Consider the following 97,589-nt stretch of genomic DNA (forward strand, 5'->3'; position numbering starts at 1 on the left):
AGTTCGACCACCGTGATTTCGCAGATGATTTACACCTTCTGCGGCCTGCTGTTTTTCGTGATGGACGGGCACCTGCTGGTGGTGACCATCCTCTACAAGGGCTTCGTCTGGTGGCCAATCGGCCAGGCGATTAATAAGCCGACGCTGCTGCTTATCGTCCAGAGCCTCGGCTGGATTATGTCGTCGGCGACGCTTATCGCCCTTCCCACCACCTTTGTGATGCTGATCGTCCAGGGCGGCTTTGGGCTGCTGAACCGCGTATCGCCCACGCTCAACCTGTTCTCGCTGGGTTTCCCGATCAGCATGCTGTTTGGCCTGCTCTGTATTTCGATGATGATGACCAATATTCCCGACCACTATCTCAACCTGACCAACGACATTCTGGCCAGGCTTGAAGCCGTGAGGACGCACTGATGTCCGGCGGCGGCGATAAAAGCGAAAAACCCACAGCGCAAAAGCTGCGCAAGGCGCGTGAAAAAGGGGATTTGCCGCGTTCGAAAGACCTCACCATGGCGGTGGGGCTGCTGGCCTCGTTTATCACCATGAGCGCCTTTTTGCCCTACTACAAGCAGCTGGTGGGCGAGTCCTTTAACGCGGTCGGCATGATGGCCGGGCGCATCGACGATGAAGGGGCGCTGAGCCAGTTCTTGCTGCTCAACGTGTGGGTGATTGTCCGCTTTATCGGCACGCTGGTGCCGATCCCCGTTGCCTGCATCGTGGCAAGCCTGGTGCCCGGCGGCTGGATGTTTACCGTTTCAAAGCTCAAGCCTGACTTCAAAAAGCTCAGCCCTGTCAGCGGCGCAAAGCGCCTGTTTTCCAGCAGCCACTACGTGGACGTCGGCAAGATGATGCTCAAGTGCGGCATTATTCTGGCGGTGCTCTACAGCATGGTTCACAGCTCGCTGAACCCGCTGCTGCACCTGCAGCGCCTGAACCTGAATCAGGCCATTCATCACGGGTTCAGCATTCTGCACCACGTGCTGGTCTACTTCATCACCGTGATCGTCATTTTTGCGCTGCTCGACGTGCCGCTGGCGAAATTTATGTTCACCAAAAAAATGCGCATGACCAGGCAGGAGGTCAAGGAAGAGCATAAGAATAACGACGGTAACCCGCAGATTAAAGGGCGTATTCGCCAGCTGCAGCGCCAGATGGCGATGGGGCAGATCAACCGCACCGTACCGGAGGCGGACGTCATTATCACCAACCCGACGCACTATGCGGTAGCGCTGAAATACGATCCGAACAAAGCCGAAGCGCCCTACATCGTGGCGAAAGGAATGGACGATATTGCCCTGCACATCCGTGACGTAGCGCGCACCCACCAGATAGAAATCGTGGAGTTTCCGCCGCTGGCGCGCGCGGTTTATCACACCACGCGGGTTAACCAGCAAATCCCCGCACAGCTTTTTCGCGCCATTGCGCACGTGCTGACCTACGTCATGCAGCTTAAATCCTGGCGCACCGGCCAGCTTGAACAAAAACCCCGCCTGAACAGGCAGATAAATATTCCAAAAGAGGTCTTAAAAGCCGATGGCGAACAGTAAGTTACATCAGACGCTTGCCATACTCCGCAACGGACGCGTAGGCGTTCCGATACTGCTCCTTAGCGTTCTGGCAATGGTGATGCTGCCGTTGTCACCGCTGATGCTGGATATCCTATTCACCTTCAATATCGCGCTGGCGGTGGTGGTGCTGCTGGTTGCGGTCAACATGCAGCGCCCGCTGGATTTTGCCGTCTTCCCGACGCTGCTGCTGATCACCACCCTGATGCGATTGACCCTGAACGTGGCCTCCACCCGCGTGGTGCTGCTCCACGGCCACGAGGGCGAAGGGGCGGCCGGTAAGGTTATCGAAGCCTTTGGTCAGGTGGTGATCGGCGGCGATTTCGTCGTCGGCTTTGTGGTCTTTATCATCCTGATGATCATCAACTTCGTGGTGGTGACCAAAGGGGCAGAACGTATTTCAGAAGTGTCGGCGCGCTTTACGCTGGACGCCCTGCCGGGCAAACAGATGGCGATCGACGCGGATCTGAACGCCGGGCTGATAAACCAGAACCAGGCGCGGGATCGCCGTAAAGAGGTGGCGAAAGAGGCCGACTTCTACGGCGCGATGGACGGGGCGTCGAAGTTTGTGCGCGGGGACGCCATTGCCGGGATCATGGTACTGGTCATCAACGTCATCGGCGGGATTTGCATCGGGATTTTCAAATACGATCTCGATGCCAGCCACGCCTTCCAGCAGTACGTGCTGCTGACCATCGGTGACGGCCTGGCGGCGCAAATCCCTTCCCTGCTGCTGGCTACCGCGGCGGCGATTATCGTCACGCGCGTTAGCGACGGCGACGACGTAAGCGATGAAATCAAAACGCAGCTGCTGGCGAAGCCGAAAGTGCTGTATACCGCCGCATTCGTTATGTTCGTGCTGGCAATTGTTCCCGGCATGCCGCACATCGCCTTTCTCTCCTTCACCGGGCTGCTGCTGTTTGCCGCCTGGCGGCAGAGCAAAGTCGTTGCCCCCGCCAGCAAGGAGGCCGATTACGACGCCATCAGCGAAGCGCTTGCCACCGACGCCGCGCCGACCATCGGCTGGGAGAGTATTCCGCTGGTTGAGCCCATTGGCCTGAACCTCGGCTATAAGCTGGTATCGCTGATCGACACGGCAAAAGGCAGCCCGCTCTCCCAGCGCATACGCGGCGTTCGCCAGGTGGTGTCCGAACAGTGCGGCGTGCTGCTGCCCGAGATCCGCGTGCGCGAGAACTTCCGCATGAAGCCCTCCCAGTACGCGATTTACATCAACGGCATCCGTACCGCGATGGGCGAAGTGTATGCCGAAAAGCTGATGGCGATCCCGGGGGCGGAGCTGTACGGCGAAATTGACGGCGTGCTGGATACCGATCCGGCCTACGGAATGGCGATCGTCTGGATCGACCCCGAGCAGAAAGCAGCGGCGCTGAATTTTGGTTATCAGGTGGTGGATTGCGCCAGCGTGGTGGCGACGCACGTGAACAAGGTCGCGCGTGAGCATCTGCCGGACCTGTTCAACTATGACGATATCACGCACCTGCACGCCCGCCTGGCGCAGCAGGCGCCGAAGCTGGCGGAAGATCTCGCTAATGCGCTCAACTTTAGCGTGCTGCTACGCGTTTATCGTCAGCTGCTGCTGGAGCAGGTTTCGCTGAAGGATATTGTGACCATCGCCTCGACGCTGCTTGAGAGCTCGGCGGTGACCAAAGACCCGATCCTGCTGACCTCCGACGTGCGCTATGCGCTGCGCCGGGCGATCATTCACGCCATTAACGGCGACCGCCAGAAGCTGTCGGCCTACACCATCGATAACGCGCTGGAAAATATTCTGCTTGGCGCGCTAAACCAGGCGCAGCAGGCGGGTAAAGTGGCGCTGGACAGCTTTGCCGTCGATCCGAACATACTGACGCAACTACAGAACACCATGCCGGTGATTCAGGAGCAGATGAAGGCGAAGGGGATGCCGCCGCTGCTGCTGGTGACGCCGCAGCTGCGGCCGCTGATTTCACGCTACGCCAGGCTGTTTGCCAGCAACCTGCACGTGCTTTCCTATAACGAAGTGCCGGACGATAGCGATTTAACCATCGTGGGCACGCTGGCGTAACGCCACGGCGGCGTTAGTCATCAAGAAAGCGCAGCTTCCAGGCGGCCAGCGTGCGCGGCATTTTGCGCTGGTCGTTACCGTCGGTGCTGTAGTAGTGCAGCTCCAGCCCGCCGCCTTTGACCGGCGAGATACGCCCCGCCCAGATGTCACCTTTTGGCGTATACATGACTATCGCCGTGCGGCTGTTCGCGGCCCCCTGAACCCACATGGAGAGCACGCGGGCGCCGATATTATCGATATCATCCTGGTAGATGTAGACGTTGGCGCTGTCGACGAAGTTTTGATAATCCGCGCCGACCAGGCTGCGGAATTTGTCATCCAGCGCGGCGTCCGGGAAAATCCCCAGCGACAGCAGCGTGGCCTTTGGCCGGGGGTCGGTGTCGGAGAGCTTGTAGGCGCCGTCGAGGAAGACGCCCGTCGGCATCGATAAACGACACCCCCAGTCGGTGTTGCTGTAAACCTGCAAATAACCGTCTTTTCGCGGGATCAGCAGCGCCTTGCAGTTGCTGGTATCCACCACCTTTTCCACCACCAGCATGCCGTACAGGCGTCGCGCTTCTGCGGTAAATTCGTCGTGGTTTAGCCCCGCCCAGGCGCGAATATCGAGCGTTACGCTCCACTGGGCGTTTCGGCTGAACTGGATCACGCCGCCGCTCATGTTGGGTGCCAGCATGTTCCACCACTTTCCTTCCCACTTGAAGTCGCGGTTGGTATCAGAGATGGCGCTGATCCCGGCGTAGTACGCGCGCTCGATGCAGGCGTCTGATGTGCATTTTTCCAGCAGCTTTTCCCACTCGTAATACTTTTTGTCGATGTTCTCGACGTTTTCGCGCAGGATCGCCTGGTTGTAAATGACCGACAGCGTGCTGTCCAGCCAGTGCAGATTGTCGTTATTACAAATCGTGTTTTCCAGGGGCGTAACGGCCCGCTGGCAATTGACTGCCATGGCGCTGCCGCAGAAAAATAATGTCATGAAAAACAGGCTGCTAAATATACGACGGATCATCTCTGCTTAAGTTTTATTCAAAAGGGCGGCTATTGTGGCGAAGGCGACGCCGCTTTGCAATATAAACCATTCACACGGATTATATCTCACCGTAACCGTCAGCCTTTCGCTGGGGGATTTTTCTCATCGTCCGTTAGGTATTAGTCTGTCCTGAAAGCTAATTTCCTGACAAAGCGGCTGCTGGCAATTCGACCGTTTTGTTATAAAAATTCCTCATATGTTAAAAATAAAAAACATTTTACTTAAAAATGATTATCACGTTAATCAAACGCTGAAAGCATACGATTTAACATGCAGATGATTAACAACCAGATATTTTATGGGAAATAATTTTTCCGCCCATATGGAATTACTGCTTCCCACCCTCTCCAGCATGCGTTATTTTTAATTTCACAGTGATTATAGCGCACTTTTTTTGTCGACTGACTGGCTCAGTCATAATGACAAATGCCTGATTAAAAACAATTAATAATCTTTTATTTAATTTACAGATCGTTTTAACCAATCAATGTTTATTGATCGATCGATATTATTGATCGTCCATCCACCTCACATAAACGATTGATTTCATCGATCGATATTAATTATTCGATCGACTTTGACAATCGAAAGCCAAGCGATTACTCTTTATTTTCCGCGTTATATCCTAACTTGTTAATTTATTGTTTGTAAGAAAGCGCCTGTAGCCTAACGCCTTAAACACATCCTCAATGAGTAATACGCTACTTCTCGTCATTAATACTTCACATTGAGTACATACAGAGCGATCCGGAGTTTTCAGTGATTGAACGTTTGAATTTCAGAAGGCCGCTAAATATTAGTTTCTCGGTGATTGCCGTAGCGATTATTTTAATTGGCATCGCGGTGGGCATCTCGCAATGGACTACCGCTCAGGAAGCCTGTAAAAAGCAGAACCGTATCTACCTCGGCAATATCGCCGCGTTTCTGGATAAGTATCTGGACGGCTACGAAAATATTGTGAGAGAGATGACGCGCATTGCGGCAGACAGACATACCTTCGACAAGCAAGATGAAAACGACCTGGCGCTGCGTAGCTGGATGATTGAGCGGCTGCGAATCATGCCGGACGCGCTTTCAATCATTCACGTGAGCAATAACGGCCACTACATCCGCCTGCCCTACGTACCGCTAAACATCGGAGAGAAAAAGGCGTGGGATCCGCGCAAAGAGCCGTGGTTTACGCTCGCCGTCGAGGATTCAGACGAAGCGCATTACAGCGTCAGCCGTGACCCGTTCGCCAACGATGAGCACGTCATTACCATTTCGCTGCCCATTATTAACAGTACGGACGGGGCAAATACGGGCGTTCTGGCCCTGAACCTGGACCTGAAGAAAAGCACCGAGATCTTCAACACCGCGCTTCCTCCAATGAAAAGCCGGACGTTCGTGATGGACCGACATGGCGAGCTGGTCATCAATCCTGGCTATCCGTTCGATGCAGGGACGCTCAAGGCCATCGCGCTGAATGCCAGAGAGTACCGGGGCGATTTTGTGATGAATAACCGGTATTACACCTACCGCACGGTTGGCTCCCAGTCCTGGCTGGTAGTACACGAGGTGGAAGAGAGCGTGTTGGGTGACATCGCCTTTCGCCTGTGTGCAAGCGCCGTCCTGGGCACGCTGGCCGCGCTTATCGTGGTGCTTTTCTGCTGGTGGTCGGCCCGCGCCGCGCTGAACGCCATTTTTATGCATATCGCAGCCAGCATCCGCAGCGGCGATATCAATCCCAGCAGCGTGGAGGAACTTATCTTTGAAGAGATCCACAGCTCACAGCAGCGCCAGACGCTCATTGCGCATGAGGCCTTAACCGACGGCCTCACCGGGCTGAAGAATCGCCGCGCGTTTGATGCCGATGCCGCGCGCCTGAGCGCCAATCCGCAGGCCTTGCTTGCGATGATTGATATCGACAACTTCAAAAGCATTAACGACACCTGGGGCCATACGGTCGGCGATAGGGTTCTGAAAATCGTGGCTGACCTGGGCTCGCGGCTGCGCGGCCTGGAGAATATCTCTCTCTATCGCTACGGCGGAGAGGAGATCGCGGTCCTTTTCCAGGAGATCTCCCCTGAAAAAGCGCAAAGCTTTCTCGAAAAATGGCGAATTGCGGTGAATACGCGCTCATTCAGGGAAAAAGATCTCAAGGTCTCCTTCAGCGCAGGGCTGTGCAGGATGGGCGGTGCCCCACTGTCGGAAACCCTTGCCAGTGCCGACAGGCGGCTTTATCAGGCCAAGAAAAACGGTAAAAACCGGATCGTTGTCGGATAGCCTCTCATCGCCGCTTAAGTTTTGTGAAGGTTGTGTCGTTTAACGCTTTATTGGTGTGGCTACGAGGGTGGCATGGAAAAGAGTACGCATTTTGTCGTGCAGTGTGTCGAAAAGAACAGGCTCGATTCGGGTATCGATTTTGTTATCCAGCCGATTTTCGATCTCTCACGGTTTGTCTGCATCGGCGGCGAAGTTCTGGTTCGCGGTACGCACCGGCGCAACATCGTGCCGCCGCATCTGTTCATCAGCAAGCTGGAGAAAAGCGGCGGGATTTTGCCAATGGGCGAGTACATCCTGGCGCAGGCCTTTACGTTTTTAGCCAGCCAGCGGCTCGAAAACCAGCTCTTTACGTTCAATATCTCCTGGGTTCAGCTTCAGGACGCCCAATTCGCCGAGCGCACTCTGGCACGAATTACCGCGCATGCGCTTACGCCGCGTAGCCTGGTCTTTGAAATTACCGACTGCGCCGGGCAGCTTGACGGGAAGGTTAAGCAGAACCTTGACGCGCTGCGCGGCGCGGGGGTGAATCTGGCCTGGGATGGCATTGACTGCCTGGAGACGCTTCAATCCCGGCTCGCGCTCTACCCGCCTGACTACGTCAAGCTCGACAGAAGCTGCCTGATGCCAGGCCACCTCGACAGCACCTACGCGATGCTGGCATACCTGGAGTCATTCGATGTGGACGTAATCATTGAGGGCATCGAAAACTATACCCATGTCTCCACCATGCTGCGCCGCGGCGTGAAGTATGGTCAGGGATACCTTTTCTCACGCCCGGTCAGTAAAGAAGCCTTCCATTTACACTATATGCAGCCGGAACGCGCTGAATGATTTTGGCACCTGACGACGGCGGAAGCGGTTGAATACGGCCACGCGCGAGTAATAAAAAAGCCCCGTACGGGGCTTTTTTCCTAAGCCAGGCTTAGAACGGAATGTCGTCGTCGAAATCCATTGGCGGTTCGTTAGACGGTGCCGGAGCAGACTGCTGCTGCGGACGAGACTGCGCGCCGCCGCTGAACTGGTTGCCGCCCTGCGGCTGCTGAGGCTGACCCCAACCGCCCTGCTGCTGGTTCTGACCACCACCTGCCGGTGCGCCACCGCCCTGACGGCCGCCCAGCATCTGCATGGTGCCGCCCACGTTCACCACCACTTCAGTGGTGTACTTCTCAGCGCCGGACTGATCGGTCCATTTGCGGGTACGCAGCTGGCCTTCGATATAGACCTGAGAACCTTTACGCAGATATTCACCGGCCACTTCAGCCAGTTTGCCAAACAGCACAACGCGGTGCCATTCGGTCTGCTCTTTCATCTCACCGGTCGCTTTATCACGCCAGGATTCGGAAGTAGCCAGCGTAATGTTGGCAACTGCGCCACCACTCGGCATGTAGCGTACTTCCGGGTCCTGGCCCAGATTACCGACGAGAATCACCTTGTTTACGCCTCTGCTGGCCATGTTCGTGTCTCCTGAATACGTTTCTTAATAGTGTAAACGCGCGAGTGTACCATTTCCATGCGCTACTTTGATAGTTGCGTAGCACGTTCCAGAGTTCTCTCGCCACTCGACATTGTTACACAGCGAATCAGAAAATGCATTCCAATACTGTATATTCAAACAGGTCAAATTGTGTCATAATTAGCCGTTTCTGACAGCCGTTTGTCCTTCAAACAAACCAGGCAATCCGTGTTCCAACCGGGAAAGGTGAATGGATAAGATCGAAGTTCGGGGCGCCCGCACCCACAATCTCAAGAATATCAACCTCATAATCCCTCGCGACAAGCTCATTGTCGTGACCGGGCTTTCGGGGTCTGGCAAATCCTCACTGGCTTTCGACACTTTGTATGCCGAAGGACAGCGTCGTTACGTTGAATCACTCTCTGCGTACGCGCGTCAGTTCCTGTCGCTGATGGAAAAACCGGATGTCGACCATATTGAAGGGTTGTCGCCTGCTATCTCTATCGAGCAGAAGTCCACCTCGCATAACCCGCGCTCAACGGTCGGTACCATTACCGAAATCCATGACTACCTGCGTCTGCTGTATGCTCGCGTGGGTGAACCGCGCTGCCCGGACCACGACGTCCCGCTGGCGGCACAGACCGTGAGCCAGATGGTGGATAACGTGCTGTCGCAGCCGGAAGGCAAACGCCTGATGCTGCTGGCACCGATTATTAAAGAGCGTAAGGGTGAACACACCAAAACGCTGGAAAACCTGGCAAGCCAGGGCTATATCCGCGCCCGTATCGACGGTGAAGTGTGCGACCTGTCGGATCCACCCAAGCTGGAACTGCAGAAGAAGCACACCATTGAAGTCGTGATTGACCGCTTCAAGGTGCGCGACGATCTCGCTACGCGCCTGGCGGAATCGTTCGAAACGGCGCTGGAACTCTCCGGCGGCACCGCCGTGGTCTCCGACATGGACGACCCGAAAGCGGAAGAGCTGCTCTTCTCCGCCAACTTCGCCTGCCCGATTTGCGGCTACAGCATGCGCGAGCTGGAACCCCGCCTGTTCTCCTTCAACAACCCGGCGGGCGCGTGCCCGACGTGTGACGGCCTCGGCGTGCAGCAGTATTTCGACCCGGACCGTGTGATCCAGAACCCCGAACTGTCCCTGGCGGGCGGCGCCATTCGCGGCTGGGATAAACGTAACTTCTACTACTTCCAGATGCTGAAGTCGCTGGCAGAGCACTACAAGTTCGACGTTGAAGCGCCGTGGGCCAGCCTGAGCCCGAACGTGCACAAAGTGATCCTGTTCGGTTCCGGTAAAGAGAACATCGAGTTCAAGTACATGAACGATCGCGGCGATACCTCCGTGCGTCGCCACCCGTTTGAAGGGGTGCTGCACAACATGGAGCGCCGCTACAAAGAGACCGAGTCCAGCGCGGTGCGCGAGGAACTGGCGAAGTTCATCAGCAACCGCTCCTGCGCCACCTGTGAGGGCACGCGCCTGCGTCGCGAAGCGCGCCATGTGTTTGTGGAAAATACGGCGCTGCCGACCATCTCAGACATGAGCATCGGCCACGCGATGGACTTCTTCAACAACCTGAAGCTCTCCGGCCAGCGTGCGAAAATTGCCGAAAAAGTGCTGAAGGAGATTGGCGATCGCCTGAAGTTTCTGGTGAACGTCGGCCTGAACTACCTGACGCTTTCCCGCTCGGCGGAAACGCTCTCCGGCGGTGAAGCCCAGCGTATCCGCCTGGCGAGCCAGATTGGCGCGGGTCTTGTAGGCGTGATGTACGTGCTGGACGAGCCCTCCATCGGCCTGCACCAGCGCGACAACGAGCGTCTGCTCGGCACGCTGGTCCACCTGCGCAACCTCGGCAACACGGTGATCGTGGTCGAGCACGATGAAGATGCGATCCGCGCGGCGGACCACGTCATCGACATTGGTCCGGGCGCAGGCGTGCACGGTGGTCAGGTCGTTGCGGAAGGGACGCTGAAGGACATTATGGCGGTGCCCGAGTCGCTGACCGGCCAGTACATGAGCGGCAAGCGCAAGATTGAAGTCCCGAAACAGCGCGTGGCGGCCGACCCGGAAAAAGTGCTGAAGCTGACCGGCGCGCGCGGCAACAACCTGAAAGACGTCACCCTGACGCTGCCGGTGGGCCTGTTTACCTGTATCACCGGCGTGTCCGGTTCCGGTAAATCGACGCTGATCAACGATACCCTGTTCCCGATTGCGCAGACGGCGCTGAACGGCGCGACGCTGGCCGAGCCTGCGCCGTACCGCGACATCCAGGGGCTGGAGCATTTCGATAAGGTTATCGACATTGACCAGAGCCCGATTGGCCGAACCCCGCGCTCTAACCCGGCGACCTATACCGGCGTCTTCACGCCCGTACGCGAACTGTTTGCCGGCGTGCCGGAAGCGCGTTCGCGCGGGTATACGCCAGGACGCTTCAGCTTTAACGTGCGCGGAGGTCGCTGCGAAGCGTGCCAGGGCGACGGCGTGATCAAGGTTGAGATGCACTTCCTGCCGGATATCTACGTCCCGTGCGACCAGTGCAAAGGCAAACGCTATAACCGCGAAACGCTGGAGATTAAGTACAAGGGCAAGACCATCCACGAAGTGCTGGACATGACCATCGAAGAGGCACGCGAGTTCTTTGATGCAGTCCCCGCGCTGGCGCGTAAGCTGCAGACGCTGATGGACGTCGGCCTGACCTACATTCGTCTGGGGCAGTCGGCAACCACGCTGTCCGGCGGTGAAGCCCAGCGTGTTAAGCTGGCGCGCGAGCTGTCAAAACGCGGCACCGGCCAGACGCTCTACATTCTGGACGAGCCGACCACCGGCCTGCACTTTGCCGATATCCAGCAGCTGCTCGACGTGCTGCATCAGCTGCGCGATCAGGGCAACACCATCGTGGTCATCGAACATAACCTGGACGTGATTAAAACCGCGGACTGGATTGTCGATCTCGGCCCGGAAGGCGGCAGCGGCGGCGGTGAAATTCTCGTTTCCGGTACGCCAGAGACCGTTGCAGAGTGCGAAGCCTCGCACACCGCGCGCTTCCTCAAACCGTTGCTGTAATTGTCACACGGAGAGCTGCTGTCGGGTGGATTCCGGCAGCAGCTCAACCGCCTGCTGATAGGACGCATCCACCAGGTAGTAAATTTGCGAGCCTGGAATTGAACCATCCAGATAGACGGTGCTCCAGTGCGCCTTATTGAGGTGCTTGCTCGGCCTCACGTCGTCATGCTGCTGACGGAGTAAATCCGCCAGTTCCGGGCTGGTTTTCAGCGATGCCGCCGGACGGCCGTCCACCTCTTTCACCATTGCAAACAGCACATCACCCACCTTAACCTGCGTGGCCTTCCAGTCGCTGTGAACGCTCTGCTCCGCGCCGGGCTTGCCCATGCAGTACTGAAGTATCTCCGAAATTGTCATCTTTATTCCCCTTGTAGCGTGGCGATAATTTTACGCGAACCACCGTGAATGCGATGCTCTCCCAGCCAGATCCCCTGCCACGTACCCAACACCAGCCGCCCGTTGTGAACCGGCAGCATCAGCGATACGCCGAGCAAAGAGGATTTAATATGCGAAGGCATATCGTCCGCCCCCTCATAATCATGCTCGTAAGGCGCATTGTCCGGGACGCTCTTCAGAAAATGGTTTTCCATATCAGACCGGACGGTGGGATCGCAATTTTCATTCAGCGTAAGAGAGGCTGACGTGTGCTGAAGCAGCAGATGCAGCAAACCCGTTTTGACCCGCGACAGATCGCGAAGTTGCCCGATGACTTCCTCCGTCACCAGGTGAAATCCGCGTGGTTTAGCGCTTAAGGTCAGAGTCTGTTGGTACCACATGTGCTGCTCCATGATGAAAGACGAATCTTTCTAAGTGTGCAGCAAGAAGACGAAAGGTAAAACCCGCGGCAGCGAGAATTGATCAAAAAATCATCAAACACGCTGCCAGGGACTCAATACTCCGAATTGACGATCACCTCTTCGCCAAACTTTCCGGCCATCGGCAGCGGTCGATAGGTTGAGTTAGAGGCGCGTAACACCCTGATGCCTCTGGCTCCCACGTCCTGCGCGGCGGTAATGTCGTTATCCGAATCGCCATAGAATATTTTGATGTTCTTCTGTTCCAGCCACTGGGTTTTGGTGTTTTGACCCTCTTTGTCGCCGGCAAAAATGACCGGGTTCATGCTGGCTGCCGGGATCTGGAAATCATCCTGCAGCGTTTTAGAGACGGTTTCCGTTTTGGTCTGGCTGCGGCCGGTCACAAAATAAATGCTGTCGCCGCGCTTCACGTGCATGGCAATCAGCGCACGGGCAACCTCTTTCGGGATACTGTACTCGTCCCAGCCGTTATTCATTTTTTCCCAGAACTCCGGGTTCTTCAGATACGCTTCGCTGTCCGGTGAATACGTTTTCTTACCGCGCCAGAAGCCGGGGCTGGAGAACAGCACGGTATCGTCAATGTCAAAGCCCACGGCCATTGGCGCACGGCCCATCAGGCTGTTTTCGATTTGGGCCACGGAGACCCAGTGAATAGGCGCCTGCTCGGCAAGCATAGCGGCGGTGGTGCCGGTGTAAAGCGGCGTCGGTGCAGAAGCGCGCGCGACGACGGCGCTATTAAGTGAGAACAATAAGCAGGCGGCGCTGAGCGCCAGTGTGATCTTGCGCATATTTTCCCCTGAATATTCAGCTTGTTATCGTTTTATTTTGAGCGAATGGTCAAAAAACTATCCGACCATAACCCCAGCGGGAGGTGAAGGGAAGGAGTTTTTGCTTATGGAGCGGAATAAAAAAGAAGGCGATCACAAAGCGCAGAAGAAACGCGTAGGCGCGGTAAGCGAAGCGCCACCGGGCGAATGACTGGCACCGGCGCGAACAAAAAAGCCGGGTGGCGGCTGCGCCTTACCCGGCCTACATATAGCATACAAGTAAGTGAATACTTACATCACTGCGGCAAACGCCTGCGCTACGCGGTGGACGTTGCTGGCATTCAGACCCGCCATGCACATACGGCCGCTGGCGATCAGGTAGACGCCGAACTCTTCGCGCAGGCGATCGACCTGCGCCGCGCTCAGTCCGGTATAGCTGAACATCCCGCGCTGCTTGAGCAGATAGTCGAAGTTATGCCCCGGCACGGCCTCTTTCAGAACGTTAACCAGCTCCTGACGCATCGACAGAATGCGCTTACGCATGGATTCCACTTCGGCGAGCCAGTTGGCTTTCAGCTTTTCGTCACCGAGAACCGTCGCTACCACCTGCGCACCAAAGTTTGGCGGGCTGGAGTAGATACGGCGTACCGTCGCCTTCAGCTGACCCAGCACGCGACCCGCCGCTTCTGCGTCTTCACACACCACGGACAGACCGCCAACGCGCTCGCCGTAGAGGGAGAAAATTTTAGAGAAGGAGTTACTCACCAGAGCAGGCAGCCCGGCGCTGGCCACCGCGCGGATGGCGTAAGCATCGTCTTCCATACCCGCGCCAAAGCCCTGATAGGCAATGTCGAGGAACGGGATCAGGTTGCGGGCCTTAAGCACCTCTATCACCGCATCCCACTGATCGTGGGTGAGATCCGCACCGGTCGGGTTATGGCAGCAGGGATGCAGCAGCACAATGCTGCGCGCCGGCAGGGTGTTCAGTTTTTCCAGCAGCGCCTCAACGCGCACGCCGTTAGTTTCGCTGTCGAACCACGGATAGGTCGCCACCTCAAAGCCTGCGCCCTCGAAGATCGCAACGTGGTTTTCCCACGTCGGGTCACTGACCCACACGCCTGAATCCGGGAAGTATTTTTTCAGGAAGTCCGCCCCCACCTTCAGCGCGCCCGAGCCGCCCAGCGTCTGGATAGTCGCCACGCGTTTTTGCGCGAGCACCGCGTGATCGGCCCCGAACAGCAGCGGCGCAATGGTGTTGCGATAGGCGTTCAGCCCTTCCATCGGCAGATAAAGAGAAGCACCGTGTGGAGCCGCGTTCAGACGCGCTTCGGCTTCAGCAACGGCGTTTAATTGAGGAATAATACCGTCCTCGTTGTAATACAGACCGATGCTGAGGTTCACTTTGTCGCTGCGAGGATCTTCTTTGAAACGCTCCATTAAGGAGAGGATAGGGTCGCCGGCATAGGCGTCAACTTTCTGAAACACGCGATGGTTCTCCGGAATTCGATGAGGCAGGGATTTCAACAATAAACCGGAATATCACGCAACACCACCCCTTAAGATTATCCTGCGATCGGCATAGGTTGTTTGCGTCCTCTGGCCCTGACATTTACCCAATATTTTCCCCTTCCCGCTTTCCATAAAGTGACTTCTGCGCAACCGCGCATTCACTGATTCAAGGAGTTCACATCATGGATTCACAATTTATTGGTTCAGTCATTAACGCCCTGCCGCTGGAGCATATGATCGGCGGTCCTCTGCAGGCGATGATCAAAGCACAGGTTCAGGCGAGCAAGTCTTATACCGACTTTCTGCTCTCAGTTTGTATTAAAGACGGCAAAGCCGTCGCGATCGAATTCGACTACGACGAAACCGTGGTAGACGAGCAAGGTGTAAACAAAGGCAGCGTGACCCGCAAGATGAGCATTCCGCTGCTGGCGGCGATCACACACCCTATCATCTGTATCGAAGACGGCACCATCGACTTTGAGCTGGAAGTGAGCCAAAGCGAAGCCAGTTCCAGCAGTACTGAAGCGGAGGCCTCCGTAGAAGCGTCCATCGGCTGGGGCGTATTCAAAGCAAAAATGACCGGCAAAGTCTCCCATAAATCGGAGCAGACCCGCTCGACCGATACACGCGCTAAATACTCCATCCATACCCAGATTAAACGCCAGGAGCCACCAGAAGCTCTGCAGCGCGTAATTGAGTACCTAACCAACGCCAAAACCAAGCCTGTCGCTGCGCAATAATCTTCCACGCCGCGACATACGGGCGATTCCGTAACGCAGGGGCTACCCGGGTAGCCCTTTTTCCAGGAGCGAAATATGTCTTTTAAAAAATGGCTGCGCGGCGGCAAGGATGAAGAGCCGGAAAACAAAACGGGCAAAGAGGATGAAGGTACGCCGCCGGCACAAGAAAATACACACCCTACGCCGCCAGCCGATATTCCCGGCGTGCCAATCTCGCTTGAAGATATCACGCGCGGAATGCAGTACGCGGCCACGGCGGCCAATGAGCTGATTGCTCAGCAGTATATGAAGGCGCTGGATCCCTTTTTCGAACCAGCTGAAGACGGTTCGTTGATTCCACGCACGGTTCAGCTGACGCTGGATGAACAACACTACTTTGACCTGCCCTTAGTCGCGCTTTCAACGCCGCGCGGGCTGATGCTGGAAAAAATGAAGGTCAACCTGACGATCCGCACGGAAGGCATGCAGGCACCTTCTCGTCAGTCCGGTGAAAACGAATTTGGCCGCTTTCACGTTAGCCTTTCGCCTTCCAGCGATAACAAAGGCGGGCGTGACAGTCGCCACGTCGATGTGGAGATGCAATTTACCGCGCTTGAGCCACCGGAAAGCGTTATGCGCTTGATTGACGAATACACCAACAAGGTGATTCCCCGTCCGAAAGCAGGGGAGACTTCGTAATGCACAAACAACCAGAACGTACAGGTGACAAGGGTATTCAGCTGATTTGCCAGTTTGAAGGATTGAAGCTGGAGCGTTATCGCGATGCCGTAGGTTTATGGACGATCGGCTACGGCCATTTGATCCTCAAAGAGGAGATGGAAAAGCTGACCAAAATCACCACCGGCGAAGCCAAAGATCTGCTGCGCAGAGATCTGAAACGCACCGAGGACGGGGTGAAAAAACTGCTGAACCAACCAGCAACGCAGGCTCAATTCGACGCACTGGTTTCATTCGCCTTCAACCTTGGTGTGGGCAATTTAAAGAAATCCACGCTACTCAAAAAATTCAACGCGGGCGATGTTCAGGCCGCAGCGCTGCAGTTCAAAAGCTGGAATAAGGCAGGCGGGAAGGTCTTGTCCGGCCTGACGCGTCGCCGCGAGGCGGAAATGAAGTTATTTCTTGGTTAAATCTGGAGGTCAATATGACGTTATCTGTGGCTTTAAAAAAAGTGGTTTTCTTTGCATCCCTGATGGTCGTTATACAGGTCAATGCAGCGTTACCCACCTGCGAGAATGAGATTAAGGACGTTAATACCTTCCTTTCTTTACAGGGCACCGCCCGAATAAATGATGTGGATGACCTGGCAAAAACATTGCGCAGTCTCACACAAACGGGGCGACTGCCGTCCCGCTACATCACCAGCGATGAAGCGAAACGTCTGGGCTGGTCGGGTAATGAAACAGAAACACTTTGGGGGCTTAAACCCACCAATAACAAATGGATTGGTGGGGACAATTATACCAATCCGAAACTCCCTTTTTCGCAATCCTGGTTTAGCGCCGATATAGATGTCTCTAAAGGATACCGGGGGTCCAAGCGACTGATCTATACCCTTTCCGGGCCTCAGCGTTATCTCACCACCGATAAATACCAACATTTAGTGGAAGTAAATTCCTGTAATTAATCCATACGTTAATATCGGAGAAGCATGATGGAACTGAAAACAGAGTGTCTTCCAGCAGGCGTCCTTGGCTACAAGGCCTGTATATTTAGAGCAAAAGACTGGGATTCAACGAAATATCGTAACGAAACAAAAAATGATGCGGAATGGTCTGGATTTTATGTTGGCAGTACAGAAACCCTGACACTTGGCTATATGCCAGACTGCGCCGACAAGGCAGGGAATGGAATGGCCTACCTTAATATCGTGAACATTAGTGAACCCGCACGTATTATTGTATGCCACGATGAGAGACTTAAATCCCCTGCGCAGGACAAAACGGCATTACTAAAAGAAATTAAAGAAGCATTGCGCAGAATAGAAATCCCTGTAGCGGATAGCGATTTGTTAATACCCACACTGGCCCGCTATCGTTTCTACTTTAAATGCTTCAATAACGAGGAGAGTAACGATATGGAAATCATTATACCAAACGGCCTGGTTGGTAACGTAACGCTACAAAGCTATAAACAGCAAAAATTTATAAATGGCGTCGGTCAAACATTGATCAATTATGTCAAATAGTCGTAATAATGGGGTTTTTATTCACAACAAGACCCTCCTGCGAGGGTCTTGCTATCAATGAGGAGATTGACATGAATACCTCCGTTCCTCCAGCTTTAATTAGTGCTTCACTCCTGGCTCTTGCAGGATTATTCGGTGGTGTCAGTATATCTTTTTTTTGGCAACCACAGCGCTTGCATCAGCACAGCAAGTTCATTGCAGGCATTATCTTTGGAGGAATCAGTATGGGTGCCGCCGTAGCGTTAGGCGGCCTTACTGCAAGATGGTTGAAGATTGATTTAAACCAGTCGGATATCACCCTGGGATTAGGTTATATCCTGGGAGCAATGAGCAATGGTCTTATTGTTTGGCTGGCTAACTTTTTCCGCCGCCACGAGCAGCAGGATATTTTTGATGTTGCCTCAGTTATCAAAAAAAGAGTACGTAATGAAGCACTTCCCGATGCAACCCTGATTAATAATGATAAAGAGGATTAGAATGAGTAGCGTAACGGACTGGTGGATGTTGTTTATCACAATCATGCTGGACCTTGTCATATCTTTTATTATCCTCTTTTGTGCTTACAGTAGTAGAATAAAAAAACAACCTATTCCTTATAAAATAGGCTTTGCTGCGATAGCTTTTGGACTATTTGCACAAAGTGGATTGAACATTGAAAGCTTACTGACAGGCCATGATAACTTGAGCGCTAGCATCCCTTTCTGGTTTCTTCAGGATGCTGGAACATTAATAATCATTATTCGTTTCTTTTTATCAAAATAGATCCAACATAACAAAATGCGTGACAAACGCCATCGCCGTCACGCATTTTTAAATGAAATCATTTCAGGATACAACAGAATAGAAAAGACAACTCATTTATCAATGTATTTAAAATACAACCTTGCTGCCTGCGTACGGTTATTCACCTGCAAACGATGAAATATTGATTCCAGGTGAACCTTAACGGTACCTGCGCTAATGTTCAGTTCTCTTCCGATTTGCTTGTTTGTCCCGCCCCTTGCCAACAAGCTCAGTACTTCTTTTTGCCGCTGGCTAAGCATGAGAACGGGTGAATTAACTGTCGTCGCGGTACTACTCATAATAACCTGCTCTGGAATACAGATAACGCCCGATAATACTACATTGATAACTTGCACTATTTTTTCTGCAGAGAGTGATTTTGTGAATACACCTCTAATATTATGATGCTGATAAAGGTTAAAATTGCGCTCACACGCTTTACGGAACATGATCACTACCGGCACAGTCGGCCATTCAAGCTCAATCTCTTCAATAAATTTTGAATAGTCCATATCGCCATCAAGCAACACAATCGAAACTGGCGCTGACTTGAGCATTTCTTTTGCATCTTCGTAGCTGTTTGTAGCAGAAAAAGTACATTCTGGCATGACTCTCTTCAGTTCATTTTTCATACCATGAATGTAGATCGGTAGTTCATCGATCATTAATATATTCATTTCAACTTAACCTCATCCAAGAACCATTCTTTTAGATTATGATTATTAACATCCAGATATTCCGAAAATGAGTATGAGCGCTAATTGAAATCTTATAAAACTTCATTTGCCATAGGTCAAATATCATATGCAGCATGACTAACATCATGATGAAGCAGGGATGAAATCCACAAATAATGTTTTGCATCATTTTCTACGAAAAATAGCATTTCCCATAGGGCATATATTCATCCATATCGCTACTACCTATTATTTCTGTGCTGTAAACACAATTAACTGAGGAGAAAGATATGCCGTGGTCAAATCAATATGGTTTCTATTATAAAAATATGACTTTTCAGAATTCGTGCTTCCCGAATTGCCTGCAGATGGTTCTGGCTAATTTCGGCACCTATTCCCGCAACGATATTCTCGAAAACCAGTGGGATGCCCTTCAGGTTGCCCACCATCTTCCCGGTCTCGCTATGCAGGCGCCGAATGAAGATGATGTTAATCGCAACCTGGCACGTACCGATCTTAAGGGGGCTGGCTGCAGGATCATCACTCCGTCAATGCTGGGAGATGATGTAAATCGTGAGGCGCTAGCGCTGGAAGTCCAGCACTATCTGGCTGACTATAGCGCAATGATTATTGGCGTCGGGCATGCGACAGTGATTTACCGGACCAGTAATGGGTTTGTTCATGTGATCCCCTCCCCGGACATTAACCAGGTGCACATTGAGCACTATGCAAACCTGGACATTGATGTTGTTGAACATCAGGGGCAACACGCGGTACGGGTGATTAACAGAGCAAACGGGCAACCCATTATTGCAGGAACTTTTGTGATGCTGCTTCGTCCTTAAAGCGGTGGCGGTGGCTCCCCAGGAGCCACCGTTGTTTATGGATCAATCCAGGTACTTCATCGCCACCCTTGACGTCAGGCGCGCAATAAGTTCGTAAGCACTCACTTTCGTGATTTCAGCAATGCGCTCAACGGGCAGTCCTTCTCCCCACAGCACCGCATCATCGCCCGCTTTATCCTGGGCTTCCGGCCCGAGATCAACACAAATCATGTCCATCGCCACGCGGCCGACGATCTTCACTTCGCGACCGTTGACCAGAACCGGCGTACCCGACGGTGCGGCACGCGGATAACCGTCGCCGTAGCCCATCGCCACCACGCCGAGACGCGTGTCGCGCTCGCTGGTCCAGGTGCCGCCATAGCCCACCGGCTCTCCCGCTTTGTGCTCACGCACGGCAATCAGCTTTGAAACGAGCGACATGACGGGCTTAAAGCCAAAGTCCGGCCCCCAGGGCTTGTTCTCCAGCGGCGACACGCCGTAAAGAATAATGCCCGGCCGCGCCCAGTCGAAGTGCGACTGCGGCCACAGCAGGATCCCACCGGAAGCCGCAATCGAGCGCATCCCCGGCTTGCCTTCGCAGAAGGTATTAAAGATATCCAGCTGCCGCTCGGTCGCCCCGCACTCGGGCTCATCGGCACGGGCGAAGTGGCTGACAATATTCACCGGCTGGCGCACATTTTTGCACTGGCACAGGCGCTGATAAAACGCTTCCGCGCTTTCCGGACGTACGCCCAGGCGGTGCATGCCCGTGTCGAGCTTCATCCACACCGTCACCGGCTCGCTCAGCTCGGCGGTTTCGAGTGCGGCCAGCTGTTCTTCGTTATGTACCGCCGTGTGCAAATGCTGGTCAGCAATGGTCGGCAGATCGCTGGCTTCGAAGAAGCCTTCGAGGAGCAGAATGGGTTGGGTAATCCCTCCCGCGCGCAGGCGGAGGGCTTCTTCGAGACGGGCAACGCCAAAGGCGTCGGCATCGGGGAGCGTTCGCGCGGTCTCAAGAAGACCGTGTCCGTAAGCGTTCGCTTTCACGACTGCAACGAGCTTGCTGGCGGGCGCCAGTTCACGCAGACGTTGCAGGTTGTGTCGCAGAGCGCGGCGGTTAATCACAACAGTTGCCGCTTGCATTTGAATTCCTTAGAAATTACTCATCATCATATTGAGGACCGGCATAGTTGTCGAAACGCGACCACTGTCCGTTAAAGGTCAGACGCACCGTCCCGATCGGGCCGTTACGTTGTTTACCAATAATAATTTCGGCGATCCCTTTCAGATCGCTGTTCTCGTGATAAACCTCATCACGGTAAATAAACATGATTAAGTCGGCATCCTGCTCGATGGAGCCGGATTCACGCAGGTCGGAGTTGACCGGGCGCTTGTCGGCACGTTGTTCCAGAGAGCGGTTGAGCTGCGACAGTGCCACCACCGGCACGTGCAGCTCTTTGGCTAACGCCTTGAGCGAGCGGGAAATTTCTGCAATTTCCAGCGTACGGTTGTCGGAGAGCGACGGTACGCGCATCAGCTGAAGGTAGTCGATCATGATAAGGCCAATGCCGCCGTGTTCACGGGCGATGCGGCGCGCGCGGGAACGGACTTCCGTCGGCGTCAGGCCGGAGGAGTCATCAATGTAGATATTACGTTTTTCCAGCAGAATCCCCATGGTGCCGGAGATGCGCGCCCAGTCCTCATCGTCGAGCTGGCCGGTACGGATGCGGGTCTGGTCGACGCGCGACAGCGACGCCAGGGAACGCATCATGATCTGCTCGGAGGGCATCTCAAGACTGAAGATGAGTACCGGCTTATCCTGCAGCATCGCCGCATTTTCGACGAGGTTCATCGCAAATGTCGTTTTACCCATCGACGGACGCGCGGCGACGATAATCAAATCCGACGGCTGCAGGCCGGCGGTTTTCTTGTTGAGATCGTCATAGCCGGTGTTCACGCCGGTGACGCCGTCGTGCGGTTGCTGGAACAGCTGTTCGATACGGGCAACGGTGGCGTCCAGGACATCGGCGATATTTTTTGGGCCTTCGTCCTTGTTAGCGCGGCTTTCGGCGATTTTGAAGACGCGGGACTCGGCAAGGTCGAGCAGGTCTTCGCTGGTGCGCCCCTGCGGATCAAAACCGGCTTCGGCGATCTCGTTCGCCACCGAGATCATCTCGCGGACAACGGCACGTTCGCGCACGATATCCGCGTAAGCGCTGATGTTCGCCGCACTTGGCGTGTTTTTTGACAGTTCTGCCAGATAGGCAAACCCACCGCAGCTGTCGAGTTGCCCCAGACGCTCCAGCGATTCCGCCAGCGTGATGAGATCGATCGGGCTGCCCGACTCCTGCAGACGCGCCATTTCGGTGAAGATGTGGCGGTGCGGGCGGGTGTAGAAATCTTCCGCCACGACGCGCTCGGCGACGTCGTCCCAGCGCTCGTTATCCAGCATTAAACCGCCCAACACCGACTGTTCCGCTTCAATCGAGTGCGGCGGGACTTTTAACCCTGCGACCTGGAAATCACGCTCGCGAGGTTCAGTCTGTTTGTTGAAGGGTTTGTTTCCTGCCATAGTGAATGGAGTTACCGAGATAAAGAGTGGGTCGAAAGATTACCATATTTTTCTGACGGAGGGAGCATGGCAACGCGCATTGAGTTCCAGAAACACGGCGGTCCGGACGTACTGAAAGCGGTGGAGTTTACCCCCGCAGCGCCTGGCGAGAACGAAATCCAGGTTGAAAACAAAGCCATCGGCATCAACTACATCGACACCTACATTCGCGGCGGCCTCTACCCGCCTCCGTCATTGCCGAGCGGCCTGGGCACCGAAGCGGCCGGCATCGTCATCAAAGTGGGCAGCGCGGTGAAGCATATTAAAGAGGGCGACCGCGTGGTGTATGCGCAATCTGCGCTGGGCGCTTACAGCTCCATCCACAACGTACCGGCGGATAAAGCCGCCCTGCTGCCCAACGCTATCTCCTTTGAACAGGCGGCGGCGTCGTTTCTGAAGGGTTTGACGGTTTACTACCTGCTGCGCAAAACCTATGAAATTAAACCCGACGAGCAGTTCCTGTTTCATGCCGCGGCGGGCGGGGTTGGGCTCATCGCCTGTCAGTGGGCAAAAGCGCTGGGCGCGAAGCTGATCGGCACCGTGGGCAATGCCCAAAAAGCGCAGCGCGCGCTGCAGGCGGGTGCCTGGCAGGTGATTAACTATCGCGAAGAGAGCATCGTTGAGCGGCTGAAGGAGATCACCAGCGGCAAAAAAGTGCGCGTGGTGTATGACTCGGTGGGCAAAGATACCTGGGAAGCGTCGCTGGACTGCCTGCAGCGTCGTGGGCTGATGGTGAGCTTCGGGAACGCGTCTGGCGCGGTGACGGGCGTTAACCTGGGTATTCTGAACCAAAAGGGCTCGCTCTACGTGACGCGCCCTTCCCTGCAGGGTTACATCACCAGTCGGGAAGAACTCGAGGAAGCCAGCAACGAGCTGTTTTCGCTGATTGCCAGCGGCGTAATTAAGGTGGACGTAACCGACGCGCAGAAATATGCGCTGACCGAGGCGCAGCGCGCGCATGAGGTGCTGGAGAGTCGGGCGACGCAGGGATCGAGCCTGTTGATTCCCTGAGCCCCAAAAAGAAATTGGGCTTCCCGTGGGAAGCCCTTTCTTTTTTTAGTTCGGCTGTATGTAGGGTACAGCACGATGAATTCTGTAGCGGCAGCCATAGTGACAGATTCGATAAGTAAATCCTATTCTGTTCTAAGCCATGCTGCCGGGAAAGTTACAAGTATGTGACGAACCCCTCAATACCTTAGTAACGGAAGCGGTTATTGCGCTGATAAGTCGGCAGTTTTGGCGATTTAATCGCCCGTATCGCCCATACCACCGCAATGGCCAGCAGCAGCCACGGCAGCAGCTTAATGGTCAGGGCAAACAGCCCGCCGATAAACATCACCACCGTCGCCACGACAAGCGCAGCCAGAATGCCGAGCAGCGAAACGCCTGTCGCTAGCAGCATGACAAAAAAGCCAATCACAAAAAGTAGTTCCAGCATGGTGCTCTCCCACGAGTTCCCGAGTAATACAGTTTGTATTACAAGAATCATGCCAAACTTAACTCATTGTTATAAAAGCAAAACGCCCCGCAATAACAGGCAGGACGTGGTGAATTTGACGAACTTTTAGCGAAAGTTATCGCTTGTCTGCGACCAGTCGCAGCGCATGTTCCAGAACCTCAATATCGGCACCGGCTTTATGCGCATTTTCACTAAGATAACGACGCCACTGCCGCGCGCCCGGAATGCCCTGGAACAGGCCCAGCATATGGCGGGTAATGTGGCCGAGATAGGTGCTGTTGCTCAGCTCGCGCTCAATATAAGGATACATGGCGCGCACGACGGCAACCGGATCGGTGTCTGCGCCTTCAACGCCAAAGATTTCGCGATCGACCGTCGCCAGAATGCCCGGGTTCTGATACGCCTCGCGTCCGACCATCACGCCATCCATATGTGCCAGATGCGCTTTGGCCTCTTCCAGCGACTTAATGCCGCCGTTGATCGACATCGTCAGGTGCGGGAAGTCACGCTTTAGCTGATACACGCGCGGATAGTCCAGCGGCGGGATCTCACGGTTCTCTTTCGGACTGAGGCCAGAGAGCCAGGCTTTACGGGCGTGGATGATAAACATCTCGCACTCGCCTTTGCCGGACACCGTGTTGATGAAATCGCACAGGAACTCGTAGCTGTCCTGGTCGTCAATTCCGATCCGGGTTTTGACAGTGACCGGAATGGAGACGACATCGCGTATCGCCTTGATACAGTCCGCCACCAGCTGGGCGTTGCCCATCAGGCACGCGCCGAACATGCCGTTTTGCACGCGGTCGGACGGGCAGCCAACGTTAAGGTTGATCTCGTCGTAGCCGCGCGCTTCCGCCAGCTTCGCACACTGCGCCAGCGCGGCCGGATCGCTGCCGCCCAGCTGCAGGGCTACCGGATGCTCTTCTTCGCTATAGGCCAGATAGTCGCCCTTCCCGTGGATGATTGCGCCCGTGGTCACCATTTCGGTGTACAGCAGCGTATGGCGGGAGAGCTGGCGCAGGAAATAGCGGCAATGTCTGTCCGTCCAGTCGAGCATCGGCGCAATGGAGAAACGGTGTGCAGGGAAAGCGGTCTGTAATTCTGACGACATGGCGAAGTTTTAAGCATCTGGTGGAAAAGGGGCGCTACTATAGCACAAAGAAAAGCCGGAGGCGCAGCGCCTCCGGTAGACTTTAGAACGTCATGCTCAGCTGAGCCCCGGCGCCCCAGGTTTCGTTTTCACCATACAGACCCATCAGGTCAACATGCACGGTGCTAAACGGTGCGAAACCGACACCGCCGGTAAAGACGTTGCTGTCGTTACCCTTCACGTCCGCGCGATAACCCGCACGCACCGCCAGCCAGCTGAGCGGCGTTACCTCGGCACCGACGCCAACATACTGCGACGTATCTTCGCTCTTGAAGCCTTTGGTTTCCGTCAGATCGCCATCGGCAGTGAGCGTGACCAGATCGTTGTGCCAGGCGGCACCGGCGGTCACCAGCGGACGGATCTGATAGGTGTCTTTATAGCTCACCACTTCTCCCGTACGGCCGTTGCGGATACGGATATCTTTGGTGTCGATATCGCGCGACATCAGGTTTTGACCGCTCACGCCGACCGTCCAGTGTTCGCCGAAATCAGCCGCAATACCGGCATCGACGTTGAAGCCCGTATCGTCCGTGCGGTAGCGGCTATCGTTCCACTTGTTACTGTCGTAATCGTAGATTGAGGTGGTGTAGTTATAGACCCAGGTTTTTTGCAGTTTTGGCGTAACCCCCACGGAAACCGGGACGCCGCCAAGATCGAACTGACGGGCAACGGCGATACCATAGTCGGACACTATCGCCGCCCGGCCGGACGCCGTCGAGTTGAGGTTTTTCGTGATCTGGTCCGTGCCGTTCAGCGCAGCATCCAGGGCAACACCGGCTGCCACGACATTGCTTCGTTGAATACCGCGCAGATAATCAATATCTTGCTGATCGATAGACGAACTCACCCGGCCATGGGCGTACCCTTTCGCCATAAAGGCCACGGAAAGCACATCGTTAGGGATACTCACGGCGAGCCCCGCGCCTGCCGTTGCGCGAGCGGTTTTGCCGTTGAGATAGTCCAGCTCGTCGGCCAGATCTTTGGCCGCGCCCTGGAACTGATTAATGGAACCTATTGGATTGGTGATAATTTCTCTTGGCGTGAGATTCTTCACCACGTCCTTGTAATGATTGATTTTATCGTTGATGTTATCAATCTCGTCCTGAAGATTGTCTTTATCCGTCACCTGCACCCCAACGGATGGCAGAATGACCGTCACATCATCGTCCGGTTTTGCCTTTGCCAACAGCGCCGGGTTAATTAACGCCCCACTGCCATAGCTCCCGGAGGCAACGCCCGTGCCGCCCATGGCGTCACTCCGTGATTCTGTCCAGGTATTGGCTGCTCCCGCCTGATTTGCCATAAACAAAGAAACAGCAATGCTAACCACTGAAAATTTAAAATTTTTTTTCACAGTATGCCCGTTATAGTCTGTTATGAAATAACCCCTGTCTGTTATCACCCAAACAGGAACGAACTATTGCTGTGAATAAGGAGTAAAAGACCCGCTATTTCTGTCCCTAAGTAAAACTCCCTTACGGCCTGTTATATTTTGTGACGGCCCTCAATATTTATAGAAGAGGAAATTATTTTTTCCCAGGTTTTCCATCATGCGGTCCAAAAAACTGGGGTGGGTGGTCTACCCAGCGGTCCTCGCGGGTGGCGGCATACACCGGGTTAAGCGGATAGTAGATGCGATTGTGCTTCTTGTTGGCCTCGCCCACGACCAGCAACCGCACCTCGTCGTCCGTGTTATTGATAAAGGTGTGGCAGACACCCGTTCCGGCAGGAAACCCCACGCTGTCCCCCGGTTCCAGTTTCCATAAATAGCCATTAATCCACGCTTCCGGATAGCCTTCGAGCACGTAAACGAACTCTTCTTCATCGCTTTCCGCGTGCGGGTAGGACGTCCTGCGCCCGGGCGGTAGCCGCTCATGATGAATGCCGATGCGCCCGAGCCCAAGCCTGCGGGCCAGCGGTGCGCCAATAGAAAACCGTTCATCGCTATCTGGATAGGTCGAGTCATCCGCGCCTTCCACGTCGCGCCAGTGCCGAATACAGTCAGGTCTTTTCATTATGAATCTCCCGGTTTGCGATGGGTCAGGTATAGCACAGACTGGCGGATCTCGGTGTTTTTACCAGAACATGGTAAAGTGGGGGTTTTCCGTCCTATTACATCCGGAGTGCTGCATGGATAAGTCCACAAAAGAGCTGTTAGCGCAGGCCGAAAAGCTGTGCGCGCAACGCAATGTGCGCCTGACTCCGCAGCGCCTTGAAGTGTTACGCCTGATGAGTCTGCAACAGGGGGCAATCAGCGCCTATGATCTGCTGGACCTGCTTCGTGAAAGCGAACCCCAGGCGAAACCACCCACGGTGTATCGCGCGCTGGATTTCCTGCTGGAACAGGGTTTTGTCCACAAGGTCGAGTCCACAAACAGCTACGTGCTGTGTCATCTTTTCGATCAGCCTACCCACACATCCGCTATGTTTATCTGCGACCGCTGTGGCGTAGTCAAAGAAGAAGCTGCGGAAGGCGTGGAGGACATTATGCATACGCTGGCGGCAAGAATGGGTTTTGCCCTGCGGCATAATGTGATTGAAGCACACGGATTATGCTCCGCGTGTGTTGAGGTGGAAGCCTGTCGACATCAGGATGCGTGTCAACACGACCACTCTATACTGGTGAAGAAAAAGCCGCGTTAACGACAAAAGAAAAGGCGGCTTAGAGCCGCCCTGTGGGTTATTTCGCGTTACCAGCGGTAGTCGTTACGGGTTTCCCAGTCTTTGACTTCGTTTTCCGCCTGATCTTTCGCATAGCCGTAACGTTCCTGAATTTTACCGACAAGCTGATCGCGTTTACCTTCAATGACGGTCATATCGTCATCGGTCAGCTTACCCCACTTTTCTTTCGCTTTACCTTTGAACTGCTTCCAGTTGCCGCCGATTTCGTCTTTATTCATCATCGTGTCCTCTTAGTTAAGCGTCGGGTCGTAACGTCCGTTACGTTCTTTTCTGCTGGACGTGATAATTATTGTAGTTAAGGATTCGGCGGTGGTTTTCATATTCGGAATCTTTAACCGTCACGATATATCGTTGCGGGAGGAGAACCAGGTATTGTTTTGCCAGTGGCAATGCCAGATAAAGGCCAGCGACAGGCCTCGCAGAGAGAGAAACACCACCAGCGCCAGCCATAAACCGTGATTGCCCAGCCACGGGAGCGTCAGCAGCGTCAGGCCAAACCCTGCCGCCGCGACGGCCATGCTGTTACGCATTTCCGCCCCGCGCGTCGCGCCAATGAACATGCCGTCCAGCAGATAACACCAGACGCCGACCACCGGTAAAATGACTTGCCAGATGAGATAGTGGCTCGCCAGTTCGCGCAGCGCAGGGAGAGACGTAAGCAACGCGACAATCTGCTCGCCAAAGCAGGCGTAAACCAGGCCAAACGCCAGCGCCACCAGCCCGGACTGGCGGCAGGCAGCCCGCCAGACATCCCGAAGCTGCCCGCTTTCGCGTGCACCGTAGGCCTGCCCGGAATGGGCTTCTACCGCATAGGCAAAGCCGTCCAGCGCGTAGGCGGTAAAGGTCAGAAGCGTCATCAGTACCGCGTTAACCGCGACGATTTCGGGCCCCAGGCGAGCCCCAAAGACCGTCAGCGCGCCGAAACAGAGCTGAAGCAGCAGCGAACGCAGCATGATGTCCCGGTTAAGCGCCAGCAGCTTACGAATATTGCCGCGCCATGCGGTTTTAAGCAGCGCCAGGGAGATCCCGCGCATCGCCAGCACCCGCCAGACCATCCACAGACCAATAATAAAGGTTCCGTATTCGGCAATTGCCGTCGCCAGCGCCGCGCCCTGCACGTTCATATGCAGGCCCATGACCAGCCAGACATCCAGCACAATGTTGAGCAGATTGCCCACCACCAGCAAAATCACGGGGGCGCGGGCATACTGTACCCCCAGCAGCCACCCCAGCAGAACCAGGTTAGCCAGCGAGGCGGGCGCGCTGAGCCAGCGGATTTCAAGGAAACGTCGCGCCTGGGTCAGCACAGCCTCGCTGCCGCCTACAACATGGAGCGCAAGGTCGATCAGGGGCACACGCAATAAAACGATTAACGTCCCCGCGCCAAGCGCAAGGATCAGCGGCTGAATCAGCGCGCGCGCCAGACGCAACGGGTCTTTCGCACCATACGCCTGCGCCGTGAGTCCGGTGGTGCTCATGCGCAAAAAGAGCAGCAGCATAAACAGGAAGCTGGTTGCCGTCGCGCCAATCGCCACGCCGCCAAGATAAATCGGTGAATCCAGATGGCCGATAACGGCAGTGTCGACCAGCCCCAGCAAGGGCACGGTAATATTGGAGAAAATCATCGGCAGTGCAAGACGCCACAATGCCTTATCGGATGCCGTCAGCAGTGACATGAAAAATACCGGGGGTGGAGAGTGAAGCAGGCTACAGCGAAGCCATAGCCTGTCAGGAAGAGATTACAGCCATTCACCGTTGCGAATGACCCCAACCGCCAGTCCTTCGATAGAGAAGTTCTGTTCGCGGAGATCGACCACAATGGGCGAGAACTCGCTGTTTTCAGGCAGCAACTGAACGCTGTTGCCCTGTTTTTTCAAACGTTTAACGGTCACTTCGTCATCGATACGCGCCACAACCACCTGGCCGTTACGCACATCCTGTGTTTTATGTACTGCAAGCAGATCGCCATCAAGAATACCGATGTCTTTCATCGACATGCCGCTGACGCGCAGCAGGAAATCAGCGCTCGGTTTGAACATGCCAGGATCGACCTGATAGTGGCCTTCAATATGCTGCTGTGCCAGTAAAGGCTCACCGGCAGCAACACGCCCCACCAGCGGAATCCCGGTCTCTTCTTCCACTAGCAGGCGGATACCCCGTGACGCACCCGAGACAATCTCAATTACGCCCTTACGTGCCAGCGCTTTCAGGTGTTCTTCGGCAGCATTTGGAGAACGGAAGCCCAGACGCTGCGCGATTTCCGCACGCGTGGGTGGCATACCCGTCTGGCCGATATGATCCCGAATGAGATCAAACACCTCTTGCTGCCTGGTCGTTAACGCTTTCATTCCGCCCCCTGGGTGTATATACAGTTATGCTGTGAGTATATACAGTCAAAGGTGATTTTGGAACCAAAAACTGCACAAAAAACCAGGGACTTAATTATTCCTCGAGGCTCATCGGAAATGTGACCAAAGCAGCGTGACCCAGGTAATGACTGCAGTGATAATCGCCAGCAGCACAGCGGCAGAGCCCATATCTTTCGCGCGGCCGGAAAGCTCGTGGAAATCAGAGCCGATCCGGTCGACCACGGCCTCAATAGCGCTGTTGAGAATTTCCACTATCATCACCAGAAGTACAGAACCGATGAGAAGCACGCGGGTCACGGCATCAACATCAAGGAAACAGGCGACGATCACCGCGATGATAGCGGCGACGCCCTCCTGGCGAAAAGCGGCTTCGTTGATCCACGCGGCACGGAAACCTTTCCATGAATAGCCGGCGGCTTTGATGATACGCGTTAACCCAGTGGTATTATTGGCCATTAAAAGAACCTTTTAAGAAAAAAAGCGTCAGTAACAGGAACGGTAGCGCGTTTCGCTACAGCCTGAAGTATGACGGGTAACAACAGAAATTTTGCGCGCTTTCTGTTATCCTTGCGCCGCAATTGCATTATTAACCAGAGGCTTTACATCGTTTATGTCCGGCTGGCCACGAATTTACTACAAATTACTTAATTTACCATTAAGCATCCTGGTAAAAAGCAAGTCTATCCCAGCAGAACCCGCGCTGGAATTGGGACTCGATACGTCGCGTCCTATTATGTACGTTTTGCCTTATAACTCGAAGGCTGACTTACTGACGCTTCGCGCCCAGTGTCTGGCGCATGACTTACCTGACCCGCTTGAACCGCTGGAAGTCGACGGCACGCTGCTGCCGCGCTACGTGTTCATTCACGGTGGACCGCGCGTGTTTACCTATTACACGCCAAAAGAAGAGTCCATCAAGCTGTTCCATGACTATCTCGACCTGCACCGCAGCAACCCCGATTTGGACGTGCAGATGGTGCCTGTCTCGGTGATGTTTGGTCGCCGTCCGGGACGTGAAAAAGGTGAAGAGAACCCGCCGCTTCGCATGCTTAACGGCATCCAGAAGTTCTTCGCGGTCTCCTGGCTGGGGCGCGACAGCTTTGTGCGCTTCTCCCCTTCGGTTTCGCTGCGTCGCATGGCGGACGAGCACGGCACCGACAAAATCATTGCGCAAAAACTGGCGCGCGTGGCGCGCATGCACTTCGCCCGTCAGCGCCTGGCTGCCGTAGGGCCACGCCTCCCGGCGCGTCAGGATCTGTTCAACAAGCTGCTGGCCTCCAAAGCGATTGCCCGCGCCGTTGAAGACGAAGCGCGCAGCAAGAAAATTTCGCATGAGAAAGCCCAACAGAACGCCATTGCGCTGATGGAAGAGATTGCCGCGAACTTCTCTTACGAGATGATTCGCCTGTCCGATCGTATTCTCGGCTTTACGTGGAACCGCCTCTATCAGGGCATCAACGTTCATAACGCCGAGCGCGTGCGTCAGCTGGCGCATGATGGCCATGAGATTGTCTATGTTCCCTGCCACCGCAGCCACATGGACTACCTGCTTCTCTCTTACGTGCTCTATCATCAGGGGCTGGTACCGCCGCACATCGCAGCCGGAATCAACCTGAACTTCTGGCCAGCCGGCCCGATCTTCCGCCGCCTGGGCGCGTTCTTTATTCGACGTACCTTCAAGGGCAACAAGCTCTACTCCACCGTATTCCGTGAGTATCTGGGCGAGCTGTTCAGCCGCGGCTATTCCGTCGAATACTTTGTGGAGGGCGGTCGCTCGCGTACCGGACGTCTGCTCGATCCGAAGACCGGCACGCTGTCGATGACCATCCAGGCGATGCTGCGCGGCGGAACGCGTCCAATCACGCTGGTGCCTATTTACATCGGCTATGAGCACGTGATGGAAGTGGGCACGTACGCCAAAGAGCTGCGCGGCGCGACCAAAGAGAAAGAGAGCCTGCCGCAGATGCTGCGCGGCCTGAGCAAGCTGCGTAATCTGGGTCAGGGCTACGTGAACTTCGGTGAGCCGATGCCGCTGATGACGTACCTGAACCATCACGTTCCGGAGTGGCGCGAGTCCATCGATCCTATCGAAGCGGTGCGTCCGGCCTGGCTGACGCCAACGGTCAACGGCATCGCGTCCGAGCTGATGGTGCGCATTAACAACGCCGGTGCGGCTAACGCCATGAACCTGTGCTGTACGGCGCTGCTGGCTTCGCGTCAGCGCTCGCTGACTCGCGAACAGCTTACAGAGCAGCTGGACTGCTACCTGGACATGATGCGCAACGTGCCGTATTCCGTTGACTCAACCGTGCCTTCTGCTACCGCCAGCGAGCTTATCGATCACGCGCTGCAGATGAACAAGTTTGAAGTCGAAAAGGACACCATCGGCGACATCATTATTCTGCCGCGCGAGCAGGCAGTGCTGATGACCTACTACCGCAACAACATCACCCACATGCTGATGCTGCCGTCGCTCATGGCGGCGATCATCACCCAGCATCGCCGTATTTCACATCAGGAGCTATTGCGTCACGTTGAGACGCTTTACCCGATGCTGAAAGCGGAGCTGTTCCTGCGCTGGGGTAAAGACGAGCTGGCTGGAGAGCTGGACAAACTGACGGAAGAGCTGCGTCGTCAGGGGCTGATCACCGTTACGAATGACGAGCTGCACATTAATCCGTCCCGCTCCCGTACGCTGCAGCTGCTGGCGGCCGGTGCGCGCGAAACGCTGCAGCGCTACGCCATCACGTTCTGGCTGCTGAGTGCGAACCCGTCTATCAACCGCGGTACGCTGGAGAAAGAGAGCCGGACGCTGGCCCAGCGCCTGTCGGTGCTGCACGGCATTAACGCTCCGGAATTCTTCGACAAAGCGGTCTTCAGCTCCCTGGTGCTGACGCTGCGCGATGAAGGCTTCATCAGCGATACGGGCGATGCCGAGCCGGAAGAGACGCTGAAGGTGTACCAGATGCTGGCAGAGCTGATTACCTCTGACGTGCGCTTAACGATTGAGAGCGCCACGCAGGGCGAATGATGTGAAAAGGCCGGGCGGTATTTCACCTGACCCGGCCTGGCATTCCGCATAATATAAAGGCCCGGTAAGCGCTAAACGCTACCGGGCCTTATTTTTGAGCCTTATTACATCACCGCATTTAGCTGAGCAGCGTAAAGGCAATCATCCCGACAATTGCACCCGTCGTGCCGAGGATGGTTTCCATCAGCGTCCAGGTCTTGAGGGTTTGCGCTTCGGTGGCACCGGTAAACTTACCGAACAGCCAGAAGCCCGCGTCGTTAACGTGAGAGACCACAATAGAACCGCCCGCGATACAGATAGAGAGCGCGGCCATCTGGGCGCCGGAGTAGTTGAGCTGTTCAATCACCGGCATTACCAGACCCACGGCGGTTAAACACGCCACGGTGGCGGAACCCTGGATGATACGCACCGCCGCAGCCAGTACGAAGCAGGTTACCGCAATCGGCAGGCCCATCCCGGTTAGCGCTTCGCCCAGCGCCGGGCCCACGCCGGAATCCACCAGCACCTGCTTGAACACGCCGCCGGCACCGATCACCAGCAGGATAATCCCCGCAGGCTGCAGCGCCGCACCGCAGATCTCCATCACGCGATCTTTCGGCATCCCCTGACGCATTGCCAGGCCGTAAATCGCCACCAGGCACGCCACCAGGATCGCCGTAAACGGGTGACCGATGAACTCAAACCATTCGTACGCGGTAGAGCCTACCGGCACAAAGCGCGCGGCGATGGTTTTCAGGCCAACCAGCACCAGCGGGAGCAGGATCAGCGACAGGCTGAAGCCAAAGGACGGCATTTTGCCTTCGCCAAGGTGCGGCTCGGTGATGTCATCCGGAATATGCAGCTCAACGTAACGGCTGATGAAGTTGCCCCACAGCGGGCCGGCAATAATCATCCCCGGGATTGCGGCGCACAGGCCAATCAGGATCATCCAGCCAAAGTCGGCGTGCATCTGGGACGCCAGCAGCATCGGCGCAGGCCCCGGCAGAAGAAACGCTGCGGCCGCCGCCACGCCCGCAAACAGCGGAATGACCAGCTTCACGAGGTTGGTGCCGGTATGGCGCGCCATGGAGAATGCGACGCTGATCAGCAGCACAACGGCCACTTCGAAGAACAGCGGCAGCGCGCAAATCAGGCCCGCCAGGCCAATCGCATAGTGTGCGCGGCTGTGGCCAAAGGATTTCAGCATCTTGACGGCAATCTGGTCGACCGCGCCCGTCTCGTGCAAAATCTTGCCAAACATCGCGCCCAGCGCGACCACAATCGCCAGGAAGCCCAGCGTGCCGCCCATCCCTTTTTCCATCGTCGCGGCGATCTTGTCGAGCGGCATACCGGAAAAGAGACCTGCACCAATAGAAACCACCATTAAAGCAACAAAGGCGTGCATACGCGCCTTCATCACTAAAAACAGCAGCAGCAATACTGAACCCACTGCCGTCAAAACTAGCGTTAATGTACTCAAAACTTACTGCCTTTTATTAATGACCTCGATGGTGCTGGCAACAACACCCTCCAGTGACTGATCGATATCAACCACTAAGACGTCTTTCTCGTCTTCACCCGGCTCCTGCAGCGCGTCGAACTGCGTGACCAGCATCTGGGTTTTGAAGAAGTGACCTTTACGCGCCTTCAGGCGGCTTTCAATCACCTCGAAGTCCCCTTTCAGGTAGATGAAAGAGAGGTTCGGGTTGCCGTCGCGCAGCAGGTCGCGGTAGGTTTTTTTCAGCGCGGAGCAGACGATCAGGGAAACTTTGTTGGTGCGCTGCATAGCAAACGCGGCGTCGTTCAGCGCCTGCAACCACGGTTTGCGGTCGTCGTCGTTCAGCGGCTCGCCGGAGGCCATTTTCATGATGTTGCTGCGCGGGTGGAGGAAGTCGCCATCAAGAAACGCAGCATGGAGTTGATGCGCCACTTCGCTGGCCACGGCTGATTTCCCGCTACCGGAAACGCCCATCAGGACGTAGACGTGGTGATCGTGGTTAGTCGTGCTCAAAGGGTGTCCCTCAGTCAATTGTTACGGGTAACAGTTATCGGTAACATTGTCCTGCCGGGGCAAAAGAGAAGCAATATCCAAACGTGCGCGAAGTGAATAAGTGTGAGCTACTTCAAATTTGTCAGTTCAAATAGATCCACCCGGTGACAAGGTGAAACCTAAATCTAACATTTTTGGCGTCACCGTCTCGCCACGAATGCGCGCCAGCAGGCGTTCTGCGCCAATGCGGCCCATACGTTCACGCGGGGTCAGGACGCTTGCCAGACGCGGCTCCATGACCTGACCAATGTCGTGGCCGTGGAAACCGGCGATCGCCATATCATCAGGGATCTTCAGCCCCAGACGCTGACACTCAAACGCCGCGCCGACCGCAAGGTCATCGTTGGTACAGAAAATACCGTCCAGTTGCGGATACTCGCGTCGCGCCTGACGCATCAGCTCAATTCCCGACGTGTAGGAAGAGGACTGCTCCACCATCACGCTGTACGGGGTTAAGCTCGCGTCGAGCATCGCCTGCTCGTATCCCTTCTGTTTGATGATAGTACGTTCATCAAGACGCGCACCCAGGTAGGCGATATGACGATGCCCGCGGGCGATGATGGCCGCCGTCATCTGTCGCGCCGCCTCGAAGTTATCAAACCCCACGGCGATGTCGAGGCACGGCGACTGGCTGTCCATCAGCTCCACGACTGGGATACCGGCCACTTCAATCATTTTGAGCGTGCGGGCAGTGTGGGTTCGTTCGGTTAAAATCAGGCCGTCAATGTTCCAGGAAAGCATCGATTCAAGACGCTCCTCTTCGAGTTCCGGCTTGTACCCGTAGTGGGCGAGCATGGTCTGGTAGCCAAACGCATCGGTGACGCTTTCAATTCCGCGCAATACTTCAGCGAAAACCTGGTTGGTCAAGGAAGGGAGCAGAACGCCCACCGCGCGGCTGGTCGCATTGGAGAGAATATCGGGTGCGCGGTTGGGGATATAACCCAGTTCATCAAGGGCTGCGGCAATCTTGCCACGCAACGCCACGGAAACCTGTTCCGGGTTACGTAAAAACCGGCTGACCGTCATTTTGGTCACACCGACGCGATCGGCGACATCCTGAAGTACGGGGCGTTTCTTTTTCATCGTCCTGAGAAATCTTGAAGAGAGAGATTTGCTCAGTTTATCACGGACAAAGCTCAACCTTCCCCGTTTAAAGGGAAGGTTGAGAAATTATTTAGACCGGCGGCAGGTCAAACAGCAGAATTTCGCTTTCGCTGTCGGCATGCACGGAGATTGCCTGCTCATCCCAGATCGCCAGACCATCGGCGGTGGTTGCTTTGGTGCCGTTGATGGACACTTCGCCTTTCACCACCTGGATCCAGACGCGGCGGTTAGCGGCAATCTGGTGCACGGACTGTTCATCTTTCGCCAGCGCCCAGCGGTACAGTTCCATATCCTGATGCACTTTCAGGGAACCTTCACGCGCATCCGGGGACAGCACCAGCTGTTTGCCCTGTTTGGCGTCGAAGCGGCGCTGCTCGTAGCGCGGCGTGATGCCGGTCTCTTCTGGAATGATCCAGATTTGATACAGGTGCAGTTTTTCCGTTTTGCTCGGGTTGTACTCAGAGTGACGCACCCCGGTACCCGCGCTCATGATCTGGAACTCGCCCGCCGGCACCTGCTCTTTGTTGCCCATGCTGTCCTGGTGCTCCACCGCCCCTTCCAGCACATAGGTCAGAATTTCCATGTCTTTGTGCGGGTGGGTACCGAAGCCCTGGCCTGCATCAATCACGTCGTCGTTAATCACGCGCAGTGCGGAGAAACCCATGAAGTTGGGGTCGTAGTAGTCGGCAAACGAGAATGAATGCCATGAGTCCAGCCAGCCATGATTCGCGTGACCACGTTCGTTTGCTTTGCGTAAGTAGATCATTGTTTTCACCCTCAGTTCGTTTCGATGGAGTAAGTGTGGACGCAAACGGCCTGGGATGATAGAGGGTGAAAATTGACTCCTCTGTTCAAAAATTGTGAACAAGTACAGAGGAGCCATTTTTGCTTATTTCGCGGGGTTATCGTGGCAGGAGAAGCCTGTTCGAAGGCCCGCTCAAGGATTTCGAGGTTGGTCAGAACGTCAGATTCCTTGACGTAATTCGCCGTGCCGTTTGTGAGGGTCTCAAACAGCGCATCATAGACGCGGCCATAGTCGCCGGTTTCCGGTTTCAGCGTTTCTTTGACCGTTACGCCCTCATCGTTCACATACTCCAGCACGCCCACGGAATCGTCCGCGGCAAAGCCGGGTTCACCGGGCATGATATTGGCCTTCAGGCTGGTCTCCTGCTGGTCGATACCGTATTTGATAAACGAACCTTTAGTGCCGTGAACGATAAATTTCGGGTAGTCGATCTTCACCAGATGGCTGGTTTTGACGATGGCCTTCAGGTCGCCGTAGAACAGCTGCGCTTCAAAGGTGTCATCCGGGTTGGCTTTATTACGCAGGCTGCGGATGTCATACGCTACGTGGTCCGGTCGGCCAAAGAGGGAGATGATCTGGTCCATGGTGTGTACGCCCAGACCATAGAACGAGCCGTCCTGCGGCAGGCCGGGCTGGGTCTCCGCCACCGGGCGGTAGTAATCAAAGTGGCTTTCAATTTCCACGATGTCGCCGAGCCTGCCGCTTTCAATCGCTTTTTTCGCCGTCAGGAAGCAGCTGTCAAAGCGGCGGTTCTGATACGGCGTGACGGTCAGTCCTTTACTTTTCGCCAGCGCGAACAGCGCTTTTGCTTCGGCAATCGTCGGGGTGAAGGGCTTTTCTACCAGCACGTTTTTGCCCGCTTCCAGCGCACGCTTCGCGTAGTCGAAGTGGCTGTCGGCGTGGGTGCAGACGACAACCAGTTTGACCTGCGGGTCGTTAAGCACATCATCCAGATCGCTGGTGAAATGGATGTGGGAATACTGCGGAGATTGCTCTTCCGGCTTCGCGCGGCGGCGGTAGATATGGGCCACGTGCCAGCGGTCTTTACGGTTGAGAACATACGGCAGGTGGTAGCGGGTCGTGCTTTTACCAAATCCAACAAATGCGCAATGTAGCGTCATGGCTCAGTCCTTTTGGAAGGTTACTGAGTCTAACCATAACAAAAAAAAAGCCAGCTAAAAGCTGGCTAAAGTAATACTGGAAGCAATGTGAGCAATGTCGTGCTTTCAGGTTCCCGTAAAGGTCTTCCTGAATGCAGAGCAATAATAATCATTCTCATTCGCACTTGTCCAATACTTTTTGCAAAAATTAGCAGTTGACGCACATTTTAAAGTCATTGATGTTGGAAGGGACTTTTAACTGACTGAGGATAAAGGAATGAGTGAGATAGTGATACGCCATGCGGAACCGAAAGATTATGACGCCATTCGTCAGATCCACGCCCAACCGGAGGTGTACCACAACACACTACAGGTTCCTCATCCGTCTGAGCAAATGTGGCAAGAACGACTCACCGACCAGCCCGGCATTAAGCAACTGGTCGCCTGTATAGACGGTCATGTCGCCGGGCATCTGTGCATCGCCGTCGCGCAACGCCCACGCCGCAGCCATGTGGCTGATTTTGGGATTTGTGTCGGCGCGCAGTGGCAAAACCGGGGAGTTGCCAGCGCGCTGATGCGCACCATGATTGATATGTGCGATAACTGGCTGCGCGTTGACCGCATTGAGCTGACGGTGTTTGTCGATAACGAGCCGGCGATTGCGGTGTACAAAAAATACGGGTTCGAAATTGAAGGCACCGGCAAGCGCTATGCCCTGCGCAACGGCGAGTATGTGGACGCGTATTATATGGCGCGGATGAAGGAGTGATTTGCCGGGTGGCGGCTTCGCCTTACCCGGCCTACGTTCGCGCAGTTGTAGGCCCGGTAAGCGCAGCGCCACCGGGCGATACATCAATACCCCGCCGTCAAATCATCCACCGAACGCGGGTCCGACGCGCCAAACAGCGCCCCGTCCGGCCCAACCATAATGCTCTGGGTGCTGCCCATCGCCTCTTTCACCGCGACCTTCTGCCCGCGCTGCTCCAGCAGTTTAATGGTGTCCGGGCTAAAGCCCTTCTCGACGCGCAGCTCGTCCGGCAGCCACTGGTGATGGAAGCGCGGCGCATTGGTGGCTTCGGCGACGTTCATCCCAAAATCGATACTGTTCACCACCATCTGCAATACCGTGGTGATAATCCGGCTGCCGCCCGGGCTACCGGTTACCAGCCAGGTTTTGCCGTCTTTCACCACGATGGTGGGCGACATGGAGGACAGCGGTCGCTTCTTCGGCCCGACCGCATTCGCATCGCCGCCGACCAGCCCGTAGACGTTCGGCACGCCAGGCTTGGCGGAGAAGTCATCCATCTCGTTGTTCAGCAAAATGCCGCTGTTGCCCGCCACAATCCCGGTGCCGAAGGTCGTGTTGAGCGTATAGGTCACCGCCACCGCGTTACCGTCTTTATCCACCACCGAGAAGTGGGTGGTCTGGTTGCTTTCATACGGTGCCAGCTTGCCGGGGCGGATCTCGCTCGACGGCTTCGCCTTGTTGATGTCGATCAGATCGGCAATGGATTTGGCATACGCCTTGTTGGTCAGCGCCTGCCAGGGCACCTTCACGAAGTCCGGATCGCCGAGATATTCCGAGCGGTCGGCGTAGGCGCGTTTTTCCGCTTCCGCCATCACCTGCATGGCGTCCGCGCTGCCGAAGCCGAACTTATGCATATCGAAGTTTTCGAGAATATTCAGGATCTGCACGATGTGAATGCCCCCGGAGGACGGCGGCGGCATGGAGAAGACTTCGTAGCCGCGATAGGTGCCGCTAATCGGCTCGCGCTCCACCGCCTTGTACTCGGCCAGATCCGCTTTGGTGATCAAGCCGCCATTTTTCTTCATCTCTTCGGCAATCTGGTCGGCAATCGCCCCTTTGTAGAAGGCGTCGGGACCGTGCTCCGCAATCAGCTCCAGGCTTTTGGCGAGGTTGTTCTGCACCAGCTTATCGCCCTTCTTCAGCGGCTCGCCGTCTTTCCAGAAGATGGCCTTGCTGTTTTCGTGGTTTGGAATCACTTCGCTGCCGTAGGTTTTGAGGTCGTCCGCCAGCGCGTCGTTGACCACAAAGCCATCCCGCGCCAGCTTGATGGCAGGCTGCACCACTTTATTCAGCGGCATCGTGCCGTATTTTTCCAGCGCCAGCGAGAAGCCCGCCACGGTGCCGGGCGTGCCGGAGGCGAGATGGGAGGTCAGGGATTTTTTGCTGTCAGGGTTGCCCCGATCGTCGAGGAACATATCGCGGGACGCCTGAGCAGGCGCCATTTCGCGGAAGTCGATGGCGGTGGTTTTGCCGTCTTTGGTGCGCAGCATCATAAAGCCGCCGCCGCCCAGGTTCCCCGCCTGCGGGTGCGTGACCGCCAGCGCATAGCCGACGGCGACCGCGGCATCCACCGCATTACCGCCCTCCCTGAGAATATCGACGCCCACTTGGGTTGCCAGCGCATCCACGGATGCCACCATGCCGTGGGTTGCCCGCACGGGATGAAAAACATCTTCCTCCACGCCGTAAGAGACCGGAGGTGCTGCGGGTGGGTTGGCCGCCACGCTAAATGTCCCGCCTGCCATCAGCGCGGCAATGGCTACCCAGCGCAAAAACGTTGGTTTCATCATTATTGTTCTCCAGGTGAAGGGATCCATATTCCCCGCTTAAGCCTGGTTCACAACTCCTAAAAAATCATCGTTATGGTGAAATCGGGGTAAACTTAAGAGAGACCTCAAAAGGAGGAGATGACAATGAAACGCTTACTGATTCTTACGGCACTTATCCCGTTTGCCGCGCTCGCACAGCCACTCAACACCATGAACAATCCGAACCAGCAGGGGTATGTTATCCCGAGCCAGCAGCGCATGCAGACCGAGATGATGAGCCAGCAGCAGCAGCAAAAAGGGATGCTTAACCAGCAGTTGAGAACCCAGACCCAGATGCAGCAGCAGAGCCTGCAAAATCAGATGAACGCCAACACCCAGCGCGTGCAGCAGGGACAGGTGCGCGAGCAGCCGCTGCCCAATAAAAACGGCGGCATGTTAGGCGGGATGACCTCCTCAGGCAGCGGACAGCAGCATATGCTGCCGCCGCAGTCGAACGGCAGTATGCTTAATCCGCAGAACTAAAGTCGGGGCCGATCAGGTCAATCGCATCGGTACAGATGCTGTCCACGCCCCAGCGCAGCAGGTCGGCTGCACGCTGGGGCTTATTGACGGTATAGACCAGAATATGCAGCCCCGCGTCTTTGAGCATCCTCACCCGCGCCTCATCCAGCAGCTTATGGTTCAGATGGATCGAGACGCAGCCTAAACGGGTCGTCAGCTCGCGCCAGTCTTCACGCCATTCGTCCAGCAATAGCCCGCGCGGCAGTTCCGGCACCGCCGCCTGAGCCGCTTCCAGCGCGTCGATTTCAAATGATGACAGCAGCGGCGGCGTCATCCCTTCCCATAGCTCACGCGCGGCCAGAGCAATCACTTTGCCCGTCAGCGGCCCGGTGCCGGTGGTCGGTTTAATCTCAATGTTTGCCATCATGCCGTGCTGACGACAGCGGTCCGCCACTTCCGCCAGCAGCGGCAGCGGTTCACCTTTGAATTCGCCGCTGTACCAGCTTCCGGCGTCTACTTTCAGCAGATCGCGCCACGGCAATTCGCCCGCCACGCCCCAGCCGTTGCTGGTGCGTTCGAGGTTATCGTCATGCAGCAGGAAGATCTCGCCGTCCTTCGACAGCTTGGCGTCGAATTCGATCATCGTGTGGCCGTAGCGCGCGCCGACGTCAATCGCCGCCAGCGTGTTTTCCGGCGCCAGCTTACCGCCGCCGCGGTGGGCGACGACGTGGGGATAAGGCCAGTTGCTCATACTCGTTGTCCTGTTTCACCGTCAAAGAGGTGCAGATGATTTTCCGGCAGGTGCAGCCACAGCGTGCTGCCTGCTTTCGGGCGCTCCTGATGTGCCAGTCGCACCACCATTTTTTGCTCACCCCAGCGCCCGTGCGCCAGGTTATCTGCACCCAACATCTCCAGCGTGTCCATCACCAGCGGCACGCCACCGTCCGCCTGAGTGGTTAAACCGATATGTTCCGGGCGGATCCCGAGCGTCATCTTACGCCCGGCGTAGCCACGATAGTACCAGTTGATCGGCAATGCCATCCCGCTTTCCAGCTCAAAATGCGTGCCCGCGCTGCTGATGCGCCCTTCCAGCAGGTTCATCGCCGGGCTGCCGATAAAGCTCGCCACAAAGCGGGTGGCCGGCTTCTCGTACACTTCCACCGGGGTGCCAATCTGCTCGGCGATGCCTTTGTTCATCACCATCACCCGCTGGGCGAGGGTCATCGCCTCTACCTGATCGTGGGTCACGTACAGGGACGTGGTTTTCAGACGACGGTGCAGCTGCTGCAGCTCAAGACGCATCTGCACGCGCAGCTTGGCGTCGAGGTTAGAGAGCGGCTCGTCGAACAGGAATACCGCCGGGTCGCGCACGATGGCGCGCCCCATCGCCACGCGCTGGCGCTGGCCGCCGGAAAGCTCGCGCGGGCGGCGCTTGAGCAGGCCGTCCAGCTCCAGAATGCGCGCCGCTTCCTTCACCCGCTCCTCGATATGGCCTTTGCCCATGCCGCGGATTTTCAGCCCCCAGGCCATGTTCTCCTCCACGCTCATGTGCGGATAGAGGGCGTAGTTCTGGAACACCATCGCGATGCCGCGATCTTTGGGCTCCATCTCGGTAACGCGCTGGCGGTCAATCCAGATATCCCCGGAGGTCACGCGCTCCAGCCCCGCCACCATGCGCAGCAGGGTGGACTTGCCGCAGCCGGACGGGCCCACCATCACGATAAATTCCCCGTCCGCCACGTCGAGCGTCAGCGGCTGAATGACCTGGGTTTTGCCATCCCAGCTTTTGGTTACTGCCTGAAGTTTTAAACCTGCCATCTTATTTCTCGCTATCGACCAGGCCGCGGACAAACGCGCGCTGCATGGCTAAAACAATGACTACGGGTGGGATAAGGGTGAGCAGCATCGCCGCCATCACCTGGTTCCAGAGGGTGGTGCCTTCGCCGGTGGCGATCATGCCTTTGATGCCCGCCACGGCGGTGCCAAGGTTGACGTCCTGAATAATCAGCAGCGGCCACAGGTACTGGTTCCAGCCGTAGATAAAGGTGATGACAAACAGCGCCGCGAGGTTGGTTTTTGACAGCGGCAGCACGATGTCGCGGAAGAAGCGCATCGGCGACGCGCCGTCGATGCGCGCGGCTTCAATCAGCTCGTCCGGCAGGGTCATAAAGAACTGGCGGAACAGGAAGGTGGCGGTCGCCGAGGCCATCAGCGGCAGGGTCAAGCCCGCGTAGCTGTCGAGCATCTTGAGGTTGGCAATCACTTCCACCGTCGGGAAGATACGCACCTCCACCGGCAACATCAGGGTGATAAAAATCATCCAGAAAAACAGGTTGCGCAGCGGAAAACGGAACCAGACGATGGCGAAGGCCGAGAGCATCGACACCGTAATTTTGCCGACCGTAATGCCGAACGCCATGATGAAGCTGTTGAGCATCATCAGCCAGAACGGCGCGCTGTTGGCGCCCACGCCCTGGGTCCAGATGGTCTTCATGTTCTCGAAAAGATGCCCGCCTGGGATCAGCGTCATCGGCGTGTCGAACACCGCTTTGGTGTCGAGCGTGGCGGCGACGAACGCCACGTACAGCGGGAACAGAATGACGATAATCCCTAAAATCAGCATGGTATGGCTGAAAATCGTCAGCCCGCGACGGTTCTCAATCATTGGTAGCGCACCTTACTTTCAACATAGCGGAACTGCACCACCGTGAGGATGATGACGAGGAACATCAGCACGACGGACTGCGCGGCTGAGGCGGAGAGATCCAGCCCGGCGAAGCCTTCGCGGTAAATTTTATAGATGAGCGTTGTTGTCGCCTGCACCGGACCACCTGCGGTCGCCGCGTCGATCACCGGGAAGGTGTCGAAGAAGGCGTACACGAGGTTAACCACCAGCAGGAAGAAGCTCACCGGGGCGATCAGCGGCAGCGACAGCCTGAAGAAGCGGCGAATCGGCCCCGCTCCGTCAATCGCGGCGGCTTCCACCAGCGAACGCGGGATGGACTGCAGCGCGGCAAAGAAGAACAGGAAGTTGTAGCTGATCTGCTTCCACACCGAGGCGAACACCACCAGGAACATCGCCTGGCCGCTGTTCTGGGCGTGGTTCCAGTCGTAGCCGAACTCGGCCAGGAAGTGGGTAATCAGCCCGCGACCGGGGTTAAACAGGAAAATCCACAGCACGGCGGCGACGGCGGGCGCCACGGCGTACGGCAGCAGCATCAGGGTCTGATACAGGCGGCTGCCGCGCACCACGTAGTCCACCAGCGCGGCGAAGAACAGCGAGGCGACCAGGCCGCTGACGGTGACCAGGGCGCTGAACTTCATCGTCGTCCAGAAGGCGTCAAGGTAGTAGCTGTCGTGGAACAGCGCGGTAAAGTTGTCCAGGCCCACAAACTGGCTGGAAAGCCCGAACGGATCGACGCTTTGTACCGAGTACCACAGCGCTTCGCCCGCAGGCCAGATAAAGAAGATAACGGTGATGACCAGCTGAGGCGCGACCAGAAGATAGGGCAGCCAGCGGGAACGAAACACCGGACGGGATGATGACATGGAGATTGGGTTCCTGAACAATGCCGGGTGGCGGCTACGCCTTACCCGGCCTACATAGGGCACGTCGTAGGCCCGGTAAGCGAAGCGCCACCGGGCGAATCACAGATTACGATTTGGTCGACTGCTCAAAGCGGCGCAGCAGCTGGTTCCCGCGCTCTACCGCGGAATCCAGCGCCTGCTGTGGCGTTTTCTTCCCGGTCCAGACGCTTTCCAGCTCTTCATCCACGATGGTGCGGATCTGCGGCATGTTGCCCAGGCGCAGGCCTTTGGTGAACGGCAACGGCGGCTTGTTCAGCATCTGACGCGTCGCGATATCCGCGCCCGGGTTTTTGCTGTAGAAGCCCTGCTCGCGGGTCAGGTCGTATGCGGATTTGGTGATCGGCAGGTAGCCGGTCTTCTGGTGCCATTCGGCGGCAATCTCAGGCTTCGCAAGGAAGTCGAGGAACTCGGCCACGCCTTTGTAGGTGCCCTTGTCTTTGCCCTGCATCACCCACAGGCTCGCTCCGCCGATGATGGCGTTCTGCGGCGCGCCCTTCACGTCAGCATCGTACGGCATCATGCCCACGCCGTAGTTGAATTTGGCGTAGTGACGGATGTCCGCCAGCGAACCGGAAGACGCGGTGGTAATGGCGCAGTCGCCGTTGTAGAACTTCTCGGTGGATTCGTCTTTACGGCCGAAGTAGCTGAAATCGCCCTTCTTGTTGAGTTCTTCCAGCAGCGCGATGTGCTTCACCTGCTCCGGCTTGTTGAACTCCAGTACCGCGTCGGTGCCGTCGAAGCCGTTGTTTTTGGTCGCCACCGGCAGGCCGTGCCAGGCGCTAAAGTTTTCAATCTGGATCCAGCCCTGCCAGCCGCTGGCGTAGCCGCACTTCATCCCCGCCGCTTTCAGCTTCGCGGTGTATTCCGCGAGGTCCTGCCAGGTTTTTGGCGGCTGCTCCGGGTCTAAACCCGCTTTCCTGAAGGCGTCTTTGTTGTAGTACAGCACCGGCGTGGAGCTGTTAAACGGCTGAGACAGCAGATGCCCGGTTTTGGAATCGGTGTAGTAGCCCGCTACGGTCGGCACAAACTGAGATTCATCGAAGTTGATACCGGCCTCTTTGAACACTTCATACACCGGCTTGATGGCTTTGGAGGCCATCATGGTGGCGGTGCCCACTTCATAAACCTGTAACAGCGCTGGCGCGTTGCCGGTACGGAAAGCGGCAATCCCTGCGCTCAGGCTCTGCTCGTAGTTGCCTTTGTACACCGGCACAATTTTGTAATCCGGATGGGTGTCGTTGAAACGCTGCGCCAGGGAGTCAACTTCTTTACCCAACTCCCCTTCCATGGAATGCCAGAATGGAATGGTCGTCACAGCCATTGCGTTTGTCGCAAAAGCCAGACCCAGTGCCAGACCCAAAGCTGTGTGTCGTAACGATGTCATTGTCATCTCTCTTATTGTGCCGGATGCGCGATATCACGCGTTTTATGCTCGCGAGGTAACATGACATGCTCGAATGACAGAAAAATAACTGTTTGTTTACAGATAAGTGACAACAAAGCGTCAGGGGGATGATGGTTGTGTGAAGGGGTTGGGGGTTAAAAAAAGCCGGGTGGCGGCTACGCCTTACCCGGCCTGGTCGATTCCGTAGGCCCGGTAAGCGCAGCGCCACCGGGCGATACAGACGGCTCAGCCGCCCAGGTAAGCGCTGCGCACCGCTTCGTTCGCCAGCAGCGCGTCGCCGGTATCCTCCAGCACCACGCGGCCGTTCTCCAGCACGTAGCCACGGTCGGCGAGCTTCAGCGCCTGGTTGGCGTTCTGCTCGACGAGGAAGATGGTCATTCCCTCTTTACGCAGCTGCTCGATGGTGTCGAAGATCTGCTGGATGATGATCGGCGCAAGGCCGAGCGACGGCTCGTCCAGCAGCAGCAGGCGCGGCTGGCTCATCAGCGCGCGGCCAATTGCCAGCATCTGCTGCTCACCGCCGGACATGGTGCCCGCACGCTGGATGCGGCGCTCCCACAGGCGCGGGAAGAGCTCGTACACCCACTTGATGCGGGTCTGGTATTCATCGCGATGGGCGAAGAAGCCGCCCATCGCCAGGTTCTCTTCCACCGTCATGCGGGAGAAGACGCGGCGCCCTTCCGGGACAATCGCCACCGCCTCGCGCATGATTTTCGCGGTCTGCCAGTCGGTAATGTCTTTGCCATCAAACACAATCCGCCCGCTGGTGGCGCGCGGGTCGCCGCACAGGGTGCCGAGCAGCGTGGTTTTTCCCGCGCCGTTGGCGCCAATCAGGGTGACGATTTCCCCCTGATGGATATGCAGGCTGACGTCGTGCAGCGCCTGAATCTTGCCGTAGTGCGCGTTGACCTTGTCGAACGTTAACATCGCTTTTTCCATCTTATGCCTCGCCCAGGTATGCGCGGATCACGTCCGGGTTGTTGCGGATCTCTTCCGGCGTGCCGTTTGCCAGCGGCGTGCCCTGGTTGACCACGTAGATACGGTCGGAAATACCCATTACCAGCTTCATGTCGTGCTCAATCAGCAGGATAGTAGTGTCGTGGCTATCGCGCAGCTCGGCAATCAGCTCGTCCAGCTCTTTGGTCTCTTTCGGGTTGAGCCCTGCCGCCGGTTCGTCGAGCATCAGGATCTCCGGCTGGGTCACCATGCAGCGCACAATCTCCAGGCGACGCTGGTCGCCGTAGGCCAGGTTGCTCGCCTGACGGTTGGCGTGCTGCAGCAGGCCGATGCGGTCGAGCCAGGTGGCGGCGCGGTCGAGCGCCTCATCCTGGGCGCGGCGGAAGGCGGGGGTTTTCAGCAGGCCGGAGAACAGCCCGGTTTTCAGCTGCTGATGCTGTGCCACCAGCAGGTTCTCAATCACCGTCATCTCGCGGAACAGACGCACGTGCTGGAAGGTACGCACCACGCCCATGCGGGCAATCTGCTGGCCCGCCAGCCCTTCAAGGTGCTGGTCGCGCAGCATGATGGTGCCGCCCGTCGGCTTGTAGAAGCCGGTCAGGCAGTTGAAGACCGTAGTCTTCCCCGCGCCGTTGGGGCCAATAAGGGAGACAATCTCTTTCTTGTGCAGATCCAGATTCACGTTGTTGACCGCCAGCAGGCCGCCAAAACGCATCATCAGGCCGTTAACGGATAATAATGGCTGACTCATGCCTGCTCTCCTTTTGCTTGCCCGTTCTTCAGCTTCAGCTGTGGACGGGTCATCGGCAGAAGGCCCTGCGGACGCCAGATCATCATCAGCACCATCAAACCACCCAGCATTAACATGCTGTATTCGTTAAAGTCGCGCATCAGCTCGCGCGAGACCACCAGCAGAATGGCCGCGAGGATAACGGCAAACTGCGAGCCCATCCCGCCCAGCACCACGATCGCCAGCACAAAGGCGGATTCGGCGAAGGTGAACGATTCCGGGCTGACGAAGCCCTGACGCGCGGCAAACAGCGTTCCGGCGAAACCGGCAAACGCGGCGCTGATGGTGAACGCGGTCAGCTTGATGCGGGTCGGGTTCAGGCCCAGGGAACGGCAGGCAATCTCATCTTCGCGCAGCGCTTCCCACGCGCGGCCCAGCGGCATGCGCAGCAGGCGGTTGATCACGAACAGGGTGATCACCACCAGCAGCAGCGCCACCAGATAGAGCCAGATCACGCGGTCGGACGGGTCATACTTCACGCCGAAGAAGTTGCTGAAGGTGTCCCAGCCGCCTTCGCGGGCGGTCCGGCTGAACTCCAGGCCGAAGAAGGTCGGTTTCGGGATCTGGCTGATGCCGTTCGGGCCGCCGGTCACGTCGGTGTTGTTCAGCAGCAGGATACGGACGATTTCGCCGAAGCCTAAGGTCACAATCGCCAGGTAGTCACCGCGCAGGCGCAGCACCGGGAAGCCGAGCAGAAAACCTGCGGCGGCAGAGACCAGCCCCGCCAGCGGCAGGCAGGTCCAGAAGCCGAGGCCGTAATAGTGGTTCAGCAGCGCGAAGGTGTAGGCGCCGATGGCGTAGAAGCCGCCGTAGCCGAGCACCAGCAGGCCAGAGAGCCCCACCACCACGTTCAGGCCGAGACCGAGAATCACGTAGATCATGGTCAGGGTAGCGATATCCACGGTTCCGCGCGAGACAACAAACGGCCACGCCACGGCGGCCACCAGCAGCGCCACGAGGAACAGCTTCTGCTTCACGGTAGAACCGTCGATTGCCGGCAGGACGAACTTCGGCCCGGAGACGTTTTTCAGCGACTTCTGGAACAGCGGACGCAGCAGCTGGAACAGGAACACCACGGCAGTGCCGATAAATACCCACTCCCAGCGGATATCGGGGGCGGTATCCACCACCAGCTTCGTCCCGTCCAGACCTAGCTGGACGCCCATAAAGACGCCCGCCAGCACGAAGAACATGGCGGCAGAGAGCAGCGCCATCGCAAAATGCATCGGTTTCATACTTTCTCTACCTCCGGACGGCCCAGAATACCGGTAGGCATCACCAGCAGAACCAGAATCAGCAGGGCAAACGACACCACGTCTTTATATTCCGTGCTCAGATACGCCGAAGAGAGCGCCTCCGCCACGCCCAGGATCAGGCCGCCGATCATCGCGCCCGGAATACTGCCGATACCGCCCAGCACCGCCGCGGTGAAGGCTTTCATCCCGGCCATAAAGCCGATATACGGATTGATTACGCCGTAGAACTGGCCGAGCAGGACACCTGCAACGGCAGCCATCGCGGCGCCGATCACGAAGGTCAGAGCAATCACGCGGTCGGTGTTGATGCCGAGCAGGCTCGCCATCTTAAGATCTTCCGCACAGGCGCGGCAGGCGCGCCCCATCCGCGAGTAGCGGATGAACAGCGTCAGGGCGAGCATCGCAATAAAGGTCACAACCCAGATGACGAGCTGCATGGTGGTAATAGAAGCGGCGAAGTTTTCACTGGCCCCCACAATCCACTGGCCGTTAAACAGGCTCGGCAGCGCCACGTCGCGCGAGCCTTCGGTCAGGCTGACGTAGTTTTGCAGGAAGATGGACATCCCGATGGCGGAAATCAGCGCAATCAGACGCTTGGAGCTGCGCACGGGCCGGTAGGCCACGCGCTCGATGCTCCAGCCGTAGGCGCTGGCAATCACAATCGCGCCGACAAACCCGGCGGCGACCAGCAGCCAGCTGCTGTCGATGCCCATCATCATCAGAGCGGCGATAATCATAAAGGAGACATAGCTACCGATCATGTAGACCTCGCCGTGGGCGAAGTTAATCATGCCGATAATGCCGTAAACCATCGTATAGCCGATGGCGATCAGCGCGTAGGTGCTTCCCAGCGTAACGCCGTTAAACATCTGCTGCAGGAAATAGAGAAACTGCTCGGACATATGCAAACCTTTTTATACCCGCCCGGCGGTCCGGGCGGTGGGATAATTATTTGGCGGCCGAGGAAGACCCGTCGGCGTGCCACTTGAAGACACCAAACTCAAATCCCTTCAGATCGCCTTTCTCATCCCAGTTCAGCGGCCCAATCACGGTGTTCGCCCCGTGTGCTTTTAAATCCTTCACCAGATCCAGCGGTTCTTTGCTGCCGGTACGCTCCAGCGCGGTGGCCAGAGACTGCACGGCGGCGTAGGTGATCCAGACGTATGGACCACTCGGATCTTTCTTCTGCGCCTTGAGCGCATCCACGATAGCCTTGTTGGCCGGATCCTGGTCATAGCGTTTTGGCATCGTCACCAGCATGCCTTCTGCAGAATCCCCCGCGATGTTCGACAGTGAGGCATTGCCCACGCCCTCTGGCCCCATAAACTGGGTTTTCAGGCCGGTGGCGCGCGCCTGACGCAGCATCTGACCCATCTCTGGGTAGTAGCCGCCGTAGTACACGAAGTCGATGTTCTCTTTTTGCAGACGGGCGATCAGCGCGGAGAAGTCTTTCTCACCGGCGGTAATGCCGTCGAAGAAGACGATATTTGCGCCGCCTTTTTTCAGGCCGTCCTGCACGGAGCGCGCCAGGCCTTCGCCGTACTGCTGCTTGTCATGAATAATCGCGATACGCTGAGGCTTGACGGTTTCAAGGATGTATTTGGCGGCGGTTGGCCCCTGGGAGGAGTCCAGACCGGCGGTACGCATGATGTGCTGGTAGCCACGCTGGGTCAGCTCCGGGTTGGTCGCGCCGGGGGTGATCATCAGGATGCCTTCGTCTTCGTAGATGTCAGACGCGGGCTGGGTGGAGGATGAGCACAGGTGGCCAATCACATACTGGATACCGTCGTTGACGATTTTGTTAGCGACCGCGACGGCCTGTTTTGGATCGCAGGCGTCGTCATATTCCACGCCCACCAGCTTGTCGCCCTTGATACCGCCCTTCGCGTTGATGTCTTTGATGGCCTGGCGCGCGCCGTTGAACTCCATGTCACCCCACTGGGCAACGGGGCCGGACATTGCGCCCACTACCGCAACTTTAATGTCCTCCGCCATAGCGGCATGCGAGATCGACAGTGCAACCATTCCCGCGATAAATGTTTTCGCGTTCCTTTTCATCTCTGAATCCCCATTCGTGATGTCGTGTTTATATTTTGTTTTATTATGGTTAAAAAGCACTCTGTACTTTTAATGAACAACGCTATTTTTACCAGTGCCTTTAATGGTTTAGCGCAGGTTTTTGCCAAAAACCAGACTAAAATCTCTATTTTTCAGGCGATTAAGCAAAGATAATATTCTGAAATCAGTCAGAGATAAACAACTAAAAGTAGAGTTTGCAGCATAAAATAACGGTACAAAGCGCCGAATAAATCACTACCATTCAGGTTAAAATTCTGCTTATTTTTCGATCCATGTGTTTTCAGACTGCCCATCGCGTTGCCAAAAAACTAATCACCTGGTTAATGAGAATAAAAAGAGGAAGCCGCTGGGTGGATAAATTGAGTACACTGCCCCTACTCAATTTGATTTGGACAAGTAGCTAATGAAACTGACTATCGTGCGTCTGGTGACCTTTAGCGACCAGGATCATATCGACCTGGGCAAGATCTGGCCGGAATATTCCCCTTCGTCACTGCGCGTGGATGAGACCCACCGCATTTATGCCGCCCGCTTTAACGAGCGCCTGCTGGCAGCGGTTCGCGTCACCCTGAGCGGTACGGAAGGGGCGCTGGACTCGCTGCGCGTGCGTGACGTCACCCGCCGTCGCGGCGTGGGACAGTATTTAGTTGAAGAAGCGATCCGCGAAAACCCGAGCGTAACCTCATGGTGGATGGCCGACGTGGGCGTGGAAGATCGCGGCGTGATGGCGGCGTTTATGCAGGCGTTAGGGTTTACGGCGCAGGAGAGCGGGTGGGCGAAGCGCTAAAAGAAAGCCGGGTGGCGGCTGCGCCTTACCCGGCCTACGAGGTGCTGTGCGGTCTGATGCCCTCACCCCGGCCCTCTCCCACGGGGAGAGGGAGAAAACATTAAAAAAAGGCAACTTACGTTGCCTTTTTGCTTTTATTTGGCGTCGGTCGCGGTACCGTTCGCGTGCCAGTCAAACACGCCGAACTCGAAGCCCTTCAGGTCGCCCTTCTCATCCCAGGACAGCGGCCCCATGACCGTATCCACCTTATTCGCTTTCAGCCATTTGGCAATTTCCGCCGGATCGGCAGACTGGTTCAGGCCCGCCTGCAGCGACTGCAGCGCCGCGTAGGTGGTCCAGACGAACGCGCCGCTAGGATCCTGTTTCTTCGCCTTGATGGCATCTACGACAGGTTTGTTCGCAGGGACCTGGTCATAGTTCTTCGGCTTGGTCACCAGCAGGCCTTCGGCTGATTCACCCGCAATGTTAGACAGGGACACGTTCGCCACGCCTTCCGGGCCCATAAACTGGGTTTTCAGGCCCGCCGCGCGCGCCTGGCGCAGGATCTGGCCCATTTCCGGGTGGTAGCCACCGTAGTACACGAAGTCGATGTTCTCTTTCTTCAGACGCGCCACCAGCGTGGAGAAGTCTTTCTCACCGGCGGTGATCCCGTCGAAGAACACCACGTCGGCATTGGCTTTCTTGAGGTTGTCCTGCACTGAACGCGCCAGACCTTCACCGTACTGCTGCTTGTCATGAACGATGGCAATGCGCTTCGGCTTCACTTTTTCGACGATGTATTTCGCCGCGGTTGGGCCCTGATCGGAGTCCAGGCCGGTGGTGCGCAGGGTCAGCTTGTAGCCGCGTGCGGTCAGCTCCGGTGCGGTCGCCGCCGGGGTGATCATCAGGATACCTTCGTCTTCGTAGATGTCAGACGCGGGCTGAGTTGAAGAAGAGCACAGGTGGCCGATAACGTATTTGATCCCGTCGTTCACCACTTTGTTCGCGACCGCGACCGCCTGTTTCGGGTCACAGGCATCATCATATTTTACGATCTGCAGCTTTTCGCCCTTAATACCACCCTTAGCATTAATGTCTGCAACCGCCTGCTCGGCACCCGTGAACTCCTGGTCGCCGTACTGCGCTACCGGACCGGACATGGCGCCAACCACAGCCACCTTAATGTCTGCCTGCGCCATGGTGCTGAATGCCAACGCGATACATCCTGCCAGTAACGCTTTACCCTTCATGTTCATCCTGAGATTCCCCATTATTATGGTTATTACGATTGTTGTGATGTTGTTGTGCAGCGCTTTATGTCAATTATAGGTGTGCTGTTCGCGCTTTTTCAGCATACTCTGCTAAAACATACCCGATTTTTATGATTTTGGAATAGCTAATTTGAAATGAATATATGCCGGGCCCGGCCGGGATTTCTGCCGGGCATGTGGCTTTAACGTGTCAGCGAGGCGGAGATAATGTCCAGCGCTTTACGGAACTGCGCTTCAGGAATAGTCAGCGGATAGAGAAAACGAATCACGTTGCCGTAGACGCCGCAGCTCAGCAGAAGCAGCCCTTCCTGCAGCGCGCGCTCCTGCACCTGGCGAGTGAATTCCGGCGAAGGATGCCCCGTTTGCGGGTCGTTAAACTCCACCGCCACCATCGAACCCTGCGCGCGAATGTCGGCGATATGCGGGCAGTTTTCCTTCGCTTTGTTCAGCACCTCCACCAGGTGATGGCCAAGATGCGCCGAGCGCGTGCAGAGATCCTCTTCGTCAATCACGTCGAGCACGGCATGCGCTGCGGCAATCGCCAGCGGGTTCCCGGCGTAGGTCCCGCCCAGCCCGCCCGGCGCGGGCGCATCCATCACCTCAGCACGGCCCGACACCGCCGAGAGCGGCATCCCGCCCGCCAGGCTTTTTGCCATGGTGATCAGATCGGGCTTCACGCAGTGGTGCTCCATCGAGAACAGCTTGCCGGTACGGGCAAAGCCGCTTTGCACCTCGTCGGCAATCAGCAGAATGCCGTGGGTATCGCACAGGCTGCGCAGCGCCTGCATAAAATCAGCGGGCGCGATGTTGAAGCCGCCCTCTCCCTGCACCGGTTCGAGAATAATCGCCGCAACCTGGTCCGGCGCGATATCCGCCTTAAAGATGCGCTCCAGGCTTTTTAGCGCTTCCGCCGTGCTGACGCCGTGCAGTTCATTGGGGTACTGCGCGTGATACACCGAGCCGGGGAACGGGCCGAAGCCGATCTTGTACGGCGCAACCTTGCCGGTCAGCGCCATGGTCATAAAGGTGCGGCCGTGGAACGCGCCGCCAAAGGTGATAAGGCCGGGACGGTGGGTATACGCCCGGGCAATTTTGACGGCGTTTTCAACCGCTTCTGCGCCCGTTGAGAAAAAGGCCGTTTTCGCCGGGCCGTCAATTGGCACGCGTGCGTTGATGCGTTCGGCAAGCGAGACATAGCCTTCATAGGGGACAATCTGGTAGGCCGTGTGGGTAAAGGCGTGGAGTTGTTTTTCGATGGCGGAAATGACTCTGGGATGGCGATGGCCGGTATTCAGCACCGCGATCCCCGCGGCGAAGTCGATGTACTCGTTACCCTCGACGTCCCACACCGTGGCGTTGTCGGCTTTATCGGCATAGAAGTTACACATCACGCCGATGCCGCGCGGCGTCGCCTGTAAACGCCGGTCGTTGAGTTCGTTGTTTTTCACCCTGTCCCCCTGAGAAAGTCGCCTGCTTAGCGCATCAGTAAGTGTTTGCCAGGGGGAAGGAATTCGCCAGAGCGGGGGATAAAAAAACAAAACCCCCGGACTCTCATCCAGGGGTTCTCGATGCACTTCGCGAAAATTACGCTTCGATAGCGGCGCGAAGTTTTTTCATGGCGTTCTTTTCAAGCTGACGAACGCGTTCCGCAGAGACGCCGTAGCGGTCGGCCAGCTCCTGCAGCGTGGACTTGTTGTCTTCGTCCAGCCAGCGGGCGCGGATAATATCCTGGCTACGTTCGTCGAGGCCTTCCATCGCATGGGTCAGCTTGTTCGCGGCCTGATCTTCCCAGTTGTCCTCTTCAATGCCGTCGGCAAAGTTAGAGGTTTTATCCTGCAGATACAGAACCGGTGCCATCGGCTGGCTGTCAGATGCGTCGTCGTCGGAGGACATATCAAAGGTCATGTCCTGCGCGGCCATACGGGATTCCATCTCACGCACGTCTTTGCTGGATACGCCCAGCTCGCGCGCCACCATTTCCACTTCATCCTGATTGAACCAGCCCAGACGCTGCTTGGTTTTACGCAGGTTGAAGAACAGCTTGCGTTGCGCTTTTGTCGTGGCGACCTTCACGATACGCCAGTTGCGCAGCACGTATTCATGAATTTCTGCTTTGATCCAGTGCACGGCGAAGGAGACGAGTCGCACACCCACTTCCGGGTTAAAGCGACGCACAGCCTTCATCAGGCCGATGTTACCTTCCTGAATCAAGTCCGCCTGCGGCAGGCCATAGCCCGCGTAATTACGAGCAATGTGAACAACAAAGCGCAGGTGAGACAGGATCAGCTTTTTCGCTGCTTCCAGATCGCCCTGGTAATGCAGCTTTTCAGCAAGCTCCTTTTCTTCCTCGGCCGTCAACATCGGCCAGGTGTTCGCAGCCCGGATGTAAGATTCCAGGTTACCAACAGGGGCTAAAGCTAAAGTTTGCATTTCTTTGGTCATTCATTCCTCTCAATGTTTCTTCTGGTCTAGGCTGTCCCCGTCAGGCAACAACCATGCCAAAGCGTTTGAGCAACGAGATTAGCATTCACTCTTTTATCAGACAGTGATTTTATCCACAAGTTCCAGGTGCAACGGTGAATAAATTACGCACAAAATGTGACATGAAGATGATACTGCGGGAAAGAGAAACAGGGACATCTTTCCCTGCAGAGCAAACACCTCGGTGCAGGGAAAGATTATATCACGCTTTTATTAGTCGGGAGTAAAGTGACGTAAATGTTGAACGGTTGCCAGCCAGGCTGCCACCCACCCAATCATCGAGCACACCAGCAGCAGTAACAGGCACTCATCGAACCCTAAGCCGCTGATATTAAACTTGGTTCCGAAAACCTGCGCCACTTCCGTCACGGCAGATGAAAGCCGCATCACCAAAATTTCTGACAATATCAGTGAAAGAAATGCGCCGGAAAAACCGAGCAACGCGCCGCCGTAAAGGAACGGACGGAGGATGAAGCCATCCGTCGCACCAATCAGTTTCTGCACGTTGATGGTATCGCGGCGGGCGAAGATGCTCAGACGCACGCTGTTACCAATGACGAGGAAGACCGCCGCCACCATCAGCACGCCAATCATCGCCGCGACGCGGCCTACCAGCCCGGTCAGAGCAGAGAGACGCGCAAACCAGCTGTCATCCATGCGCACTTCATCAATGCCCTTAATGCGCGTGATGCGATCGCGCAGGGTGTTAAGCGAATCGGTCCCCTGGAAATCCAGCTTCGGGATCACCACCGCCACGGCGGGCAGCGGGTTCTCTTCGAGCATGTCCAGCGCGCCGCCAAAGCCAGACCAGTTGCGGAACTCGCCCAGCGCGTCTTCACGGGAGAGATAGTTGACCTTCTCCACGCCCTGCTCGGCCTGAATTTGCCCAACCACCTGCGCCGCCGCGTTATCGTCGAGCGCTTTATCGAGATAGACCGTGATCTGCGGGGACGGATAATACTGTGAGGCCGCCTGGTTGACGTTTTTATAGACCATATAGCAGACGCTTGGCAGCGTCAGAGAGATGGCAATCACCATCACCGTCAGGAACGTCGCCAGCGGTTTGCTTTTCAGGTCCTGCAGCGCGCCGTGGAACGCGTAGCGCACCTGCTCGTTAAACACGTTGGTTTTGCGGGAAGCAGGTTTTGGCGCGGCCTTCTGGCGCTTCGGCGCATTACGATTGCCGTCACCGCCGCCCTGCGGCTTACGGAAGCGGTCAAACCGGTTCCCGAACTGCCGAATCTGGTTTATTGCATCACGCTTATTCACCGTGGCCTCCGTGCAAATGACCGTCGCTCAGGGTCAGCATGCGGTACGAACGACGGGAAATGAGTCCGATGTCGTGCGTCGCCATCAATACGGTGACCCCCACGCGGTTAAACTCCTCAAACAGACGCAAAATCCCTTCTGACAGGGCATCGTCCAGGTTACCGGTCGGTTCATCCGCCAGCAGCACGGCAGGCTTGTTCACCACCGCGCGAGCGATGCCCACGCGCTGCTGTTCACCGCCGGAGAGCTGGATCGGGAAGTTCTTCGCTTTGTCCAGCAGCCCGACCTTATCCAGCGCCGCGGAGACGCGACGGCGGATATCGTCATAGCTGGCACCGGCAATAATCAGCGGAATGGCCACGTTATCGAAAACGGTGCGATCCATCAGCAGGTGGTGATCCTGGAAAATCATGCCGATCTGACGACGCAGGAACGGCACTTCGCGGTTTTTCAGGCGGCTGATCTCATGGCCGCCGAAAAAGATTTTCCCGGCGCTTGGCCGCTCGATCCCACAGATAAGCTTGAGCAGGGTACTTTTCCCCGCGCCGGAATGGCCGGTCAGGAATGCCATCTCGCCCGGCTGCAGGTGGAAAGTGACCCCCTGCAGCGCTTGTCTCCCACCGAGATAGGCCTTGCTGACGTGTTCAAAGCGAATCATTGTTAGTCCTCTCGGGCAAATAATGCCTCAATAAAGTCGTCCGCCTTAAACGGACGTAAATCCTCAATACGCTCGCCCACACCGATGTAGCGGATAGGAATGCCGAACTGGTCGGCCACGGAGAAGATCACCCCGCCTTTCGCGGTGCCGTCCAGTTTGGTCAGCGCAATCCCCGTCAGTCCTACCGCTTCATGGAACAGCTTCGCCTGGCTGATGGCGTTCTGTCCGGTGCTGGCATCAATGGTCAGCATAATTTCATGCGGTGCGTCTTCGTCCAGCTTCTTCATGACGCGAACGATTTTCTTCAGCTCTTCCATCAGGTGCGATTTGTTCTGCAAACGCCCTGCGGTATCGGCAATCAGCACGTCCACGTTGCGCGCCTTCGCCGCCTGGATGGCGTCGAAGATCACGGATGCGGAATCCGCGCCGGTGTGCTGGGCAATCACCGGAATATTGTTGCGCTGGCCCCAAACCTGCAGCTGCTCAACCGCCGCCGCGCGGAAGGTATCCCCCGCCGCCAGCATCACCGATTTACCCTGCTGCTCGAACTGACGCGCCAGCTTGCCGATGGTGGTGGTTTTACCCACGCCGTTCACGCCGACCATCAGAATAACAAATGGCGTTTTGCCTTCAATATTAAGCGGTTCGTCAACTTTTGCGAGAATTTCACCCATCTCGTCTTTCAGCAGGCCGTACAGCGCTTCGGCGTCGCGCAGCTGTTTGCGGCTCGCTCCTTCTGTCAGGTTGGCGATGATCTTACGGGTGGTGTCCACGCCGACGTCCGCAATCAGCAGCTGTTCTTCCAGCTCTTCAAAGAGATCGTCGTCGATCTTCTTGCCGCGGAACAGGCTGATAAATCCGGAACCTAAGTTTTCTTTGGTTTTCAGCAGGCTGCGCTTCAGGCGGGCGAAGAAACCTTCTTTGGTCGGTTTTTCCTGCTCCTGAACGCTCTCTTCTTCCGGTTCTTCTTCCACCGGCACGACGATGACCGCGTCTTCCGCGGCTTCCGCCGCCAGCGCCTGGGCTTCTAGCTCTTCGTCGGTCAGCTCTGGCTCAAGCGCCGCCTCTTCTTCCACCGCCTCAACAATTTCAACGGTTTCCGCTTCGGCCTGCCACTCTTCGGCTGACACCTCTTCGGCCTTCACCTCTTCCGGCAGCGGCAGCTCTTCGTGTTCAATAACGGCCTGCGGCGCGTCGGCAACGTCTTCAACGACAACCGGTTCTGGCTTCTCGCTCTCCTGAACCTGCTCCGTGACTTCAACCACCTCTTGTGCAAAGGATTCAATCTCTTCTTTGCTGTGCGCCGTTTCTTCCGCTTCGACTACCGCGGCGGTTTCTACAGGCGTTTCAGGCTGCGACGGCTCTTCAACGGCTTGTTGCTCTTCGGTTTTCTGTTCTGTTTCTTGCTCTTTTTCACCGAAGCCCAGCCAGGAAAAGAAGCCACGTTTTTTTTGTTTTGCCATCTGCGACTACACTCCTCGCGGCGCTATATACATGGAAGCTAAAAAAATGATGAAATAGTCTAACACTTTACTTAATTGACATCACCGCCCGCAATCGTAGGCCAATTGTTAACAGAGCTTTCCTGAGATGAAGAAACCCAACCGCGCCCCGGCCGGTCAAATTCGTATTATCGGCGGTCAGTGGCGAGGCCGGAAATTACCGGTGCCGGATAGCCCCGGTTTACGCCCTACTACCGACCGCGTGCGCGAGACGCTGTTTAACTGGCTGGCCCCGTCAATGGTAGACGCCCGCTGCCTGGACTGCTTTGCCGGAAGCGGCGCGCTCGGGCTGGAAGCGCTGTCGCGCTATGCCGCCAGCGCGACGCTGCTGGAGATGGAGCGCGGCGTGGCGCAGACGCTGCAGCAAAATCTGGCGACGCTGAAGGCGAGCAACGCGAAAGTCGTGAACACCAACACGCTGAGTTTTCTTGCGCAGAAAGGCACGCCGCATAATGTGGTGTTTGTCGACCCGCCGTTCCGCAAGGGGCTTTTGGAAGAGACGTTATCCCTGCTGGAGCAAAACGGCTGGCTGGCGGATGATGCATTAATTTACGTTGAAAGCGAGGTGGAAAACGGTTTACCGCCGGTTCCCGCTCACTGGGATCTGCACCGCGAAAAGGTCGCCGGTCAGGTTGCCTATCGTCTTTATCACCGTCAGGCACAAGGAGGCCCCGATGCCGGTACTGATTAACCTGGGACGTTTGCTGATGCTGGGCGTCTGGGCATTTTTACTGCTCAATCTGGTGCACCCGTTCCCGCGCCCGATGAACATTTTCGTTAACGTGGCGCTGATTTTCACCTCGTTCATGCACGCCCTGCAGATGGTGATGCTGAAAAACGGCCTGCCGAAAGACGGCCCGCAGATGACCGGCTGGCAGCAGCTGCGCGTGTTTATCTTCGGCGTGTTTGAGCTGCTGGTGTGGATGAAGAAGTTTAAGGCGCAGGTGAAGAAGTAAGGTGCGCGCTATCGCCCGGTGGCGCTTCGCTTACCGGGCCTACGGAACCCTGCAGGCCGGGCAAACGCAGTGCCGCCCGGCGTTACCGCTCCGGTGCAAACCCTTCAAATCGCGACCCTTTGTAGCTCAGCGCCCCTTTCTCCCCCACCGTCAGCTGATGGTACTGCTGCGCCTCCAGGCGGAAGGTCATCTCGAGGCCGCCCGTTTCCGGCTTAAAGCTCGCCTCATAGCGCATTGCCGCGCCCGCAGGCGTCTCCTGCTGCTGGCGCGAGCGGCGGTCGTTGAGCGGTTTCTCGCGTTTGTTCGTCACTACCACGCGCTTTTGCACCAGCGGTGCGGCATCGTTATCCGCCTTTTCGCGGCGCTGCTGCACGAAACGGAACGAGGCGGCAATGACGATAATCGCCACCACGATAATGAAAAACAGCGGCATCTTGCTCATTGAAAAATCCCATCAGATTATGCGGAATTCAGGATACCTTGCCTTCCCCGCCATTGCCAAACGCCCGCCCGCGTCACTACACTGGATCAGAAACTGATTATTCAGACTTAACAGATACAGGGAGTTAATATGCTTTGGTCATTTATCGCTGTCTGTTTTTCCGCATGGCTTTATGTCGATGCGTCGTACCGTGGTCCCACCTGGCAGCGCTGGCTGTTTAAACCCGTCACGCTACTGCTGCTCCTGCTGCTTGCCTGGCAAGCACCGATGTTTAACGCCGTCAGCTACCTGGTCCTCGCCGGGCTGTGCGCGTCCCTGATTGGCGATGCCTTGACCCTGCTGCCGCGCCAGCGCCTGCTGTACGCCGTTGGGGCATTTTTCCTGTCGCATCTGCTGTATACCATCTACTTTGCCAGCCAGATGACGCTCTCCTTCTTCTGGCCGCTGCCGCTGGTCCTGCTGGTAATTGGCGCCCTGCTGATCGCGGTGATCTGGTCACGGCTGGAAGAGATGCTTTTGCCGGTCTGCACGTTTATCGCCATGACCCTGGTAATGGTATGGCTGGCCGGTGAACTGTGGTTCTTCCGTCCGACCGCCCCGGCGATGTCCGCGTTTTTCGGCGCCGCGCTGCTGCTGGTCGGCAATATCGTGTGGCTGGGCAGCCACTATCGCCGCCGCTTCCGGGCGGATAACGCGATAGCCGCCGCCTGTTACTTTGCCGGGCACTTCCTGATTGTGCGTTCGCTGTATATTTAAATAGCGCTTGACTCTGGAGTCGACTCCAGAGTGTATGCTGCGGTTAATGAGAAAATTATCATTGCCGGAGACTGCCATGTCGACTCCAGAAATACCTAAAAAAGTCCCACAATTCTCGGCGCTTAAGCTCAGCCCGGCTCCGTCGAAGGACGACTGCTGCTGCGAAGGCGCGTGCAAAACGCCCACTCAACCCCTCCCTGAAAGCGGCAACCGCTACAGCTGGGTCGTCAACGGCATGGACTGCGCGGCCTGCGCCCGTAAAGTTGAAAACGCGGTGAAGCAGGTGCCGGGCGTGAGCCACGTTCAGGTGCTGTTCGCTACCGAAAAGCTGCTGGTCAGCGCCGATAACGACGTCAGCAAGCAGGTGGAAGCGGCCGTCAGCAAGGCGGGCTATACCCTTCGTAGCGACACGGCACCCGTTGAAAAAGCCTCCTCGCTGAAAGAAAACCTGCCGCTTATTACCCTCATCATCATGATGGCCCTGAGCTGGGGGCTGGAGCAGATTAATCATCCGTTCGGCAACCTGGCGTTTATCGCCACCACGCTGGTCGGGCTGTTCCCGATTGCCCGTCAGGCGCTGCGCCTGATGAAAAGCGGCAGCTGGTTCGCCATCGAAACGCTGATGAGCGTGGCGGCGATCGGCGCGCTGTTCATTGGCGCGACGGCGGAAGCGGCGATGGTGCTGCTGCTGTTCTTAATCGGCGAACGTCTTGAGGGCTGGGCGGCGAGCCGGGCGCGTAAAGGGGTCAGCGCGCTGATGGCGCTGAAGCCGGAAACCGCCACGCGCGTGATTAACGGCGCGCGTGAAACGGTTGCCATCGCGGCGCTGCGCCCGGGTGACGTGATTGAAGTGGCCGCCGGGGGACGACTGCCTGCCGACGGCGCGCTGCTCACCGCCACCGCAAGCTTTGATGAAAGCGCCCTGACCGGGGAATCCATTCCGGTAGAGCGTGCCGCAGGTGAAAAAGTGCCGGCTGGCGCCACCAGCGTCGACCGGCTGGTGCAGCTCACCGTGCTTTCCGAGCCGGGCGAAAGCGCCATCGACCGTATCCTGAAGCTGATTGAAGAGGCAGAGGAGCGCCGCGCGCCGGTCGAACGCTTTATTGACCGCTTCAGCCGAATCTACACGCCCGCCATCATGCTGGTGGCCCTGCTGGTCACCGTCGTTCCACCGCTGCTCTTCGGCGCGCCGTGGGAGGGCTGGATTTATAAAGGGCTGACGCTGCTGCTGATTGGCTGCCCGTGCGCGCTGGTGATTTCCACCCCGGCGGCGATTACCTCAGGACTGGCGGCAGCGGCACGTCGCGGGGCGCTGATTAAGGGCGGCGCGGCGCTGGAACAGCTGAGCCAGGTCCAGCATATCGCCTTCGACAAAACCGGGACGCTGACCGTCGGCAAGCCGCAGGTGACCGGCGTGTATCCGCAGGACATCAGTGAAGACGCGCTGCTGACGCTGGCCGCCGCCGTTGAACAGGGTTCCACCCACCCGCTGGCGCAGGCGATTGTGCGTGAAGCGCAGTCGCGCGGGCTGAGCATCCCTCCGGCAACCGCCCAGCGGGCGCTGGTCGGGTCAGGGATTGAGGCCGTCGTTGACGGTAAAAAGGTGCTGATCGTTGCGGCCGGCAAGTCTTCCCATCCAGAGGTTGAGGCGTTAGAACAGACCGGGCAAACCGCCGTGAACGTCATGCAGGACGGCGTGGCGAAGGGGATGCTGGCCCTGCGCGATACCCTGCGCGAAGACGCAAAAGAGGCCGTGGCGGCGCTGCATCAGCTGGGCGTGCAGGGCGTGATCCTCACCGGCGATAACCCTCGCGCGGCGGCGGCCATTGCCGGAGAGCTGGGGCTGGAGTTTAAGGCCGGGCTGCTGCCAGCCGATAAGGTCAGCGCGGTCACGGAGCTGAACGCACGCGCCCCGCTGGCGATGGTCGGTGACGGGATTAACGATGCCCCGGCGATGAAAGCGTCCACCATCGGTATTGCGATGGGCAGCGGTACAGACGTGGCGCTGGAAACAGCCGATGCCGCATTGACGCACAACCGGCTGACCGGCCTGGCACAGATGATTAGCCTGGCGCGCGCGACGCGGGCTAATATCCGGCAGAACATCGGCATCGCGCTCGGGCTGAAGGGGATTTTCCTGGTGACCACCCTGCTGGGCATGACCGGGCTGTGGCTGGCGGTGCTGGCGGATACCGGCGCGACGGTGCTGGTGACGGCGAACGCGCTGCGGCTGCTGCGACGCCGGTAAAAAAGCCGGGTGGCGGCTACGCCTTACCCGGCCTACAATTCGGTACAACACGTAGGCCCGGTAAGCGTCAGCGCCACCGGGCTATTTTTCAGGCGAAGTAGCTCATCGCCAGGCCTAAAAACAGCACCAGACCGACGTAGTTATTATTCATAAACGCCTTGAAGCAGGCGTCGCGCTCGCGCTTCGCAATCAGCTTTTGCTGGTACGCAAACAGCAGACCTGCCACCAGCACGGACCAGTAGAACTCCCAGTTCAGCCCGTTGAGACGGCCAATCACCACCATCAGCGCCAGTACCGCGACCTGCAGGATACCGATAATCAGCTTATCCTGACGGCCAAAAAGGATGGCGGTGGATTTAATGCCAATCTTAAGGTCGTCATCGCGGTCGACCATCGCGTACTGCGTGTCGTACGCCACGGCCCAAAGTATGTTCGCCAGGAACATCAGCCAGCAGCTAAGGGGTAAGGACTCACTGACCGCCGCAAACGCCATCGGAATCGACCAGCCGAACGCCGCGCCCAGCACCACCTGAGGCAGGTGGGTGTAGCGCTTCATAAACGGATAGATCCAGGCCAGCGCCAGCGCCGCAACGGAAAGCAGAATGGTCATGGTGTTGAGGGTTAACACCAGCAGGAAAGAGAGCAGCACCAGAATACTGAACAGCACGCGGGCTTCTTTCCCGGTGACCTGTCCGCTGGGTAACGGACGACCGGCAGTACGCTTAACGTGGCCGTCGAATTTACGATCGGCATAGTCATTCACCACGCAGCCCGCCGCACGCATCAGCCAGACCCCGGCCACGAACACGCCAAGGATCCACAGCGGCGGCACGCCCGGCGTGGCGAGCCACAGCGCCCACAGGGTCGGCCATAGCAACAGGAAAGTGCCAATCGGTTTATCGGTACGCATCAAGCGGTGATACGCCAGCAGCTTATTCTGCGTCAGGCTCCACTCCATTTTTTCTTCCTCTTAGTACAACGGTGATGCCGGTAAAAAAAGCTCCGTCAGAATTAACGGCTTACCGCTCAGGCGAAGGCGGGAACGACGCCCCCAGAGTTCGGCATCACGACCAATCTCAATAAAATCCCGGGTCAGCTCAGACGAGGTGAAAAGGTAACGCCCCAGCGGCGTTTTCCCCAGACGCTGCAGCGCCAGCTCTGGCCCGGAAAGGGTGGACTCGGGCACCACCGTCCGCCCGGCAAGCCACGGCTCACCGTCAGCACAGAGTAAAATTTCGCGCAGCCAGTAACGAGGATCTTGCGGCAGCAGCGGCAGCTCGCTGGCGATCTCCTCGCCAGAGACAAACCCTTCCTGAATCAGGGTCACCGTGACCGTTTTATCCTGCTGCTCAAAACGTTTCGTCATGGAATCTTCCAGCAACAACCAGTCCAGTTGCTGAGGATCAAGCGCAGGTATTTGGTCGAAATAGCGCAGTGCACGCAGGCGCAAAAGCGCGGGGTGTGACATGCCAGACTCTCCGATACATAACGTAATGGCATTGTATCGCAGAAACGCGGATTGAGGGGGGCCAAACGTTATTTAACGATCACGATCGCAACATGGATGTAACAGCCTGGCCGAGACGAAAAAAAGTGCGCCCACTCAGGCGCACTAAACTACTGACAAATCAGCACTGTGGGGAAACGGTTACCCCTTGCCTTTTACACTGCTGATAAAGGTGGAACGGGCAGTGGTTGAACCTAAACGTTCGGCTTCATCAAGCAGTTTCAGCGCTTTATCGACATCGCCACGCTTCACCGCCTGCTTAATGGCGTTGTTGAAGTACTCTTCGGTGTCGTTCAGTACCGGCTCCGCCTTCTTCGCCGGGGCAGGCGCTGCGGTCGCTGCCGGCACGGCTGCCGTGGCGGCTGGCGTGGCGGCTGGCGCGGTATAGGCAGGTGCAGCGGTGTTGCCTACGGTGACCGGGCCGTTACCTGAGGAGCCAAACAGCGGGCCGACCAGGACGCTGGACGCGTTGTTCGTTGAGACTTTCAGCTTAAGCAGGCCGTCGGTGACGTGGCGCGCTAACGGATCCGGAATGTCCGGAACAGAGTTACCCGTTCCTTTGGCGTAGGCTTTTGCCGGATCGATAAGCTTCGTGGTCTGCTGCAGATCTTTTTCGGTCGTGAAAACCAGAACATAAATCTTCTGCTGTCCCAGAGCAGGCGTCAGGCGCATTTTGCCTTCAAGACGGTCGGCGCTCATGACGCCAGGCTCCTGGTAACTAAAATACTCGCTTGGGAAGAAAGCAGATGGCGTCAAGTTTTGATCCAGAATCAGCACGTTCGGCGCAAAGACGCTGGTTTGCTTGTTCACTTCGCTGGTTAACGTCAGGGTCAACTCACCAATGTTGGCCGGCACGCTGTAGGCGGCAACCGGTCCGGTGATCCCCGGCACGTTTAGCTGCTGGCCACCCGTAGAAAGCTGTGTCGACTGCGTTTTAGATTGATCGACAGGCGTCCATGTCAGCTGCTGGAGCGCCGCCGCTGGGATAGCCGGCGCAGCGCTGGTATTTTGTGGTACGAAATTCACGTCTGCAAAGGAGACCGCCGGAACACAGGCCATCAGCCCCGCAGAGAGGCACAGCGCGACGAGACTTTTCTTCATTTTCATTGTTATTACCTCTGATAGCAGTGAGCACTGCGGTGGCCAGGCAATAGCGCGCAGTACCCTAAGGAGAGAGGGGCTTGCGCCCCTCTTTCAGGTCATTACGTCAGGTCTAACGAATTACCACCAGATTTCCATCTGGGCACCGAAGGTCCACTCGTCAGAGTCGCCGCGGCTGAAGGTTTTTGCGGAAGTATCGCTGTACGCAACACCAGAGTCATAGCCAGCACCGGAGTTGCTGTTCGCGTAGCCCCATTTCTCATCCCATTTCGCATAGGTTGCGAAGACACGGATCGCCGGACGGGACCAGATGCTGTCGCCAGCCTGCCATTGCTGTGCCAGGGTAATTTTGTACTGGTTGTTGGTGTCGTTAGTTTTCTGAGACTTAACGTTGTCGTAGCCCACTTCAAGCAGGGTACTCATGATTGGCGTCCATTTGTACATAGGACGGACACCGACGGTCCACCACTTAGTACCGTTGTTGTTGTCCAGGTTGATGTCCTGGTACATACCCACGTACATCAGATCCCAGGAGTCGCCCAGAGAGATCGCACCGTGGTCCAGCACGCGCCACATGTCGCCGTTGTTGTTGATGCTGCCGCCTTCCGGACGGCCCTTGCCGTTGGAGGTCATAGAGTCAGTTGCGTACTGCAGCACAAACTTGTTAAAGCCCTTCAGCATGCTCTGGGTGTGTTCAGCCGTGAACATCCAGCCGTCTTTAGACGCGCCAGGCTGCAGGTAGTAGTCATCTGGAATATTGGTGTGACCATAATCAACACCGAACTCCAGCGTACCGCCTTCGTTGACCTGCATCTGTGCTAAACGGACGTCGAAGACATCGTTCGGTACCAGGTTGTCGTAAATACGGTTACCCAGCGCATCACGATCGGCAAAGGTCGCTGAGCCGCCAGCTTCAGAAGAGCGGGTTGCAGCCAGAGAGAGCTTACCGAAGCCCAGGTCGATGTTTTCGATACCCGCACCAGGACCTGAAATATCCCAGTAGTAGAAGTCGATCATGTGAACGTCATGACGCTGATAGAAGCGCTTACCGGCCCAGATGGTGGAACCTGGCAGTGCGTCAATGAGGTTTTTACCCTGCACGTTAGCTTCACGGAAGGCTGGGCTGGTGGATTCCCAGTCGTTCTGCTGAGAGACGGAATACGCAACGTTGGTGTCGAAGTAGAAGCTCTTATCGCCCTCTTTCCACACTTCCTGGCCCAGCTTCAGTTCGGCGTAGGTTTCACATTCGTTACCAAGACGGTATTTACTTTGAGCACCTGTTGCCTGGAAGCACTGCTGTTCACCGCCACTACCGGTCCAGCCGATGCCGGAACGAGCATAACCTTTAAAGTCCACGGCGCCCGCCTGGGCAGACAGGATGCCTGCCGCAATGGCGATTGCCAGAGGGACTTGTTTGCGCAGAGTAATCATCATTCTATCTCCTGAGATCATTGCTTTTCTTTGAACACTTCACCTGTCGGCTTCGTGTCTTCTTTTGGGATTGCTTAAACGCCTGGCTCTTTATGCAACCGACGACATGCAGTGCCATCCTCACGGAACAGATGGCAGCGCTCTGGCGGCAAACCGATAGCGAATGTGGCACCCTCTTCTACCAACACCACGTCGTTCTGGCGGTAGACCAGGTTCTGACGGATGGCGGGGATCTGGATATGAATCTGTGTTTCGTGACCAAGCTGTTCGACGACCTGAACCTCACCTTCCAGCGTCACATCGGCGATGTGGCTCGGCAGCAGGTGCTCAGGACGAATACCGAGGGACATGTTTGCCCCCACCTGTACGTTGGCGCTGTCGACCGGCAGCCAGACCTGCTGACGGTTTGGCAGCTCCACCTGTACCTGTTCAATGGCTGTCGCGGTCACTTTGACCGGCAGGAAGTTCATCTTTGGCGAGCCAATAAAGCCCGCAACAAAGCGGTCTGCCGGGTAGTGGTACAGCTCCAGCGGTTTACCCACCTGCGCCACGCGACCGGCATCCAGCACCACGATTTTGTCGGCGAGGGTCATCGCTTCGACCTGATCGTGGGTGACGTAAATCATCGTGCGGCCAAGACGCTTGTGCAGACGGGAGATTTCGATACGCATCTGGACGCGCAGGGCGGCATCCAGGTTAGAGAGAGGCTCATCAAGCAGGAACACGCGCGGTTCGGCCACCAGCGTACGGCCAATCGCCACGCGCTGACGCTGACCGCCAGAAAGCGCTTTTGGCTTACGCTCTAGCAGGTGCGCCAGCTGCAGCACTTCTGCCACCTGCGTCACGCGCTGGTTAATCACCTCTTTCTTCGCGCCGGCCAGCTTCAGGCCAAAGGACATATTTTCGGCAACGGAAAGGTGGGGATAGAGTGCATAAGACTGGAATACCATACCGACGCCGCGTTCGGCAGGCGGGATGTCATTCATTCGGGTATCACCGATCAGCAGGTCGCCGCTGGTGATGGTTTCAAGACCGGCAATCATACGCAGCAGGGTTGATTTACCACAGCCTGATGGGCCAACAAACACCACGAATTCGCCTTCGTGGATGTCCAGATTGATGTCTTTCGACACCACAACGTCACCCCAGGCTTTCGTTACATTACGCAGCTGTACGCTCGCCATGCCCTTCTCCCTTCGTTACAACCTGTCGCCGACAGAAACATTCAAGATAAGTTCACTATGGGGTATCCATTACTTTCCTGAATCCTCCACCCCCCGGCTTTTTTATGGGGGAGGAGGCGGGAGGATGAGAGAGCAGGCTCTGCGACCGCCGTGGGCGGGCTGAGGCAAAATTCGTGAAGCCGCCTGCAAAATTCGGTGGGTTTTTATGTGCGCCAGCACTCATAACTTAAATTTATGCAACGGAGATCACACAAACGGGGGGTGGGGCGTAGGGGTTGGGAGGATGGAAAGAGGATGTCAAATAAGGAGACTGAAACACGTTGAACCACTGAAGTCATACCACGAGACATCACCAAAAAGGATGGCAGCTATGAATATCAAGACTGGCGCACGCGTTTTCGCATTGTCCGCCCTCGCAGCAATGATGATTTCCGCACCGGCGCTCGCCAAAATTGAAGAAGGCAAACTGGTTATCTGGATTAACGGCGACAAAGGCTATAACGGCCTGGCCGAAGTGGGCAAAAAATTCGAGAAAGATACCGGCATCAAAGTGACCGTAGAACACCCGGACAAGCTGGAAGAGAAATTCCCGCAGGTTGCAGCAACCGGCGATGGCCCGGACATCATCTTCTGGGCGCATGACCGTTTCGGTGGCTACGCGCAGTCTGGCCTGCTGGCTGAAGTGACGCCAGACAAAGCGTTCCAGGACAAGCTGTTCCCGTTCACCTGGGACGCCGTGCGCTACAACGGCAAGCTGATTGCTTATCCTATCGCGGTTGAAGCCCTGTCTCTGATTTACAACAAAGACCTGGTGCCAAACCCACCGAAAACCTGGGAAGAGATCCCGAAACTGGATAAAGAGCTGAAGGCGAAAGGTAAATCCGCCCTGATGTTCAACCTGCAAGAACCGTACTTCACCTGGCCGCTGATTGCTGCCGACGGCGGTTACGCGTTCAAGTTTGAAAACGGCAAGTATGACGTGAAAGACGTGGGCGTAGACAATGCGGGCGCGAAAGCGGGTCTGACCTTCCTGATCGATCTGATCAAGAACAAACACATGAACGCGGATACCGACTACTCCATCGCGGAAGCGGCGTTCAACAAAGGCGAAACGGCGATGACCATCAACGGTCCGTGGGCCTGGACCAACATCGACAAGAGCAAAATCAACTATGGCGTAACGCTGCTGCCAACCTTCAAAGGCAAGCCGTCTAAACCGTTCGTTGGCGTGCTGAGCGCAGGCATCAACGCTGCCAGCCCGAACAAAGAGCTGGCGAAAGAGTTCCTGGAAAACTACCTGCTGACCGATCAGGGTCTGGATGAAGTGAACAAGGACAAACCGCTGGGCGCCGTCGCGCTGAAATCCTTCCAGGATCAGCTGGCGAAAGACCCGCGTATCGCGGCTACCATGGATAACGCCCAGAAAGGCGAAATCATGCCGAACATCCCACAGATGTCCGCTTTCTGGTATGCCACCCGTACCGCGGTTATCAACGCAGCAAGCGGTCGTCAGACTGTCGATGCCGCGCTGAAAGATGCGCAGGGCCGTATTGCTAAGTAAGTCTGATAAACGGCGGGTGGCGCGTGCGCTAACCCGCCTTACGACTACGGCACGATCCGTAGGTCAGGTAAGCGCAGCGCCACCTGACGAAAAGTTTCCACCGTTGTAGAGGAATAACCCCATGGATGTCATTAAAAAGAAGCACTGGTGGCAAAGCGACGCGCTGAAATGGTCAGCGATCGGTCTGCTGTGTCTGCTGGTGGGTTACCTTGTTGTTTTAATGTACGTACAAGGGGAATATCTGTTCGCCATCATGACGCTGATCCTGAGCTCTGCTGGCCTGTATATTTTCGCCAACCGTAAAGCCTATGCCTGGCGCTACGTCTATCCGGGCGTGGCCGGGATGGGGCTGTTTGTCCTGTTCCCGCTGATTTGCACCATCGCCATTGCGTTTACCAACTACAGCAGCACCAACCAGCTTGCGCAAGAGCGCGCGCAGCAGGTTCTGCTGGACCGCTCATACCAGGCAGGCAAGACCTTTAACTTCGGCCTGTATCCTGCCGGCAACGATTGGAAGTTAGCGCTTACTGACGATGCAAGCGGGAAATACTATGTCTCCGACGCCTTCAAATTTGGCGGCGAGCAGAAGCTGGCCTTAAAAGAGGCGCCAGCCCTGCCGGAAGGCGAACGCGCCAACCTGCGCGTGATTACCCAGAACCGTCAGGCGCTGACCCAGCTCACCGCCGTGCTGCCAGATGAGAGCAAAGTGACCATGAGCTCGCTGCGCCAGTTCTCCGGCACGCAGCCGCTCTATACCCTGGCAAATGACGGCACGCTGACGAATAACCAGAGCGGCGTGAAGTATCGCCCGAACAACGACATCGGTTTCTATCAGTCCATTACCGCCGACGGCAAATGGGGTGATGACAAGCTCAGCCCGGGCTACACCGTCACCATCGGCTGGGACAACTTTACCCGCGTATTTACCGACGAAGGCATCCAGAAACCGTTCTTCGCCATCTTCGTCTGGACGGTGGTCTTCTCGGTGCTGACCGTGATCCTGACCGTGGCCGTAGGCATGGTGCTGGCCTGTCTGGTGCAGTGGGAATCCCTGAAGGGCAAAGCGATTTACCGCGTGCTGCTGATTCTGCCGTATGCCGTACCGTCATTTATCTCGATACTGATTTTCAAAGGGCTGTTCAACCAGAGCTTCGGTGAAATCAACATGATGCTGAGCGCGCTGTTCGGTATCAAACCGGCCTGGTTCAGCGACCCGACCACCGCCCGCTCGATGATCATCATCGTCAACACCTGGCTGGGCTATCCGTACATGATGATCCTGTGCATGGGGCTGCTGAAGGCTATCCCGGACGACCTGTACGAAGCTTCGGCAATGGACGGCGCGGGTCCGTTCCAGAACTTCTTCAAGATTACGCTGCCGCTGCTCATTAAGCCGCTGACGCCGCTGATGATTGCCAGCTTCGCCTTTAACTTCAATAACTTCGTGCTGATTCAGCTGTTGACCAACGGCGGCCCGGACCGCCTTGGCACCACCACGCCAGCGGGCTATACCGACCTGCTCGTGAGCTACACCTACCGTATCGCCTTCGAAGGCGGCGGCGGTCAGGACTTCGGTCTGGCGGCGGCGATTGCCACCCTGATCTTCCTGCTGGTGGGCGCCCTGGCGATTGTGAACCTTAAAGCTACGCGCATAAAATTTGATTAAGGGAGATAACGATAATGGCTATGGTCCAACCCAAATCTCAGAAGCTGCGCCTCCTGGCGACGCACTTAGGCCTGCTGATTTTTATCGCGGCGATCATGTTCCCGCTGCTGATGGTTATCGCCATCTCTCTGCGTTCCGGTAACTTCGCCACCGGGAGCCTGATCCCGGACGAAATCTCCTGGGAGCACTGGAAGCTGGCGCTGGGCTTCAGCGTGGAACACGCGGATGGCCGCGTCACGCCGCCGCCGTTCCCGGTGCTGCTGTGGCTGTGGAACTCGGTGAAAATTGCAGGCATTACCGCCGTGGGTATCGTCGCGCTTTCCACCACCTGCGCTTACGCCTTCGCCCGCATGCGCTTCCCGGGCAAAGCGACGCTGCTGAAAGGGATGCTGATTTTCCAGATGTTCCCGGCCGTGCTGTCGCTGGTGGCGCTGTATGCCTTATTTGACCGCCTGGGCCAGTACGTGCCGTTTATCGGTCTGAACACCCATGGCGGCGTGATCTTCGCCTATCTTGGCGGCATCGCGCTGCACGTATGGACAATTAAAGGCTATTTCGAAACCATCGATGGCTCGCTGGAAGAAGCGGCCGCGCTGGATGGTGCAACGCCGTGGCAGGCGTTCCGCCTCGTACTTCTGCCGCTGTCGGTGCCGATTCTGGCGGTGGTGTTTATCCTGTCGTTTATCGCCGCCATCACCGAAGTGCCCGTCGCGTCGCTGCTGCTGCGCGATGTGAACAGCTACACCCTGGCCGTGGGTATGCAGCAATACCTCAACCCGCAAAACTACCTGTGGGGCGACTTTGCCGCGGCGGCCGTACTCTCTGCCATCCCGATAACCGTGGTGTTCCTGCTGGCGCAGCGCTGGCTGGTTAACGGCCTGACGGCGGGCGGTGTGAAAGGTTAAGTTTCATTTTGTTATGCCACTGCAACCCTCAACTTTAGACGTATTGTATTGACCCAATACTCAAAATATTTTGCGGTGCTGGAAGGCGGCAAGTGAGTGAATCCCCAGGAGCTTACTAAAGTAAGTGACTGGGGTGAGCGAACGCAGCCAACGCATCAGCAGCGTAAAATATGAAGAGTAAACTTGTGACTGTTGTTAGGCGGCCTCCGGGCCGCCATTTTTTATTCGCGCTTCAGCCGCTTCGAATTACACAGCCAGAGGGTGATCACCAGCAGCAGGATCGCCGCCGAGTAGATCAGGACGTCGAGGGGAGATTTATGATCGACGATGATCAGCCGCACTATCGCGGTGATCCCAATGTAGACAAAATAGCGCAGCGGGAAGTGAAAGCCGGACTGAAAATACTTCACAATCAGGGCGATAAATTCAAAGTAGAGAAAGTAGACCACCAGGCCTTCCACCAGCGCATATTTGCTGGTTTGTTCAGGGGCAAACAGCACATCCGCCAGATGCACCGTCTCTTTACCCAAAAAGACGACCAGTATCAGGCCAAGGCTCAACAGACCGAGGTTCAGCACGGTCTGGAGGACAGTTGAGATAAACTCAACGCGCGGGCGAGTCAGGGATGTCATACAGCACCTCATTCTCCAGGGCGAGGTTTCTGTATAACGCAAAAATGTGACGGAGATCTATATTTTTTAATTATGTTTTATGTAGGGAGGTAACCGATGGATCGTAAACCAACCGGGGTACGCAACGTAACCTGTGGTGAAAATGTCACCCTTTACGAACCCGCCAATCTTTATGACTGCGTGCTCGGCAACCGCGTGTTCGTCGGCCCGTTTGTTGAAATCCAGGGCAATACCTGCATTGGTGACGACAGCAAAATTCAGTCGCACACCTTCATCTGTGAGTATGTGACCATCGGTAAGCGTTGCTTTGTTGGCCATGGCGTGATGTTTGCCAACGATATGTTCCGCGAAGGCAAACCCAATGCTGACCGGAACAGCTGGGGACGCATTACCGTGGGGAATGACGTATCGATAGGCAGCGGTGCCACCATCCTTGCGGTCTCCATCTGCGATGGCGCGGTGATTGGCGCGGGAAGCGTGGTGACCAAATCGATCGTCGAGAAAGGTGTCTATGCCGGTAACCCGGCGAGGCTGCTGCGCCGCTTGTGATTCGCCCGGTGGCGCTGCGCTTACCGGGCCTACAAAAACCGTAGGCCGGGCAAACGCAGTGCCGCCCGGCGTGAAGCATTAGCGGAAGTTAATATTCTTATCGCTCGTCATGTCATACAGCTGGAACTTGCGTCCAAGCTGCTGACCGCCGTCACGCGTCAGCGGCGTCCAGCCAACCGCCGCACGGCTGCGGGTTGGGCCTGAGGAGAACAGATCCAGCGGAATCGACACGTAGACCCCTTTGGTGAAGTCCCCTTCCCCGTATTCGTCCGGCGAGACGTTGGTGATGGTGGCATAGCCGCCCACCACAACGCCGCTGTCGAAGTGTTTAGAGATATCCAGCGTGCCGCCCTTATCGCCCGCCAGGTACTGGCCGACGCTGGCTTTTACCAGCACGTCAGGCGCGAACGACGGCGTCCAGTAGGCGGTCAGATGGCCCGTTTTGACGCTGTAGTCGGTGAACTTCATCATGTCCTGGGCGCTGCGCCAGTCGCGCTGCTTGACGTAGTTGGCGTCAATCCCGAACGCCCAGTTGCTGTCGACAGGGCGATAAAGCACTTCCGCCCCCGCGCCGCCGTACATGGTTTCCAGATACCCGCCGTACACCTGGCCGTAGAAGCCGTTGCCGAAGTACTGGAAGTAGTTGGCCTGCAGGTTATTCACGTAGGCATCGTTCTGCACGTATTCACGCACGCGGGTACGCACGCGCGGCAGCGTCGAGTCTTTTGGCGGGTTGGTGTAGTTGAACTTGTCGTAGTTGTTGGCAATGTTGCCGAACAGGCTGCCGGTGGTCAGCAGGTGGTCGGTGAGCCACAGATCCGCCGTCGCCATGACGCCCAGCTGATACATGTAGAAGTTTTCCGGCCCGCCGACGGACTGGTTCAGCACCGGATCGATATGGAAATCGAAGCGCGATCTGTCGATATACCAGCCCTGCTCGGTGGTCTCGGGCACAACCGGCTCAACGCGTTTTTGCACCAGCTCGGTTTCGTGCCCGAGCGGTTCGCCTTCCAGGTGGCGCTTCAGGCTGGCAACGTCCGTTTCGGTGGTGACCTGTGGCAGGTTGAGGCGGTTTTCCGTCACGCGGATCGTGCGGATCCCCTCCGGCAGATCGTTCATGACGATCCGGTTGGCGCGCTCGATCCCTTCGCGCGAGTCGCGGTATTTCACCTGCTCGCCGGTGACGTAAAGCGTATCGCCTTTGGTCTGAATCTTTGGATCCGCCAGACCGGCATTGTATTTAAGCAGCGTCAGCTGGTTTGCCACCACGGAGTGCTGCAAAATGGCATCCTGCGGCTCCGGCCGGTAGGCAGGCCGCGCGTTATCATTGTAGTGCGGCCGCATGTCGTTAAAGTTGGTGCGCAGCGTGAAGCCAAACATCACCGTATTGCCGCGCTCGTAGCTGAGGTTAACGTCGGCCCAGTCGGCGACGCGATAAATGGCGCCGACGTTAAACTTGCTCTTTTGCTCAATCTTCCCGGCGAACTCCTGGGAATAGTCATTCCCTTCGTACTCCAGCTTCAGGCGCAGCGGCTGCCACGGCGTCTGGTATTCCACGCCGCCAAACAGCGACGCCGGGCCGTGAAACATCTGATCGCCGTTAATTGAACCGGCTTTTTTATAGCTGTTATCGCGGTAGCAATATTTATCGCTGTAGGAGCATAACGGGTTTTTTACGTTGCCGCTGGTGCCCAGATAGCCCCAGCCCAGCCCGAGCGAGAAATCGAACGGCCCCCAGGCTTTGTTGGCCACAATGTATTCCGCGTCAAACAGGCCGGTCCCGCCGATATCTTTGGCCCCCACGGAGACCTGCGGCATCCAGTAGCTCTCTTCCCACAGGCGCAGCTTAAGGTCGAAGGCTTTATCTTTGTAGGTCTGATCGCCGGAGAACGCCTCCACGCTGCTGTACTGTTTCGTGCGCACGTCGGTATAGCGCAGCGTGGTTTCAAGCCACGGAAACAGCTGCACCGACGCCGAGTAGTAGCGGTACTGGTCGTTATCGCGGTAGTTAAGGCTGATTTCCCCTTCGCGCGCCATCCGCGCGGTGGGGGTTTGCAGTAAACCGACGCCGCCGAAGTCTGACTGAGACGGGCCAACGGGTGCCGGATACGTTTCTGCATGGCAGGCGGCACTCACGCAGAGCGCCAGCATGCTGTAGAGATAGGTTCTTTTCATTATTCCGGTATCCGCTGAATCAGGGAGTGAAGGATATCGGCGTTAAGCCCGTCATACGCCTTCGTCCAGAAATGGTCGGCAAAACCGACAAAAATGATGCTGCCCGGCATAGGTTCGATATGGCGCTTGTTCCAGTAAGCCACCGGCGCTTTTTGCGTATGCCCGTCAGGGTAAACCACCCAGGCGTAGCTGTTATCGGCACCGCTCAGCAGGCTCTGCTCGTCGAGATAGCTCGCCACGTCGCGTCCCGGCGTAAAGGGCTTGTTACCCGGGCTGCTGATAAGCCCCATCACGGTCACCGTCGTCGGCTTCGCCGGAAGCCAGAGCGTATACTCCCCTTCCAGCGTCGGGTTGCCGTTTTCCGTAACGCGCACCTCGTCCGGGTCAAGATTCACCGTCTGACGGCCCGTCACCTTCAGCGCCTGCAGCTGCTGGCGGACGCTGTTAATGGCCGCCGCATCGTCGCCGTCTTCCTGCTCCGCCAGCCCCGTCAGCCTGGCAAGAAGCGCCTTGTGCTGCTGTTCCGCTTCAATAGTCTTCTGCCGTTCGGCGATTACCGCGCCCGGCCACCAGCTGTTGGCAAGCCTTGGCTGCCCGACGAGATCGAGCAGATGCTCGGCGTGGGTCAGCGTTTTCGGTTTTTCACTGTCCGGCGTGTAAACCTTCACCGTCCCTGCGGACCATGCCGCAGGGGTTGCAAGGCTCGCAATTAGCGCAACGCGGATAATTCTTCTCATGATTTTGCGGCCTTGATCAGCGTGGTTTTCACCGGGAAGAATCCGGCACCGAGATACTGCAAGGACTGGCGGATATGCCCTTCCTCGTCGATCCAGAAGCGGTTGTGCCAGGTGGCCTGGTCGGTGGTGACCTCTTCATCCAGCACGCGAACCTGCGTTTCGTCGCTGCCGACCTTCACGCTGTCGGTGCCGTCCCAGCGAAAGGTCGAGCGCGCCGTGGCGTAACGCACCTGCTTGTGTTCGGTCCAGCCCATCGTGCGCGTCCAGCCTGCGCCGTCGACGATCTGGTTCGGCTTGATCAGCGGGTCGTCGGCGACATTATTCACCTCCAGCAGGTTGTCGCCGCCGAGCAGCGTTTTCACTATGCGGCCATGCTGCGTCACGATGGTGGCCTGATCCTGCGTCACCCATTTCTGCTGCCCGTTTTCATCGAAAGCGAGCACCACAAACAGCTGCGGGCCATCGTTAAGCTGCATGTACTGGCTGGCATAAGGCATGTTTTGCAGTTCGTCATCGGTCAGATGCACGCCCGGTGTGCCGAACAGGCTTTCCCACAGGGAATGTCCCAGCCCTTTAGTGGTGGCCGAGCACGCCTGCAGCAGCAGGCAAATCAGAATGATTGCAGGTCGCTTCACGACTCTTCTCCGAAGGGGCGAAATAACCACACCGAAGTGTGGTTATGATTAAAACACCCGCTATTACTGGGTGCTGGTTGTCGTGGTGGTCGTGGTTCCGGTGTTGGAGCCATCACCGCCACCGGTTGCCGCCAGCGCGACACCCACGGCTGAACTTACGGTGCTGGTGCTGGCTGCGGTAGAACTTCCCGCAGACGCAGACGTCGCTGCCGACCCTGCTGCTTCCCCGACCTGAACCGGAGCCGCATAGACAGATGTCGCCGCAAGCGCAGATATGGCGAAAATGCCATACAGTACTTTCTTCATAACAATTTCCCTTCAATGAATGAATGGAGATTTGCCCGAAAAGAATTTCAGGCGGAATCGAGTATACACAACTCAAGCCGTGGGTTTGCCGTACGGGGAAATAGGGGTAAGGTTTTCAGATTAATGGATAAAACAGAAATGAAAGGCAAATAATAAAAATAAATAATTCATACAAAACAATGATTTATAATATAAACATATTATTTATCTTCTGCGTATTTTCTTAAAATAAACCGCAGCAATTAACGGGTTAAGCGTCTTTTTCGGATTAAACTCAGAGCCAGAATTTAAGTTAACTAACAGACATCAGGAATTATCCGATAAAAAAATGCCGGCATTAAGCCGGCACGTTTTCATAGCGTTTTAATTACGCACGCCAGGCTTTATAACGGTTGATCAGACCATTTGTCGAGCTGTCGTGGCTGGTAATCGCTTTATCGTCACCCAGCTCTGGCAGAATACGGTTTGCCAGCTGTTTGCCCAGTTCAACGCCCCACTGGTCAAAGGTGAAGATGTTCAGGATCGCGCCCTGCGTGAAGATTTTGTGCTCGTACAGGGCAATCAGCGCGCCCAGGCTGAACGGCGTGATTTCGCGCAGCAGGATAGAGTTGGTTGGGCGGTTGCCTTCGAACACTTTGAACGGCACAACGTGCTCCAGGGTAGCCGGATCTTTACCCTGGTCACGGTATTCCTGCTCAACGACTTCACGGGATTTACCAAACGCCAGCGCTTCGGTCTGCGCGAAGAAGTTCGACAGCAGCTTCGGATGGTGGTCAGACAGCGGGTTATGGGTGATAGCCGGGGCGATGAAATCGCACGGTACCATTTTGGTGCCCTGGTGGATCAGCTGGTAGAAGGCATGCTGACCGTTGGTACCCGGCTCGCCCCAGATGATTGGGCCAGTCTGGTAATCCACCGCGTTGCCGTTACGGTCAACGTATTTACCGTTGGATTCCATGTTGCCCTGCTGGAAGTAGGCCGCAAAGCGGTGCATATACTGGTCATACGGCAGGATCGCTTCGGTTTCAGCGCCGAAGAAGTTGTTGTACCAGATACCGATCAGCGCCAGCAGCACCGGCAGGTTTTTCTCTGGTGCGGTCGTGGAGAAGTGTTTATCCATCGCGTGCGCGCCGGAGAGCAGCTCAACGAAGTTGTCGAAGCCCACGGACAGGATGATGGACAGGCCAATCGCAGACCACAGAGAGTAGCGGCCGCCGACCCAGTCCCAGAACTCGAACATATTCGCGGTATCAATGCCGAACTCGCTGACCGCTTTACCGTTGGTGGACAGCGCCGCGAAGTGTTTCGCCACGTGCTTGTTGTCGCCCGCGGTTTTCAGGAACCAGTCGCGCGCGCTGTGGGCGTTGGTCATGGTTTCCTGAGTGGTGAAGGTTTTGGACGCCACCAGGAACAGCGTGGTTTCCGGGTTCACGTTCTTCAGCACTTCAGCGATGTGGGTACCGTCGACGTTAGACACGAAATGCATATTGAGGTGGTTTTTGTACGGACGCAGCGCTTCGGTCACCATGAACGGACCGAGGTCAGAACCGCCGATACCGATGTTTACCACGTCGGTGATCGCTTTGCCGGTATAGCCTTTCCAGCTGCCGGAGATAATCGCTTCGGAGAAGGTTTTCATCTTTTCCAGCACCGCGTTCACTTCCGGCATGACGTCTTTGCCGTCAACGATGATTGGCGTATTGCTACGGTTACGCAGGGCCACGTGCAGCACGGCACGGTCTTCGGTGCGGTTAATTTTCTCACCGGAGAACATGGATTTGATGGCGTCCGCCAGCTCGGTTTCTTTCGCCAGATCCTGCAGCTTTGCCAGCGTCTCTTCGGTAATGCGGTTTTTAGAGAAATCCACCAGCATCAGGTCGTCGAAGGTCGCGGAGAACTTAGAGAAACGATCGGCATCTTTCGCGAACAGATCCGCGATGGTGACGTCTTTCATTTCATCAAAATGTTTCTGGAGTGCCTGCCAGGCAGCGGTCTGCGTTGGGTTGATGTTTTTCATTAGCAATACTCTTCTGATTTGAGAATTGTGACTGCGGTCGATTGTAGCGCCTGCAAATAAAAATTGTGATGGTTTTTATGCCATTGCCCTGGCCTGCATCAAACACAGGTGAAAAGACCCGAAAAGTATAGCTGCTGAAGCGCCTTCCCGGGGCGGCGAAATGTCGGTCAAAATGGGGTAAAACGGAGCATAAAATCTGGCGCTGTTATAAGTCCTGTTTCTCAGGGGTACCCCCCCATAAAAAATCCGCATAATCCCAGCATTGACAGGACCTCCCCCGCATTTTATTTATAGGGCCGTATTTTGCGCCTGCACCTGTTTTCGTTTCACTCTTGTGCCAAGGTCGCTTATTCATTCCCTGACACGAGGTTGTTATGACGAGTTTTGTGGTCGCCAAATTTGGCGGCACCAGTGTGGCCGATTACGATGCCATGAACCGCAGCGCCGATGTGGTGCTGGCCGATCCGAATACCCGCCTGGTGGTGCTGTCTGCCTCCGCCGGGGTGACGAACCTGCTGGTTTCTCTGTCTGAAGGACTGGAAGCGACAGAACGTTTCGTTAAGCTGGATGCACTGCGCAAAATTCAGTTCAACATCCTTGAGCGTCTGCAGAACCCGAACGTGATCCGCGAAGAAGTGGAACGCCTGCTGGAAAATATCACCACCCTGGCAGAAGCGGCGTCTCTGGCCACCTCCACCGCCCTGACCGACGAGCTGGTCAGCCACGGCGAGCTGATGTCCACCCTGCTGTTTGTTGAAATCATGCGCGAGCGTAGCGTTCAGGCGCAGTGGTTTGACGTGCGTAAAATTATGCGCACCAGCGACCGCTTTGGCCGCGCCGAGCCGGACGTTGAGGCGCTGGCGGAGCTGACCAGTCAGCAGCTGGCCCCGCGTCTGGCAGACGGCATCGTGATCACCCAGGGCTTTATCGGCAGTGAAGCCAAAGGCCGCACCACCACGCTTGGCCGCGGCGGCAGCGACTACACCGCCGCGCTGCTGGGTGAAGCCCTGCACGCCACGCGCGTGGATATCTGGACTGACGTTCCGGGCATTTACACCACCGACCCGCGCGTCGTTTCCGCGGCGAAACGTATTGATGTGATCGCCTTTGAAGAGGCGGCGGAAATGGCCACCTTCGGCGCGAAGGTGCTGCACCCGGCCACGCTGCTGCCTGCCGTGCGTAGCGATATTCCGGTCTTCGTCGGCTCCAGCAAAGATCCGAAAGCGGGCGGGACGCTGGTCTGCAAGAAAACGGAAAACCCGCCGCTGTTCCGCGCCCTGGCCCTGCGCCGTCGCCAGACGCTGGTGACGCTGCACAGCCATAATATGCTGCACTCTCGCGGCTTCCTGGCGGAAGTGTTTGGCATTCTCGCGCGCCACAATATCTCGGTGGATCTGATCACCACCTCTGAAGTGAGCATTGCGCTGACGCTGGATACCACCGGCTCGACCTCCACCGGCGACACGCTGCTGACCCAGTCGCTGCTGATTGAGCTGTCTGAACTGTGCCGCGTGGAAGTGGAAGAAGACCTGGCGCTGGTTGCCATCATTGGCAACAAGCTGTCGCGCGCCTGCGGCGTAGGCAAAGAGGTGTTTGGCGTGCTCGACCCGTTCAACATCCGCATGATTTGCTACGGCGCATCCAGCTATAACCTCTGCTTCCTGGTCCCGGCCGATCAGGCCGAGCAGGTCGTGCAGAAACTTCATCAGAATTTGTTTGAATAAAATTCGTTAGCACGTTAAACAATATCAATAAGCCGGGCGCAGACCCGGCTTTTTTACAACTAAACAACACGACAATACTGCAAGGAATCCACTATGTTATCCGCCATCACGCGGCTGTTCCCGTTATGGGCGCTGCTGCTCTCCGTACTCGCGTATTACACGCCCACCACGTTCACCGGCATTGGCCCGTGGGTCACCACGCTGCTGATGCTGATCATGTTCGGTATGGGTGTGCATCTGAAAATCGACGACTTTAAACGCGTGCTGTCTCGCCCTGCGCCCGTCGCGGCAGGAATATTTCTGCACTACCTGGTGATGCCGCTCGCGGCGTGGCTGCTGGCGATGGCCTTTAAGATGCCGCCCGACCTCTCCGCCGGGATGGTGCTGGTGGGCAGCGTGGCCAGCGGCACGGCGTCCAACGTCATGATCTATCTGGCGAAAGGTGACGTGGCGCTCTCCGTCACTATTTCATCCGTTTCCACGCTGGTGGGCGTGATTGCCACGCCGCTGTTAACCCGCCTGTACGTGGACGCGCATATCCAGGTGGACGTGATGGGCATGCTGCTGAGCATTCTGCAGATTGTGGTGATCCCGATTGCGCTGGGGCTAGTCATTCACCATCTTTTCCCGCGCGTGGTCAAAGGGGTTGAACCGTACCTGCCCGCGTTTTCGATGGTCTGTATTCTGGCGATCATCAGCGCCGTGGTGGCCGGTTCTGCATCGCATATTGCTTCCGTCGGGTTTGTGGTGATCGTCGCGGTGGTGCTGCATAACACCGTTGGCCTGCTGGGTGGCTACTGGGGCGGGAAGCTGTTCGGCTTTGACGAATCAACCTGCCGCACGCTGGCAATCGAGGTGGGCATGCAGAACTCCGGCCTGGCGGCGGCGCTCGGTAAACTTTACTTCTCCCCGCTGGCGGCCCTGCCTGGCGCGCTGTTCTCCGTCTGGCATAACCTCTCCGGCTCCCTGCTGGCGGGCTACTGGTCCGGCAAACCAATTGACGAGCAAACGAAAAAAGATGCGGTGAAGCAGGGTTAATTGACGCGGCTTGCTTTACACTGAAGCCTCCCTATCAGGAGGCTTCAGCAATGGCGACACCACGTTTGACCCAGAAAGACATGACCGAAGCCGAGCAGCGCGAACTGAAAACGCTTCTCGACCGCGCCCGCATCGCGCATGGCCGCACGCTGACGAATGCCGAAACCAATCAGGTTAAAAAAGAGTACATCGATAAGCTGATGGCGCAGCGCGACGCCGAGGCGAAGAAAGCCCGCAAGCTGAAAAAAGAGCAGGCTTATAAACCCGATGCAGAGGCCACCTTTTCGTGGTCGGCCAGTACCTCTACCCGTGGAAGGCGCTAATCAGCGCCCTTTCTTTTTGCGTCCCGGCTGGGTAAAGCGTTTTCCGTTGCCCGGCTTGCCTCGCCCTTTCTCTTCCGCCTGCGGCGCCTTCACCACCGGGCGTTTAATCGCCTGAGCTTTCGGTTTTGCTCTGGCCTTCGGCTTCGCTTCGGACGAGGAGTTCTCGATAAGCTTGAACAGCTCGATCAGTTCATCATCCGTCAGGTCACGCCATTCGCCCAGCGGAATGCCGGTCAGGCTGACGTTCATGATGCGCGTGCGCTCAAGCTTCGTCACTTCATAACCGAAGTGCTCGCACATGCGGCGAATCTGGCGGTTTAAGCCCTGTACCAGGGTAATGCGAAACGCGAACGGCGCCTCTTTTTTCACCTTACACTTTTTCGTGACGGTACCGAGGATCGGCACGCCGGCGCCCATGCCGCGAATAAAGTCGTCCGTGACCGGCTTATTCACCGTCACAATGTACTCTTTCTCGTGGTCGTTACCGGCTCGCAGAATTTTGTTGACCAGATCGCCGTGGTTGGTGAGGAAAATCAGCCCCTGCGAATCTTTATCCAGACGGCCAATCGGGAAGATACGGCTGCTGTGGTTCACGAAATCAACGATGTTGTCCCGCTCGCCGTCCTCCGTGGTGCTGACAATCCCAACCGGTTTGTTCAACGCGATAAACACCAGGTCTTCGGCATCACGCGGTTCGATGACCTGACCATTCACTTTAACCACGTCGCCAGGCACCACCTGATCGCCGATCGTGGCGCGTTTGCCGTTAAGAAACACGTTACCTTGTTCAATGTAACGGTCAGCCTCGCGACGTGAGCAGATCCCGCTCTCGCTAATGTATTTGTTTAATCGGGTTGATTGAGTTGGCAGCATAGTTTCTCCTGTGAAGGGCGAAATATACCTTAGGTACGGGCTGGAAAAAAAGATTAGCCGACGGTAACTGAGACGGGTTTTTAAGTTTGCGAGACGCTTTCAGGATTTTACGTCCTGTCATTTACCCATGTGTTCAAGCCTTTTAGTTTTACTCTCCATGTAGAAGTGTTTGTAGTTTATAAATCACAGGGAGTAATATGAAGGAAATTGTTCAAACAGAATCCTTCCGACGCTGGGAGCAAAACTTAAAAGATCGACGAGCGAAGACCATTATCGCTTCCCGCCTCTTTCGGTTGGCAAATGGCTTAGCGGGCGACGTTAAACCCGTGGGAGAAGGTATAAGCGAGCTAAGGATCCACTTTGGTCCGGGCTACAGAATCTATTTTAAAGACCAGGGCAATTACATCATCGTTCTGTTATGCGGTGGTGACAAAAGCAGCCAGGACAGAGACATACTGATGGCAAAAATGCTGAGCAATGTATCCCAATGGCAGGAGTGAATGAGCATGCATAAATTAACACCTTACGATCCCGCCAACGCGTTGGTGGATGACGAGGAAATCGCCGTGTTTATCGCTGATGCACTAGAAACAGGCGACTCGACGTATATCGCTAAAGCCCTTGGTGTTGTCGCACGAGCCAAAGGAATGTCGAACATTTCACAGCAAACCGGCTTGTCGCGTGAGCAGCTTTATCGGTCATTAAGTGATAAAGGAAACCCAACGCTAAAAACCACGCTCGCGGTAATGAAAGCATTGGGTTTTGGGCTAACACTCAAACACGCCGGAGATTAATACTCATCCCGCTCGTCGTCTTCATCCGGCTGTTCCATCACGCTATAGGCCACCGCGCAGAACAACGAGTTGAGACGCTTCATATCCCCCAGCAGTCCCAGATGCAGAGAGCTGGTCTCGATACTTTGTACGTTCTGCTGATGCAGGCGCTCTACGTGGGCGTGCGAGTAGCGGCGGTTCAGAATGCGGAAACGATGCTTGTTGCGTCGCAGGCGTCGCGCGCTCGGCACGTCGCTGGAGAAGAAGACCAGCATCGCCAGCTTCAGGTTGCTCAGCAGCTGTTCGTGGAGCGCTTCCAGCTCCTTCAGGCCTTCCCCGGAGAACGCCCGGCGTGCGGCCAGCGATTTATCGGCGATCTCGCTGCCCATGCGCTCAACGATATCGGAGGCCTGTTCAAGGTTAAGCGACATCTCAATGATTTCCGCCCAGCGGCGGGACTCCTCCTCCGCCAGCTCGTCCTGCGGCATGCGCGCCAGATAGAGCTTAATGGCGGTATAAAGCACGTTGATATCGTCCGCTAATCGGCGCAGCTCTTTCTCTTCACGCGGCTCGCCGTGCATCACCTTTTGCAGGCCTTCGAGCATGGTTTCCATTGCGTCGCCCATGCGCAGCGTCTCGCGCGCGGCATTTGCCAGCGCCAGCGCCGGGGTATCCAGCGCGGACGTATCCAGATGCTTCGGCTTCAGGCGCGCATCCAGCTCCGGTTCATCCTGAATGAGACGTTCGCAGAAGCGGGCCATCGGCGCCGCAAAAGGCACCATCGCCAGGCAGCGCACCAGGTTGTAGAACACGTGGAAATAGATCACCAGCTCCGCCTTCGGCAGCGGGAGGCTGTCCATCACGTTCGCCAGCGGGTGCACAAAGGGCAGGATTATCAGGCTGCCCACCAGCTTAAACAGCAGGCTGCCGAGCGCCACGCGGCGGGCGGCGGCGTTGGCAGCGCTGTTGTTGAGCATCGCCAGCAGGCCAGAGCCGAGGTTAGCCCCGATCACCAGACACAGCGCGACCGGGAAGGATATTGCTCCGGCGGCGGTTAAGGTCGCCGTCAGCAGGACCGCCGCCAGGCTGGAGTAGCTGACGATGGCAAACACCGCGCCAATAAGCGCGTCGAGCATGATGTCCCCGGTCAGGGAGGCGAAGATGACCTGAACGCCGTTGGCCTGGGTTATCGGGGTCACCGCCTGCACAATCAGTTCGAGCGCCAGCAGGATCAGCCCCAGGCCAATCCCCACGCGCCCAAGCTGCCCGGCGCGGGTCTGCTTGCGGCCAAGGAAGAAAATGACGCCGATAAAAATCAGCAGCGGCGACAGCCAGGAGAGGTCAAACGTCAGGATACGCGCCATCAGCGCGGTACCCACGTCGGCCCCCAGCACAATAACCAGCGCAGGGGCCAGCGCCACCAGATCCTGCGCCACAAAAGAGGTGACGAGCAGGGTTGTGGCGTTGCTGCTCTGAACCAGCGCCGTGACGCCTATGCCCGCGCAGAAGGCGAGCGGCTTCTTCTCAACGCTGCTGCTGAGAACGGTACGTAAGCGCGCGCCAAAGACGCGCATCACGCCGGTACGGACGATATGGGTGCCCCATACGAGCAGTGCGACTGCGGAAAGCAGGTGTAACAACGTCAGCACGGAAAGTGTTCCTCCTTATCGTTATGTGTTTTCCTGAGGTTTACTGCGCGCGGTCTTGCCGGATGGCGGCTACGCCTTATCCGGCCTACGCACAGGACCGGTAAGCGCAGCGCCACCGGGCAAAAGATAAGAACCTTCTTTCAGTATAAGGGTTTAAACGTAAGAAAGAGACAGGGCGCCCAATGAGCGCCCTGTTTGTTGTAAGGAAAAGTGATTTTAGTCGGCGTCGTAGCCGAGATTCGGGGCCAGCCAGCGCTCCACTTCTGACACGCTCATGCCTTTGCGTAGGGCGTAATCTTCGATCTGATCGCGCTGCAGCTGCGCCACGGCAAAGTACTTGCTGTCCGGGTGGCTGAAGTACCAGCCTGACACGGACGCGCCAGGCCACATGGCGAACGACTCGGTGAGCTTCATCCCGGTATGCGCTTCCACGTCCAGCAGTTTCCAGATGGTGCCTTTTTCGGTGTGTTCCGGGCAGGCCGGGTATCCCGGTGCCGGGCGGATGCCCTGGTAATTTTCGCGGATCAGATCCTCATTGCTGAGGTTCTCGTTCGCCGCGTAGCCCCAGTGCACCTTGCGCACGCGCTCGTGAAGGTACTCGGCGAAGGCTTCCGCCAGGCGGTCGGCAATCGCTTTCACCATGATTTTATTGTAATCATCGTGCTGCGCGTCGAACGCGTCCGCCAGGGCATCTTCTTCCAGACCGCCGGTTACCGCAAAGGCGCCGATATAGTCGGCTTTACCACTCAGCTTCGGCGCCACGAAATCGGCCAGGCAGTAGTTGGCGAAGCCCACTTTTTCAGTTTGCTGGCGCAAATGGCGGCTGACCGCCAGCACGTGGGTGCGGGTCTCATCGCGGTAAATTTCGATGTCGTCACCCACGCGGTTCGCCGGGAACAGGCCCACGACGCCGCGCGGGTTGAGGGTTTTCTCCGCGCTCAGCGTGTCGAGCATCGCGTTGGCGTCTTTAAACAGGCGCTTCGCCTCTTCACCCACCACCTCATCTTCCAGGATACGCGGGTATTTGCCCGCCAGCGACCAGGTCATAAAGAACGGCGTCCAGTCGATGTAGTTGCGCAGCGTTTCGATGCTGGCGCTGACCTCCTGAACGCCCAGGCGGTGCGCCACCGGCGGCGTATAGCTGGACCAGTCGAACGCCAGATCGTTGTCGCGCGCCGCCTGAAGAGAAACGGGCGGCGTGCGGGGCTTCTTGCGCCCGTGCTGGATGCGGACGGTTTCGTACTCTTTGCGGGTGCGCGCAACAAACTCGTCGCGCTGGGTATCAGAGAGCAGCGCGGAGACCACGCCCACCGTGCGCGACGCGTTCTGCACGTACACCGTCGGCCCGCTGTAGTTCTGCTCGATTTTCACCGCCGTGTGCGCTTTGGAGGTGGTCGCGCCGCCGATCAGCAGCGGAATGGTGAAGCCCTGGCGCTCCATCTCTTTCGCCACGTTGACCATTTCGTCCAGAGACGGCGTGATCAGCCCGGAAAGGCCAATCAGGTCGGCGTTCACCTCGCGCGCGGTCTTAAGGATTTTATCCGCCGGAACCATGACGCCCAGGTCGATAATTTCGTAGTTATTACACTGCAGCACCACGCCGACGATGTTTTTGCCGATGTCGTGCACGTCGCCCTTCACGGTAGCGATGACCATTTTGCCGTTGCTGGAACCTTTCTCCTTGCTGGCCTCGATAAACGGCTCCAGGTACGCCACGGCCTGCTTCATCACGCGGGCGGATTTCACCACCTGCGGCAGGAACATTTTGCCCTCGCCGAACAGATCGCCGACCACGTTCATGCCGTCCATCAGCGGGCCTTCTATCACCTCAATCGGGCGGGCTGACTGCTGGCGCGCCTCTTCGGTGTCCTGCTCGATAAACTCGGTGATGCCTTTTACCAGCGAATATTCCAGACGCTTCTTCACGTCCCAGGAACGCCACTCGGCCTGCTGAACGTTGGCCGATTCATCCGACTTGCTGCCGCGGTATTTCTCCGCCAGGTCCAGCATGCGCTCGGTGGCGTCGTCGCGGCGGTTAAGGATCACGTCTTCTACCGCGTCGCGAAGTTCGGCCGGCAGGTCGTCGTAAATGGCCAGCTGGCCGGCGTTAACGATCCCCATGTCCATCCCGTTACGAATGGCGTAGTAGAGGAACACGGCGTGGATCGCTTCACGCACCGGGTCATTGCCGCGGAACGAGAATGACACGTTCGACACGCCGCCGGAGATGAGGGCATGCGGCAGCTCGCGCTTAATGTCCTCGCACGCGCCGATAAAGTCCTGAGCATAGTTATTATGCTCTTCGATGCCGGTCGCCACGGCGAAGATGTTTGGGTCAAAGATGATGTCTTCCGGCGGGAAGCCCACCTCTTCGGTCAAAATCTTGTACGCGCGGCGGCAAATTTCTATTTTGCGCTCGCGGGTATCGGCCTGGCCCACTTCGTCAAAGGCCATTACCACCACGGCGGCACCGTAGCGGCGGACCATTTTCGCGTGGTGGATGAAGATATCCACGCCCTCTTTCATCGAGATGGAGTTGACGATGCCTTTACCCTGAATGCACTTCAGCCCCTTTTCGATGACGTCCCATTTGGAGGAGTCGATCATGATCGGCACGCGGGCGATGTCCGGCTCACCGGCAATCAGGTTGAGGAAACGCACCATCGCCGCCTCGGCGTCGAGCATCCCCTCATCCATGTTGATATCGATAATCTGCGCGCCGCTTTCCACCTGCTGGCGGGCAACGTCCAGCGCTTCGCTGTACTTCTCTTCTTTGATCAGGCGTTTGAACTTCGCGGAGCCGGTGACGTTAGTACGCTCACCCACGTTCACAAACAGGCTGTCGTCGCCGATGGTCAACGGCTCAAGGCCGGACAGACGACAGGCAACGGGAAGCTCGGGCAGCCTGCGCGGCGGCAGCCCGGCCACGGCGTTGCTCATGGCGGCGATGTGCTCCGGCGTGGTGCCGCAGCAGCCGCCGACGATGTTCAGGAAGCCAGACTCGGCCCACTCGCGGATTTGCGCCGCCATGGTGTCGGCGTCGAGATCGTATTCACCAAAGGCGTTTGGCAGACCGGCATTCGGGTGCGCGGTGACGTAGCATTCCGCAATGCGCGACAGCTCCTGCACGTACTGGCGCAGTTCATCCGGCCCCAGCGCGCAGTTCAGGCCGAAGGAGAGCGCGTCGGCGTGGCGCAGAGAGTTATAGAACGCTTCGGTTGTCTGGCCGGACAGGGTGCGGCCAGAGGCGTCGGTAATGGTGCCGGAAATCATGATCGGCAGGTCAACGCCCAGCGCCTCGAACTCTTCTTTTACCGCATAGATAGCGGCTTTGGCGTTGAGGGTGTCGAAAACCGTTTCAATCAGAATCAGATCGGAACCGCCTTCCACCAGCGCTTTGGTCGATTCACGGTAGGCCGTAACCAGCTGGTCAAAGGTGATATTACGATATGCCGGGTCGTTGACGTCCGGTGAGATTGAGGCGGTGCGGTTGGTTGGTCCAAGCACCCCGGCAACGTAGCGCGGTTTGTCCGGCGTGCGGGCCGTCCATTCGTCGGCACAGGCGCGCGCCAGCTTCGCGGCTTCCAGGTTGATTTCCGCCGACAGGGATTCCATCTGGTAATCCGCCATGGCGATGGTTGTCGAGTTAAAGGTGTTGGTTTCAATAATATCCGCACCCGCTTCGAAGTAGGCGTTGTGGATATCCTTAATAACGGACGGCTTGCTGAGCACCAGCAGGTCGTTGTTCCCTTTCAGGTCGCACGGCCAGTCGGCAAAGCGTTCACCGCGGAAATCGTCTTCACTGAGACGATAGCCCTGGATCATGGTGCCCATGCCGCCGTCCAGCACCAGAATTCGTTCATTTAACTGCGCACGCAGTTGATCTACTTTGCTGCTCACACTTGCTCCCGACAACGCTCAACAAGGCCAAAAGGCTGCGCTCCATACTGGCACAATCTCAGAGGGTGGAAAAGTCGCGCAGCGGTAACATGAGACATGTTCACCATCACTCCTCCGATCAGTCAGGATAACGGTTGCAAATTCACCAAATAAAACGAAAATGATTTCCACGATACAGAAAAAGGAGATCGTCATGGTCGCGACCGTTCCCGCTAAACGCGGCAGAAAACCTGCTGCCACACCCGCCGCTGCACAACAGGGCGGACAGGTTCAATCGCTCACGCGCGGTTTGAAGCTGCTGGAGTGGATAGCCGAGTCGCACAGCAGCGTGGCCCTGACGGAGCTGGCCCAGCAGGCAGGCCTGCCGAACTCCACGACGCACCGCCTGCTGACCACCATGCAGCAGCTGGGTTTTGTCCGCCAGGTTGGCGAGCTGGGGCACTGGGCGGTGGGCGCGCATGCGTTTATCGTCGGCAGCAGCTTCCTGCAGAGCCGCAACCTGCTGGCGATTGTGCACCCGATACTGCGCAAGCTGATGGAGGAGTCCGGCGAGACCGTAAACCTGGCGGTGCTGGACCATAGCGACCATCAGGCCATCATTATCGACCAGGTGCAGTGCACGCAGCTGATGCGCATGTCCGCACCGATTGGCGGCAAGCTGCCGATGCACGCGTCCGGGGCGGGGAAAGCGTTTCTCTCGCAGCTGAGCGAGGAGCAGGTGACGGGGCTGCTGCACCGTAAAGGTCTACACGCCTATACCCACGCCACGCTGGTATCGCCCGTGCATCTGAAAGAAGATCTGGCTCTGACCCGCAAGCGAGGCTATTCGTTTGATGATGAAGAACATGCCCTGGGGCTGCGCTGCCTGGCGGCCTGTATTTTTGACGAGCACCGCGAACCGTTTGCCGCTATCTCCATCTCCGGGCCGATTTCGCGCATGACCGACGACCGCGTGACTGAGTTAGGTGCGCTGGTGATTAAGGCGGCGAAAGAGGTGACGCTGGCGTACGGTGGAATGCGCTAAGCGGGTTTTGCCGGGTGGCGGCTACGCCTTACCCGGCCTACATGATGCCCTCTGAAAACCTAATGCAAAACCGCTGCTTGCGGCGGTATGCATACACATCTTCGACGTGCCCATTTTTGATCCGCGTTTGCAGTCCGCGCCAGTAGCTGGCACGAAACAGATCCTCATGCATCTCTTCGAACAGCGGCCCGATGCGCGGGTCGGCGCACAGCCAGTGGCGAAACTCTTCCGGAAACACATCGCCCGGAGAAACGCTGTACCACGGCTCGCTGGAAAGCTCATCTTCCGGGTAGCGCGGCGGTGGTATATCGCGGAAATTCACCTCGGTCATGTAGCAGATTTCATCGTAATCGTAGAACACTACCCGCCCGTGACGGGTGACGCCAAAGTTTTTAAACAGCATATCACCCGGGAAAATATTGGCGGCGGCAAGCTGGCGAATCGCGTTGCCGTATTCTTCTATGGCATCGCGCAGCGCTTGCCCTTCAGACTGCTCCAGCCAGATATTCAGCGGCACCATGCGGCGCTCAATGTAGAGATGGCTAATCGCGATTTTGTCGCCAAGATCGGTGATTTTCGCAGGCGCTTCCTGCATGAGTAGCGCCATGAGCGCCGGGTCGATCTGCTGTTTGTCCAGCACAAAGTTTTCGAATTCCTGGGTATCCGCCATGCGTCCGACGCGGTCGTGCTCTTTGACCAGCTGGTAGCAGGCGCGGACGTGCGCGGCGGTCATCTCTTTCTGCGGTGCGAACCGGTCTTTAATCACCTTAAACACCCGGTCGAAGCCCGGTAGCGTAAAGACCAGCATCACCATGCCGCGAATGCCGGGCGCTTCAATAAACTGCTCATCGGCCGCGGTGACATAGCGCAGGTATTCGCGATAGCTTTCCGTTTTGGCGTGCTTCTGGCAGCCAATCGCCATATACAGCTCGGCGGTGGTTTTACCCGGCAGGATCTCGCGCAGCCACTCCACCAGCGCGGCAGGCAGTGGGGCGTATACCATGAAATAGGAGCGGGCGAAGCCAAATACGATGCTGGCCTCGGCGCTGGTAGTCAGGCAGGTATCGACAAACAGTTCCCCGTCGTCGGTACGGTGGATCGGTAACAGAAACGGCACGATGGCGGTCGGCGTAACCAGTTTGCCCACCAGCCAGGCGGCTTTGTTGCGGTAGAAAAGCTCGTTAGCCACCTGCAGATGGCTGCGGCCGAGCGCCTCCGCGCCGAAGGTTTCGCTAAGATGCGCGTGAATATACCTGATATCCCGGCTTTTATTCTCCCAGGGCAGGCGCAGCGGCAGATCCGTTAGCACGCGGTGCAGGAGCTTTTCCCATCCGCGATCGGGAAAGAAATCTTTCGCCAGCGGACGGGGAATGGTTCGAAAGCGTCGTTCGGGCTGGGAGCTGAAGATAAATAACCGCTCAGGAGATAACGAGCGGTGGTCAAATAACCGGCAATAGACGGAGTTGAAAAAGCTCTCCGCAATCTCGAAGCGCGGGTAGTCGGGTAACAAATGGGTGTAGTGCTCCTTCACGCGCAGTAAAAAATCCGCATCCGGACTTTTACCGTCGGTAATACAGCGCAGCTGCTCCACCACCAGACCCACGTGGTGGTCGTAGAGGTGGATACGCTGCTTCATGGCCTGCTGAACCGCATGCCAGTCAGCATGTTCGAAGCGCTGCTGCGCGCCGGAGGTCACTTCAAGAAAACGACCATACTGGGCATCGAAGCCCTGCAAAATAGTTTGGGCAATCAGTAATTCCAGGCCACGCGACATAAATTCCCCTTACCCCTCACCCTAACCCTCTCCCCAAAGGGGAGAGGGGGAAAACATCAGAACTGTGCTTCTTCCGTTGAACCCGTTAAGGCGGTGACGGAGGAGGTGCCGCCCTGAATAATGGTGGTCACGTTATCAAAGTAGCCGGTGCCCACCTCCTGCTGGTGAGACACGAAGGTATAACCGTCTTTGCCTGCCGCAAACTCCGGCTGCTGCACCTTCTCGACGTAGTGCTTCATGCCCTCACCCTGCGCATAGGCATGGGCCAGGTCGAACATGTTGAACCACATGCTGTGGATGCCCGCCAGGGTGATGAACTGGTATTTGTAGCCCATGTCGGACAGCTGCTGCTGGAAGCTGGCGATGGTTTTGTCATCCAGCTTTTTCTGCCAGTTAAAGGACGGCGAGCAGTTGTAGGCCAGCAGTTTGCCCGGGTATTTCGCGTGAATAGCATCAGCGAAGCGTTTTGCCAGCGCCAGATCCGGCGTGGAGGTTTCGCACCAGACCAGGTCAGCGTAAGGCGCGTACGCCAGCCCGCGGCTGATCGCCTGTTCGATACCCGCATGGGTGCGATAGAACCCTTCGCTGGTGCGCTCGCCGGTGATGAACTCGCTGTCGTACGGGTCGCAGTCAGAGGTGATCAGGTCCGCCGCATCCGCATCGGTACGGGCAATGACCAGCGTAGGCACGCCGAGCACGTCAGCCGCCAGACGCGCGGCAACCAGCTTCTGGACCGCTTCCTGTGTTGGAACGAGTACCTTACCGCCCATGTGTCCGCATTTCTTCACTGACGCCAGCTGATCTTCGAAGTGAACGGCCGCTGCACCGGCCTCAATCATTGATTTCATCAGCTCGAAGGCGTTCAGCACGCCGCCGAAGCCCGCTTCCGCATCCGCGACGATCGGCAGGAAGTAGTCGATGAAGCGCGGATCGTCAGGTTCGATGCCGGCGGCCCACTGGATCTGATCCGCACGGCGGAAGGTGTTGTTGATCCGATCCACCACCGACGGCACGGAGTTAGCCGGATAGAGCGACTGATCCGGATACATGCTGGAGGCCAGGTTGGCGTCCGCCGCGACCTGCCAGCCGGAGAGGTAGATAGCCTCAATACCGGCTTTCGCCTGCTGCAGGGCCTGACCGCCGGTCAGCGCCCCGAGGCTGTTGATATAGCCCTTTTTGGAACCACCGTGCAGCAACTTCCACATTTTCGCCGCACCGTTCTGCGCCAGCGTACATTCCGGGTTAACCGAGCCGCGTAATTTCACCACCTCTTCCGCGCTGTAAGGACGGCGAATGCCTTCCCAGCGAGGTTGTGTCCATTCTTTCTTCAGTTCTTCGATTTGTTGGGTACGGGTTTTCATGTGCAGATGCTCCATATTGTTATGTGGTGGATTACGCCAGGAAGCGGTAGCCCGGCAGGGTCAGGAAGTCGATTAAGTCATCGGATGTGGTGATTTGCTCCATCAGGCGCGCAGCGTCGTCAAAGCGTCCACTGCTGAAGCGGTGTTCGCCGAGCTCGTCCTGAATCACCCGCATCTCTTCGGCCAGCATCTGGCGGAACAGGGATTTGGTCACCGGCTTGCCGTTGCTGAGGGTTTTTTGATGGTGGATCCACTGCCAGATAGAGGTGCGAGAAATCTCCGCCGTTGCGGCATCTTCCATCAGGCCGTAGATCGGCACGCAGCCGTTACCGGAGATCCAGGCTTCGATGTACTGCACGGCGACGCGAATGTTGGCGCGCATGCCCTCTTCGGTACGCTCGCCCGCGCACGGCGCCAGCAGCTGTTCTTCAGCCGTTGGGGCATCGTCTTCACGGGTGACAAACAGCTGGTTTTTGTTGTCGCCGAGGACGCGGTTAAAGACGTCCATTGCCGTATCGGCCAGGCCAGGGTGGGCAATCCACGTCCCGTCGTGACCGTTACGGGCTTCAAGCTCTTTATCGGCTTTCACCTTGTTGAGCACCTGATTGTTGCGCTCTGCGTCTTTGCTCGGGATAAACGCCGCCATGCCGCCCATCGCAAAGGCACCGCGCTTGTGGCAGGTTTTGATCAGCAGACGCGAATAGGCGCTCAGGAACGGTTTATCCATGGTCACGACCTGGCGATCCGGCAGGACGCGATCGGGATAATTTTTCAGGGTTTTGATGTAGCTGAAAATATAGTCCCAGCGTCCACAGTTCAGGCCGACAATGTGGTCGCGCAGGGCGTGCAGAATTTCATTCATCTGGAACACGGCAGGCAGCGTTTCAATCAGCAGCGTGGCCTTAATGGTGCCGCGCGGCAGGTTGAAGCGATCTTCCGCATAGCTGAAGACCTCGCTCCACCAGGCCGCTTCCTGCCAGGCCTGCGTTTTTGGCAGATAGAAATAGGGGCCGCTGCCTTTTGCCAGCAGATTTTTGTAGTTGTGGAAGAAATAGAGTGCGAAATCAAACAGGCTGCCCGGAATGGCTTCCCCACGCCAGGTAACGTGTTTTTCAGGCAAATGCAGACCGCGTACGCGGCAGATCAGCACCGCCGGGTTCGGTTTGAGCTGGTAGATTTTTCCGGCTTCGTTGGTATAGCTGATGGTGCCGTTCACGGCATCGCGCAGGTTGATCTGCCCTTCTATGACCTTACGCCAGTCAGGTGCCAGCGAGTCCTCAAAGTCGGCCATAAAGACCTTCACGTTCGCGTTCATGGCGTTGATCACCATTTTGCGCTCTACCGGACCGGTGATCTCGACGCGACGATCCTGTAAATCCTCAGGAATTCCGCGAATTTTCCACTCGCCACGACGAATGGAAGCGGTTTCCGAAATAAAACCAGGCAACTTGCCATCGTCAATTTCCTGCTGCTGGTGAATGCGTGCCGCCAGCAGCTTGTTGCGCTGCGGCGTAAAGCGGGTCACCAGCTCAGTCAGAAACTCTACCGCTTCTGGCGTCAAAACCTGCTGTTCTTGCTCGCCGTACGGCTGGGTAAAGGTCAGTTCATCGACCGTCGTTGCCTGTTGAGTCATTACTCTGCTCCTCATCAAAGATCCAAAATCACGCTCCCGATGCGAACGAAAGATCGTTGGGTAGTTTTCGCTCAGCAGAATTAAGACTATCTATATTTTTTCTAAAATCAAAAACAATTTCCATTTTAATTATATTATGCAATTAATTATATGATTTTATTGGAATTAAAGTTTTATTGAATGATGAGTGGTATTTCGGAAATAAAAAAGGCACCCGAAGGTGCCTGATTTGAATAGCTGAAACGCTTTAGGATCGTTTAGTGCAGAAGATTACTCCAGCGTCGGGTTCATGTGACGCAGATCGTATGGCGTTATCTGGTAGACGTAATAGTTGAGCCAGTTAGTGAAAAGCAAATTCCCGTGGCTGCGCCAGGTTGCTCTCGGTTTGTTTTGCGGATCGTTTTTCGGGAAATAGTTGTACGGTACATCCGGATTCAGACCCGCTTCAACATCACGAAAATACTCTGACGCGAGAGTATGCGGATCGTACTCAGGGTGTCCGGTCACAAAAGCAATACGCTTGTCCTTGCTGGCAAACAGATAAGCATCGCCATCTTCCGTTTCGGCCAGGATCTCGAGATCGGTGTAATCACGAATCAGCTGGGCCGGGAAATCAGCATAGCGAGAATGCGGGGCCAGGAAAGAGTCATCAAACCCACGCGTCAGCAACGCATGTGGATGGAGAATGTAGTGTTCGTATACGCCGGAGAGCTTTTCAGTGCGGGTTTGCTTGGGGATGCCATAGAGAATATTGAGTGCGGCTTGTACCGCCCAACAGACAAACAGCGTGGACGTGACGTGATCTTTTGCCCACTCCAGAACCTGTTTGATCTGCGGCCAGTAGGCGACATCGTTAAATTCAACCAGACCGAGCGGGGCGCCGGTTACAATCAGGCCGTCGAAGTTTTCCCCCTGAATATCATCGAAGTTACAGTAGAAGTTGTTCAGGTGCTCAGAAGGCGTATTGCGTGATTCGCGGGCATCGATTCGCAGCAGTTGAATATCGACCTGCAGCGGGGAGTTCGACAGAAGACGCAGGAACTGGTTTTCTGTTTCGATCTTCTTTGGCATCAGATTGAGAATAAGCACCTTCAGCGGGCGAATTTCCTGACCTGTCGCACGCGAAGTCGTCATGACGAAGACGTTTTCTTCACGCAAGAAATTGACGGCTGGTAGCTCGTCCTGCACCCGAATCGGCATAGCTTTGTATCCTCACAGCATACGTATAAACGTTTAGACATCCAGACAGCTAACGATACCCAGAAACGGGGATAATGTCGAGTCTGCAAGCGGAAGGTGAGAAAGTTTCAAGGAGGGGTGCGGCCTGCTAAGCCATCCACCCTGATTTTATGACGCACAAAGCAAAAAACCCCGCACCTTTCGGTACGGGGTTCTTCTTGTTTGATGCCTGGCAGTTCCCTACTCTCACATGGGGAGACCCCACACTACCATCGGCGCTACGGCGTTTCACTTCTGAGTTCGGCATGGGGTCAGGTGGGACCACCGCGCTAAAGCCGCCAG

The 97,589-nt window shown here is 56.7% G+C and carries 91 protein-coding genes, 1 rRNA gene and 1 pseudogene (1 of these 93 only partly in view); 34 read left to right on the forward strand and 59 right to left on the reverse strand.

The features are described from left to right. The 3 genes in view from fliR to ACJBF3_RS17445 are tightly spaced (each overlapping or abutting the next) and all read left to right on the forward strand, a layout consistent with a single transcriptional unit that may run on beyond the window. A protein-coding gene (fliR, locus tag ACJBF3_RS17435; RefSeq protein ID WP_045328839.1) for a flagellar biosynthetic protein FliR crosses the window boundary here: on the forward strand, window positions 1-414 show its 3' portion. It extends 360 nt beyond the left edge of the window; only the last 414 of its 774 coding nucleotides appear in the window; its start codon lies off the left edge, out of view; the stop codon is at window positions 412-414. After that, complete coding sequence (flhB, locus tag ACJBF3_RS17440) at window positions 411-1,547, forward strand: flagellar biosynthesis protein FlhB (protein WP_045328840.1); 1,137 nt, start codon at window positions 411-413, stop codon at window positions 1,545-1,547. Before fliR ends, flhB begins: the two co-directional genes overlap by 4 nt. Beyond that, window positions 1,534-3,630, forward strand: coding sequence for a flagellar biosynthesis protein FlhA (locus ACJBF3_RS17445; protein WP_045328841.1), 2,097 nt, complete (start codon window positions 1,534-1,536; stop codon window positions 3,628-3,630). The genes flhB and ACJBF3_RS17445 overlap by 14 nt, the downstream gene beginning before the upstream one ends. A gap of 13 nt (window positions 3,631-3,643) precedes the next feature. On the opposite strand, the gene ACJBF3_RS17450 is transcribed toward ACJBF3_RS17445, so the two are convergent. Further along, on the reverse strand, window positions 3,644-4,576 hold the full coding sequence (locus tag ACJBF3_RS17450) for a lysozyme inhibitor LprI family protein (protein WP_371196632.1): 933 nt from the start codon (window positions 4,574-4,576) through the stop codon (window positions 3,644-3,646). Window positions 4,577-5,416: 840 nt separating this feature from the next. On the opposite strand from ACJBF3_RS17450, the gene ACJBF3_RS17455 reads away from it, so the two are divergent. Further along, window positions 5,417-6,922, forward strand: a complete 1,506-nt coding sequence (locus ACJBF3_RS17455; protein WP_080351110.1) for a sensor domain-containing diguanylate cyclase — start codon at window positions 5,417-5,419, stop codon at window positions 6,920-6,922. Window positions 6,923-6,994: 72 nt separating this feature from the next. Continuing rightward, the gene (locus ACJBF3_RS17460; RefSeq protein WP_045328844.1) at window positions 6,995-7,753 is read left to right on the forward strand and encodes an EAL domain-containing protein; all 759 of its coding nucleotides are present in this window, start codon (window positions 6,995-6,997) and stop codon (window positions 7,751-7,753) included. Window positions 7,754-7,844: 91 nt separating this feature from the next. On the opposite strand, the gene ssb1 is transcribed toward ACJBF3_RS17460, so the two are convergent. After that, window positions 7,845-8,375 (reverse strand): single-stranded DNA-binding protein SSB1, encoded by a 531-nt coding sequence (ssb1, locus tag ACJBF3_RS17465; RefSeq protein WP_006177466.1) that lies wholly within the window; start codon window positions 8,373-8,375, stop codon window positions 7,845-7,847. Between the two features lie 250 nt (window positions 8,376-8,625). Between ssb1 and uvrA the strand changes: the two genes are divergently transcribed. Continuing rightward, window positions 8,626-11,448 carry an excinuclease ABC subunit UvrA gene (gene uvrA / locus ACJBF3_RS17470; RefSeq protein WP_045328845.1) on the forward strand — a complete coding sequence of 941 codons (2,823 nt, stop codon included), beginning with the start codon at window positions 8,626-8,628 and terminating at the stop codon, window positions 11,446-11,448. Between the two features lie 3 nt (window positions 11,449-11,451). Here the strand turns inward: uvrA and ACJBF3_RS17475 are convergent, their stop codons facing one another. The 4 genes from ACJBF3_RS17475 to tyrB form a co-directional block, all read right to left on the reverse strand. Next, on the reverse strand, window positions 11,452-11,805 hold the full coding sequence (locus tag ACJBF3_RS17475; RefSeq protein WP_045328846.1) for an MmcQ/YjbR family DNA-binding protein: 354 nt from the start codon (window positions 11,803-11,805) through the stop codon (window positions 11,452-11,454). 2 nt (window positions 11,806-11,807) lie between these two features. Further along, entirely contained in the window at window positions 11,808-12,224 is a 417-nt protein-coding gene (locus ACJBF3_RS17480) for a secondary thiamine-phosphate synthase enzyme YjbQ (protein WP_045328847.1), read from the reverse strand. A 113-nt stretch (window positions 12,225-12,337) separates the two neighbouring features. Then, the gene (gene aphA, locus ACJBF3_RS17485; RefSeq protein WP_045328848.1) at window positions 12,338-13,051 is read right to left on the reverse strand and encodes an acid phosphatase AphA; all 714 of its coding nucleotides are present in this window, start codon (window positions 13,049-13,051) and stop codon (window positions 12,338-12,340) included. Window positions 13,052-13,321: 270 nt separating this feature from the next. Further along, window positions 13,322-14,515, reverse strand: a complete 1,194-nt coding sequence (gene tyrB, locus ACJBF3_RS17490) for an aromatic amino acid transaminase (protein ID WP_045328849.1) — start codon at window positions 14,513-14,515, stop codon at window positions 13,322-13,324. Between the two features lie 206 nt (window positions 14,516-14,721). Here tyrB and ACJBF3_RS17495 point away from each other — a divergent pair, with 206 nt between their 5' ends. The 7 genes from ACJBF3_RS17495 to ACJBF3_RS17525 all read left to right on the forward strand — a co-directional run bounded on the left by ACJBF3_RS17495 (window position 14,722) and on the right by ACJBF3_RS17525 (window position 18,226). Continuing rightward, window positions 14,722-15,279, forward strand: coding sequence for a DUF2589 domain-containing protein (locus tag ACJBF3_RS17495; RefSeq protein ID WP_045328850.1), 558 nt, complete (start codon window positions 14,722-14,724; stop codon window positions 15,277-15,279). A gap of 75 nt (window positions 15,280-15,354) precedes the next feature. Next, the gene (locus ACJBF3_RS17500) at window positions 15,355-15,957 is read left to right on the forward strand and encodes a DUF2589 domain-containing protein (RefSeq protein WP_045328851.1); all 603 of its coding nucleotides are present in this window, start codon (window positions 15,355-15,357) and stop codon (window positions 15,955-15,957) included. Next, entirely contained in the window at window positions 15,957-16,406 is a 450-nt protein-coding gene (locus tag ACJBF3_RS17505) for a lysozyme (protein WP_045328852.1), read from the forward strand. The genes ACJBF3_RS17500 and ACJBF3_RS17505 overlap by 1 nt, the downstream gene beginning before the upstream one ends. Before the next feature lie 14 nt (window positions 16,407-16,420). After that, entirely contained in the window at window positions 16,421-16,903 is a 483-nt protein-coding gene (locus ACJBF3_RS17510; protein WP_045328853.1) for a ribonuclease domain-containing protein, read from the forward strand. Window positions 16,904-16,927: 24 nt separating this feature from the next. Beyond that, window positions 16,928-17,464, forward strand: coding sequence for a hypothetical protein (locus ACJBF3_RS17515; protein ID WP_127902846.1), 537 nt, complete (start codon window positions 16,928-16,930; stop codon window positions 17,462-17,464). A gap of 71 nt (window positions 17,465-17,535) precedes the next feature. After that, the gene (locus ACJBF3_RS17520) at window positions 17,536-17,940 is read left to right on the forward strand and encodes a hypothetical protein (RefSeq protein WP_045328855.1); all 405 of its coding nucleotides are present in this window, start codon (window positions 17,536-17,538) and stop codon (window positions 17,938-17,940) included. A gap of 1 nt (window position 17,941) precedes the next feature. Next, window positions 17,942-18,226 (forward strand): hypothetical protein, encoded by a 285-nt coding sequence (locus ACJBF3_RS17525; RefSeq protein ID WP_045328856.1) that lies wholly within the window; start codon window positions 17,942-17,944, stop codon window positions 18,224-18,226. Between the two features lie 92 nt (window positions 18,227-18,318). Here ACJBF3_RS17525 and ACJBF3_RS17530 read toward each other — a convergent pair whose 3' ends face one another. After that, a complete protein-coding gene (locus tag ACJBF3_RS17530; RefSeq protein ID WP_223239951.1) occupies window positions 18,319-18,912 on the reverse strand; it encodes a response regulator transcription factor in 594 nt (197 codons plus the stop codon). Window positions 18,913-19,214: 302 nt separating this feature from the next. On the opposite strand from ACJBF3_RS17530, the gene ACJBF3_RS17535 reads away from it, so the two are divergent. Then, entirely contained in the window at window positions 19,215-19,769 is a 555-nt protein-coding gene (locus ACJBF3_RS17535) for a hypothetical protein (RefSeq protein ID WP_045328858.1), read from the forward strand. A gap of 42 nt (window positions 19,770-19,811) precedes the next feature. On the opposite strand, the gene alr is transcribed toward ACJBF3_RS17535, so the two are convergent. Together alr and dnaB are read right to left on the reverse strand one after the other, a co-directional pair. After that, window positions 19,812-20,891, reverse strand: a complete 1,080-nt coding sequence (gene alr / locus ACJBF3_RS17540; RefSeq protein WP_045328861.1) for an alanine racemase — start codon at window positions 20,889-20,891, stop codon at window positions 19,812-19,814. 16 nt (window positions 20,892-20,907) lie between these two features. After that, complete coding sequence (gene dnaB, locus ACJBF3_RS17545; RefSeq protein ID WP_023310046.1) at window positions 20,908-22,320, reverse strand: replicative DNA helicase; 1,413 nt, start codon at window positions 22,318-22,320, stop codon at window positions 20,908-20,910. A 66-nt stretch (window positions 22,321-22,386) separates the two neighbouring features. Between dnaB and ACJBF3_RS17550 the strand changes: the two genes are divergently transcribed. After that, complete coding sequence (locus ACJBF3_RS17550) at window positions 22,387-23,370, forward strand: quinone oxidoreductase (protein WP_045328863.1); 984 nt, start codon at window positions 22,387-22,389, stop codon at window positions 23,368-23,370. A gap of 184 nt (window positions 23,371-23,554) precedes the next feature. Here the strand turns inward: ACJBF3_RS17550 and pspG are convergent, their stop codons facing one another. From pspG to ACJBF3_RS17570, 4 genes are all read right to left on the reverse strand, one after another. Then, complete coding sequence (pspG, locus tag ACJBF3_RS17555) at window positions 23,555-23,797, reverse strand: envelope stress response protein PspG (RefSeq protein ID WP_014882144.1); 243 nt, start codon at window positions 23,795-23,797, stop codon at window positions 23,555-23,557. A 136-nt stretch (window positions 23,798-23,933) separates the two neighbouring features. Then, window positions 23,934-24,929, reverse strand: a complete 996-nt coding sequence (gene dusA / locus ACJBF3_RS17560; protein ID WP_045328865.1) for a tRNA dihydrouridine(20/20a) synthase DusA — start codon at window positions 24,927-24,929, stop codon at window positions 23,934-23,936. An 82-nt stretch (window positions 24,930-25,011) separates the two neighbouring features. Beyond that, window positions 25,012-26,322: a conjugal transfer protein TraF gene (gene traF, locus ACJBF3_RS17565; RefSeq protein ID WP_045328867.1), complete on the reverse strand. Its 1,311-nt coding sequence runs from the start codon at window positions 26,320-26,322 to the stop codon at window positions 25,012-25,014. Between the two features lie 172 nt (window positions 26,323-26,494). Next, complete coding sequence (locus tag ACJBF3_RS17570) at window positions 26,495-26,983, reverse strand: cupin domain-containing protein (protein WP_045328869.1); 489 nt, start codon at window positions 26,981-26,983, stop codon at window positions 26,495-26,497. 115 nt (window positions 26,984-27,098) lie between these two features. Here ACJBF3_RS17570 and zur point away from each other — a divergent pair, with 115 nt between their 5' ends. After that, on the forward strand, window positions 27,099-27,611 hold the full coding sequence (zur, locus tag ACJBF3_RS17575) for a zinc uptake transcriptional repressor Zur (protein WP_032644700.1): 513 nt from the start codon (window positions 27,099-27,101) through the stop codon (window positions 27,609-27,611). 47 nt (window positions 27,612-27,658) lie between these two features. Here zur and ACJBF3_RS17580 read toward each other — a convergent pair whose 3' ends face one another. The 4 genes from ACJBF3_RS17580 to ACJBF3_RS17595 all read right to left on the reverse strand — a co-directional run bounded on the left by ACJBF3_RS17580 (window position 27,659) and on the right by ACJBF3_RS17595 (window position 30,475). Beyond that, entirely contained in the window at window positions 27,659-27,868 is a 210-nt protein-coding gene (locus ACJBF3_RS17580) for a CsbD family protein (protein WP_024906712.1), read from the reverse strand. Window positions 27,869-27,988: 120 nt separating this feature from the next. After that, window positions 27,989-29,326: an MATE family efflux transporter DinF gene (gene dinF, locus ACJBF3_RS17585; RefSeq protein WP_045328880.1), complete on the reverse strand. Its 1,338-nt coding sequence runs from the start codon at window positions 29,324-29,326 to the stop codon at window positions 27,989-27,991. A 63-nt stretch (window positions 29,327-29,389) separates the two neighbouring features. After that, window positions 29,390-29,998 carry a transcriptional repressor LexA gene (lexA, locus tag ACJBF3_RS17590; protein WP_045328881.1) on the reverse strand — a complete coding sequence of 203 codons (609 nt, stop codon included), beginning with the start codon at window positions 29,996-29,998 and terminating at the stop codon, window positions 29,390-29,392. A 108-nt stretch (window positions 29,999-30,106) separates the two neighbouring features. Beyond that, window positions 30,107-30,475 (reverse strand): diacylglycerol kinase, encoded by a 369-nt coding sequence (locus tag ACJBF3_RS17595; RefSeq protein ID WP_045328882.1) that lies wholly within the window; start codon window positions 30,473-30,475, stop codon window positions 30,107-30,109. A 154-nt stretch (window positions 30,476-30,629) separates the two neighbouring features. Between ACJBF3_RS17595 and plsB the strand changes: the two genes are divergently transcribed. Continuing rightward, window positions 30,630-33,050 (forward strand): glycerol-3-phosphate 1-O-acyltransferase PlsB, encoded by a 2,421-nt coding sequence (gene plsB / locus ACJBF3_RS17600; RefSeq protein WP_045328883.1) that lies wholly within the window; start codon window positions 30,630-30,632, stop codon window positions 33,048-33,050. 118 nt (window positions 33,051-33,168) lie between these two features. On the opposite strand, the gene gntU is transcribed toward plsB, so the two are convergent. From gntU to ACJBF3_RS17625, 5 genes and pseudogenes are all read right to left on the reverse strand, one after another. Further along, the gene (gene gntU / locus ACJBF3_RS17605; protein WP_014833577.1) at window positions 33,169-34,509 is read right to left on the reverse strand and encodes a gluconate transporter; all 1,341 of its coding nucleotides are present in this window, start codon (window positions 34,507-34,509) and stop codon (window positions 33,169-33,171) included. A 3-nt stretch (window positions 34,510-34,512) separates the two neighbouring features. Further along, window positions 34,513-35,040: a gluconokinase gene (gene gntK / locus ACJBF3_RS17610; RefSeq protein WP_045328885.1), complete on the reverse strand. Its 528-nt coding sequence runs from the start codon at window positions 35,038-35,040 to the stop codon at window positions 34,513-34,515. A gap of 126 nt (window positions 35,041-35,166) precedes the next feature. After that, window positions 35,167-36,162: a gluconate operon transcriptional repressor GntR gene (gntR, locus tag ACJBF3_RS17615; protein WP_032644696.1), complete on the reverse strand. Its 996-nt coding sequence runs from the start codon at window positions 36,160-36,162 to the stop codon at window positions 35,167-35,169. Between the two features lie 91 nt (window positions 36,163-36,253). Continuing rightward, the gene (locus ACJBF3_RS17620) at window positions 36,254-36,949 is read right to left on the reverse strand and encodes a pirin family protein (protein ID WP_008503360.1); all 696 of its coding nucleotides are present in this window, start codon (window positions 36,947-36,949) and stop codon (window positions 36,254-36,256) included. A gap of 134 nt (window positions 36,950-37,083) precedes the next feature. Then, window positions 37,084-38,109, reverse strand: a pseudogene (locus ACJBF3_RS17625) (oxidoreductase); the annotation flags it as partial. A 256-nt stretch (window positions 38,110-38,365) separates the two neighbouring features. Here ACJBF3_RS17625 and yhhY point away from each other — a divergent pair. Further along, window positions 38,366-38,857 (forward strand): N-acetyltransferase, encoded by a 492-nt coding sequence (yhhY, locus tag ACJBF3_RS17630; protein ID WP_045328886.1) that lies wholly within the window; start codon window positions 38,366-38,368, stop codon window positions 38,855-38,857. 83 nt (window positions 38,858-38,940) lie between these two features. On the opposite strand, the gene ggt is transcribed toward yhhY, so the two are convergent. Then, entirely contained in the window at window positions 38,941-40,686 is a 1,746-nt protein-coding gene (gene ggt / locus ACJBF3_RS17635) for a gamma-glutamyltransferase (protein WP_072265648.1), read from the reverse strand. A 123-nt stretch (window positions 40,687-40,809) separates the two neighbouring features. Between ggt and ACJBF3_RS17640 the strand changes: the two genes are divergently transcribed. Further along, window positions 40,810-41,187, forward strand: a complete 378-nt coding sequence (locus tag ACJBF3_RS17640) for a DUF2756 family protein (protein ID WP_045328887.1) — start codon at window positions 40,810-40,812, stop codon at window positions 41,185-41,187. Here the strand turns inward: ACJBF3_RS17640 and ugpQ are convergent. From ugpQ to livK, 10 genes are all read right to left on the reverse strand, one after another. After that, window positions 41,171-41,917: a glycerophosphodiester phosphodiesterase gene (ugpQ, locus tag ACJBF3_RS17645; protein ID WP_045328888.1), complete on the reverse strand. Its 747-nt coding sequence runs from the start codon at window positions 41,915-41,917 to the stop codon at window positions 41,171-41,173. The genes ACJBF3_RS17640 and ugpQ overlap by 17 nt on opposite strands. Next, on the reverse strand, window positions 41,914-42,984 hold the full coding sequence (locus ACJBF3_RS17650; protein ID WP_045328890.1) for a sn-glycerol-3-phosphate import ATP-binding protein UgpC: 1,071 nt from the start codon (window positions 42,982-42,984) through the stop codon (window positions 41,914-41,916). The genes ugpQ and ACJBF3_RS17650 overlap by 4 nt, the downstream gene beginning before the upstream one ends. Window position 42,985: 1 nt before the next feature. Further along, window positions 42,986-43,831, reverse strand: a complete 846-nt coding sequence (ugpE, locus tag ACJBF3_RS17655; RefSeq protein ID WP_028015153.1) for a sn-glycerol-3-phosphate ABC transporter permease UgpE — start codon at window positions 43,829-43,831, stop codon at window positions 42,986-42,988. Beyond that, entirely contained in the window at window positions 43,828-44,715 is an 888-nt protein-coding gene (gene ugpA, locus ACJBF3_RS17660; RefSeq protein ID WP_045328892.1) for a sn-glycerol-3-phosphate ABC transporter permease UgpA, read from the reverse strand. The genes ugpE and ugpA overlap by 4 nt, the downstream gene beginning before the upstream one ends. Before the next feature lie 106 nt (window positions 44,716-44,821). Beyond that, a complete protein-coding gene (ugpB, locus tag ACJBF3_RS17665) occupies window positions 44,822-46,138 on the reverse strand; it encodes a sn-glycerol-3-phosphate ABC transporter substrate-binding protein UgpB (protein WP_045328894.1) in 1,317 nt (438 codons plus the stop codon). 246 nt (window positions 46,139-46,384) lie between these two features. Then, window positions 46,385-47,098 carry a high-affinity branched-chain amino acid ABC transporter ATP-binding protein LivF gene (livF, locus tag ACJBF3_RS17670; RefSeq protein ID WP_072265650.1) on the reverse strand — a complete coding sequence of 238 codons (714 nt, stop codon included), beginning with the start codon at window positions 47,096-47,098 and terminating at the stop codon, window positions 46,385-46,387. A 1-nt stretch (window position 47,099) separates the two neighbouring features. Continuing rightward, on the reverse strand, window positions 47,100-47,867 hold the full coding sequence (livG, locus tag ACJBF3_RS17675; protein WP_045328896.1) for a high-affinity branched-chain amino acid ABC transporter ATP-binding protein LivG: 768 nt from the start codon (window positions 47,865-47,867) through the stop codon (window positions 47,100-47,102). Continuing rightward, window positions 47,864-49,141, reverse strand: a complete 1,278-nt coding sequence (locus ACJBF3_RS17680) for a high-affinity branched-chain amino acid ABC transporter permease LivM (RefSeq protein ID WP_045328897.1) — start codon at window positions 49,139-49,141, stop codon at window positions 47,864-47,866. Before ACJBF3_RS17680 ends, livG begins: the two co-directional genes overlap by 4 nt. Beyond that, window positions 49,138-50,064, reverse strand: a complete 927-nt coding sequence (livH, locus tag ACJBF3_RS17685; RefSeq protein ID WP_008500099.1) for a high-affinity branched-chain amino acid ABC transporter permease LivH — start codon at window positions 50,062-50,064, stop codon at window positions 49,138-49,140. Before livH ends, ACJBF3_RS17680 begins: the two co-directional genes overlap by 4 nt. Window positions 50,065-50,110: 46 nt before the next feature. Beyond that, a complete protein-coding gene (gene livK / locus ACJBF3_RS17690) occupies window positions 50,111-51,220 on the reverse strand; it encodes a high-affinity branched-chain amino acid ABC transporter substrate-binding protein LivK (protein ID WP_045328899.1) in 1,110 nt (369 codons plus the stop codon). A gap of 424 nt (window positions 51,221-51,644) precedes the next feature. Here livK and panM point away from each other — a divergent pair, with 424 nt between their 5' ends. Next, window positions 51,645-52,028 (forward strand): aspartate 1-decarboxylase autocleavage activator PanM, encoded by a 384-nt coding sequence (panM, locus tag ACJBF3_RS17695; protein WP_045328903.1) that lies wholly within the window; start codon window positions 51,645-51,647, stop codon window positions 52,026-52,028. 134 nt (window positions 52,029-52,162) lie between these two features. On the opposite strand, the gene livJ is transcribed toward panM, so the two are convergent. The 6 genes from livJ to ftsY form a co-directional block, all read right to left on the reverse strand. Beyond that, window positions 52,163-53,263 carry a branched chain amino acid ABC transporter substrate-binding protein LivJ gene (gene livJ, locus ACJBF3_RS17700; RefSeq protein ID WP_072265651.1) on the reverse strand — a complete coding sequence of 367 codons (1,101 nt, stop codon included), beginning with the start codon at window positions 53,261-53,263 and terminating at the stop codon, window positions 52,163-52,165. A gap of 197 nt (window positions 53,264-53,460) precedes the next feature. Then, entirely contained in the window at window positions 53,461-54,726 is a 1,266-nt protein-coding gene (locus ACJBF3_RS17705) for a 4-aminobutyrate--2-oxoglutarate transaminase (RefSeq protein WP_045328905.1), read from the reverse strand. A gap of 136 nt (window positions 54,727-54,862) precedes the next feature. Beyond that, the gene (rpoH, locus tag ACJBF3_RS17710; protein ID WP_028015143.1) at window positions 54,863-55,720 is read right to left on the reverse strand and encodes an RNA polymerase sigma factor RpoH; all 858 of its coding nucleotides are present in this window, start codon (window positions 55,718-55,720) and stop codon (window positions 54,863-54,865) included. Between the two features lie 252 nt (window positions 55,721-55,972). Next, on the reverse strand, window positions 55,973-57,028 hold the full coding sequence (ftsX, locus tag ACJBF3_RS17715; RefSeq protein WP_045328907.1) for a permease-like cell division protein FtsX: 1,056 nt from the start codon (window positions 57,026-57,028) through the stop codon (window positions 55,973-55,975). Further along, entirely contained in the window at window positions 57,021-57,686 is a 666-nt protein-coding gene (gene ftsE / locus ACJBF3_RS17720; protein ID WP_025758973.1) for a cell division ATP-binding protein FtsE, read from the reverse strand. Before ftsE ends, ftsX begins: the two co-directional genes overlap by 8 nt. Before the next feature lie 2 nt (window positions 57,687-57,688). Then, on the reverse strand, window positions 57,689-59,149 hold the full coding sequence (gene ftsY, locus ACJBF3_RS17725; protein WP_045328910.1) for a signal recognition particle-docking protein FtsY: 1,461 nt from the start codon (window positions 59,147-59,149) through the stop codon (window positions 57,689-57,691). Window positions 59,150-59,276: 127 nt separating this feature from the next. On the opposite strand from ftsY, the gene rsmD reads away from it, so the two are divergent. Beyond that, window positions 59,277-59,879 (forward strand): 16S rRNA (guanine(966)-N(2))-methyltransferase, encoded by a 603-nt coding sequence (gene rsmD / locus ACJBF3_RS17730; protein WP_045328912.1) that lies wholly within the window; start codon window positions 59,277-59,279, stop codon window positions 59,877-59,879. Then, the gene (locus ACJBF3_RS17735; RefSeq protein WP_008500088.1) at window positions 59,863-60,144 is read left to right on the forward strand and encodes a DUF1145 family protein; all 282 of its coding nucleotides are present in this window, start codon (window positions 59,863-59,865) and stop codon (window positions 60,142-60,144) included. The genes rsmD and ACJBF3_RS17735 overlap by 17 nt, the downstream gene beginning before the upstream one ends. Before the next feature lie 82 nt (window positions 60,145-60,226). On the opposite strand, the gene ACJBF3_RS17740 is transcribed toward ACJBF3_RS17735, so the two are convergent. Next, window positions 60,227-60,586: a DUF2500 domain-containing protein gene (locus tag ACJBF3_RS17740; protein WP_045328914.1), complete on the reverse strand. Its 360-nt coding sequence runs from the start codon at window positions 60,584-60,586 to the stop codon at window positions 60,227-60,229. Window positions 60,587-60,715: 129 nt separating this feature from the next. Here ACJBF3_RS17740 and ACJBF3_RS17745 point away from each other — a divergent pair, with 129 nt between their 5' ends. Then, entirely contained in the window at window positions 60,716-61,342 is a 627-nt protein-coding gene (locus ACJBF3_RS17745; protein ID WP_045328915.1) for a lysoplasmalogenase, read from the forward strand. A gap of 76 nt (window positions 61,343-61,418) precedes the next feature. Next, complete coding sequence (gene zntA, locus ACJBF3_RS17750; protein WP_045328917.1) at window positions 61,419-63,590, forward strand: Zn(II)/Cd(II)/Pb(II) translocating P-type ATPase ZntA; 2,172 nt, start codon at window positions 61,419-61,421, stop codon at window positions 63,588-63,590. Window positions 63,591-63,678: 88 nt separating this feature from the next. Here the strand turns inward: zntA and ubiA are convergent, their stop codons facing one another. The 5 genes from ubiA to malK all read right to left on the reverse strand — a co-directional run bounded on the left by ubiA (window position 63,679) and on the right by malK (window position 68,813). After that, the gene (gene ubiA / locus ACJBF3_RS17755; RefSeq protein WP_045328919.1) at window positions 63,679-64,548 is read right to left on the reverse strand and encodes a 4-hydroxybenzoate octaprenyltransferase; all 870 of its coding nucleotides are present in this window, start codon (window positions 64,546-64,548) and stop codon (window positions 63,679-63,681) included. Between the two features lie 12 nt (window positions 64,549-64,560). Further along, complete coding sequence (gene ubiC / locus ACJBF3_RS17760; protein ID WP_045328920.1) at window positions 64,561-65,058, reverse strand: chorismate lyase; 498 nt, start codon at window positions 65,056-65,058, stop codon at window positions 64,561-64,563. Window positions 65,059-65,238: 180 nt separating this feature from the next. Then, window positions 65,239-66,204: a maltose operon protein MalM gene (gene malM, locus ACJBF3_RS17765; RefSeq protein ID WP_045328922.1), complete on the reverse strand. Its 966-nt coding sequence runs from the start codon at window positions 66,202-66,204 to the stop codon at window positions 65,239-65,241. 114 nt (window positions 66,205-66,318) lie between these two features. After that, on the reverse strand, window positions 66,319-67,632 hold the full coding sequence (locus ACJBF3_RS17770) for a maltoporin (RefSeq protein ID WP_045328924.1): 1,314 nt from the start codon (window positions 67,630-67,632) through the stop codon (window positions 66,319-66,321). A 71-nt stretch (window positions 67,633-67,703) separates the two neighbouring features. Next, the gene (gene malK, locus ACJBF3_RS17775; RefSeq protein WP_008500080.1) at window positions 67,704-68,813 is read right to left on the reverse strand and encodes a maltose/maltodextrin ABC transporter ATP-binding protein MalK; all 1,110 of its coding nucleotides are present in this window, start codon (window positions 68,811-68,813) and stop codon (window positions 67,704-67,706) included. 370 nt (window positions 68,814-69,183) lie between these two features. Here malK and malE point away from each other — a divergent pair, with 370 nt between their 5' ends. From malE to malG, 3 genes are all read left to right on the forward strand, one after another. After that, a complete protein-coding gene (gene malE, locus ACJBF3_RS17780; protein WP_045328926.1) occupies window positions 69,184-70,374 on the forward strand; it encodes a maltose/maltodextrin ABC transporter substrate-binding protein MalE in 1,191 nt (396 codons plus the stop codon). A 121-nt stretch (window positions 70,375-70,495) separates the two neighbouring features. Further along, window positions 70,496-72,040 (forward strand): maltose ABC transporter permease MalF, encoded by a 1,545-nt coding sequence (gene malF / locus ACJBF3_RS17785; RefSeq protein ID WP_045328927.1) that lies wholly within the window; start codon window positions 70,496-70,498, stop codon window positions 72,038-72,040. A gap of 14 nt (window positions 72,041-72,054) precedes the next feature. Then, the gene (gene malG, locus ACJBF3_RS17790; RefSeq protein ID WP_045328928.1) at window positions 72,055-72,945 is read left to right on the forward strand and encodes a maltose ABC transporter permease MalG; all 891 of its coding nucleotides are present in this window, start codon (window positions 72,055-72,057) and stop codon (window positions 72,943-72,945) included. 221 nt (window positions 72,946-73,166) lie between these two features. Here malG and psiE read toward each other — a convergent pair whose 3' ends face one another. After that, window positions 73,167-73,577 carry a phosphate-starvation-inducible protein PsiE gene (psiE, locus tag ACJBF3_RS17795; protein ID WP_021242727.1) on the reverse strand — a complete coding sequence of 137 codons (411 nt, stop codon included), beginning with the start codon at window positions 73,575-73,577 and terminating at the stop codon, window positions 73,167-73,169. A 96-nt stretch (window positions 73,578-73,673) separates the two neighbouring features. Between psiE and ACJBF3_RS17800 the strand changes: the two genes are divergently transcribed. Beyond that, on the forward strand, window positions 73,674-74,126 hold the full coding sequence (locus ACJBF3_RS17800) for an acyltransferase (RefSeq protein ID WP_045328930.1): 453 nt from the start codon (window positions 73,674-73,676) through the stop codon (window positions 74,124-74,126). A 78-nt stretch (window positions 74,127-74,204) separates the two neighbouring features. On the opposite strand, the gene ACJBF3_RS17805 is transcribed toward ACJBF3_RS17800, so the two are convergent. From ACJBF3_RS17805 to pgi, 5 genes are all read right to left on the reverse strand, one after another. Further along, window positions 74,205-76,301 (reverse strand): YjbH domain-containing protein, encoded by a 2,097-nt coding sequence (locus tag ACJBF3_RS17805; RefSeq protein ID WP_045328932.1) that lies wholly within the window; start codon window positions 76,299-76,301, stop codon window positions 74,205-74,207. Next, window positions 76,301-77,038 carry a capsule biosynthesis GfcC D2 domain-containing protein gene (locus ACJBF3_RS17810; protein WP_072265634.1) on the reverse strand — a complete coding sequence of 246 codons (738 nt, stop codon included), beginning with the start codon at window positions 77,036-77,038 and terminating at the stop codon, window positions 76,301-76,303. Before ACJBF3_RS17810 ends, ACJBF3_RS17805 begins: the two co-directional genes overlap by 1 nt. Continuing rightward, a complete protein-coding gene (locus ACJBF3_RS17815; protein WP_045328936.1) occupies window positions 77,035-77,673 on the reverse strand; it encodes a YjbF family lipoprotein in 639 nt (212 codons plus the stop codon). Before ACJBF3_RS17815 ends, ACJBF3_RS17810 begins: the two co-directional genes overlap by 4 nt. Window positions 77,674-77,736: 63 nt before the next feature. Continuing rightward, entirely contained in the window at window positions 77,737-77,979 is a 243-nt protein-coding gene (yjbE, locus tag ACJBF3_RS17820; protein WP_013095034.1) for an exopolysaccharide production protein YjbE, read from the reverse strand. Window positions 77,980-78,346: 367 nt separating this feature from the next. Then, window positions 78,347-79,996 (reverse strand): glucose-6-phosphate isomerase, encoded by a 1,650-nt coding sequence (gene pgi / locus ACJBF3_RS17825; protein WP_045328938.1) that lies wholly within the window; start codon window positions 79,994-79,996, stop codon window positions 78,347-78,349. Between the two features lie 374 nt (window positions 79,997-80,370). Between pgi and lysC the strand changes: the two genes are divergently transcribed. From lysC to ACJBF3_RS17840, 3 genes are all read left to right on the forward strand, one after another. Further along, window positions 80,371-81,720 (forward strand): lysine-sensitive aspartokinase 3, encoded by a 1,350-nt coding sequence (gene lysC / locus ACJBF3_RS17830; protein WP_045328939.1) that lies wholly within the window; start codon window positions 80,371-80,373, stop codon window positions 81,718-81,720. A gap of 93 nt (window positions 81,721-81,813) precedes the next feature. Beyond that, entirely contained in the window at window positions 81,814-82,758 is a 945-nt protein-coding gene (gene panS / locus ACJBF3_RS17835) for a ketopantoate/pantoate/pantothenate transporter PanS (protein WP_045328941.1), read from the forward strand. 50 nt (window positions 82,759-82,808) lie between these two features. Next, window positions 82,809-83,081: a DUF3811 domain-containing protein gene (locus tag ACJBF3_RS17840; RefSeq protein WP_045328943.1), complete on the forward strand. Its 273-nt coding sequence runs from the start codon at window positions 82,809-82,811 to the stop codon at window positions 83,079-83,081. Here the strand turns inward: ACJBF3_RS17840 and rluF are convergent, their stop codons facing one another. Beyond that, window positions 83,082-83,954: a 23S rRNA pseudouridine(2604) synthase RluF gene (gene rluF / locus ACJBF3_RS17845; protein WP_045328945.1), complete on the reverse strand. Its 873-nt coding sequence runs from the start codon at window positions 83,952-83,954 to the stop codon at window positions 83,082-83,084. It lies immediately after the preceding gene. A gap of 197 nt (window positions 83,955-84,151) precedes the next feature. On the opposite strand from rluF, the gene ACJBF3_RS17850 reads away from it, so the two are divergent. Both ACJBF3_RS17850 and ACJBF3_RS17855 read left to right on the forward strand, forming a co-directional pair. Next, window positions 84,152-84,454 (forward strand): type II toxin-antitoxin system RelE/ParE family toxin, encoded by a 303-nt coding sequence (locus ACJBF3_RS17850; protein WP_045328946.1) that lies wholly within the window; start codon window positions 84,152-84,154, stop codon window positions 84,452-84,454. 6 nt (window positions 84,455-84,460) lie between these two features. Then, on the forward strand, window positions 84,461-84,748 hold the full coding sequence (locus ACJBF3_RS17855) for an addiction module antidote protein (protein ID WP_045328982.1): 288 nt from the start codon (window positions 84,461-84,463) through the stop codon (window positions 84,746-84,748). Here ACJBF3_RS17855 and ACJBF3_RS17860 read toward each other — a convergent pair. After that, the gene (locus ACJBF3_RS17860; protein ID WP_045328947.1) at window positions 84,745-86,376 is read right to left on the reverse strand and encodes a Na/Pi cotransporter family protein; all 1,632 of its coding nucleotides are present in this window, start codon (window positions 86,374-86,376) and stop codon (window positions 84,745-84,747) included. The genes ACJBF3_RS17855 and ACJBF3_RS17860 overlap by 4 nt on opposite strands. Window positions 86,377-86,592: 216 nt before the next feature. Beyond that, window positions 86,593-90,276: a methionine synthase gene (gene metH / locus ACJBF3_RS17865; protein ID WP_045328949.1), complete on the reverse strand. Its 3,684-nt coding sequence runs from the start codon at window positions 90,274-90,276 to the stop codon at window positions 86,593-86,595. A gap of 193 nt (window positions 90,277-90,469) precedes the next feature. Between metH and iclR the strand changes: the two genes are divergently transcribed. Then, the gene (gene iclR, locus ACJBF3_RS17870; RefSeq protein ID WP_047716688.1) at window positions 90,470-91,300 is read left to right on the forward strand and encodes a glyoxylate bypass operon transcriptional repressor IclR; all 831 of its coding nucleotides are present in this window, start codon (window positions 90,470-90,472) and stop codon (window positions 91,298-91,300) included. Between the two features lie 37 nt (window positions 91,301-91,337). Here the strand turns inward: iclR and aceK are convergent, their stop codons facing one another. The 5 genes from aceK to rrf form a co-directional block, all read right to left on the reverse strand. Further along, entirely contained in the window at window positions 91,338-93,074 is a 1,737-nt protein-coding gene (aceK, locus tag ACJBF3_RS17875) for a bifunctional isocitrate dehydrogenase kinase/phosphatase (protein WP_045328953.1), read from the reverse strand. Between the two features lie 56 nt (window positions 93,075-93,130). Beyond that, window positions 93,131-94,435 carry an isocitrate lyase gene (gene aceA, locus ACJBF3_RS17880; protein ID WP_045328956.1) on the reverse strand — a complete coding sequence of 435 codons (1,305 nt, stop codon included), beginning with the start codon at window positions 94,433-94,435 and terminating at the stop codon, window positions 93,131-93,133. A 31-nt stretch (window positions 94,436-94,466) separates the two neighbouring features. Then, window positions 94,467-96,068, reverse strand: a complete 1,602-nt coding sequence (gene aceB / locus ACJBF3_RS17885; protein ID WP_045328958.1) for a malate synthase A — start codon at window positions 96,066-96,068, stop codon at window positions 94,467-94,469. Between the two features lie 270 nt (window positions 96,069-96,338). Next, the gene (gene metA, locus ACJBF3_RS17890; protein WP_045328960.1) at window positions 96,339-97,268 is read right to left on the reverse strand and encodes a homoserine O-succinyltransferase; all 930 of its coding nucleotides are present in this window, start codon (window positions 97,266-97,268) and stop codon (window positions 96,339-96,341) included. 206 nt (window positions 97,269-97,474) lie between these two features. After that, window positions 97,475-97,589: ribosomal RNA gene (gene rrf / locus ACJBF3_RS17895) — 5S ribosomal RNA — on the reverse strand.

It is taken from the genome of Enterobacter sp. PP-008-ECC_S150, assembly GCF_045257065.1.
GTDB classification, from domain to species: Bacteria; Pseudomonadota; Gammaproteobacteria; order Enterobacterales; family Enterobacteriaceae; genus Enterobacter; species Enterobacter chengduensis.

Excerpts from the sequence above, each read along its gene's own strand:
- yjbE (WP_013095034.1), bottom strand. The coding sequence starts at position 77,979 with ATGAAGAAAGTACTGTATGGCATTTTCGCCATATCTGCGCTTGCGGCG.
- ACJBF3_RS17520 (WP_045328855.1), top strand. The coding sequence starts at position 17,536 with ATGAATACCTCCGTTCCTCCAGCTTTAATTAGTGCTTCACTCCTGGCT.
- ACJBF3_RS17505 (WP_045328852.1), top strand. The coding sequence starts at position 15,957 with ATGCACAAACAACCAGAACGTACAGGTGACAAGGGTATTCAGCTGATT.
- ACJBF3_RS17445 (WP_045328841.1), top strand. The coding sequence starts at position 1,534 with ATGGCGAACAGTAAGTTACATCAGACGCTTGCCATACTCCGCAACGGA.
- ggt (WP_072265648.1), bottom strand. The coding sequence starts at position 40,686 with ATGATGAAACCAACGTTTTTGCGCTGGGTAGCCATTGCCGCGCTGATG.
- panS (WP_045328941.1), top strand. The coding sequence starts at position 81,814 with ATGTTATCCGCCATCACGCGGCTGTTCCCGTTATGGGCGCTGCTGCTC.
- livH (WP_008500099.1), bottom strand. The coding sequence starts at position 50,064 with ATGTCCGAGCAGTTTCTCTATTTCCTGCAGCAGATGTTTAACGGCGTT.
- ACJBF3_RS17650 (WP_045328890.1), bottom strand. The coding sequence starts at position 42,984 with ATGGCAGGTTTAAAACTTCAGGCAGTAACCAAAAGCTGGGATGGCAAA.
- yhhY (WP_045328886.1), top strand. The coding sequence starts at position 38,366 with ATGAGTGAGATAGTGATACGCCATGCGGAACCGAAAGATTATGACGCC.
- uvrA (WP_045328845.1), top strand. The coding sequence starts at position 8,626 with ATGGATAAGATCGAAGTTCGGGGCGCCCGCACCCACAATCTCAAGAAT.
- livK (WP_045328899.1), bottom strand. The coding sequence starts at position 51,220 with ATGAAAAGGAACGCGAAAACATTTATCGCGGGAATGGTTGCACTGTCG.
- aceA (WP_045328956.1), bottom strand. The coding sequence starts at position 94,435 with ATGAAAACCCGTACCCAACAAATCGAAGAACTGAAGAAAGAATGGACA.
- ACJBF3_RS17620 (WP_008503360.1), bottom strand. The coding sequence starts at position 36,949 with ATGATCTACTTACGCAAAGCAAACGAACGTGGTCACGCGAATCATGGC.
- ubiA (WP_045328919.1), bottom strand. The coding sequence starts at position 64,548 with ATGGAGTGGAGCCTGACGCAGAATAAGCTGCTGGCGTATCACCGCTTG.
- ACJBF3_RS17810 (WP_072265634.1), bottom strand. The coding sequence starts at position 77,038 with ATGAGAAGAATTATCCGCGTTGCGCTAATTGCGAGCCTTGCAACCCCT.
- malG (WP_045328928.1), top strand. The coding sequence starts at position 72,055 with ATGGCTATGGTCCAACCCAAATCTCAGAAGCTGCGCCTCCTGGCGACG.
- lysC (WP_045328939.1), top strand. The coding sequence starts at position 80,371 with ATGACGAGTTTTGTGGTCGCCAAATTTGGCGGCACCAGTGTGGCCGAT.
- malE (WP_045328926.1), top strand. The coding sequence starts at position 69,184 with ATGAATATCAAGACTGGCGCACGCGTTTTCGCATTGTCCGCCCTCGCA.
- ACJBF3_RS17550 (WP_045328863.1), top strand. The coding sequence starts at position 22,387 with ATGGCAACGCGCATTGAGTTCCAGAAACACGGCGGTCCGGACGTACTG.
- panM (WP_045328903.1), top strand. The coding sequence starts at position 51,645 with ATGAAACTGACTATCGTGCGTCTGGTGACCTTTAGCGACCAGGATCAT.
- ACJBF3_RS17640 (WP_045328887.1), top strand. The coding sequence starts at position 40,810 with ATGAAACGCTTACTGATTCTTACGGCACTTATCCCGTTTGCCGCGCTC.
- ACJBF3_RS17800 (WP_045328930.1), top strand. The coding sequence starts at position 73,674 with ATGGATCGTAAACCAACCGGGGTACGCAACGTAACCTGTGGTGAAAAT.
- dinF (WP_045328880.1), bottom strand. The coding sequence starts at position 29,326 with ATGTCACTGCTGACGGCATCCGATAAGGCATTGTGGCGTCTTGCACTG.
- pspG (WP_014882144.1), bottom strand. The coding sequence starts at position 23,797 with ATGCTGGAACTACTTTTTGTGATTGGCTTTTTTGTCATGCTGCTAGCG.
- ugpE (WP_028015153.1), bottom strand. The coding sequence starts at position 43,831 with ATGATTGAGAACCGTCGCGGGCTGACGATTTTCAGCCATACCATGCTG.
- ACJBF3_RS17475 (WP_045328846.1), bottom strand. The coding sequence starts at position 11,805 with ATGACAATTTCGGAGATACTTCAGTACTGCATGGGCAAGCCCGGCGCG.
- dnaB (WP_023310046.1), bottom strand. The coding sequence starts at position 22,320 with ATGGCAGGAAACAAACCCTTCAACAAACAGACTGAACCTCGCGAGCGT.
- livJ (WP_072265651.1), bottom strand. The coding sequence starts at position 53,263 with ATGAACATGAAGGGTAAAGCGTTACTGGCAGGATGTATCGCGTTGGCA.
- aceK (WP_045328953.1), bottom strand. The coding sequence starts at position 93,074 with ATGTCGCGTGGCCTGGAATTACTGATTGCCCAAACTATTTTGCAGGGC.
- lexA (WP_045328881.1), bottom strand. The coding sequence starts at position 29,998 with ATGAAAGCGTTAACGACCAGGCAGCAAGAGGTGTTTGATCTCATTCGG.
- ACJBF3_RS17450 (WP_371196632.1), bottom strand. The coding sequence starts at position 4,576 with ATGGCAGTCAATTGCCAGCGGGCCGTTACGCCCCTGGAAAACACGATT.
- malM (WP_045328922.1), bottom strand. The coding sequence starts at position 66,204 with ATGAAAATGAAGAAAAGTCTCGTCGCGCTGTGCCTCTCTGCGGGGCTG.
- ACJBF3_RS17495 (WP_045328850.1), top strand. The coding sequence starts at position 14,722 with ATGGATTCACAATTTATTGGTTCAGTCATTAACGCCCTGCCGCTGGAG.
- aceB (WP_045328958.1), bottom strand. The coding sequence starts at position 96,068 with ATGACTCAACAGGCAACGACGGTCGATGAACTGACCTTTACCCAGCCG.
- rsmD (WP_045328912.1), top strand. The coding sequence starts at position 59,277 with ATGAAGAAACCCAACCGCGCCCCGGCCGGTCAAATTCGTATTATCGGC.
- metA (WP_045328960.1), bottom strand. The coding sequence starts at position 97,268 with ATGCCGATTCGGGTGCAGGACGAGCTACCAGCCGTCAATTTCTTGCGT.
- ACJBF3_RS17515 (WP_127902846.1), top strand. The coding sequence starts at position 16,928 with ATGATGGAACTGAAAACAGAGTGTCTTCCAGCAGGCGTCCTTGGCTAC.
- rluF (WP_045328945.1), bottom strand. The coding sequence starts at position 83,954 with ATGCTGCCAACTCAATCAACCCGATTAAACAAATACATTAGCGAGAGC.
- ugpB (WP_045328894.1), bottom strand. The coding sequence starts at position 46,138 with ATGACATCGTTACGACACACAGCTTTGGGTCTGGCACTGGGTCTGGCT.
- ACJBF3_RS17580 (WP_024906712.1), bottom strand. The coding sequence starts at position 27,868 with ATGAATAAAGACGAAATCGGCGGCAACTGGAAGCAGTTCAAAGGTAAA.
- ACJBF3_RS17745 (WP_045328915.1), top strand. The coding sequence starts at position 60,716 with ATGCTTTGGTCATTTATCGCTGTCTGTTTTTCCGCATGGCTTTATGTC.
- ugpQ (WP_045328888.1), bottom strand. The coding sequence starts at position 41,917 with ATGAGCAACTGGCCTTATCCCCACGTCGTCGCCCACCGCGGCGGCGGT.
- gntR (WP_032644696.1), bottom strand. The coding sequence starts at position 36,162 with ATGAAAAAGAAACGCCCCGTACTTCAGGATGTCGCCGATCGCGTCGGT.
- ACJBF3_RS17530 (WP_223239951.1), bottom strand. The coding sequence starts at position 18,912 with ATGATCGATGAACTACCGATCTACATTCATGGTATGAAAAATGAACTG.
- ACJBF3_RS17850 (WP_045328946.1), top strand. The coding sequence starts at position 84,152 with ATGAAGGAAATTGTTCAAACAGAATCCTTCCGACGCTGGGAGCAAAAC.
- alr (WP_045328861.1), bottom strand. The coding sequence starts at position 20,891 with ATGCAAGCGGCAACTGTTGTGATTAACCGCCGCGCTCTGCGACACAAC.
- ACJBF3_RS17855 (WP_045328982.1), top strand. The coding sequence starts at position 84,461 with ATGCATAAATTAACACCTTACGATCCCGCCAACGCGTTGGTGGATGAC.
- ftsY (WP_045328910.1), bottom strand. The coding sequence starts at position 59,149 with ATGGCAAAACAAAAAAAACGTGGCTTCTTTTCCTGGCTGGGCTTCGGT.
- malK (WP_008500080.1), bottom strand. The coding sequence starts at position 68,813 with ATGGCGAGCGTACAGCTGCGTAATGTAACGAAAGCCTGGGGTGACGTT.
- ACJBF3_RS17535 (WP_045328858.1), top strand. The coding sequence starts at position 19,215 with ATGCCGTGGTCAAATCAATATGGTTTCTATTATAAAAATATGACTTTT.
- ACJBF3_RS17460 (WP_045328844.1), top strand. The coding sequence starts at position 6,995 with ATGGAAAAGAGTACGCATTTTGTCGTGCAGTGTGTCGAAAAGAACAGG.
- ACJBF3_RS17570 (WP_045328869.1), bottom strand. The coding sequence starts at position 26,983 with ATGAAAAGACCTGACTGTATTCGGCACTGGCGCGACGTGGAAGGCGCG.
- ACJBF3_RS17480 (WP_045328847.1), bottom strand. The coding sequence starts at position 12,224 with ATGTGGTACCAACAGACTCTGACCTTAAGCGCTAAACCACGCGGATTT.
- ACJBF3_RS17735 (WP_008500088.1), top strand. The coding sequence starts at position 59,863 with ATGCCGGTACTGATTAACCTGGGACGTTTGCTGATGCTGGGCGTCTGG.
- ACJBF3_RS17595 (WP_045328882.1), bottom strand. The coding sequence starts at position 30,475 with ATGGCCAATAATACCACTGGGTTAACGCGTATCATCAAAGCCGCCGGC.
- aphA (WP_045328848.1), bottom strand. The coding sequence starts at position 13,051 with ATGCGCAAGATCACACTGGCGCTCAGCGCCGCCTGCTTATTGTTCTCA.
- iclR (WP_047716688.1), top strand. The coding sequence starts at position 90,470 with ATGGTCGCGACCGTTCCCGCTAAACGCGGCAGAAAACCTGCTGCCACA.
- zntA (WP_045328917.1), top strand. The coding sequence starts at position 61,419 with ATGTCGACTCCAGAAATACCTAAAAAAGTCCCACAATTCTCGGCGCTT.
- ACJBF3_RS17740 (WP_045328914.1), bottom strand. The coding sequence starts at position 60,586 with ATGAGCAAGATGCCGCTGTTTTTCATTATCGTGGTGGCGATTATCGTC.
- ACJBF3_RS17500 (WP_045328851.1), top strand. The coding sequence starts at position 15,355 with ATGTCTTTTAAAAAATGGCTGCGCGGCGGCAAGGATGAAGAGCCGGAA.
- ssb1 (WP_006177466.1), bottom strand. The coding sequence starts at position 8,375 with ATGGCCAGCAGAGGCGTAAACAAGGTGATTCTCGTCGGTAATCTGGGC.
- livG (WP_045328896.1), bottom strand. The coding sequence starts at position 47,867 with ATGAGTCAGCCATTATTATCCGTTAACGGCCTGATGATGCGTTTTGGC.
- ubiC (WP_045328920.1), bottom strand. The coding sequence starts at position 65,058 with ATGTCACACCCCGCGCTTTTGCGCCTGCGTGCACTGCGCTATTTCGAC.
- zur (WP_032644700.1), top strand. The coding sequence starts at position 27,099 with ATGGATAAGTCCACAAAAGAGCTGTTAGCGCAGGCCGAAAAGCTGTGC.
- ACJBF3_RS17525 (WP_045328856.1), top strand. The coding sequence starts at position 17,942 with ATGAGTAGCGTAACGGACTGGTGGATGTTGTTTATCACAATCATGCTG.
- dusA (WP_045328865.1), bottom strand. The coding sequence starts at position 24,929 with ATGTCGTCAGAATTACAGACCGCTTTCCCTGCACACCGTTTCTCCATT.
- ACJBF3_RS17840 (WP_045328943.1), top strand. The coding sequence starts at position 82,809 with ATGGCGACACCACGTTTGACCCAGAAAGACATGACCGAAGCCGAGCAG.
- ACJBF3_RS17805 (WP_045328932.1), bottom strand. The coding sequence starts at position 76,301 with ATGAAAAGAACCTATCTCTACAGCATGCTGGCGCTCTGCGTGAGTGCC.
- ugpA (WP_045328892.1), bottom strand. The coding sequence starts at position 44,715 with ATGTCATCATCCCGTCCGGTGTTTCGTTCCCGCTGGCTGCCCTATCTT.
- psiE (WP_021242727.1), bottom strand. The coding sequence starts at position 73,577 with ATGACATCCCTGACTCGCCCGCGCGTTGAGTTTATCTCAACTGTCCTC.
- ACJBF3_RS17770 (WP_045328924.1), bottom strand. The coding sequence starts at position 67,632 with ATGATGATTACTCTGCGCAAACAAGTCCCTCTGGCAATCGCCATTGCG.
- rpoH (WP_028015143.1), bottom strand. The coding sequence starts at position 55,720 with ATGACCAAAGAAATGCAAACTTTAGCTTTAGCCCCTGTTGGTAACCTG.
- ACJBF3_RS17680 (WP_045328897.1), bottom strand. The coding sequence starts at position 49,141 with ATGAAACCGATGCATTTTGCGATGGCGCTGCTCTCTGCCGCCATGTTC.
- livF (WP_072265650.1), bottom strand. The coding sequence starts at position 47,098 with ATGGAAAAAGCGATGTTAACGTTCGACAAGGTCAACGCGCACTACGGC.
- ftsE (WP_025758973.1), bottom strand. The coding sequence starts at position 57,686 with ATGATTCGCTTTGAACACGTCAGCAAGGCCTATCTCGGTGGGAGACAA.
- ACJBF3_RS17510 (WP_045328853.1), top strand. The coding sequence starts at position 16,421 with ATGACGTTATCTGTGGCTTTAAAAAAAGTGGTTTTCTTTGCATCCCTG.
- plsB (WP_045328883.1), top strand. The coding sequence starts at position 30,630 with ATGTCCGGCTGGCCACGAATTTACTACAAATTACTTAATTTACCATTA.
- pgi (WP_045328938.1), bottom strand. The coding sequence starts at position 79,996 with ATGAAAAACATCAACCCAACGCAGACCGCTGCCTGGCAGGCACTCCAG.
- malF (WP_045328927.1), top strand. The coding sequence starts at position 70,496 with ATGGATGTCATTAAAAAGAAGCACTGGTGGCAAAGCGACGCGCTGAAA.